Raw genomic sequence first — 115,343 nt, 5'->3', positions numbered from 1 at the left:
AACAGGAAATGAAGTTTTAACACACTCGTCGAAAGAACTAATTATTTTATAGAATTGTATAATGGCGCGTTTTGTGGTTAAATAAGTAAGGATGAAACCAACTTAAAAGTAGGAGGATACAAAGATGATTTCAGTAAACGATTTTAAAACAGGTTTAACGATTGAAGTAGATAACGGCATCTGGCGCGTGCTAGATTTCCAGCATGTAAAACCAGGGAAGGGCGCTGCGTTCGTTCGTTCAAAATTACGTAACTTACGTACTGGCGCTATTCAAGAAAAAACGTTCCGTGGTGGCGAGAAAGTAGCTAAAGCACAAATCGATAACAATAAAATGCAATATCTGTATGCAAGTGGCGATCAGCACATCTTCATGAACACAGAAACATACGATCAAATCGAGCTTCCAGAAAAACAAATCGAGTATGAATTGAAATTTTTGCGTGAAAACATGGAAGTTCAAATCATGATGTACCAAGGAGAAACGCTTGGAGTAGACTTGCCAAACACGGTGGAGTTAAAAGTAGTTGCAACAGACCCAGGAATAAAAGGCGATACATCTTCCGGTGGTTCAAAACCTGCAACACTTGAAACGGGCCTTGTTGTCAACGTTCCTTTCTTCGTCAATGTGGATGATACTCTTGTTGTCAACACGACAGAAGGCGGATCATACGTTTCACGTGCACAATAATTGAAAAAATAGTCTGTCTTGGCCTACTTTTACGGTTCTCCGTGAGCAGAATAGGACAAGGCTATTTTTTTTGCAAAAAAACGGCGTTAAGCTACGAGTTTCTATGGAAAGTATGGTACAATAATTAGGATGCGTGACGAATGCATTTGAACTTATATATATTTTATAGATGAATTTTGAGGAGTGTTATAAATAATGTTATCAATTAACGAGATTAAGCAACTTGTGAAATTAGTAGATGAGTCTTCATTGACTGAGTTCGAATACGAGACCGAACAAGGCAAGATTAAAATGAAAAAAGGTGGCGAACATACAGGGGCACCAGTTGTTTCCACACCAACAGTACAAGCAGTTCTTCCAGCGCCACAAGTAGAAGCAGAAGTAGCTAGCGCAACACCAACCGCACCAGCAGAAGACTTCCATGTTATCACATCACCAATGGTTGGAACTTTTTACAGCTCTCCAAATCCAGAAAGCCCAGCATTTGTAGAAGTTGGCGCTATGGTTCATGAGAAGACCGTTGTGGCGATTATTGAAGCGATGAAATTACTAAATGATGTCGATGCAGATGTGAACGGTGAAATTGTCGAAGTACTTGCTTCTAACGGTGAACTAGTCGAATTCGGTCAGCCATTATTCAAAGTTAGAAAGAAATAAGGGGTAATAATCATGATAAAAAAAATATTGATAGCGAACCGTGGAGAAATCGCTGTTCGTATCATCCGCGCTGCAAAAGAGATGAATATTGAAACGGTTGCCATTTATTCAGAAGCAGATGCTGAGAGCCTACATATCCAATTGGCAGATGAAGCATACTGTGTCGGACCTGCACCTTCGAAAGAAAGCTATCTTAACATGTCGAATATTATTAGCGTTGCCGTATTGACGAATTGTGACGCGATTCATCCAGGTTATGGCTTTTTAGCGGAAAACGCTGATTTTGCAGAGCTCTGTCAAGACTGCAATATTATTTTCATCGGTCCAAGTGCCGACGCAATTTCGCAAATGGGAACAAAAGATGTCGCCCGTGAAACAATGAAAAAAGCAGGAGTCCCAGTCGTTCCAGGTTCTACAGGAATCATTCAAGATGTAGAAGAAGCGAAGAAATTAGCGAAAAAAATCGGCTATCCTGTCATTATCAAAGCAACAGCTGGTGGTGGCGGTAAAGGAATTCGTGTCGCTGAAGACGAAGAAAAACTCGTTTCTGGCTTGCAAACGACGCAGCAAGAAGCCGAAGCCGCATTTGGCGATTCAGGCGTGTATATTGAGAAATTCATTCAAGATTTCCGTCACGTTGAAATCCAAGTCATGGCGGACAATTATGGTAATGCCATTCATTTAGGTGAGCGCGACTGCTCTATTCAACGTCGCCTTCAAAAACTAATTGAAGAAGCACCATCCCCAGCCTTAGACGAAAAAATGCGTCAGAAAATGGGGAAAGCAGCTGTAAAAGCAGCGAAAGCCGTAAAATATTCTGGCGCTGGAACCATCGAATTTATTTATGAACCACACGAAAAAACATTTTATTTCATGGAAATGAATACGCGTGTACAGGTGGAACATCCCGTGACAGAGTGGATTACTGGTATTGACATCGTGAAACAACAAATTCTCGTTGCATCTGGTGAACGCTTGACCATCAAACAAGAAGACGTAAAATTAACTGGTTGGGCAATCGAATGTCGTATTAATGCAGAAAATCCAGAAAAGAATTTCATGCCAGCACCAGGAGAAATCAAGTTTTACCTGCCACCAGGTGGTAATGGGGTTCGTGTCGATTCGGCTGCATATCCGAACTACAAAATCCCCCCATATTATGATTCCATGGTAGCGAAAGTGATTTGTTACGGTGAAACGCGTGATGAAGCGATCGCTAAAATGAAACGAGCGTTAGGTGAATTTGCCGTCGAAGGAATTCCAACAACGATTCCGTTCCATTTACGCGTGTTAGACCACGAAGTCTTTATTTCAGGGGACTTCAATACGAAATTCCTTGAAAAGTATGATGTAATGAATCAATCGTGAGGAGAGATAATCATGGCATTAACAAAAAATAAAAACGAGGAAACACTTGGGAAAATCGAAATAGCACCAGAAGTTATTGGCGTTATTGCAGGGCTTGCTGCGGCAGAAGTTGAAAATGTGGCTGGTATGCAAGGTTCGTTTACTAACGAAATGCGCGAACGTCTTGGTGGTGCAGTAAACCATAGTAAAGGTGTAAAAATTGATTTAACCGAAGCTGGTATTGTGATTGATGTTTATTGCTATATTCAATTTGGCGCAACCATTCCACTTTTAGCGCAGAACATTCAAGATAGTATTCGTGAAACTATTCTAAATATGACCGGTCTAGAAGTCGTTGAAGTGAATATCCATATTGTTGGTGTCCAATTCGAACGACAAGAAACGATGTCATTTGATGAATTAGAAATTTAATAAGTAAGGCGGAACCTTACTGAACTAAGGAGTAGAGCTTTTAATGAAAAGACGAGAAGCACGAGAAAAGGCTCTTCAAATATTGTTTCAAATGGAACTTAATGAGATGCATTTGGATCAAGCGATAGCCAACGTGATGGAAGAGCAAAGCGATGCCTATGTTGATAAGTTAGTAGAAGGTGTCGTTGCCAATAAGACAGCAATTGACGAGCTGATCGCAGGTAATTTGGACAATTGGAGTATGGATCGATTGAATAAAGTCGACCTTGCCATCCTACGAGTGAGTGTATTTGAAATGGTTTATTGTGAAGATATACCCGACAGAGTAAGCTTAAACGAATCACTCGAAATCGCCAAAATTTTCAGTGATGAGAAGTCAAGTAAGTTTATCAATGGTGTTTTAGCTAATATCGCGAAAGACGACGATATAGATTAAATATTTTTACGCAGTGTCATTTTTAATTTACAAAAGTTTCGACGAATGAGTAATGTTACCTGTTTCGGGGCACTTTTTGGGCCTCGGAATTATCAGGTTTCAGATAAAAATTAAGGGGGCTTTTTTGATGGGACAAATTATTGATGGTAAACAACTGGCGAAAAAGATTCAAGAGAACGTAACAAATGAGGTGGCTGAACTCGCAAAACAAAATTTACAACCAGGACTTGCGGTTGTGCTTGTTGGCGATAATCAGGCGAGCCGTACATATGTAAGAAATAAGCAGAAGCGCACAGAAGAAGCAGGTATGAAATCCGTTTTAATCGAGTTACCAGAAGACATTTCAGAAGCTAAATTGTTAGAGACCGTAGAAGACTTAAATAATGACGTGACAATTCATGGTATTTTAGTACAGTTACCGCTTCCAAAGCATATTTCTGAGGACAAAGTGATTGACACGATTATTCCTGAAAAAGATGTCGATGGCTTCCATCCAATGAATGTTGGGAACCTTTATGTTGGGAAAGAAGCGTTTGTCCCTTGTACACCAGCTGGAATCATTGAGCTGATTAAATCAACTGGGGTTTCTATTGAAGGCAAACAAGCAGTCGTTATTGGACGCAGTAATATTGTCGGAAAACCAGTTGCTCAACTATTATTGCAAGAGAATGCGACGGTAACAATTGCACACAGCCGCACGAAAGACTTACCAGCCGTTGCACGTACGGCAGATATTTTAGTAGTTGCCACTGGACTCGCTAAGTTCATTAAAAAAGATGCGATTAAGCCCGGTGCTGTAGTCATTGATGTTGGTATGGATCGTGATGAGAATAATAAATTGTGTGGCGATGTAGACTTTGATGATGTCAAAGATACTGCAGGCTACATCACACCGGTTCCTGGTGGTGTAGGTCCTATGACGATTACAATGCTACTTGCAAACACGCTAAAAGCAGCAAAACGTATTTGGGATACACAATTACAAACGAAATAAAGTAGGATTTATTGAAACTAGGTTGCGTACTAACGAGACCTGCATAGAGAAGCTGGGACAAACTCAATATAAAGCAAAAGCGCCCTCCCATTTTTTCGGGTAGGACGAAAAATTTTGCTTTATACAAATCGAGCGAAAGCGTTTGTATTCAGGGGATTTGGTGGAATAGAGGAGGGAAGGCAGACTCACTGCGTTCCTCTGCATATTGAGGTTCTAATTCGCTTCGCTTCAAAGAACCACAACAAAAGCAGGGAGAGGGTAGTTTCCTCGACCATGCAAGAAGTTAAGCGTAGCAAGTATTGCGTAGCCGAACCATAGAGATGTACCGCGTCCTTATTCTAAATATCCTGAAGGAACGCCTATTCGCGATCCTCATAGGCATATTGGGGCTGTAACTCATTTCATTTCGAACAGCCCCAACAATGCGAACGCTTGTCGCCGATTTATCTGGGTTATGTCCCAGACCCTTTACACAAATCGAGCGAATTGGAGTGTGAGCGCTTGTCGCCGGTTCACATGGAGTATATGCCAGATTTATAAATTTTTTTATTGTTAGGTTGTGTGGTGATGGAGCAAGACAAATACCTCAGTGTTGAGGCACTAACTAAATATATTGAGAAGAAATTTGAAGTCGATCCTTATTTGAAAAATGTCTATGTAAAAGGTGAAATTTCGAATTTTAAACAGCCTGTCAGCGGTCATATGTATTTTACGCTGAAAGATGAAGGTGCTGAGCTTCGTTGCGTTATGTTCCAAAAATCGGCTGCTAAACTTGGTTTTAAACCGGAGGATGGCATGCAAATTATGTTGACTGGTCGCGTGAGTGTCTTTAGTAAAGGCGGGCGCTATCAACTGTACGCAGAATGGATGGAGCCTGATGGGGTTGGTAGCCTCTACATTAAGCTAGAGCAATTAAAGAAACAATTGGATAAGGAGGGGCTTTTTGCGCAAAATCGCAAACAGGCGCTTCCTTCTTTTCCTGCAAAAGTGGGAATCATTACGTCGAAAACCGGCGCCGCAATTCGAGATATGATCACGACGATGAAACGACGCATGCCTTCGACCGAAATTTTGCTATTTCCAACGATTGTGCAAGGGGATACGGCTGCTCCCAATATTGTTCGGAATATTGAACGAGCTAATTTTCGGAATGATATTGATGTCTTAATTATTGGTCGTGGTGGCGGTTCTATTGAGGATTTATGGGCTTTTAACGAGGAAATTGTTGTACGTGCTGTGGCTGATTCTGGTATTCCAATTATTTCTGCGGTGGGGCATGAGACAGATACAACATTGACGGATTATGTAGCAGATGTTCGAGCAGCAACGCCAACAGCTGCTGCAGAATTGGCCGTTCCGGATTATCGAGATTTATTAGAGCGCATAGCAGAGCGTCGTTTTCGTCTGATCCAGGCAATGAAACAGCGAGTAGATGTTTCTAAACAACATGTATCTAGGCAACAAGAACGTTTATTTGTGCATGGACCAAAGCGCCAAATAGAGCAATATCAGGAACGTACAGATTATTTTATCGAACGTCTAGCGCGCGGATTAAAGCAACACCTTATCATGAATCAACATGCGTTTGAACGGCTATCCTTTCGCTTGTCGCACACTGGATTAGATCGTGAAATAGCGCAACAAAAGCAGATGTTGGCGAATGCTAGCAAAGACTTGAATCAACAAATGAGTCATCTTGTCACAACGAAGCGGCGAGATTTCTTGCAAAAAATAGAAGCCCTAGAACATTTGAGCCCACTTGGTTTGCTGCAGCGAGGTTATAGCGTTGTTTATAAGGAGAATGAAATCCTATCATCGAGCACGAATCTGGAAGTTGGCGATGAAATTAAAGTGACAATGGCAGATGGAAAAATTCGGGCAAAAATCACAGAAAAGGAGGGAAACTAATTATGGCAACGAAAAAAATTAGTTATGAAGAAGCGATGAAGGAACTAGAAGGTATCGTTCAAATGTTAGAAGAAGGCAATGTTTCCTTAGAAGATTCTCTGGAGATGTACCAACGTGGTATTGAATTGACGAAATTATGCCAGGAAAAACTAGCGGCGGCGGAAGATAAATTAGCGAAAGTGGTTACTGAATCAGATGAGGAAGAACCATTTCAGGCAGAAGAAGGTAAGAAATAATGACTTTTGAGCAATTTATGGAACACTATAAGCAAGAAATAGAGGCGTGTATGAAGCGAAGTATTCGTGCAACTAGTTCTGATCAAAAACTAGAGCAGTCGATGATGTATTCACTTGAAGCTGGCGGGAAACGTATTCGACCACTCCTTGTATTAGCGACTCTGATTGCCTATAGAAAAGATCCTAAACTGGGCTATGAAACAGCTGCTGCAATGGAAATGATTCATACATATAGCTTGATTCATGACGACTTACCGGTGATGGATAATGATGATTATAGACGAGGGAAGCCGACCAATCATAAGGTATACGGCGATGCAACAGCAATTTTGGCTGGCGATGCATTACTCACAAAAGCCTTCGAAATTATCGCAAATGACACTAATTTACCCGCTACGACAAAAATCGAACTTGTACATCTTTTCGCAAAGAATGCTGGTGTGGCTGGTATGGTAGGCGGTCAACAGGCGGATATCCTTGGCGAAAATAAAACGTTGACGCTCGAAGAACTGGAATCGATTCACCAACGTAAAACGGGCGCTTTGTTAATGGCTTCCGTGTTAAGTGGTGCTATTATTGCAGGGGCCACGAAAGAGGATCAAGAAACACTGAAGCAATTTTCGGAGCATATTGGTGTTGCTTTTCAAATTTGTGATGATATTTTAGATGTGATTGGCGATGCAGAAAAAATGGGCAAAAAAACGGGCGCTGATTTTGATTTACAGAAAAGCACGTATCCTGCATTATTGTCATTAGATGGCGCGAAACAAGCTTTGGCGGAGCATACCAACGCTGCGAAACAAGCTCTGGGAATACTAGATATTGACGCTACGTATTTGTTAGGATTGACCGATTTGATTGCTTTACGTGATTTCTAAATACACATGATGGACTTCTAAATGTATGTACTTGACACTTAGAAGCTTATCATTTACACTTTAACATAGATATATGTCTATGTTATTGATTCATGATTATGACAGCAATCCTAATCGAAAAAAGGATACAACAAATTACATATTAACTAAAAAGGAGGCGCATATTATGCAAGTAACATTAGCTATATTAGTATTCACCGTCACACTTATTTTTGTCATTTGGCAGCCTAAACATTTATCGATTGGTTGGTCTGCATGTGGTGGAGCTATTATTGCATTGCTTCTAGGTGTTGTAACGTTAACGGATGTCGTGACGGTGACTGGGATTGTTTGGAATGCTACATTAGCTTTTATTGCCATCATTATCATTTCGCTAGTCCTAGATGAAATTGGTTTTTTCGAATGGTCGGCACTACATATGGCACGGCTAGCTAAGGGCAATGGGATACTCATGTTTGTCCTTATTTCCATTTTAGGAGCGCTTGTCGCTGCTTTTTTTGCCAACGACGGTGCGGCACTTATTTTGACGCCTATTGTATTGGCGATGGTTCGTGCGCTTAAATTTGATGAGAAGAAGGTTTTTCCGTTTATTATTGCAAGTGGTTTTATCGCGGACACTACTTCTTTGCCATTGGTCGTGAGTAATTTAGTGAATATTGTCTCGGCTGACTTTTTTGGGATCTCATTCTCACGCTATGCTTTGATCATGTGGCTTCCTAATTTATTTTCTCTTATTGCGAGTATTTCTATTCTTTATATTTATTTCCGAAAAGCCTTACCTAAAAAATATAGTACCGCGGATCTTACCACACCAGCTACTGCGATAAAAGACGTAAAAATGTTTCATATTTCATGGGGGGTCCTCGCGCTACTTTTAGTAGGCTATTTTTCAAGTAGTTTGTTAGGGATTCCCGTTTCATTTATTGCGCTGATCATCGCATTTATGTTTTTACTGCTTGCTAAAAGGAGTAAGGCGGTCCGTAGCAAAACCATTTTAAAAGGGGCACCTTGGAATATTGTATTTTTCTCTATTGGCATGTATGTTGTTGTCTACGGCTTACAAAATGCAGGGATTACGAAGTTGCTAGCAAATGCGGTCGAACATGTTGCTCATTACGGCTTGTTTGCTGGAACCATCGGCATGGGGTTCATCGCCGCTTTCCTATCGTCCATTATGAATAATATGCCAACTGTGATGATTAACGCATTAGCCATCGATCATACACCGTTTACAGGCATCATGAAACAAGCGCTTGTTTATGCGAATGTAATAGGCTCTGACTTGGGTCCAAAAATAACACCAATTGGTTCTTTAGCAACACTTCTATGGTTGCACGTATTAGCTCAAAAAAATGTGAAAATAAGCTGGGGTACCTACTTTAAAATTGGTATTGTTATTACGCTCCCAGTCCTATTTGTAACACTTGTTGGTTTATATATATCATTACTTATTTGGAATTAATGGAGGTAGTTGTATGAAAATCATTATTATCGGTTCGGTGGCTGCAGGAACAAGCGTCGCCGCAAAAGCTAGAAGAAATACGGAAAAAGAAGCGATTGTTGTCTATGATAAGGGTAAGGATATTTCGTATTCTGTCTGTGGTATCCCTTATTTTATCGGGCGTGAAGTCTCATCGATTGACACGCTAACACCTAGAAATGCCGCATGGTTTCAAAAAAGATATAACGTGACCATTCATACTGAACATCATGTTTTAAAAATTCATCCCGAGAAGCAAACAATCGACGTTTTGAATCTTAGAACAGGTGTGATATTCGAAGACTCCTATGATGAATTAGTGATCGCTACAGGAGCACAACCTATTATACCAGAGACATTCAGAACCTATCCACACGCTCAAAATGTCTTCCATGTCAGAAATATACAAGATGCAACGAATATAGACCATTTTATACGTCAGAAAAAGCCAAGAAAAGCGTTGATTGTTGGCGCAGGTTTTATCGGTATGGAGATGGCGGAGCAACTAAAACAAATTGGTATAGCTGTCACAGTGGTGCAACGCGGTAATCAAGTGATGAAACACCTGGATCAAGATATGGCTTTCCGTGTTCAAAAAGAGCTCGAAAAACAAGACGTCCAGATTAAGTTAAATACAACCGTTGAAGAAGTGTATTATTTAGACGAAGATAACAGTGTTTTATCCATTCTAGATAGCCATGGAAATAAATACGAAACAGATATGATTATTTTAGCTACTGGGGTTTCGCCGAGTACCGACATATTAGATGGTACAGGTGTTTCTATCGGGCAAACGGGGGCTATTTCAATAGATGAAACCATGCGAACAAACATACCAACTATTTCAGCGGTAGGGGATGTTGCAGAAAGCTACTCATTGATTACTGGCCAAGCTTTATATCGGCCATTAGGTTCTACAGCAAATAAGATGGGGCGGATTTCTGGTGATGCTTTAACTGGTGGTACTTTAACGCATCGCGGAATTCTTGGTACGGGTATTGTCCGGATTTTTGATATGACGGTTGCTTATACGGGATTAACTGAGCAAGAAGCGCGCGCAGCTGGATTCGAAATAGAAGTATTATACAATATTAAACCTGATAAGGCTGATTATTTAGGCGGTAAAGAAATGACGATAAAAGCGATTGCTGATAAGAAAACCGCGCGAATCCTTGGAGCTCAAATAACAGGAACGAGTGGTGTGGATAAACGAATCGATGTGTTGGCTACGGCGATTACCTTTAAAGCTACTGCTTCGGATTTATTTCATTTAGATTTAGCTTATGCGCCACCCTTCTCAACGACAAAGGATCCCATTTTATATACCGGGATGGCGTTAGATAATGCCATCCACGACAATCCACTAATCACACCTGCTGAGTTAGAGAAAAGGCGAGCATCAGGGGAAGTATTGCAGATTATCGATACTCGCTCGAAAAAGCAATTTGAAGCTTCTGCCGTGAAAGGTGCGGTTCATATTCCTCTGGCAGAGCTTCGAGAACGTATCGATTCTCTTGATTCTGCTTTACCTACAGTAACGTATTGCAATAAAGGTGTGACGGGCAACGCTGCTCAGAACATACTAAAAAATAATGGTTTTACTATGGTTTATAATTTATCTGGTGGAAATAAGAACTACCAACTTTATTTAGAAATGCAAGAAAAATAAGCGATTATTTCGATGGATGGGTAAGGACACGCTCCTAGCACCCACCATCTTTTTGTTTGGCATCATTATTTATACAACGTTAGCCAACAATTTAATAGTAAATTTCCCGTAACTGGTTTATAATGAGACCAATGGAAACATTTAAGGTAGCGCGAATTGGCGTGCACCAAACGATATTGATGGAGAAATCCTAGAAAGTGAGTTGTTTTGTTTGGATTTATTGAAAATTAAGGATCCTGCGTTCGTGAAAGACTTGGACGTAACGCAAATGGAAGCGCTCAGTGCGGATATTCGCGAGTTCCTGATTCAATCGACTTCCAAAACGGGCGGGCATATCGGACCGAACCTTGGTGTTGTTGAGCTGACGGTAGCACTTCACCATTGTTTTGATAGCCCTGAAGATAAGTTTTTATGGGATGTCGGGCACCAATCCTACGTACACAAAATTTTAACTGGTAGAGCAAATAGATTTGATACATTACGACAGCATGATGGTTTAGACGGTTTTCCGAAGCGCAAAGAGTCAGAGCACGATGTTTGGGAAACAGGGCACAGTTCTACTTCGTTGTCAGCAGCAGCCGGAATGGCGATTGCACGGGATATCCGCAAACAGAAATACCACGTTTTACCGATTATTGGTGATGGGGCATTGACCGGTGGTATGGCGCTTGAAGCACTGAATCATATTGGTGATATGAAGAAGAATGTGATTGTGGTTTTAAATGATAACAACATGTCGATTGCGCCGAACGTTGGGGCGATGCATAATGTTCTTGGTAAACTGCGTACGTCGGGTAAATTTAAACGTGCGAAAAAGGATATTGAAGCGGCGATGAAAAAAATTCCGACGGCTGGTGATAAGATTGCTGGCGCTGCGGAACGAATTAAAGATAGCATCAAGTATCTGCTTGTGCAGGGTACTTTTTTTGAAGAGATGGGTTACACGTATCTTGGTCCTGTAAATGGACACGATTACAATGATTTGATTACGAATATGGAGTTTGCTAAGAAAGTGAAAGGTCCTGTTCTGATGCATGTGGTGACGACGAAAGGGAAAGGCTATCAACCTGCTGAATCTGATCGTATTGGAAACTGGCATGGTACTGGCCCTTACAAAATAGAAACCGGTGATTTTATCAAGCCTGTTGGTGGTCCTCCTGCATGGAGTGCCGTTATTAGTGATGCGGTATTGGAACTGGCACAGAGCGATGAACGCGTTGTTGCGATTACGCCTGCCATGCCTGTTGGTTCAAAACTTGAGAAATTCGCTACGGCTTTCCCTGATCGCTTTTTTGATGTTGGGATTGCGGAACAGCATGCAACAACAATGGCAGCGGGGCTTGCAGCACTTGACATGAAACCGTTTTTAGCGATTTATTCGACGTTTTTACAGCGCGCGTATGATCAAGTGGTACATGATATTTGCCGGCAAGAACTGAATGTGATGATTGGGATTGACCGCGCTGGCTTAGTTGGTGCCGATGGTGAGACGCATCAAGGAATTTTTGATATTGGCTTTTTACGTGGGATTCCAAATATGACGATTATGATGCCAAAAGATGAAAATGAAGCACGACACCTTGTGAAAACGGCGCATGAATACGATGCTGGACCGATTGCAATTCGTTATCCACGTGGAAATGGACTCGGCGTGAAAATTGACGCTGAGATGAAAGCTGTTCCCATCGGTTCGTGGGAAGCGCTTAGTGAGCCTGCTGATGTAGCTATTTTGACATTTGGGACGACGATTCCGATGGCTGTTGAGGCCGCGATAGAATTGAAACGTCAAGGTATTCAGGCTGGTGTCATCAACGCACGCTTCATTAAGCCACTAGATAAGGCGATGTTGCATGATTTGATGAAACGCGGCGTTCCGATTATTACGGTCGAAGAATCCCTTTTAAAAGGCGGATTTGGTACGGCGGTGCTCGAGTTTGCTGAGGAACACGGCTATGATCAAGCGGTTGTCAGACGAATTGGACTTCCTGACACGTTTATTAGCCACGGCTCGGTCGATATGATATTGGCAGAGCACGGTATTTCAGCGCTTGGTATTTTAAGTACGATTCAAAAAATATTACCAGAAAAACAGATAAGGGCGTAGAGATGGCGATAAAAAAAGAACGTGTAGACGTATTATTAGTAGAACAAGGCTTATTTGAAACACGCGAAAAAGCGAAACGGTCTGTGATGGCTGGCTTAGTGTATTTAAAAGAAGAACGCGTCGATAAACCCGGCGAAAAATTCCCTGTGGAAGCTGTTTTTCAGGTGAAGGGAAAAGTGATGCCATATGTAAGTCGTGGCGGCCTGAAATTGGAGAAGGCGCTCCAAGTATTTGATTTAGATGTAAAAGATAAGCTGTTGCTAGACATCGGCTCTTCGACAGGTGGATTTACGGACTGTGCCCTTCAAAATGGCGCAAAGCATTCGTACGCGCTCGATGTTGGCTATAACCAGTTGGCATGGAAACTGCGCAATGATCCGCGCGTCACTGTCATGGAACGCACGAATTTCCGTTACGTAACGCCGGCTGATTTTGAACAAGGTTTAGCAGATTTTGCGACGATTGATGTTTCTTTTATCTCACTGAAATTAATTTTACCCGTTCTGAAAACTGTTTTGGTTAGTGATGGGGAAGTCATGTGTTTAATAAAGCCACAATTCGAAGCTGGAAAAGAACAAGTCGGGAAAAAAGGCATTATCCGTGACGCGAAAATTCACCTAGAAGTTATCGAGAAAATCACGACTTTTGCGATTGCGGAGGGTTACTCTGTCCTTGCCGTGGACTTTTCTCCTATTACGGGTGGCGAAGGTAACATCGAATTTATCGCTCATCTAAAATGGGATAATAAAGGCGAAAATCATTTATCGGCGACAGAACTCGCGGAAATTGTGACGAAAGCTCATACGAAATTAGAATAATTATACATGTCGAGTTGTCTTCTATAGATAGCTCGACTTTTTATATTTTAAGCCATTTTCTGCGCATTTTAAGCCCTTATTTTAGCTTTTTCACATGCATACGACTGTTTAGAAACTTTTTTTAAGTTAAATCCGTGACTTTACGCTCGTTTTGGGCTAAGATGTAAGAGAGAAAAAGTTCGTGAGGTGAGAAATAATGAATAAAGGTCATCGTCATATTATTATTAGAGAACTCGTAACATCAAATGAAATCGAAACACAAGAAGATCTAGTTGAGTTATTGCTAAAAAGAGATGTCAAAGTCACCCAAGCCACGATTTCCCGCGATATTAAAGAATTGCACCTGGTGAAAGTTCCGACACAAACTGGAAACTACAAGTACAGTCTACCTGCTGATAATCGTTTTAACCCACATCAAAAGTTGAAACGTTCCCTTGTAGACGCATTTATCAGCGTCGAGACCGTGCAATTTATGCTCATTTTAAAAGTCATGCCCGGTAACGCAAATGCGATTGGAGCCTTGATTGATAATTTGAATTGGGAAGAAAAGGTTGGCTCTTTGTGCGGAGATGATACATGTTTAATTATTTGCAGAAGTGAAGCCGAAGCGAAAGTATTAGCCGAGCGTTTTATTGAGATGCTCTAAATTTGAGGTGAATAGATTTGTTACAAGAACTAACGATTAGAAATTTTGCTATCATCGAATCTTTAAATCTATCTTTTCAAGAAGGTATGACTGTTCTGACAGGGGAGACCGGCGCTGGAAAATCGATTATTATTGATGCGCTCGGTCTTCTTGTTGGTGGCAGAGGTTCTGTTGATTTTATTAGACATGGGGAAGAAAAGCTCGAAATTCAAGGCTTGTTCACGATTAATCCGCAAAATAAAGGTTGCTTAGAAGCGCTAGAAAACAACGGAATCGACGCAAGTGACGGTATGGTTGTTTTGGAACGTATGCTATTTCAAAGTGGCAAAAATACGTGCCGAATTAACGGGAAACTGGCGACAACAGTTGTTTTGCGCGAAATTGGGTCACGGCTTATTGATATTCATAGTCAACATGAGCATCAGGAATTGATGAATGATGAGTTTCATTTGCAGCTTCTGGACCGGTTTGCTTGGAAAGATATCGAGCCTACACTTGCAAGTTATCAGACGGAATACGCGGCCTATACGGAAATGAAGACAAAATGGCGTAATTGGACAAAAAACGAACAAGAACTTGCGCAACGTTTGGACATGCTTCGTTTTCAACAAGATGAAATTGCGAGCGCCAATCTGCGGTTAGGTGAAGAAGAGGGCCTAGTTGAGCAAAAGCACGTTCTGGCAAATTTCGAGAAAATCAACGAAAGTCTGCAAAATGCCTATACGGCGCTTCAAGGGGAAGAACGCGGTCTCGAATTCATCTCTGAGGCGATGCGCCATGTGGAAACAGCTAGCGATATTTTACCAGAATACAAGGCGCTTAGTGAATCTGTCGCATCTAGTTTTTATTTATTGGAAGAAAGCGCGATGCAGATTCGGCAACAACTTGATAAGCTAGAATTCCAACCGGACGAACTAGATACGATTGAAACGCGGCTAAATGAATTAAGCCAATTGAAACGGAAATACGGCAAAACGGTTGAGGCGATTATTCAGTATAGCGAAGAAATCGATCAGGAAATCCTAGAATTATCAGATCGCGAAACACATCTTGGTCAACTCGAACAAGATTTAGAGAAAGCGAAGAATCGTTTAAGTGAATTAGCTTCCGAACTAACTGCAATTCGACAAAAAGCAGCAACACAACTCGGAAAGCAAATTAAAAATGAACTGAATCAACTCTATATGGAAAAAGCGATTTTCCAAGTCCATTTCGCTACACAAACCAATGAATTCACAGAAAACGGTGTTGACAAAGTTGCATTCTATATGAGTACCAACCCAGGTGAACCGCTAAAAGCCCTTTCCAAAGTGGCATCTGGTGGCGAGCTTTCCCGTATGATGTTGGCACTCAAAACCATTTTTTCGAGACATCAAGGTATTACGTCGATTATTTTCGATGAGGTCGATACAGGTGTTAGCGGACGCGTGGCACAAGCAATTGCTGAGAAGATTTACGCTGTAGCCATTGGTTCGCAAGTACTCTGTATTTCTCATTTACCGCAAGTCGCTGCGATGGCGGATCATCATTTCTATATTTCTAAAGCAACGACGGAAAACCGCACGATGACTTCCGTTATGTCGCTTTCTGGCGATGAGAAAATTGAGGAAATTAGTCGCATGATTGCGGGTATTGAAGTGACCGATGTGACGAAACAACATGCGAATGAAATGCTTACGCAAGCGATGAAAATCAAAGCACAAAAGCAAACGTAACCTAAAAATGAATTAAATAGCTTGCATCTCAAAAGAAATTTGCTTACAATGATGAGGTAGTATTTTTTATTACCTGGTCATAAAAACAACTACTAATTTGAGATGTAGGTTTTTTTCTGTGAAAATCGCAAATTAGGAGGCTTTTTATGACAAAAAAATCAATATTTGATCCTGTAAAACCGCGCAGAAATGTGACAATTGCTATCGCAGGGGCGGATGATCCTGTTATTTTAGAAGTCGTGGAGCAAGCGCTAAAACTTGGTATTGCTGACTTTTTATTATTTGGACATGAGAAATCCATGACCATCCAATCGCCAAATGTACGTATTATCGCAACAACGTCGGAGCAAGAGGCTGCCGAAAAAGCGGCAGAGGCCGTAGTTAAGAAGGAGGCAGATATCCTGATGAAAGGGAATCTACCAACTGGACTTATTTTAAAAACGATTTTAAAGCGCGAATATCAATTACGCGATAAAGCGTTGTTATCTCATGTTTCGGTGTTTGAAATTCCGGCGTATGATAAGCCATTAATTGTCTCTGATGTCGCGATGAATATTGCGCCGAATGAGGAAGAACAGATTCAAATTACACAAAATGCGATTGAAGTAGCGCGCAAACTGGGTATTGAGAAGCCGAAAGTGGCGATTTTGAGCGCTGTAGAAAAAGAGAATCCCAAAATGCATTCTTCTGTTCAAGCTGCTCAAGTTGCCGCGTATTTTAAAGCATTCCCTGATAGCGATGCATCTGTGGAAGGCCCGCTTGCATTTGATAATGCGATTTCCAAAACGGCCGCGCTGCATAAAAACATTGTCAGTGATGTTGCTGGTGATGCTGATATTTTGATTGTCCCTTCGATTGAGGCTGGAAATATCCTATATAAATCCCTGGTTTACTTTGCAGGAGCTAGAGTCGGTGGCATTATTGCTGGTGTGAAAGTCCCTGTCGTCATCGCCTCTAGAAGCGACTCAGCAGATAACAAACTTGCCTCATTAATACTAACAGTTGGAATGATCGGAAAATGATACAAAACTTTGAATAAAACGATTTCAAGTGTTGGGGTGCAAAGCTTTTTCAGTTTGTGATGGGCGCATGTTACAATAGGTCGGAGAAGGATATCTTGATTCACATGGAGGTAAAAGGACATGGCATTTCTGGTTTTAGCAATTAATCCAGGATCAACATCGACAAAGGTCGCTTTATTCCAAGGCGATGCTGTTATTTTGACGGAAGAAATATCACATCCGCGCGAGACAATCGCAACGTTTGAAAATGTGATGGCACAATTCGAATTTCGTTATCAACTCGTGAAAGAAGCGATTGCAACGGCGGATTTGACTCAATTGGCAGCTGTTGTGGGTCGTGGCGGTTTACTTCGACCAATCGCTGGTGGCACATATGATGTGAACGAGGCAATGCAACGAGATTTAGAAATTGGTGTTTCTGGGCAACATGCTTCCAATTTAGGTGGACTGCTGGCACGAAAAATAGCAGATGATTATGGTATTCCTGCTTATATTGTGGATCCCGTTGTCGTTGATGAATTAGAATCAGTCGCACGAATTTCTGGAAACGCACATATCGAGCGACAAAGTATTTTTCATGCATTGAATCAGAAAGCGGTAGCTAGAAATGTCGCAAATAAACTTGGTAAAACTTACGAGGAGTCTAGCTTTATCGTGGCACATCTGGGTGGTGGCATTTCTGTTGGTGCGCATAAAATGGGACGCGTAATCGATGTCAACAATGCGCTAGATGGCGATGGACCAATGAGTCCAGAACGTTCCGGCTCACTCCCAATGGCTAGTTTTCTTGATTGGGCTTTTTCAGGAGAAATCACAAAAGAGGCTTTACATAACGAAATTGTCGGTCGTGGCGGACTCGTTTCTTACAAAGGGACGAATGATTTACGCGATATCGAGCGGCAAATACAGGATGGAGATAAAGAAGCGCAAGGACTTTTTGAAGCAATGGCGTATCAAGTTGCTAAAGAAATTGGCGCTAATGCCGCGGTTCTAAAAGGTCAAATGGACGCCATTATTTTGACAGGTGGTCTAGCTAGAAGTGCCGCGTTTGTGAAAGAAATCAGCCAATATATTCACTGGATAGCACCGATTATGACCGAGCCTGGTGAAGATGAGATGGCCGCGCTTAACGAAGGAGCACAGCGAATTTTACAAGGAATAGAAGAAGCGAAAGTTTACCATGGGGAGGAATAGAAATGGCAAAAGAGTATGATGTAGTAGTATTGGGCGGTGGAACGGGTGGCTATGTCGCTGCGATTCGCGCCTCACAAAAAGGATTGACCGTTGCTGTTGTCGAAAAAGATAGACTTGGAGGCACATGTTTACATCGTGGTTGTATCCCAAGTAAAGCGCTACTACGTTCGGCAGAAGTACTGCAAACCGTGAGGAAAGCTGCTGCATTTGGCATTGAAACTCCGGAACCAACATTTAGTTTTATAAAAGCGCAGGAACGTAAGCAAGGTATCGTCGACCAATTGGAAAGCGGGATTCAGCAACTTTTCAAAAAAGGGAAGATTGATTTGTATGAGGGCAAGGGGACAATTCTCGGGCCATCCATTTTCTCGCCAACTGCGGGCACGATTTCTGTGGAATTTGCAGATGGTAGCGAAAACGAAATGCTTATTCCGAAAAACCTGATTATCGCAACTGGTTCTAAGCCACGCGCGCTCAAAGGTTTGGCGTTTGATGAAGAATTCGTCTTATCCTCTGATGGTGCTTTGCAATTGGAAACTCTGCCAGAATCCATCATTATCGTTGGTGGCGGCGTGATCGGAATGGAATGGGCTTCGATGTTACACGATTTCGGCGTAGAAGTAACCGTCATTGAATACAGCGACCGCATTCTCCCAACCGAAGATAAAGATATCTCCAAAGAATTACACCGACTATACAAAAAGAAAAAAATAAATATCGTGACTAGCGCTGAAGTGCAAGCGGACACGTACAAAAAAACAGCTGACGGCGTTGAAATAAAAGCCGTTGTCAAAGGGCAAGAACAGACGTTTACCGCTTCAAAAATGTTCGTTTCAGTGGGTCGAAGCGCAAATGTCGAAAATATCGGCTTAGAAAACACAGATATTATTGTCGAAAAAGGCGTGATTCAAGTCGCGAGCAATTTCCAAACGAAGGAAAGTCACATATACGCGGTTGGTGATTGCATCGGTGGTATGCAACTTGCACATGTCGCGATGGAAGAGGGCATTATTGCGGCAGAAGACATCAGCGGCAATCCGCAACCTGCGATTAACTACAATCATGTACCGCGCTGTACTTATACATCGCCAGAAATTGCTAGCGTTGGAATTACGGAAGAACAGGCAAAAGAGCAAGGTTTTGACGTGAAAACTGGGAAGTTCTTCTTCCGCGGCATCGGCAAAGCGCTTGTCTACGGCGAATCAGAGGGTTTCATCAAAGTGGTGGCTGACAAGAAAACAAATGATTTGCTGGGTGTCTTTATGATTGGACCACACGTGACAGACATGATTTCAGAAGCGGCATTAGCACACGTGCTAGACGCGACACCATTTGAAATTGGTAGCACGATTCACCCGCATCCAACACTTGCAGAAGCGTTTGGCGAAGCTGCACTAGCAGTTGACGGCCTTGCTATTCATGGATAACAAATAAGGAGGAAATTTGACAATGGGATTAAGAGAAACAGGTTTATCAGATGAAACCTTATTAGAAATGTACCAAAAACTATTATTAACACGACGTATTGACGAGCGTTTATGGTTACTCAACCGCTCTGGAAAAATTCCGTTCACGATATCAGGACAAGGGCAAGAAATCGCTCAAATTGGGGCGGCTTTTGCGTTTGACTTAGAAAAAGACTACTGCCTACCGTACTATCGCGATTTAGCTGTCGTTCTGTCATTCGGCATGACGGCGCGCGATATTATGCTAAGTGCGTTTGCTAAAGCCGAAGATCCGAACTCGGGCGGACGTCAAATGCCAGCCCATTTCGGTCAAAAAGCGAATCGTATTGTTACGCAAAGTTCACCGGTAACTACCCAATTTCCGCATGCAGCTGGAATCGGACTTGCCGCTAAAATGAAGAAAGATCCAATCGTTGCTTATGCATCAACTGGTGAAGGATCATCCAACCAAGGCGATTTTCATGAAGGTATCAACTTTGCAAGTGTTCATAAATTGCCAGTCGTCTTCGTTATTCATAACAACCAGTACGCGATTTCTGTCCCAGTTGAAAAGCAATATGCCGCTGAAAAACTATCTGATCGTGCTTTAGGTTACGGTATCCCGGGCGTTCGCGTCGACGGTAACAATATGACAGAAGTTTACTTAGCATTCAAGGAAGCCACTGATCGCGCTCGTCGCGGAGAAGGTCCGACCTTGATTGAAACGATGACATATCGCTTTACGCCGCATTCCTCAGACGATGACGATAGAAGTTACCGTACGCTGGAGGAAGTTAACAAAGCGAAAGAACGCGATCCACTCGCTGTTTATACGAAAGAATTGGAAGAATTCGGCTTGCTGGATGATGCCAAAAAAGAAGCCTTCGAAAAAGAAGTAATGGCACTAGTCAACGAGGCAACAGACTATGCAGAGAATGCAAGTTATGCTGATCCGGAGTCCGCGCTATTACACGTTTACGAAGAACAATAAGCGATTTATTTACGTTAGGGTAATTGTTTAGGCCCTTTCGAATTAGGAGGAATAAAAATGCCTGTCATTTCATATATTGATGCTATTACGGCTGCGCTTCGTGAAGAGATGGAGCGAGATGAGAACGTATTTATTTTAGGAGAGGATGTCGGGAAAAAAGGCGGCGTTTTTAAAGCAACTGCTGGACTTTACGACCAATTTGGCGAAGATCGCGTGCTGGATACACCGCTCGCCGAATCTGCAATTGCTGGTGTTGGAATTGGTGCTGCGATGTATGGCATGCGTCCCGTCGCTGAGATGCAATTTGCCGATTTTATCATGCCTGCCGTGAATCAGATTATCTCGGAAGCATCGCGTATTCGTTATCGTTCCAACAATGATTGGAGCTGTCCGATTGTTTTTCGCGCGCCTTATGGTGGTGGCGTGCACGGGGCTCTTTACCATTCCCAATCCATCGAGAAAGTTTTCGCGGGGCAGCCTGGTCTGAAAATCGTGATGCCATCAAGTCCGTATGACGCAAAAGGACTTCTAAAAGCCGCGATTCGCGACAACGATCCCGTTCTATTTTTAGAACACAAACGCGCGTATCGCCTAATTAAAGGGGAAGTGCCAGACACAGATTATACCGTTCCAATTGGAAAAGCAAATGTGGTTCGTGAAGGTGACGATTTGACGGTTATTACGTATGGTTTAGCTGTTCATTTTGCCCAACAAGCTGCTGAGAAATTAGCAAGCGATGGTATTGAAACGGAAATTTTAGATTTAAGAACGATTTATCCGTTAGATAAAGAGGCAATCATAGAGGCAGCTAAGAAAACGGGGAAAGTCCTCCTTGTTACCGAGGATAATAAAGAAGGCAGCATTATTGGTGAAGTGGCTGCAACCATCGCGGAGCACTGCTTATTCGATTTAGACGCACCAATTAAACGCTTAGCTGGACCAGATACGCCGGCGATGCCTTTTGCACCAACGATGGAGAAATATTTCATGATCAACCCTGACAAAGTAGAAAAAGCGATGCGTGATTTAGCGGAATTTTAAAGGAGTGAAAAAATAATGGCACTTGAAAAAATTACAATGCCACAACTTGGTGAAAGCGTAACAGAAGGAACGATTAGTCAATGGTTAGTCGCACCTGGTGACCACGTAAATAAATACGACGCCTTAGCAGAAGTATTAACCGATAAAGTAACTGCTGAAATCCCGTCTTCCTTTACCGGAACGATTAAAGAATTGATTGCAGTAGAAGACGAGACGCTTGATGTTGGCGCCGTTATTTGTATGATAGAAACAGAAGGCGGCTCGGAATCTGCGGAATCATCTGCAGAAGAAGTAGCTCCAAAACCAGAACCAGCTGCGACCACGCCGAAAAAAGCATCCGTTAAACAAAGTGCCGCGACAGGTCGCTTCTCGCCTGCCGTCTTAACTCTTGCAGCAGAACACGGTATCGATTTAGGCAACGTCAGCGGAACTGGTCGTGACGGTCGAATTACGCGCAAAGATGTTCTTGCTTATGTCGAAAATGGTGCCCCAATCGCTCCGAAACCAGAAGTATCGGAACCAAAAGCAGCACCACAACAACAGCCAAGTGCACCAATGCCAACAAGTCAAGTCGGTGATCGAGAAATTCCAGTAGATGGCATTCGAAAAGCAATCGCCAAACATATGGTATCGAGCAAACATGAAATTCCACACGCTTGGATGATGGTAGAAGCAGACGCAACTGGCCTAGTACGCCACCGAGATGCCCTAAAAAACAAATTTAAAGCCGAAGAAGGTTATTCACTCACTTATTTCGCCTTTTTCGTCAAAGCCGTTGCACAAGCGCTGAAAGAATATCCAATTCTAAATAGTACGTGGGCTGGTGACAAAATCATCGAACGTGCGGATATTAACATTTCCATCGCCGTAGCTACCGATAATCACCTTTTCGTTCCAGTTATCAAACACGCAGACGAAAAGTCGATTAAAGGCATCGCCCGCGAAATCACAGAATTAGCAGCAAAAGCACGCGCTGGGAAATTGACGCAGGATGATATGTCAGGTGGGACATTCACAGTTAACAGCACCGGATCGTTCGGTTCTGTGCAATCGATGGGAATTATTAACCATCCACAAGCAGCCATTCTGCAGGTCGAGTCCATCGTGAAACGTCCCGTCGTAATTGACGATATGATTGCCATTCGAAATATGGTAAACCTCTGCCTATCCATCGATCATCGTATTCTAGATGGCCTGGTAGCTGGTAGATTCCTAAGTAAAGTGAAAGAAAATATCGAAACAATCACCAAAGAAAACACACCAATCTACTGAAAATAAATAGGAGATAATAGGGGTAATTAAATTTGAAATACCCAATGTTTAACAAAAATAACAGCGGGTATAAAAATAATACATCTAGATCCATACCCCTAAACTCCCTAGATGTCTTGAGTGGTACGTTTAAATACGCTATCGCTCTTTTTTGTTGGGGTTGTTATGAACGAGTGTGAATTACAACCCCAATATAAGCGAGAGTGAAACGAACGGTTAATCCTTCCCGGCTGTTATGAACAAAGTGAATTACAACCGCAACATAAGCGAGAGCAAAGCGAGCGTTTAATCCATTAAAAAAAATCTTACACACAGCACAACAAAAAAACCACATTATCCATGTGGCCTTTCAAGCGCATATTCAATTACCAATTATAGGAACATCAATACCCCTGTTAAAACAGAAGAGGCTACAATCGCAACAAGCATCAAAATCACAATAACTCTAGCAACTTTTTTGTTAGACATAAAATGAGACGGCTCCTTCCAAATAAAAATCTCGATATCTCTATCATACTTACTTTATGTGAGAATTTCAAGTGAAATTAGTAGGAAATAGCTAATATTTTTTAAAAAGCAAGACGGAGGTGAATAAAATGACACAAATTAACGTACAAGACGTTTTTCTCGAATTAGTCGCAATCCCGTCCAATTCTGGCCAGGAGCAGGAAATTATGACATATATCCAGATTTTTTTTAAACAACTTGGCGTACCCGTACAACTTAGCAAACAGCAATCAGGCCTAGTGGCAACAATCCAAGCAACTAACGAAGCTCTAGAACAAGTGCCTGTCATCGCATTTTCCGCGCATTTGGACACCGCCACGTCGCCCGTCCCGCCAGAAGTTATTATCACAAACGGTTATGTCGAAACAGCAAATCGTGCTATCCTTGGCGCCGATGATAAAAGCGGTGTAGCTGCGATGCTTGCAGCGGCAGAAATACTAGCCAACAGCGACGAACCGCATGGCCAAGTCGAATTTATTTTTACAACGAAAGAAGAAGAGGGATTGACCGGCGCAAAATTATTTGATCTCGACCTTGTCGATGCTGCGTATGGCTATTGTTTAGACGCGCCAGGTGCAGTCGGTGGCATGATCCGCACAAGTAAAACGCATCTGCAATTGGATTTTTGGATTGAAGTCAGTGTGCCTCACGAAAAATCAGCCATCCAAATCGCTCGTGATGCGATGAAGAAAATTCGCCAAAATTTCACACTGGATACTGGTGTTATTTGGCAAGTGTATCATTTTGGTGGCGAGGTTTTAGAAAATGGCAATGAAAAAGTGACGATTCTCTCGGAGTTCTCGGCAGATGTTCCACTTGAAATTTGTTTGCCGTTTGTTGAGCAGATTAAGCAAATATTCATTGAGACTGGCATTACATATAAGGCTGATGTGCAAGATGTGACGCATATGAGCTATCATCATTTCAGCCTTCCAGAAACGAGCCATATCTGCAAAGTTGCGTCCAGTGCTATGCAGGAACTCGGTTTTCCTCAAAAAGCGTTACAGCTTGAAGGAGGCACGGATGCGAATGTTTTCAATGACCGCGGCATTCCATTTCTCGTCCTCGCGGCTGGCTTTGAAAATCCGCACACGACAAGCGAGCGAATTGCGGTTACAGAGCTAGAAAAACTCGTGAAGCTCCTTCTAGAAATAATAAAAATCACGACAAACTAACAATAAATTCGCTAAATTCGGGTTCGTTTCGTTGCCGTAGCACCAAAGTTTTGATATAGTTATGAGTGTTGAGAAAATGGCAGCATTCATTATAACGAATGACTCGAATGAGAAGGGACGAATGTGAAAAATGGCAAAACAAGAAATTGGCGTTATCGGAATGGGCGTAATGGGTCGCAACTTGGCCTTAAATATTGAAAGTCGTGGTTACAGTGTATCGATTTTTAACCGCTCTAGCGAAAAAACGAAAGCAGTCGCAGAAGCACATAGCGACAAAAAATTGGTTCCTACGTATAACTTAGAGGAGTTTGTTAACTCCATCGAAGTACCTCGTCGTATTCTATTAATGGTACAAGCAGGTGCGGCGACTGATATGATGATTGATGCAGTCAAGCCTTTCCTAAGCCAAGGCGATATTTTGATTGATGGTGGGAATACGTTCTTTAAAGACACGATCCGCCGCAACAAAACGCTAAGCGAAGAAGGATTTAATTTTATCGGAACTGGTGTTTCTGGTGGGGAAGAAGGCGCGTTAAAAGGACCTTCTATCATGCCTGGTGGTCAACGTAAAGCTTACGATTTAGTCGCTCCAATTTTGCAAGAGATTGCGGCTATTGCGGACGGCGAACCTTGTGTGACTTACATCGGCCCAGACGGCGCTGGACACTATGTGAAAATGGTGCATAATGGTATTGAGTACGGCGACATGCAGCTAATTGCTGAAGCTTACACGATCCTAAAACAAATCGGCGGCTTAACGAACGACGAACTTGCCGACGTATTCACAGAATGGAATGACGGCGAACTCGATAGTTACTTAATCCAAATCACGAAAAACATCGTGAAAACAAAAGACCCTGAAACAGGTAAGCCGATTGTTGATGTTATTCTTGATAAAGCCGGCCAAAAAGGAACAGGTAAATGGACAAGTCAAAGCGCTCTAGACCTTGGTGTACCGCTTTCCCTTATCACAGAATCCGTATTTGCACGTTACATTTCTGCGTTAAAAGACGAACGCGTACATGCGAGCAGTGTTTTGTCTGGCCCAAGCAACTATTCCTTCAATGGTGATAAAAAAGCCTTCGTAGAATCTGTACGTCGCGCGTTGTATTTCAGTAAAATCGCGTCTTACGCCCAAGGTTTTGCGCAAATGAAAGCTGCATCAGATGAATACGATTGGGATTTACAATACGGCGAAATCGCGAAAATTTTCCGCGCTGGTTGTATTATCCGCGCTCGTTTCTTACAAAAAATCACAGATGCATACAATAATGATAAGAACTTAAACAACTTATTATTAGATCCTTATTTCAAGGATATCGCACATAACTACCAAGATGCATTGCGTGAAGTAGTAGCTGAATCTGTAAAAGCAGGAATTCCAGTACCAACATTCACAGCAGCGATTAGCTATTATGACAGCTACCGCTCAGAAGTACTATCCGCAAACCTAATCCAAGCCCAACGCGATTACTTCGGCGCACACACGTATGAACGCGTGGATAAAGCAGGAGTATTCCATACAGAGTGGCCGGAGATTGATGAATAGAAGTGCTGAAAGAGCCCGTTTGCCTCGACAGAAATTGTTAGGGGGCGCAGTGAAAGTCCTCTTTTGACTTTTACGGAGGCCACGAAATTTCCGAGAGGCTGGCTCTTGAAGCCGGATCCGGAGGTGCCAAGCACGACGACGCCTCAGATTCAGCACTTAAAAGAATGGTGACTTATCTCTATTTCCTCCGAGATAAGTCACCATTCTTTTTCATACGAGACCCAGCCTTCCTACAGTTTATCAGCTCCAAACACTTCCAAGCTCACTAATCCTTATTCGTTCCATTAGTTGTTCCTAGATTCGGCGCATAAAACCCACTGATGGATTACCTGCTCGCTCCACTCTCATGCATATTGAGCATCTAATTCAGCACAAGACGCTTCATAAAATGCTCAACAATGAGAATCCCATGAAAATCTACAAAGAAATTCCCTAAACAGACTGTTATTAGTTGTTTTTACCGCGATTTTAGTTACAATGGTAATAGGAAGATATCTGGTTTTTGAAGGTGGGGATAGTTGATGAATAGAATACTTATTGTAGAAGATGAAAAGAATTTAGCTCGCTTCATAGAACTAGAGTTACAACATGAAGGCTATGAGACCGCTGTTGCCAATGATGGTCGTGCTGGTCTAGAGCTTGCGATTACGGAAGAATGGGACGCAATCCTACTTGATTTAATGCTACCGCAGCTAAACGGTGTGGAAGTTTGTCGGCGCGTTCGTCAAGTCAAAGAAACGCCGATTATTATGATTACCGCGCGTGATTCCGTTATTGACCGCGTTTCAGGTCTTGATCATGGTGCAGATGATTATATTGTCAAACCGTTCGCTATCGAAGAATTATTAGCGCGGCTTCGTGCTTTACTACGACGTATCGAAACGAGTGAGAACGAGACAAAGCAAACCACATTGGAATATCGTGATATTGTTGTTGAAAAAGAAAGCCGTATCGTGAAGCGTGGTGAAGATATTATCGATTTGACGAAACGCGAATATGAATTATTGCTAACCTTGATGGAAAACATAAATATCGTATTGACGCGTGAAGTACTTTTAAATAAAGTATGGGGTTATGAAACCGAAGTTGAAACGAATGTCGTGGATGTGTACGTGAGGTATTTACGAAACAAAATCGATAATAAAAACGATGACGAGAGTTATATTCAAACAGTGCGTGGCACGGGGTATGTGATGCGTACATGACAACACCAAATACATTTTCTTTAAAGAGCCGGTCACTGAAATTTAAATGGACGTTTGGAGCAAGTGCTGCTATATTTTTAACATTTTTCTTATTCTCCTTTGCCATTTATCAAGGTATCGGTAGCATGCTTCTAGACGAGAAGGATGACACGGTGAAATCGGCGGCGTATGCGGCATCTGCTGCCATTTATAATGCCGAATTAACTGGCGCAGCAGAGAATATTACCAGCGAAAATATTGGACCAATCGTAAAAGACAATATAGAATTACGATCCCGCCTGGAGGATCAAGTTCTTGTTTTTTACGATAAAGATGGGAAACTAATTGAACAATATACGGCGGGTCAGAATAATGATAAGGCCTACGCAAAAAATGATTATAGCAATTATTTGGTGAAGCAACCAACTCCAGCATTGTCTAAGCCTACCGTGCAGGGCCAACAAATGGTTATGTACCAAATCCCCATTATCGAAAAAGCGGACAATGCCAGTATTATCGGATATATTCAAGTTATCAATCCGATGACATCCTACAACAGCATGATGGGTAAACTACTCGCAACGATGTTCTTACTTGGCGCTGTAGCCTTATTTATTAGTGGTATGCTCGGCTATCTACTCGCGCAAAATTTCTTAAATCCACTAACAAAAATGGCAAAAACAATGAACGATATTCGAAATAACGGTTTCCAAAAGCGAATAGAACCAACTGTTATCACAAAAGATGAAATCGGCGAATTGACTATTGTTTTCAATGATATGATGGTACAAATTGAACGTAGTTTTGAGCAACAGAAACAGTTTGTAGAAGATGCCTCGCATGAATTACGAACCCCGGTACAAATTATGGAAGGGCATTTAAAGCTACTGAACCGTTGGGGTAAAGATGATCCTGAGGTGCTTGACGAATCGCTTCATGCTTCGTTAACTGAGTTAGAACGAATGAAAAAACTCGTGCAAGAAATGCTTGATTTATCGCGAGCAGAGCAAATTTCGCAAACAAAAGAACTGCAACTTGTGTGCGTGAATGATGTCCTGGAGCAGGTGAGGCGTAATTTTGAAGTCATGTACGAAGATTTCACATTTACATTAGCCGAAGACGATAAAGATTTACATGCAATGATCCAGCACAATCATTTAGAGCAGATTTTGATTATTATTGCAGATAATGCCGTGAAATACTCTGGTGACGGCAAACAAGTTGATATGCATATCTATAAAGAGGCAGATAAAATTAAAGTCTCTATTAAAGATTATGGCGTCGGTATTTCAGCAGATGAAATTGATAAGATTTTCAACCGTTTCTATCGCGTCGATAAAGCGCGTAGTCGTGAAGTTGGCGGTAATGGTCTAGGACTTGCCATTGCAAAAGAATTAGTCAGTGGGTATCTTGGTTCCATTCATGCCGAGAGTGTGGATCATGTTGGTACAACCATTACCATTGCACTCCCACTAATTGAGCAAAATGAGGATAAAGCAGAATAGCGAAAAGACGTTTCCAAAGCTCTCACGAACGAATCTTGGAAACGTCTTTTTTGCTATTTTTTATTTTGCTCGTGTTCTAATTGCTCAATCTCTTTTTCTTCTTTTTCCATCATTTCTACTTCTGGATGTTTTTTCATGTATAGTTTTTTCGTGAGGAGTGTTTGACCTGCTAAGAAAAGTCCGCCGACTGCCCAATATAACGCAAGAGCTGCTGGTGCGGAGAGGGAGACGAAGAGAATCATGACTGGTGAAATGAGTCCCATAATCTTCATTTGTTTCTTTTGCTCAGGTGTATAGCCAATCAGTGAAACGAAATACTGTAGTAAATACACAGCGCCGGCGATTATCGCCATAATCATATCTGGACTACCTAAGCTGAACCAAAGAAATTCGTGATGCGCAATATCAGAAGATCCGCGAATCGCATAGTAGAACGCCATCAAAATTGGCATTTGAATCAAAAGTGGCAAACAACCCATTTGTAGCGGATTGATATTATATTTAGAATAAACGGCCGTCATTTCTTGCTGAATTTTTTGTTGTTCTTCCTTCGAAGTCGCTCTTTTTAATCGTGCTTGGATTTCATCAATTTCTGGTTTGGCAACCGCCATTTTGGACTGCATACCCATCTGTGCTTTAGCAGTACGCAAGTTTAGCGGCATAATCAAGGCACGGATTGCCAATGTTGTTACGATAATCGCGATACCATAATTCCCACCGAATATCGAAGCAATCCATTCAATCACGCTTGTAAACGGTTTAATGAGGTATACGTAGAAAAAACCATCCGTATTTTGAGAAGGGTCCATGCTACAACCCGCCAACGCAAAAAACAGCGCCGCAATCATAATGAGTAATAATATATTTTTCTTTTTCAAAGTCTTATTTCCTCCTAAATGTAAGTTCTTTTGTATCGGTTACTTAGGAAAAAGACAAAGAATATTCATCGTCTGTATTTGAAAAACGTGTTATTGCTTGGACGAGCCATATGATAATAAAGCTAAGCAGGCGCGTTTCCGTAGGTTTCCAATGAATAACAGGAAGTGGCGTGATGCATAGATGTTTCGTATGCAATACCATCGTAGGTTTCACCATCGCCAGAACTGGCCAATACCTGAACACAGCCATTGTCATGAAAAAGGTCACATATAACGAAACATACTCTGGTCCGAGCGCCATCTGGATTAAAGTTTCAAACACACGCAATCACTCCTTCCAATCTAAAATAAGTACAGCCTTAACTATAATGGAAATCAATCAGAAAGACAAGCTCCGTGTGCATAACTTAGCGAAAGCCCCAAACTAAGCATCATTATCAGTATTCAATATCAAATGTTTTACGTTCTTCGACAGGAGCATCTTTATAAATATAGACTTCACCAATTCGTGCTGATGGAGATGGTCCTTTTTTTACCGCTTCAATAAATTTTTCTAAATCCGCTTCTTCAGCAATCGCTTGAATTTCAACAGAACCATCCTGCAAATTTTTGACGATGCCACTAATGTTCATCTTATAAGCCAGATGCTTGGTGGTATAGCGGAAGCCAACGCCTTGAACCATTCCAGTTACACGCATAATGACGGTTTTACGAGCCATAAGTCTAATCACCTATCCTTTTTTATTAGTACTCCTAGTGTACCTTTTTTGCGCGCATTTTTCAAAAAATAACATAGCCAAAAGCAAGTTACAGTGAGTTTCACAAGCCTTGTGCTATAATAGTTTTACATATTATGAAGAGAATGAAAGTAAGGTGTTGGAAGATGGCGACATTTCAAGTCATTGTGACAAAAGGAGAATACGAACCTTGGTGGTTTTTTGAAGACTGGCGAAAGGATATCGAATCATCGTTTGTGTATACAGAGAAAAATGAGGCGATACTTCAATATCAGGCACTGGCTGAAGAGCTAATGGCAACTTATCCGAATAAAGCGGTCAAAAAAAATGTTCTACTAGCAACTTGGTCGGAGGATGAAACACAATATTGCGAGGAATGCGACGATGATATTCAAACATTCCACGGATTGATTTTGTTTGCTGATGAACGTGTATATGAGCCAACATCGGACGAACTGGCAACCTATTTTTCTTTTGAAGAAAAACTAAATTTGTCAAAGGACGCCTGATTTTTAGGTGTTTTTTTGATGGGAGGGGGATAAAAAAATGGAGGAACAACAACGATCACGCCGTAAAGATGAGCATATCACGCTTGCTTATGGGCAGTATGATGCTAATTCGACGGCATTTCAGGATATTCGATTCGCACCGCAAAGCCTACCTGATTTTCATAAAGAAGACGTGTCGCTACAGACTCATTTTGCGGAACAGCCGTTTGATGTACCGTTTTACATTAATGCGATGACCGGTGGCAGCGCTAGAACAAAACAATTGAATCAGCAATTGGCAATTATTGCGCGTGAAACTGGTTTGGCAATGGCAGTCGGCTCGCAATCAGCGGCGCTGCATGACGCTAATCTCATCAGTACATATAGCATCGTTCGAACAGAGAATCCAGATGGTCCTATTTTTGCGAATTTGAGTGCGGATAGTTCCGTGGATAATGCCCGTCGAGCCGTTGACATGCTCGGTGCGAATGCTTTACAACTACATATTAATGTCGCGCAAGAATTGGTGATGAAGGAGGGGGATCGCGATTTTTCTAACTGGCAACAAGCTATTGAAAAAATCGTCGCCATTCAGGAATTCCCAGTCATCGTGAAAGAAGTCGGCTTCGGAATGAGTCGGGAAGTGATGGAACAACTGCAAGATACCGGGGTAAAAACCATTGATCTCGGCGGTAAAGGTGGTACTAATTTTGCAAAAATCGAAACAGATCGCAGGCGCGACGGAGCCTATCAATTCTTGGAAGATTGGGGTTTTACAACCGTTGAATCCTTGCTCGATTGCCAAAATAGTTCTGCCGAAATTCTGGCATCTGGCGGCATTAAAACACCACTTGATATTGTGAAATGTCTTGCCCTCGGAGCTAAATCTGTCGGTGTTGCTGGCGCTGTGTTGCATCAATTAAAAAAAACAGATGTGGAGCAGACCATCCAGATGTTGCTTGGTTGGAAAAATGAGCTGAAAAGCGTCATGACATTACTTGGCGCTAAATCAGTACCAGAATTAACACAAAAATCGCTACTCATTCAAGGGGAATTACATCAATTTGCGGAACTAAGACATGTTAATATTGAACATCTCGCCAACCGGACATAAAGAAGAGGAGTCGTTACCAAAACCGTGGTAAACAACTCCTCTTTTTAATTATTTGACACTAGCTAAACGGGCTTCCAAATCTTCTGGGCTAAGCGCATGTTTTTTTACATATAGGTTTGCAGGGTGTGTCCGACATTCATGGGAACAGCTGCGTAAATATTTTTCCTCGTTCTCGACAGACGCAAGGATTTGTTTATTACAATATGGATTCGCACAGTTGATATAACGTTCGCAAGGTGTGCCATCGAAGTAATCCTTACCAACAATCGTATGATCCACACGGTTAATCGGAACAGCGATGCGCTCATCAAACACATACATCATCCCATCCCAAAGATCGCCTTTGATAGTCTCGTCTTTACCGTATGTCGCGATACCACCATGTAGTTGTGAAACATCCTCGAAACCAGCTGTTTTCAACCAACCAGAGAATTTCTCGCAACGGATACCACCCGTACAATATGTTACTACTTTCTTATCTTCAAACATCTCACGGTTTTCTTCCACCCATTCTGGTAAGTCGCGGAATGTCTCAATATCTGGACGAATCGCACCACGGAAATGACCTAGATCAAATTCATAATCGTTTCGAGCATCTAAAACCACGGTATTTTCATCTTTTAGGGCTTCACGGAACTCTTCCGGCTCCATATAATTCCCTGTAATTTCTAAAGGATTGACGTCATTCTCAAGTGAAAGGGAAACAATTTCTGGGCGTGGACGTACGTGCATTTTTTGGAATGCGTGCTTGTCTGCCGCGTCAATTTTGAATACCATGTCCGCAAAACGTGCGTCTGCATGCATTGCTTCAATATATTTCTCCGTTTCCTCAATAGTTCCTGAAACAGTGCCATTAATGCCTTCCTCTGCCACTAAAATCCGCCCCTTAAGACCGATTTCCTTGCACATAGCGAGATGTTCGGCTGCGAATTGTTCAGGATTATCAATCGTTGTGTATTTGTAATATAACAACACTTGATAGCTGCTCATGTTCTAACCACCCTTAATTAATTTTATTGGAAAAGTGAATTTCCTAGTTTGCGCATTGTCTATGATACTATATTTATGGCTAATTATGCAAGGGTTAACAGGACAATTCGAAATGAAAATAGTTCAATATATGAAATAATTATTTAACCTACCCTCATTGTATGATATAATTTATGGTAGTAAAAAAGAGAACTTGAGAATATGGGAGTGGTTCGTATTGCAATCAGGAGAAACACCGCTGGAAGAAACAATTGTACAAGATGTATTCGTTAAAAAGCGTAATAAAACAAAGTGGTTCATCTACAAAATATTATTCATTACACTCGGCGCTATTTTAATGGGGGTTGGTCTAGAGCTATTTCTAGTAAATAACCGCATCCTCGACGGTGGAATAGTAGGGATTTCCATCATCATTTCACAACTAACGCCAGCGCCACTTGGTGTTTTGACTTTTGTGTTAAATATCCCGTTCTTCATTATTGGATATCGTAAAATAGGCAAGAGTTTCGCACTTTTCACACTATATGGAATCGCAGTCATGTCAGCAGTAACACTCGTACTACATGATTTAGAACCTGTCACTGATGATTTACTGCTCGCAACGGTATTTGGCGGCGTCACACTCGGCTTAGGTGTAGGTATTGTTATCCGAAGTGGCGGTGCGCTTGATGGCACAGAGATTGTCTCCATTATCATTAACGGAAAAACACCATTTTCGACCGGGCAAATTATTATGGCAATCAATATTGTGATTTTCTTAGTAGCAGGGCTTGTTTTCAATTGGGATCGTGCCATGTATTCCCTGATTACGTATTTTTTAGCCTATAAAGTGATCGATATTGTCATTAGCGGTTTAGACGAATCGAAAAGTGCTTTTATTATCAGCCATCATTACGAAAAAATTGGCGCAGAAATCATCGACCAACTCGGCAAAGGTGTGACCTACATCGATGCTACAGGTGGATATTCTGGTGACATAAAAAAAGTAGTTTTCGTTATTATCTCTCGCTTTGAAGAACCTAAGTTGATTTCCATTCTGGATGACATTGATCCCGGCGCTTTTCTTGCGGTTGGAAACAATATGTCGGAAGTTCGCGGTGGCAAAATGATGAATAAGAAAACACCGCACTTATAGACTATGAAGATGTTCTCTATTGGGAGCATCTTTTTCACGAAAAAACAAGAACGTATTTTCGTATTTCGTACTAAAGTTGGAGGATTATCTTCATGTTCTGTGCTATAATGCTAGAATACGAAAAGCGAAAAAGAGGATAGGGTGGGGAATTTGGCAAATCAAACAAAGAAAAAATCGTCTCGCTCAAAAAAAGCGACGCGAAAAAAGAAGCAAACAGCAAAATCTTACTCTTTTGAGATAAGTGGTGTTATTGTAGCAGGGTTAAGCTTGATAGGCTTATTTCAACTTGGCTTTATTGGCCGATTAGTTTATGCACTCGGTGAATTTATTGCAGGCGAACTAGCTATCGTCCTTCTCATGGGATTAGCTATTCTAGGCATCTATTTTGTTTTTAAAGGGAAAGTTCCAAACCTGTTCACAAAACGATTGAACGGGTGTTATCTCATTTTCATTGGCTTGCTAACGTTTGTCGAGATGTGGTATGTGACGCATGTGCTCGCAGACGGGGCTACGGTATTTGGTTCTATGTGGAAACTTTTAAGTCAGAACCTATGGCATCCGAGTCAGATTGATCAAGTCGGTGGCGGGATTATTGGATCTGGGATTGTAGCGATTACATATTTTTTAGTGGATCGAATCGGCACGAACAGTATCGCCACGATTTTAGTATTGTACGGCTTATCTTTAGTAACAGGCATCCCACTAAAAACGGCATTTACCAAAATAGCAACTTTCCTTCATGGTATATTCGATAAACTAAACCAGTTTTTCGAGGATCGCAAAAATCGTAAACCAAAACCTAAAAAGGCGACAAAGCCTAAACCTAAGCAAAAACCATTGATAGAAGCTGAGCCAGTTCTTGAAGTCGAGACTGAAAAAGTGGAACCAAAATTACCACCGATCATCTCCAATTTCCAGAAAAAACAAGAAGCGGAGAAAAAAGCGACAGAACAAAAATCAGACTCCAGCGAAGAAGTGGCACCAATTACTTTTCAGCAAGAATCATTTGAAAACGAAATTTATCAACTACCACCCATTGATTTACTAACACCTGCAGAACCAACCGATCAGAGCGAAGAATACGACCAAATTAAAGCGAACGCACAAAAGCTAGAGTCGACCTTCGAGAGTTTCGGTGTCAAAGCCAAAATAACACAGGTTCATTTAGGCCCAGCGGTCACAAAATATGAAGTACAGCCCTCTGTCGGTGTGAAAGTAAGTAAGATTGTAGGACTGAGCGACGATATTGCCTTAGCACTCGCTGCAAAAGACATCCGAATCGAAGCACCGATACCAGGCAAATCAGCCATCGGTATCGAAGTTGCGAATCAAACAGTAGCCATGGTTGCGCTGCGTGAAGTTCTGGAAAACAATCCGAGTGATCGCCCTGATGAGAAATTACAGATTGCCTTAGGACGCGATATTTCAGGAGACGCTATTGTTGCCAACCTCGACAAAATGCCGCATTTATTGGTTGCAGGAGCTACAGGAAGCGGGAAATCCGTATGTATCAATGGTATCATTACCAGTATATTGCTTCGTGCCAAGCCACATGAAGTGAAAATGATGATGATTGATCCAAAAATGGTCGAATTAAACGTGTATAATGGGATTCCTCATTTACTGGCACCTGTTGTCACCAATCCTAAAAAAGCCGCGCAAGCCCTTCAAAAAGTAGTTTCAGAGATGGAGCGGCGTTACGATTTATTTTCGCATACAGGAACACGAAATATGGCTGGATATAATGCGCATGTCCGTCAACATAATGAGCAAAATGAAGCAAAGCAAGCGGAATTACCGTTTATTGTCGTGATTGTCGATGAGTTAGCCGACTTAATGATGGTCGCTTCCAATGATGTGGAAGATGCGATTACACGATTGGCACAAATGGCACGTGCAGCAGGGATTCATTTAATCATCGCGACGCAGCGTCCGTCTGTTGACGTCATTACTGGCGTCATCAAAGCAAACATTCCATCACGAATTGCATTTGCTGTGTCGAGTTCGATTGACTCTCGTACGATTTTAGATATGGGAGGCGCTGAAAAACTGCTTGGACGCGGAGATATGCTATTTCTTCCAGTTGGTGCTAGCAAACCTGTACGTATTCAGGGGGCGTTCCTTTCCGATCAAGAAGTAGAGGACATCGTATCCTTCGTCGTTGCCCAGCAAAAAGCGCAATATAACGAAGATATGATTCCTGACGAGGTGCCTGATGTTGCCGTAGAAGCAGAAGATGAGCTTTATAACGAAGCAGTGGAACTTGTCCGTGAAATGCAAACAGCGTCTGTCTCCATGCTACAACGCAAATTCAGAATTGGTTACAATCGCGCAGCACGAATCATAGATGAAATGGAACAGCGCGGCGTTGTCGGACCACATGAAGGCAGTAAGCCACGCCGTGTGAATATTGGTGACATCCCGGAATACGAAGAATAATTTTTCATGAATAAAAAGGCGCAGGACAATTCTTCATCCTGCGCCTTTTTATTAAAATAATGCTTTCAACTGTTCTTTTATTTCAGCATGGTGATCGTCGTATTTCGCTTCTGTTCGTTGCAGTAATTCATCGAAAAATGCAGGTAACTTATCTTGACTAAGCTCAACACCCTCCGCTGTGATACCACCCTTTGTCGCCACGCGTTTAATCAGTGAATCGAATGTATAGCCCTGCTCTGCCAATAATCTAGAAGTCCCCGCTAAGGAGTTACTTATCATTTGGAAAACTTCTGGTTCCGTCAGACTCGACTTGCGAACGGCAGCTTGTACAAACTGCTCAAAAATAGCGGCGATAAACCCTGGAGAGGAACTCGTCAAATCACTGGCCAGATCAATATTTTCTTCCGCAACTTCTTGCACTGTACTAAAAGTTCCTAATGCATGATTCAGCCACGCTTGATTTGTAGCAGATACAGCCATATCATGATTCACTAAACTAGTTCCAATCCCTACTGATGTTGTCAGAGAAGGAATCACTTTACTATATTGCGCATTCGTCGTCACTTGTTTTAAATCCTCTACAGAAACCCCAGCTGCAATCGAAATCACATGTTTGTCACTAGAAAGAGCCTCTTTATTCTCCAGCAAAACAGGCAATACACCAAGTGGCAGCACACAAACAAATGTATGCTCTGCTTGTTCGAAAACTTCCAGACTCGTCTTGGAAATCGTAATCTCAGGGAATAACTCATGAATTTCTTGTAATTTCGCATTTTCGGAACGTGTATAAATAATCAAATCTTTAGGCGCAATATCTGCGTGTGCTAAAAACTGGCGCGTCAACAAATCCGCCATACTACCGTAACCAATAAATCCAACTTTCACGCTAATCATCTCGTCTCTATTTTAGAATTATGCTTTCTATTCCAAGCATATACCTATTATGCAAATCTTTGGCGACACTTGCAAGCCTTTTACACTACGAAAAGAAATACTATTCAGAATATATTTGGAATACTTACTTTGAGCTTCGATATTTATTTATTTGATATTCCATGGTATATTAAAAAGAGTTAGAGTATCCGTTTTCAAGGAATGTCGTTAGATTCAGCAAAAGGGGAACTTAAATCATACATATTTTCTAATCGTTCGTACTTGGGATGCTAATAACTACAATTTTATCTCTCGGGAGGGGTTTTAAGGTGAAAAAACGTACATTTGCTTTAGCACTATCCATGATTATGGCAACAGGCGTTGTGCTTGGTGCATGTGGATCATCAGATGACAGCAAGAAGAGTAGTGGCGACAAGGATAATTTTACTGTAGCAATGGTAACAGATACTGGTGGGGTAGATGACCGTTCATTTAACCAATCAGCGTGGGAAGGTTTACAAAAGTTTGGGAAAGCTAATGGCCTTGAAAAAGGAACAAATGGCTATAACTACTTGCAATCTGCATCAGAAGCCGATTTCAAAACAAACCTAAACACAGCCGTTCGTAATGATTTCAGTCTTATCTATGGTATTGGCTACAAACTAAAAGACGCTATTGAAGATGTCTCTAAACAACAACCAAAAGACAAATTTGCGCTTGTTGATGACACGATTACAGATCGCGATAATGTTGTAAGTATCGGATTCGCAGATCAAGACGGTTCATTCCTTGTTGGTGTTGTTGCTGGTTTAACGACTAAGACAAACAAAGTTGGATTTGTCGGTGGTGTAAAAGGCGCGGTTATCGATCGCTTTGAAGCTGGATTCACAGAAGGCGTAAAGGCTGTAAACCCGAAAGCAGAAGTAAAAGTACAATACGCAAATGATTTTGCAAAAGCAGATAAAGGACAACAAATCGCAGCTGGTATGTATAACGGTGGCGTAGATATTATTTTCCACGCAGCTGGTGCAACTGGTAACGGTGTGTTCGCTGAAGCTAAAAACTTGAAGAAAAAAGATCCAGCACGTGCCGTATGGGTAATCGGTGTTGACCGTGACCAATGGGACGAAGGTGCTGTCACAGCAAACGACGGCAAAGAATATAATGTAACACTAACATCTGAAATCAAACGTGTTGATATCGCGGTTGATGATTTAGCAACTCGTACAAAAGCAGGGGACTTCCCAGGTGGCGATAAGATCGAATACGGTCTTGATAAAAATGCTGTAGGTCTTTCTGAAAGCCAAGATAACCTATCAAAAGAAGTTCTAGCTAAAGTCGACGAATATAAACAAAAAATCATTGATGGCGATATTAAAGTTCCACAAAAACCTTGATAATTGCCTATTAAGTTAAAAAGCCGGTGTTACGCCGGCTTTTTATTAATAATGTTAAATGATTTTTATTTTTCGTTCGTATTGTAAGCGTTTAAACCTATAAAACGTTGGATTATATTCTCTAATCTTAGGTCAAAAAGCATATTTTTATAAAATATCGTCTATTTTTATGCTTTTTTACGAAAAAGGAATTGCAATGTGGCGCATTTAGAAATAGAATAAGGTGATGACTTTTTTGGAAGACTACATACTTCGCTTTATTCACGAATTAAGAGAGAACTTTTTTACATACATGCAGATCTTGTAAAACGGTTTACATCAAAAAAGAAATCAATCCATTCACGTGAAAAAAGTGGATATCAGCTATTATAAAGGGAGTGAGACAGTGGATTATGTTATTGAAATGTTAGGGATCAGAAAGGAGTTTTCTGGGTTTGTAGCAAACGATAACATTACCTTACAGCTAAAGCGTGGCGAAATTCACGCGCTGCTAGGTGAGAATGGTGCTGGGAAATCAACACTGATGAATGTTTTGTTTGGACTTTATGAACCAGATGGTGGCGAAATTCGTGTCAACGGAAGCGTGGAGGCGATCCATAGCCCCAACAAAGCCAATGACCTCGGAATCGGCATGGTGCATCAACATTTTATGCTTGTCGATAAATTTACTGTAGCCGAAAATATTATTTTAGGGAAAGAACCAAGCAAGTTTGGCGTGATCGAAAAGAAGAAGGCCATTGAAGAAATCCGTGCCATCTCAGATCGCTACGGCTTGAAAGTAGATCCAAATGCTAAAATAAGTGATATCTCGATTGGTATGCAACAACGTGTCGAAATTTTAAAGACATTATATCGTGGCGCAGATATTCTTATTTTTGATGAACCGACTGCTGTTCTGACACCGCAAGAGATTAAAGAACTTATCTCGATTATGCGCACACTTATTAAAGAGGGGAAATCGATCATTCTCATCACACATAAATTAAAAGAGATTATGGACGTTTGCGATCGTGTCACCGTTATTCGTCGTGGTAAAGGAATGGGAACAGTCAATGTTCCTGAAACAAGTCCGCAAGCATTGGCAAATCTCATGGTTGGTCGTGAAGTTGTCTTTACAACCGAAAAAACGCCTGCTAATCCTGGTCAAGATGTGCTTGAAGTAAAAGACCTTGTCGTAAAAGAAAGTCGTGGCGTCGAAAGCGTTCGCGGCCTAAATCTTACCGTGCGTGCTGGTGAAATCGTTGGTATTGCTGGGGTCGATGGGAATGGTCAAAGTGAACTTATCCAAGCTATTTCCGGATTAACAAAAACAACAAATGGCTCAATTTTACTAAAAGGCGAGCATATCGAAAATAAGAAACCGCGTCGTATCACGGAATCAGGCCTTGGTCATATTCCGGAAGATCGTCATAAACATGGTCTTGTTCTAGAAATGTCTCTTGGCGAAAACATTGCCTTACAAACCTATTATCAAAAACCAATCTCTAACAAAGGTTTCTTGAATCATAAAGAAATGTATGACTTTGCTCGCAAGCTTATTGAGGAATACGACGTTCGTACAAGTAGCGAATACGTGGCGGCTAAAGCACTTTCCGGTGGGAATCAACAAAAAGCGATTATTGCCCGTGAAATTAGCCGAAATCCTGATTTTCTCATTGCGGCACAACCAACACGTGGACTTGATGTAGGGGCCATCGAATTTATTCATAGACGCCTTATCGAGCAACGGGACGAAGGAAAGGCGATTTTGTTGATGTCCTTTGAACTCGACGAAATCATGAATGTGAGTGATCGTATTGCTGTCATTTATGAAGGAAAAATCGTGGCTATCGTGAAACCGGAAGAAACGACCGAGCAAGAACTCGGCCTTCTAATGGCTGGATCTGCAAAAGCGGAAACGGGGGAGAAAACACATGTCTAAGAAAATACAAGCCCTCGTCATCCCGATTACAGCTGTTATCCTTGGCTTACTTTTCGGAGCCCTCATCATGTTACTTTTCGGGTATAATCCAGTGGATGCCTACATTGCCCTATTCCAAGGTGCATTCGGCGATTCCTTCTACCTTGGAGAAACAATCCGCCAAGCAACGCCTTATATCTTAGTCGGTCTCTCCATCGCAATCGCCTTCAAAGCCGGACTTTTCAATATCGGGGCAGAAGGTCAACTCCTAATGGGGTGGATTGGTGCCGTTGCGGTCGGCTTAACATTCGACGGCTTAGATAAATGGATTCACTTACCACTTGCTCTTTTAGCAGGTATCATCTGTGGTGCTTTCTGGGCTTTCATTCCCGGTATTCTAAAAGCCACGCTAAAAGTGAATGAAGTTATCGTAACGATCATGTTAAACTATACAGCGCTATATATTTTCAACTATATCGTGCAAAACGTCCTCACGAAACAAATGGACAAAACAAAAGAAGTTCCAGCATCGGCTTCTCTTCAATCACCTTTCCTACAAGAAATGACGCAATACTCGTCACTTCACTGGGGAATCTTGATTGCGGTCGGCTGCGCACTTATCATGTGGCTTGTCATCAATAAAACGACATTTGGTTATGAGCTGAAATCAGTCGGATTCAACCAAAATGCCTCTAAATATGCAGGGATGAGCGTCGCGAAAACAATTGTCATCTCGATGATTATCGCAGGTGGACTTGCCGGACTTGCAGGCGCAATGGAAGGCCTTGGAAACTACGGTACAGCTTACGTATTACCGACATCTCCTGGTACTGGATTTGATGGTATTGCCGTTGCTTTACTTGGCGGTAACTCACCAATCGGTATTATTTTCTCTGCCATTCTATTCGGAGCGCTAAAAGTAGGATCGCTAAACATGCCTGCTGTCGCTGGAGTTCCAAATGAGCTAGTAAACGTGGTTATCGCGCTTATTATCTTCTTCGTTGCATCCAGTTATATTATCCGCTGGGCAATGGATAAATTTGCGAAGGGGGCGAAAACAAAATGATTTCGACTTTAGCGATTATTGTCTCTAGTACATTATTAATGGCTGGACCACTCATTTTCACAGCGCTCGGTGGCGTTTTCTCTGAACGAGGCGGGGTTGTCAATATCGGTCTCGAAGGTATGATGATTATGGGGGCCTTCTCATCAATCGTCTTTAACTTGACGTTTGCCGATGTCTTCGGTGACTGGACGCCTTGGGTTGCGCTTTTAGCCGGTATGTTTGTCGGTGGCGTTTTCTCACTTGTACATGCCGTTGCAACGATTAATTTCCGCGCTGACCATGTTATCAGTGGTGTCGCGATTAACTTTTTAGCACTCGGTATTTCCCTATTTCTTGTCAAAGTTATCTATGACAAAGGGCAAACCGATCAAATTAAACACTATTTCGGAAAACCAGATATCCCGGTTTTAAAAGATATTCCAGTGATTGGCGATATTTTCTTCAAAAACGTCCCAGTCATGAGTTATGTAGCGATTCTTGTAGCGATTATATCGTGGTTCGTCATCTATAAAACGCGATTTGGCTTGCGTCTTCGCTCAGTTGGGGAACATCCACTAGCAGCAGACACAATGGGAATCAAAGTTCGTTGGATGAGATACCAAGGTGTCATCATTTCTGGTATTCTAGGTGGACTAGGTGGCGCAGTTTACGCCCAATCCTTTACGCTTGATTTCGGTCATGCGACGATTTCTGGGCAAGGTTATATGGCCTTAGCCGCGATGATTTTTGGTAAATGGAATCCGCTTGGTGCTATGGGAGCTGCGATTTTCTTCGGATTTGCGCAGTGTCTGAGCATTATCAGTGGACAACTACCATTCTTCAGTGGAATTCCAGATGTCTACTTGCAAGTTGCGCCATACGTATTAACGATTTTTGCTCTAGTTGGTCTTATCGGTAAATCCGAAGCACCTAAAGCAGATGGCGTCAACTATATCAAAGGAAAATGACCACAAACACCCGATTTCGTCAGTATTCGCGAAATTGGGTGTTTTTTAGTCTATAGCATTTGTTTAGCGAGAGATTATAAGGTACAATAAACAGTGCTTAGCCAAATAAGGAGGGATTTTTTTATGACAACTCAAAAACAGGAATATAAAGAACAAGTTGGCGCCATTCAGTTAACGCTTATTCCTTCTGACAAATATAAATCCAATAAAATTGTATTTAAATTCAGAGCACCACTCGACCGTGCTACAACAACAAAACGCGCATTAATCGCGGCATTAATTGAAACAAATACGAAGAAATATCCGACACAAACTGCTTTCCGTAAAGAATTAGCGAGCTTATATGGGGCTAATTTTTATGCATCTGTGGACAAAAAAGGGAATGAGCATATTATTACGGCTGTTCTCGATATGGTTGATGGCCAATTTGTGCCTAATGGCGACACGTTGCTCCAACAAGCCTTCACGCTGATTCAGGAAATCATTTTCAACCCTAATGTGACAAATGGTAGCTTTCATGATGCAACCGTTGCCCGTGAAAAAGAGAATTTGGCACAACGCTTGGAAAGTGTCTATGATGACAAAATTCGTTATGCCAACAAACGTTTAACCGAGATCATGTTCGCTGATGAGAACTATAAATATGGTGCGGCTGGCGTGTTGGAAGACATCCCAAACATCACGAGTGCTGATTTATATGACTATTACCAACAATTTTTAGCCGAAGATACGATTGATTTATTCATTTGTGGTGATGTACAGAAAGAGGACGTTATTCCGCTTATTAAAGAGCTTCCATTTGCGAACCGGGAATACCGTGATTTGGATGTCATAGCGCCTATTCATCCTCAAAACGTCAACACAGTCAAAGAAAATCAACCAATCAATCAGGGAAAACTAGTCCTTGGATATCGCACAAATATTTTGTTCGGTGAAGAAGCCTATGTGCCATTACAGCTCGCCAACGGTTTACTTGGTGGCTTTGCTAACTCGAAAATTTTTATTAATGTTCGTGAAAAAGCAAGTTTGGCGTATTACGCGAGTAGTCGAATTGACTCGTTCCACGGTTTCATGCTGATTTCTGCGGGTATTGATGAGAAAAATTATGATCAAGCGCTGACAATCATCAAAGAACAAGTGGGCGCGATGCAAGCCGGCGATTTCACAGAAGAAGAGTTATCTCAGACCAAAGCGATGCTATCGAATCAGTTGCTAGAGGCTAATGACCAAGCGCAAGGCCTGATTGAACTTGCCTATAATAACACATTGAAAAAAGCAAATCTTGACCTGACAAACTGGTTAAAACGCATTTCCGAGGTTACAAAAGAAGAAGTAGTTGCTGCCGCAGAATCGTTTGAACTCGACACGATCTATTTCCTAAGCAAAGGAGCCGATTCAAATGAATAAAAAAAGCTACGATCAATTAAAAGAAGCTGTTTATTATGAAACGTTAGATAATGGTTTACAAGTATATGTTCTGCCAAAACACGGTTTTAGCAAGACTTTCGCGATTTTCACCACGAATTATGGCTCGATTGACAATGAATTCGTGCCACTAGGTCAAGAAGCATTCACGCGCGTTCCAGATGGTATTGCGCATTTCTTAGAGCATAAACTTTTCGAAAAAGAAGATGGCGATGTGTTTTTCAAATTCGGTGAAAAAGGCGCTTTCACCAATGCTTTCACATCATTCACACGCACGGCATACCTCTTTTCAAGTACATCTAACGTCGAAGAAAACCTAGAAACACTCATCGATTTCGTGCAAGAACCTTATTTTACAGAAGAGACTGTTGAAAAGGAAAAAGGCATTATTGGGCAAGAAATCCAAATGTACGATGACGATGCGGATTTCCGTGTTTATTTCGGCGCAATTGAAAACATGTACCATCATCATCCTGTAAAAATTGACATCGCAGGTACCGTCGAATCGATCGCAGAAATCGACAAAGACTTGCTATATCTTTGCTACAACACGTTTTACCACCCAAGCAACATGATTCTATTTATCGTTGGCAACGTGGATCCGGAACAAGCGATTGAACAAGTCCGCAATAACCAAGCGAAAAAATCATTTGCACCGGCAAAACCTGTGAAGCGCCATTTCCCAGATGAACCGAAATCTGTAGCTGTTGCAAAAAAAACATTGAAATTCCCCGTTCAAATCGCGAAAAATCTCGTAGCGATTAAAGAGGATATCGGTTTGTTGCGTGGAAAAGAGGCTGTGCAACATGAAATGACCGCAGATATCTTGCTGGAATTAATGTTTGGCACGACATCAGACGCCTATTTAGAATTATACGACCAAGGTATTATTGACGACACGTTCGGATTTGATTATAGTTTACAAGACAGCTTCTCCTTTGTTCTAGTTGGTGGCGACGCAAAAGACCCAGATTTACAGGAACAAAAAATTAAGGAAACGTTCGAAAAAGCCTTAAAAACTGGATTTAAAGAAACCGATTTGGAACTTCTAAAACGCAAAAAAATGGGGCAATTCCTGCGCTCGTTGAATTCACCGGAATTTATCGCAAACCAGTTTTCGCAATATATTTTTGAAGAAGCATCTTTATTTGACATCTTACCTGCCATTGAAGCTGTTACGGTAGCGGATGTAGAAGCTTTCTTGAAACGAATTTATATAGAGGATCGTATAACAACATTCCAAATTGTTCCTGAGTGAAAGCCTGTGGCGGACCCCTGACAAACTGCTTCACATGACTTCCACCATGCTGAGAATCTTTAAGATTTCTTTAACTTGATAAAAAAAATGGTATTTTGAGACGAGTCATGCTATGATGAAAGAAATGGATAGAAGGGAATCATCGGCTTTGAGAGAAGATACGAAATACGCGCTAGTTACTGGAGCGAGTGGAGACATAGGGAGAGAAATCGCGATTGCGCTTGCAAAACAAGGATTTCACCTATATTTACATTATTATCGTAACGAGAAGGCGATTGCACTACTGCGAGAAGAGTTAGTTCTTTTTGAGGTGGATGTTATCCCGATTCAAGCTGATTTTACTAATTCTGAGGCCATATCACGGTTGCAAGAATCAATTTTTCAATTAGATGTATTTGTTCACGCTGCTGGAAATAGCTATTATGGCTTATTCCAAGACATGCCTGACCAGGAGATAAAGAATTTATGGGATATCCATGTTCATTTTCCGATGCAATTATTGCAGAAATGGATTCCGAAGTTGCAACGAAGTGACGCTGGACGAATTATTTTTATTAGTTCTATCTGGGGAGAAGTTGGGGCTGCGATGGAAGTGGCTTATTCGGCTGTAAAAGGAGCGCAGATTGCTTTTTGTAAAGCGCTGGCTCAAGAAGTAGCCGCATCAGGCACAACTGTTAATGTAGTATCTCCAGGAATGGTAGATACAAAAATGAATCACCTTTTTGACGAGGAAGAGAAGACAGCTCTATTAACGGATATCCCGATGCACCGATTTGCAAAACCGAGTGAGGTTGGGGAAGTGGTCGTCTTTTTAGCAAGCGAGCGCGCAAGTTATATAACTGGACAAACGATGCGTCTAGATGGTGGATGGTTTATGAGGTAAGAAAAAGATTTTATGTAATGGTAGGTGTTTAAAATTGACCGAACTAGGTGAGAAACTCAAAAATGCAAGGCGAACAAAAGGTCTCAGTCTTGATGATCTACAACAAATAACAAAGATTCAAAAGCGCTATCTTGTCGCAATTGAAGAAGGCAATTATGCTGTAATGCCAGGTAAATTTTATGCACGCGCGTTTATTAAGCAGTACGCAGAGGCTGTTGATTTAAATAGCGAAGAACTTTTTCAAGAATTTGAGAATGAAGTTCCAGCTACGAGTCAAGAAGCCGTTGTAAACGAGCAGATCACACGCGCACAGCAACGTCGCGCTCCACTGGCTGCAAGTCAACCGGGCAATGACAATCCGCATACAACACATTCCGTATTCGGACTCGTTCCAAAAATTCTGATTGCCCTATTCATCGTCGTTATCGGCTTCGTAATTTGGTATTTCGCCTTCTACAACGCTGGCGGATCAGGTAATGAAGTAAATAACACGAGCACTGGGGATTCAACGATCAAAGTGGACGACGGAACGAAGAGTGATTCCGACACCAAGAAAGACACAACAACCAAAAAAGAAGATACTAAAAAAGATACAACACCTGAGAAAAAAGAAGAACCAAAGAAAACAGAAATTAAAGCTGAAACGTCTGGAAATGCAACGACATACACCGTTTCTAACGCAGACAAGCTTTCTGTAACATTCACCTTATCTGGTGGCGAAAGTTGGATTCAAGTAACCGACGACGCTGATTCAAGCATCTTTGGCGGTATTATCGCTGACGGTGAAACGAAAACATTCGATTTGGCAAGCAGTAAATCTGCCAAGATAACCGTCGGAAATGCCACACCAGTAACAATGAAAATCAATGATCAAGCGGCGGAATTAGCTAAAGATTCCATTACGCAAAAATTAACGATTAATCTGGCTGCAAGTACAGATACTGGAACAACTTCCGATTCGTCTGATACTAGTTCAGACAGTAGTGCGGAATAACAGATTTTTTATGACAGCGTGGCGATAAATGCTTACTCCTCTTGCATCAAGCATGAAAATAAGCGTTTATTGCCACGCTGCATTATTACATATTTTTAATTTAAGAGGGGATGAAAAAAAGATGAACTTACCTAATAAAATAACGGTAGCCCGCATCATTCTGATACCAATTTTTGTCGTATTATGCGTGGCTCCGCTAGGACTTGGAACAGTGACATGGCTTGATTCTACTATTCCTATTTCTAACATTATCGCTGCAATTATTTTCATTGTAGCCGCGTTAACAGACTGGTTTGACGGCCATTTAGCGAGGAAGTATAACCTAATTACAAACTTCGGTAAATTTGCCGATCCGTTAGCCGACAAATTGCTTGTCGCTGCGGCCTTTATCATTTTAGTAGAACAACATCTTGCACCATCTTGGGTTATCATTATCATCATCAGCCGCGAGTTTGCGGTAACAGGCTTGCGTTTACTCCTTGTAGAAGGCGGCGAAGTAATGGCAGCTGGGCAACTGGGTAAAATCAAGACATTTACACAAATGATTGCAATCCCACTATTGCTGCTTCACAACTGGCCGTTCGAATGGACCGGTATTCGCATTGACCTTGTATTCCTATATGTTTGTGCCTTCTTCACTGTCTGGTCAGGCTGGGATTATTTCTACAAAAACCGGAATATCTTCAAAGGTTCTATGTAATTAAAAAAAACGATCTATCAACTAGGATAGGTCGTTTTTCTTGTCTTTCAAATAAGAAGTTGTAATATATAAGAAGTAGAAAGGACGTGTTTTTATGCGTAGTGCAGAAATTATTGCAGTTGGAACCGAACTATTGTTAGGACAAATCGTGAATTCTAATGCCGCCTTCATATCAAAAGAGCTTGCTGAATGTGGCGTTTATGTATACCATCATACCGTTGTTGGAGATAACCCTGAACGCTTGAAAAAAGTCATTGAAATTGCCGAGAAACGCAGCGATATCCTGATCTTTTCAGGTGGATTAGGACCGACAGAAGACGATATTACCAAACAAGTTCTAGCAGGATATCTGGCAAAAGGAATCATGTATGATACCGAGCATCTGACAAGAATAGAGAATTTTTTTGCGGCTAGAAAAGACAAGATGTCCGAAAATAATAAACGCCAAGCAGAAATCATCGCAGGTTCGCAGGTTTTGTCCAATGATTTCGGCTTTGCGGCTGGCATGTTCCTAGAAGAAAAGGCGCATACCTATATTTTACTTCCTGGTCCACCATCAGAAATGCAACCAATGTTTACGAAATACGCCAAACCACTGCTACTAAAAAATAGCGAGCGCGAAATTATATTAGAATCCAAAATAATACGTTTTTTCGGCATTGGCGAGTCGAAATTAGCGGACGATTTAAAAGATATGATTGCATCACAAACCAACCCGACCATTGCGACCTATGCCGGGGAAAATGAAGTTGTCATCCGACTTACTGCTTCCGCAACAACAAGAGAAGAAGCGTTGCGGTTGATTGCGGAGACAGAAGAAGAAATTATTAAGCGCGACGGGGCTTACATATACGGCTCAGGGGACGTCACACTCGTCGATTTAGTCATCCAACAACTCATGGAAGCCAACATGACTATTTCCGCCGCAGAGAGCCTCACAGCAGGCTTATTTCAAGCAGAACTCGGGGGCACGACGGGAATATCTAAAATTTTCAAAGGTGGCATGGTCACATATAGTTCAGAGATAAAGCACGAATTGTTACACGTCTCCAATGAAACGATTGAACAAGAAGGCGTTGTCAGCCAAGCTTGTGCGATAGAAATGGCAGATAACATTCGCAAACTCTGCAAAACAGATATGGGAATAAGTTTTACTGGTGTTGCTGGTCCTGAATCGCTAGAAGGAAATCCTGTTGGGACTGTATGGATTGGCCTCAGCGTTGTTGGTAATCCTACGTTAGCTTACCGTTATATCTTCAATCGCGACCGTAATTATAATCGCCGCCGAGCTGTAAAAGAAGGTTTTGCGCTGATTAAAGCTTTTTTGGACGAGAAATTCGATAAAAAAGAGAAATAAGGGTGCAAAATCAACGCAAACAGCCTTAAAAAAAGGTTAGACGAATACTTACAAAACGGCTATAATAAAGGCACGGTTAGGAAGGGAATGTTACCGCGGACAGAGAAAAATATCGTGCGCAGAAAAAATACGAACAAATATTCGCTTTTTGCTTGTATATCTTCAAAAAATAAGGTATAGTATCTATAGGCAGTAAAAACAACCACTAAATTGTATATGGTAAGCAATGTTTTTACATGAAATTAGATATATATAAAGACTAGGAGGCAATAATGTGAGTGATCGTCAAGCGGCCTTAGATCAGGCGTTAAAACAAATCGAGAAACAATTTGGTAAAGGTTCCATTATGAAGTTAGGGGAACAATCAGATCATAATATTTCTACGATATCAAGTGGCTCTTTAGCTCTCGATATCGCACTTGGAGTCGGTGGTTATCCACGAGGAAGAATCATCGAAGTATACGGACCAGAGAGCTCAGGTAAAACAACCGTTGCTTTACACGCTATTGCAGAAGTACAAGCACAAGGTGGAACAGCAGCATTTATCGATGCGGAGCACGCATTAGATCCAGCCTATGCGAAGAATCTTGGCGTTAACATTGATGAGCTATTGCTGTCACAGCCAGACACTGGGGAACAGGCATTGGAAATCGCCGAAGCCTTAGTTCGTAGTGGTGCTGTCGATATTTTGGTTATTGACTCCGTAGCAGCACTTGTACCACGTGCCGAAATCGAAGGCGAAATGGGAGACTCTCACGTTGGTTTACAAGCCCGTCTTATGTCCCAAGCTTTGCGTAAATTATCTGGTGCAATTAATAAATCCAAGACAATCGCAATTTTCATCAACCAAATTCGTGAAAAAGTAGGCGTTATGTTCGGTAATCCTGAGATAACTCCAGGTGGACGTGCCCTTAAGTTTTACTCTACTGTTCGTTTAGAAGTAAGACGTGCAGAACAACTAAAACAAGGGACAGACGTTATTGGGAACAAAACAAAAATTAAAGTCGTAAAAAACAAAGTTGCGCCACCATTCCGTGTTGCTGAAGTAGACGTTATGTATGGTTTCGGTATTTCACGTGAAGGTGAACTTGTTGATATGGCGTCTGAAATTGACGTTATCAATAAGAGTGGTTCATGGTATTCTTACAACGAAGAGCGTATCGGCCAAGGTCGTGAGAATGCGAAACAATATCTGAAAGAACATCCAGAAATTCGCGATGAAATCTCAAAACGCGTACGTCAAGAATACGAAATCGATGTGAAACCTAACTTATCAGAAGAAGCGTTGCCAGAGGAAATCAATTTACTTGATGAAGATTAATCAAAAGCAGGAATCTCGTATAGAGCCATTTTTTATAAAGGCTCTATACAGGGGTTTCTGCTTTTCTTTTTTTTTGCGTTTTTAGAGCTGGATTCTAAGTTATGACCCAGCCTCTTATCTTCGTTTTTAATACCCTCCACTTGCTATAAATTCCTTTTTTTATGAGGATTTTTTTGATTCCGTTTACATCTTTGCGCTTTCCTTGACAATACATGGATTGACAGATAGAATTAGATTGTATATTTTACATTTAAAAATGAAAAAATACACGCGTGTCAGGAACATTTCTGACAACCGACATAACCATTAAAAAGAATTGAATAGCAAAGGAGGTGTAAGGATGGAACTCGTAATCACAATCATCTCCAGCTTGCTTTTCTTGATCGTCGGTCTGGTTGTTGGTTCTCTAATTTATAAATCAAGCTCTGAGCGGAAACTTGCCGCTGCTAGAGGAACGGCTGAATTAATCACGGAAGACGCTAAAAAAGAAGCAGAAACCTTGAAGAAAGAAGCATTACTTGAAGGAAAAGAAGAGAATCATAAGTTACGTACTGAAATCGAAAATGAACTTCGTGGGCGAAGAGGGGAATTACAAAAATCAGAAAATCGCTTATTGCAAAGGGAGGAAAACCTCGACAGAAAAGATACTTCTTTAAGTAAAAGGGAAGCAACTCTTGAAAGAAAAGAGGAGAGTATCAGTAAACGTCAACAACAAATTGAAGAAAAAGAAAGCAAAGTTGAAGAGATGAGCAGGAAACAACAAGTAGAGTTAGAAAGAATATCTGCCCTTACCAAGGATGAGGCTAAGAACGTTATCTTGAGCCAAGTAGAAGAGGAACTAACACACGATACAGCAGTGATGGTGAAAGAATCTGAAACTCGTGCGAAGGAAGAAGCAGATAAGAAAGCAAAAAATATTCTTTCTTTAGCTATACAACGCTCAGCAGCGGATCATGTTGCTGAAACGACAGTAAGTGTTGTAACTCTACCGAATGATGAGATGAAAGGTCGAATTATTGGTCGTGAAGGCCGTAATATTCGTACACTGGAAACGCTCACTGGTATTGATTTAATTATCGATGATACACCAGAAGCAGTTATCCTTTCCGGATTTGATCCTGTTCGCCGTGAAATCGCGCGAATCGCTTTGGAGAAACTCGTACAAGATGGACGAATTCACCCAGCACGGATTGAAGAAATGGTCGACAAAGCTCGTAAAGAGGTTGATGAACATATCCGCGAAGTTGGAGAACAAGCGACATTCGAAGTTGGTATTCATTCAATACACCCAGATTTAATCAAGATTCTTGGTCGTTTACGCTACCGTACAAGTTACGGGCAAAACGTCTTGAATCACTCGTTAGAAGTAGCGAAATTAGCTGGAATTCTGGCTAGTGAGCTTGGTGAAGATGTAACGATGGCTAAACGTGCCGGACTCCTTCATGATATCGGTAAAGCAATTGACCATGAAATTGAAGGTAGTCACGTCGAAATCGGTGTCGAACTTGCTACGAAATACAAGGAAAATGATATTGTTATTAATAGTATCGCTTCTCACCATGGTGACACAGAGGCAACATCTGTTATCGCTGTTCTAGTGGCAGCAGCAGACGCCTTATCAGCTGCAAGACCTGGTGCTCGTAGTGAAACATTAGAGAATTACATTCGCCGCTTAGAGAAATTAGAAGAGATTTCCGAGTCTTACGAAGGTGTAGAGAAATCTTATGCCATTCAAGCTGGACGCGAAGTTCGGATTATCGTAGAACCTGATTCTATCGATGATTTAGCTTCTTATCGCCTAGCACGAGACATTAGAAAACGAATTGAAGAAGAACTCGAATACCCTGGTCATATAAAAGTGACTGTTATCCGTGAAACGCGTGCTGTAGAGTACGCGAAGTAATCACATAAAACACGTAGTTTCCTCATTGGAGCTACGTGTTTTATTGTTTACAGGTAAGCAATTTCCTTGCGCGATGCAAAAAAACAAGGCTATAATATGCAGTAATCTACGATGGGGGTTTGATATCATGCAAAACTGGGAAATCAGAAATTTTAAAAAAGAGAATTATTCGGATGTTGCTCGTATTTACCAGATGGGAATTGAGGGGCGCAATGCAACGTTTCAAAAAGAGGTGCCGACATTGGAAGCCTGGGATCAGAAGTATCTGGATGTTTGTCGCTTCGTTGTGATGGAAGACGGGGTAGCCATTGGATGGGCGGCATTATTGCCATTTTCCGCTATGCCTTCTTATCGTGGCGTTGCGGAACTGAGTATTTATATTGATCCTGTGGCGGCTGGAAAAGGAATCGGAACGGCGTTGATGGCTCATATTGTGACTGAAAGCGAGAAAGCAGGATTTTGGACGCTACAATCCTTGGTTTTCCCTGAAAATACGGCGAGCATTGCGTTACATAAAAAATTCGGATTTAAAACGCTTTGTGTGCATGAAAAACTGGGCGAAATGGATGGCGTTTTTCGGGATGTTGCTTTGTTGGAACGTAGAAGTGAGATCACAGGAAAATAGGACGGGCATTTTGACGCGTTTCGAGTTATAATAGGTTACATATAGAGAGTGAGGAATTAGCATATGGAATTATTATTTATTGGGGATGTTGTAGGCTCTATCGGTCGTGATATGATTACCGAGTATCTACCGCAATTAAAGAAGGCGTATCGTCCGACGGTTACGGTGATTAACGGAGAGAATGCCGCAGCTGGACGTGGAATTACGGAGAAAATTTACAAACAGTTTTTAGAGCAAGGGGCTAATGCGGTGACGCTTGGTAACCATGCTTGGGATAATCGGGATATTTTTGAGTTTATCGATGACGCGAAATATTTGGTGCGCCCGGCCAATTTTCCAGAGGAGACGACGCCTGGAACTGGACTGGTTTTTATAAAAAGTAACCAGCTGGAGGTTGCGGTGATTAATATGCAAGGCCGTGTCTTTATGTCGGATTTGGATGATCCGTTCCGCAAGATGGACGAACTGATTGAGGAAGCATCGAAGCGTACGAATATTATTTTTGTGGATTTTCATGCGGAGACGACAAGTGAGAAACAGGCGATGGGCTGGTATGTGGATGGTCGCGTGACAGCGATTGTTGGGACACATACACACGTACAGACGTCAGATAATCGGATTTTGCCACAAGGAACGGCGTATCTGACAGATGTTGGTATGACCGGGCCTTATGACGGTATTTTAGGGATGGATAAAGAGGCCAGCTTGCGTCGATTCTTAACTGCGATGCCTTCTCGTTTTGAAGTTCCTAAGACTGGGCGCGCTGTTTTATCGGGATGTATGATTAGCATTAATGATACGACTGGGCGCGCTACTAAAATTGAGCGGATTTTGATTAACGAGGATCATCCGTTCACGCTTTGATTAAAGGAGGTGTCACACGTTGACCTACCAAAAAGAAGAAATAATCGCCAAAGCGCAGGAATTAAAAACAGCGCTCCAAGCAACCGAGGCTGTTGCATTTTACCGTGCGGCGGAAGCGAAGATTAATACGAATCAAAAAGTGGCTGCCAAGGTTGGAGACATCAAGAAACTACAAAAGGAAGCGGTCAATTTAGAACATTATCAAAAATTCGGAGCGGTGAAGCAAACCGAGGACGGCATCGATGCATTAACAGCTGAAATCGACCATTTGCCAATTGTGCAGGAATTCAGGCGTTCCCAAGAGGAAGCGAATGATTTGTTGCAAGCCATCACACACGAAATTAGTTATAAGGTGACTTCTCATTTACAGGAATAAAGATGAAACGATGCAGCGCTTGATTACTGCATCGTTTCTTTACTCGTCTTTTCTTCATGATATAGCTTGATTGTGTTATAATAGAGGAACAAAATAACTTTTAAACAAAGAGAAAAAGGGTTGGTTGGAATGGCTGTAGAAGTGACGCCGATGATGAAACAATACTTAGCGATTAAGGAAAATTATAAAGATGCATTTCTGTTTTTCCGATTAGGGGATTTCTATGAGATGTTTTTTGAAGATGCGATACAAGCGTCACAAATTTTGGAAATAACGTTGACGGCTCGTGCTGGTAATTCGGATAATCCGATTCCAATGTGCGGGGTTCCCTATCATGCGGCCGCGGGTTACATAGATACGTTGATTGATAAAGGTTACAAGGTGGCGATTTGCGAACAGGTGGAAGACGCGAAATTTGCCAAAGGTATGGTGAAACGTGAAGTCGTTCAGCTGATTTCTCCAGGAACGATGATGGAATCGAAGGGCTTGAAGGAGAAGGAGAACAATTTTATTGCAGCTGTTTTTCAACATGAGGAGAAGGAATATGGCTTTGCTTATTGTGATCTTTCAACGGGTGAGCTGAAATCGACGGTGCTCGCGATGGGAGAAGATCGCCTAATTAATGAGTTAACAACGTTGTCTGCGAAGGAAATGGTCGTGGGGATTGAGTTTAGTGAGGCGTTTCCAGAAGCGGTTCGTGAGCAGCTTGGACTCTTTATTTCGTATGAGAACAACAATGATTTGCCGAGCGGATACGATAGTTTGGTGACGAACACGATTCATCCGATTGAGAAAAAAGCGATTGCGAAATTGCTGAATTATTTTATTGATACGCAAAAACGCGATTTGTCGCATTTGCAGAAGACGGTTCACTACGAAACGAGCCAATATATGAAAATGGACTATTATTCGAAGCGTAATTTGGAGCTGTCCGAGTCAATTCGTGGTAAGGGCAAGCAAGGGACGTTATTGTGGCTGCTGGATCAAACGAAGACTGCGATGGGTGGCCGTTTGTTGAAGCAGTGGATCGATCGTCCGCTTATTCACCTGGATGCGATTGAGGCGCGCCAACAGGATGTGAACAGTTTTATCAACCATTATTTTGAACGGATGGAATTGATGGACTTGTTGAAACAGGTCTATGATTTGGAGCGTTTGGCTGGGCGTGTAGCTTATGGAAATGTGAATGCGCGTGATTTGATTCAGTTGAAGAATTCGCTGTATCAGGTGCCGCTTGTGAAGGAAACGCTTAAAGCGATGAATCAGCCGAATTTGACGCGAATTATTGATGAGATTGATCCGTGTGATACGCTTGCTGATGTGTTGGAACGCTCGATTAATGAGTCGCCTCCAATTTCGATTCGTGAGGGCGGACTTATCAAGGATGGCTATAACGTGGAGTTGGATACATATCGGGATGCTAGTCGGAATGGGAAGACATGGATTGCAGAATTGGAACGCCAAGAGCGCGAATTGACTGGGATTAAGTCGCTAAAAGTGGGCTTTAATCGAGTATTTGGTTATTATATTGAGGTGACGAAGGCGAACATTGCGTCGTTACCGGAAAATCGATATGAGCGAAAGCAAACGTTGACGAATGCGGAGCGCTATATCACGCCTGATTTGAAGGAAAAAGAACGCCTGATTTTGGATGCGGAAGAAAAAAGTATTGAGTTAGAGTATTCGCTGTTTATTGCGGTTCGCGAAACGGTGAAGGAATATATTGAACGTCTGCAAAAATTGGCGAAGGTGATCAGTGAAATTGACTGCCTGCAGAGTTTTGCTAATATTAGTGAGAACAATCATTTTGTGAAGCCGATCATGAATAAGACGGGGCATTTGGAAATCATTCAAGGACGCCATCCTGTGGTGGAAAAAGTGATGGGGACGCAGAGCTATGTAGCGAACGACTGTGTGATGAACGAGTCGCGTGGTATGTTATTGATAACTGGACCGAATATGTCTGGTAAAAGTACGTATATGCGTCAGATTGCGCTTACGGCGATTATGGCGCAGGTCGGTTGTTATATCCCTGCGGAACAAGCGACGTTGCCAGTTTTCGATCAAATTTTCACACGGATTGGTGCTGCGGATGACTTGATTGCTGGGCAGAGTACGTTTATGGTGGAGATGTTGGAGGCGCGTAATGCGATTGTGAATGCAACGGCGGATAGTCTGATTCTGTTTGATGAGATTGGGCGTGGGACGGCGACGTATGATGGAATGGCTCTGGCGCAAGCGATTATCGAGTATATCCACGAGGAAGTGCATGCTAAGACCTTGTTTTCCACGCATTATCACGAGTTGACCGTTTTGGATGAGACGTTACCTCATATGCATAATGTGCATGTTAGCGCCGTAGAAGAGGATGGGAAAGTCGTGTTTCTTCACAAAATTGAGGATGGTCCAGCAGATAAGAGTTACGGGATTCATGTTGCCGAGCTTGCCAACCTTCCACAAAAATTGATTGGTCGGGCGCGTCATATTTTAGAGCAGTTGGAAAGTTCGGAGGAGAAGATTATCGTGCCTGCCGAAACTGCTGTGAGTGCGCCTGAAACATATGAGGAAGTGCAGTTATCGATGTTCCCGATTGAAGAAAAAACGGTGCGGACGAAGCAAGAACAGTCTTTAATAAAAGTCATTAAAAATATTGATTTGATGCATATGACGCCGATGGACGCGATGTCGACGCTCTATGATTTACAGAAAAAGGCAAAACAATAAGAAAGCAAGGTGAAGTTTAGATGGCTCACATTATCGAATTAACCGATGCCTTATCGAATAAAATAGCGGCTGGTGAAGTAGTCGAACGCCCTGCTTCTGTCGTGAAGGAACTCGTTGAAAACGCGATTGACGCTAAAAGCACCGTTATTGATGTGCTTGTGGAAGAAGGCGGTCTGAATAAGATTACAATTATCGATAATGGTGTCGGGATTCGCGCGGAAGAGATCTCCGTTGCCTTTAAGCGCCATGCTACGAGTAAGATTAAGAATGAACATGATTTGTTTCGCGTGCATACGCTAGGCTTTCGCGGGGAAGCTTTGCCGAGTATTGCCTCGGTCTCATTTTTAGAGATGACGACTGCGACGGGTGATGGTGCGGGGACGAAGATTGTTGTAGAAGGCGGGAAAGAGGTTGAGAAACATAGTGCCCAAGCTAGAAAAGGGACAGAGATTCAGGTTTCTAATCTATTTTTCAATACGCCGGCACGTTTGAAGTATTTGAAGAGTTTGCATACGGAGCTTGGAAATATTACGGATATCATGAACCGGTTGGCCTTGTCGCATCCGGAGATTAGCTTTCGTTTCTCGCATAACGGGAAAAGTTTACTGAAAACGAATGGAAATGGGGACTTACAACAGGTAATGGCTTCGATTTATGGACTTGCTGTGGCGAAAAAAATGATTCCGATTCAAGCCGAGTCACTGGATTTTAAACTGAAAGGATATGCAGCTTTGCCTGAGGTGAATCGCTCCAATCGTAACTACATTTCGACGATTGTGAATGGGCGTTTTATTAAAAACTATGCGCTTGTTCGGGCAATTCAGGATGGGTATCATACGCTACTTCCGATTGGACGCTTTCCGATTTTAGTTTTGCAAATTGAAATGGATCCGTTGATTGTGGATGTGAACGTTCATCCTGCCAAGTTGGAGGTTCGTTTGAGTAAGGAGGCTGAATTGGGTCAGTTTATCGCGAGTACGTTGAAAGCCGCGTTTCATAAGGAGCAGTTGATTCCTGACGCCACGCCTTCGAAACGGCAAAAATTAGCCTCGGAGCAATTGGCGATAAACTTTGATAAAGAAGCTGAACTGGAAGAGGATGTCGTGGAAGTGCCGAAACAGAGTACAACTCCGACCTATTCAACAGCACCTAAAGCACAAACGGAATTGCCAACGAGTGACGCGTTACCGGATGAACCACCACTCTTTATTAACGAGGCATTTGCGGAATATGATGTGACACCCCGGGCGGAAGAAGCTAAACCAGCCGAAGTCAAAGAACGGATGCCAAAAATGTACCCTGTTGGTCAAGTTCATGCGACCTACATTGTGGCGCAAAACGAGACGGGGATGTACTTAATTGATCAGCACGCAGCGCAAGAACGGATTAAGTATGAGTTTTATCGGGAAAAGATTGGCGAAGTGGATCGGGAATTGCAGCAGTTACTCGTTCCGATTGTTCTTGATTTTTCGACGGATGAGTTTATTAAATTACGGGATCAAAAAGCGAAATTAGAAGAGGTCGGTGTTTTTCTCGAGAATTTTGGGCAAAATAGCTTTATTATTCGGGAACATCCGACGTGGTTGCCTAAGGGTGAGGAAGAGAGTACGTTGCGTGATATTTTAGACGAGGCACTCTCGAAGCCACAGGTTAATATTCACAAATTGCGTGAGGATGCGGCGATTATGATGAGTTGCAAGAAATCGATTAAAGCGAATCATTATTTAACGCAGGCGGATATGGAAAAGTTGCTGGATACATTACGTGAGGCAAACGATCCGTTCACCTGCCCACATGGCCGACCTGTTATCATTTCTTATTCGACGTATGAACTCGAAAAAATGTTTAAGCGTATTATGTAAAATTTTAAAGGAGAGAATCACATGTCGTTTAATGGTCAAACAGTCATACCTGCCGCGCATAATCATCGAGATGTTGAGAAAATTCTCAGCTTGGATGCGGAATATATGGTGATGTTAGAAACGCAGGTTGGGCAACTGAAATCGCTCGTAAATTTGGCTGCTTCTGGTGGTAAAAAGGTAATCTTACACGCCGATTTAATTCACGGTTTAAAAAATGATGAGTATGCGGTGGACTTCCTGTGTCAAGATGTTCGCCCAGCTGGCATTATTTCGACAAGAGGAAACGTTATTTTAAAGGCGAAACAACATAAAGTGCTCGCGATTCAGCGTTTGTTTATGTTAGACTCAAGCGCGTTTACGAAAAGCACGGCGCTGGTTCAGAAAACAAAACCTGATTATATTGAATTGTTGCCTGGCATCTTGCCTACGATGGTGGAACAAATGACGGAGCAGTTTAACATTCCAGTCATCGCGGGTGGCTTGATTACAACGCAGGCACAGGTCGACGAAATTTTAGCAGCAAAAGCAACGGCTATCACGACATCTCAAAAATCACTTTGGAAATGAGGGATTAGGAAGATGGGAAAGATTGTTGTTATTGGAAGTATTAATATGGATATTGCGACGGAACTGACTGAGATGCCGGAACTTGGTGAAACGGTGAAGGGGCAGGATGCAGTGATTTCACCGGGAGGAAAGGGCGCTAATCAAGCGGTGGCTGCTGCAAAACTCGGCGGCGATGTTATGATGGTCGGTATGATTGGAAACGATGCGTTTGGAGCGGATGCTTTGGCAAATCTGAACTCCTATTGTATCGATGTGACGCATGTGCGCAGTGTCGATTTGACTACTGGTTTGGCGATGATTTTGCGGGAGCATGGAGATAATCGGATTATCGTTGCGCCTGGTGCGAATAATGCTTGGTCGGATGACTTGCCGCTCGAGGAGATTATTTCAGAGGCTTCGATTGTATTGTTGCAAAATGAGATTCCTTTTTGGGTGATTGAACAAGCAGTAGATATTGCGATGGAATATGGGATACCAACTGTGTTCGACCCTGCGCCTGTGGATCGTTTTCCGGTTGCTTTTTTGCAGAAAATAACATACTTGACGCCGAATGAGACGGAATTTAAGCAGCTACCAGATAATATTTTGCATGGGAATACGAAGGCCTTACTTGTAACTCGAGGAAAAGATGGTGTTCGGATCTGCGAGGCTGATGGAAATGCGGATATCGTTGCAATAGATGTCGCAGTCCAAGATTCTACCGGAGCAGGGGACACGTTTAACGGTGCTTTCGCGGTTGCTATTACTAAGGGGAAGTCATTGCATGAAGCTGTTCATTTTGCTAATCAAGCGGCTGCACAAAGTACCACAAAAATCGGAGCTCAAGCTGGGATGCCTTTTTTAAAAGATATAGAAGCTAATCTCGAAAAATAGAGGTTAGTTTTTTTAATAGTATATAGCGATTACGCGACAACAATAGCTGATTTGATACAGAACCTCAAAAAACGAATCTGTATTATAACAGAAAAACGAATTTGGAATAGTACAGGAATGTTACAATGTTGCAACTAAATTATTTTTGTACTTATTTAATAATCATAACAATCTAGAGAAGTATGTGATACCAATCACTTGGCGTTAAAAAAGCAATGGAACCACTTTAATTTGATAATAAAGCGCTAATTTTTTTATGTGAAAACTGTAGCATTATTTTTTATTTGTGGTATGATAACAGTATAGAAGTTACTTGGGTAGCTTTGCTCAATTTTTAACGCTCATAAACGAACAATAAAACGTAGGAGGTTTCCGTGATGAAAGAACAATGGTTTGAATTTACAGGTGGTAACTGGGAAAACGAAATTGACGTAAGAGACTTTATTATGAAGAACTACAGATTGTATGAAGGTGACGACACTTTCCTAGTAGGACCTACAGATGCAACATCGCAATTATGGGATCAGGTTATGGATTTAACAAAGCAAGAACGGGAAAACGGCGGCGTGCTAGATATGGATACAAAGATCGTATCGACTATCACATCGCATGGTCCTGGATACTTAAACAAAGATTTAGAAACAGTAGTAGGTGTACAAACAGACGTACCTTTCAAACGTTCGCTACAACCATTCGGCGGAATCCGTATGGCAGAGCTTGCATGTGAAGCTTACGGATATGAAGTAGACAAAGAAATCTCAAGCATTTTCAGAGATTGGCGCAAGACGCATAACCAAGGTGTTTTTGATGCTTATAATGATGAAATGCGTGCCGCTCGTAAATCTGGTATTATTACTGGACTTCCAGATGCATACGGCCGTGGACGCATCATCGGTGATTACCGCCGTGTCGCTTTATACGGTGTGGATCGCTTGATTGAAGATAAGAAAAGTGATTTGAAAAACACAGGACTTCGCACAATGAGTGATGATATTATTCGCTTACGTGAAGAGTTAAACGAACAAATCCGCGCATTAGCTGAATTAAAACAATTGGGAGCGCAACACGGTTTTGATATCTCTAAACCAGCAACAACAGCGCAAGAAGCTTTCCAATGGTTATACTTCGGTTATCTTGCAGCGATTAAAGAACAAAACGGAGCAGCAATGAGTTTAGGTCGTACGTCTACATTCCTTGATATCTTCGTAGAACGCGATCTTCGCAACGGTACATTAACAGAAGTAGAAGCACAAGAAATCGTGGATCATTTCATTATGAAACTACGCCTTGTGAAATTTGCTCGTACACCTGACTACAACGAATTATTCTCTGGAGATCCAACATGGGTAACAGAATCCATTGGTGGTATTTCAGAAGATGGTCTACCGCTTGTAACGAAGAACTCCTTCCGTTTCTTGCACACACTAAACAACTTAGGCCCAGCTCCTGAGCCAAACTTAACCGTACTTTGGTCGACACAATTACCATCAGGATTCAAGAAATTCTGTGCTAAAATGTCTATCAAAACAAGCGCTATCCAATATGAAAACGATGATGTTATGCGTCCTAAATGGGGCGACGATTACGGAATCGCATGTTGTGTATCCGCAATGCGTATTGGTAAACAAATGCAATTCTTCGGCGCACGTGCCAACCTTGCGAAAACTTTACTTTATGCAATAAATGGTGGTGTGGATGAGAAATCAAAAGCACAAGTTGGACCAGCTTTCCAACCGATTACATCTGAAGTGTTAGACTATGAAGAAGTAATGGTTAAGTTTGACGAAATGATGGAATGGATTGCAGAATTATACCTAAACACATTAAATGTTATCCACTACATGCATGATAAATATGCGTACGAACGTCTAGAAATGGCGCTTCATGATACACATGTATTGCGTACAATGGCAACTGGTATCGCTGGACTTTCTGTTGCAGCCGATTCTCTAAGTGCTATCAAACATGCGCAAGTAAAACCAATCCGTGATGAAAATGGCATCGCTGTTGATTTTGAAATCATCGGTGACTATCCTAAATACGGAAACAACGATGATCGCGTAGATGAAATCGCTGTTGATCTTCTAAAAGCATTTATGACAAAAGTAAGAAAACATAAAACATACCGTGATTCTGTTCACACAACTTCTGTTCTTACTATCACATCAAACGTTGTATACGGTAAGAAAACTGGTAATACGCCAGACGGACGTCGCGCTGGCGAACCATTCGCACCTGGGGCAAATCCAATGCATGGCCGCGATACAAAGGGCGCTTTAGCTTCCTTATCATCCGTTGCAAAACTTCCATATGAATATGGACAAGATGGTATTTCGAATACATTCTCTATCGTGCCAAAAGCATTAGGTCGCGAAGATGAATCACAAATTAACAATCTTGTAGCTATGCTTGATGGTTACTCAACGAAGATGGGTCACCATTTAAATATCAACGTCTTCAATCGTGACACATTGCTTGACGCGATGGATCACCCAGAAGAATATCCACAATTAACAATTCGTGTATCTGGTTATGCTGTTAACTTCATTAAATTAACGCGTGAGCAACAATTGGATGTAATACATCGTACCATGCACGAATCTATGTAGTAGTCATTCAGCGGAACGAGAAACGCTAATCTTCGTCGTTAAAAGCTCTGTTCCGATGCTCACGTACAGTCGTACGCTCCGCTTCGGTACTCGCTTTTGCCTAGAATCTCAGCATTTCTCGTTCCGCTGAGGTTTTGCGGGAACTTTGAAGTTCTCCGAGAAGAACATTGGGCCTAGGGATTGTGTTTGTTGCAATCCCTGTCTGTTGCAAATTTATTACCTGAAAGGAAGAGGAGTCAAATGTCTGAAGTTATTGGTCGTGTTCATTCCGTAGAAACAATGGGGACTGTTGATGGTCCTGGTATTCGCTTTATTGTTTTTATGCAAGGCTGTTTATTGCGTTGCCAATTTTGTCATAATCCGGATACGTGGAAGATTGGAATTGGGGAGGAAAGAACCGCTCAAGATGTTTTCGAGGAGGCTTATAAATATAAGGCTTTCATGGATGCTTCAGGTGGAGGAATTACGGTTAGTGGGGGCGAACCCTTGCTACAGGTGGATTTCCTTATTGAACTCTTTACCCTTTGTAAAAAAACTGGTATTCATACGACAATTGATTCTTGTGGTGGTTGTTTTACAAGAGATCCTGAGTTTATCGAAAAACTAGATCGTTTAATGGAAGTTACGGATTTAATTTTACTAGACATTAAGCAAATCAATCCTGAGAAACATTTAAAATTAACAACGCGTCCAAATGCGCCGATTCTGGATTTTGCACAATATCTGGCTGATAAGGAGCAACCGATTTGGATTCGTCATGTGTTAATCCCAACAAAAACGGATGATCCAGAAGATTTAACGAAGCTACATGAATTTATTACAAAACTACCTAATGTAGAGCGCGTAGAAGTTTTGCCTTATCATACGATGGGCGTATACAAGTGGGAGAGCCTTGGTATTCGTTACCCGTTAGAAGGCATTGAAGCTCCTGAAGATGATGTCGTTAAGATGGCAAATACGATTTTAGAAACGCAAAAATATAATTGATACATAAAAAGCGCAAATGACATTTTGCGCTTTTTATGTATCAAAAAAAATTACTTTTACGACAATTAATCCTTGAGTTATGTTGTATTAACTATTGGGGGATTAGCCTTAACAAATAATATATAGCGCCTCATCTAAAGAACTACTTGTACTAAAAGCGGAAGCGGTCTCTGTCCAACACTGGAAAGTACCGCCTAAGCAAAAAAAGCATTAGTTCTGTGCCGAAAAATCCACCAGGGTCAGCAGCAGGAAAAAAAGTTGTTTACTTAACATTCGATGATGGACCAAGTATACATTTAAAGCAATTTTTAGAAGTTCTTGAAAAAGAGAAAGCTCCAGCATCTTTTTCTTCGTTGGAAACGAGGTTGCAAATGCTGATAAGGAAACATAGCAAAATGATTTCCGGTTAGTTGATTGGAATATTGATAGCAATGATTGGCGTTATGGTCCTGGTAATTCAGGTGCTGTGTATCAAAATGTACTATCTCAAGTATTGGATGCATTACCAAAAGTGATTAAAATGTTACGTGACAAAGGGTATGTGTTCCAAGCATATCATGAGAACGAAACTTTACATGAAAACTTCAAAAAAGATCCTGATTTATGATTTAAAAGCATTGTTTTTCTTTTAAAAGAGAGAAATGATGCTTTTTATTGTGGATTTATCTGATATTATTATCGAATCATTACTTCCTATAATATATATTATGTAAACTAGAAAAGACAATATGAAATAAGCGGAAAAACGTTCTCTTCCCTTACTTTCCGTATTGTCTTTTCTAGTTTACTATTTCATTATATATAACAATGTTCTATTAATTACTTACTTTTTCTTGTACGTCTATTTTTCGAGTAGTTTTCTACATCTTTTCTATAAAACAATGCCATTTTTCTTGAACTATTGTGATCAAATACATACAGCGGCTTCAGTCTATCCTTGTTAATAACGACAGACAGATTCGATTTTGACATTCCTAGAAATTCTGCAACTTGCTTTTGGGACATGACGTATTTATTGAAGTCACCAATAAGTTTTTGTTTTATTACGATATCATTTTCATAAAACATGATTTTCACGCCTTTCTGTGATTTCTAACCACGCGGGTGATATTTTTGAATGGTATTTTGTTTCGATTGGATTTCCACTTGTTCATAAATTTGTGTCGTTGATATTGATACATGGCCTAGCAATGTCTGAATATACCTGATGTCGCAACCGTTCTCTAATAATGCAATGGCAAACGAATGTCGTAAAATGGATGGTTTTAGCTTAATACCTAATTCTTCGCCAATTGCTGTGATTACCTGATAAATCATATTACCATCAATCATGTAACCAGTTTGCCAATCTACAAAAAAATAAGAGTGATACAAATGTTGCTTTTCCAATAATTGTTGACGGCTTTCTAAGTGGTTAAGTAGCAAGGATTCCAAACTCTTGCTATAGAAAGTATAATGTTGTTCACCATTATTGCTCGTTACAACAATACCCCTAGCCATGAAATCAAAATCAGATAAAACTAATCTCTGCATTTCAGAAGGTTTCATTCCCGTCTCGTAAATAAAATCGAACAAGAAACATTGATAAGCTGATATTCGATTACTCTCCAGCATTTGAACATATATTTGATCGATTTCTTTCTCGTACAACACACGAACAAACTTGCGGGCCGGCGCTCTAGGTTTAAATCGAGCAAATGGATTTTTAATATGCGGATTCTCACTAGAAACAAAATGATAAAAATGTCGTAATGTCTTGCGATAAGTATAAAGAGTCGATTTGGCTAAATTTTTTTCTAACTCATTATAGTATAGATAGATTTCTTTTTGAGGAACTTCCAACGAACCGAATCGTTGTATATAGTTCCGAATGATTCTTTTCGACTGCGCTATTGTCGATTCTGCTCGTGATTTTGATTGCAATAAACGGATATACTTTTCTAATTCCTGTATATATATCACCTCCGTATTTATTATATCATATCTAATTATGGGTTTATCATCAAATTGAAACAACATATTTTTATTGCAAAACGATAAATTTTAGTCTATAATCAATATATACTACTAAATGAGGTGTTTTTTATGGAACGTGGATCGACCATTCTCTTGAAACTGGCTGTGCTTTTTATCGGGCTAGTTATTCTTGCCCTATGTATTTTTGCCCTACCAGCGATTGCCGAAGAAGCTCGCAAAAATGACCCGGATTTTGCAAAATGGCTTTATCCAATTTTGATTACGATGTATATTGCAGCTGTACCTTTTTTTGTTGGGTTATACCAAGCATTTAGAGTTCTGATTTACATTGATAAAAAGATGGCTTTCTCAGAGCTATCTGTACGAGCTATAAAACGGGTGAAGTATTGCGCGATCATCATTAGTGCGCTGTATCTCCTTAGTTTACCGCTTTTCTATTGTCTCGCGCAGCAAGATGATGCTCCTGGAATTGTGGTCATTGGGCTTATTCTTACTTTTGCTTCTGTTGTCGTTGCTACGTTTGCTGCGGTTCTTCAGAAACTTTTGCAAGAAGCGATTGATATTAAATCTGAAAACGACTTGACGGTCTGAGGTGAATGATATATGGCGATTATAATTAATGTTGATGTACAACTGGCCAAAAAGAAAATGAGTGTCACCGAGCTATCCGAAAAAGTCGGTATAACGATGGCAAATATTTCAATACTGAAAAACGGTAAGGCAAAAGCAATTCGCTTCTCCACATTGGAAGCTATATGCGTTGCGCTGGATTGCCAGCCTGGGGATTTATTAGAGTATCATCCTGACTAAAGAATAAGGGTCTGGGGCATAACCCAGATAAATCGGCGAGAAGCGCTCGCATTCAGGGGATTTGGCGGACTTCCGGTTCTCACATACACGAGTATGCTCCGCTTCCGGCTTCCACCAAATCCCCTGAATACAAACGCTTTCGCTCGATTTGTATAAAGCAGAATTTTCGTCCTACCCGAAGAAACGGGAGGGCGCTTTGCTTTATCTTGAGTTTTGTCTCAGACTCTTATTTATGATTTTTATAGTGCGTTATAATGTGCATCACTCACTGGTTCCAACCAATTCGTGCCACCTTTTTGAGGATTTGTGGTAATAGCAAGATGTACAAATTCACTATCCTTTGTTGCGCCATGCCAATGCTTCAGATCAGCCGGGATTGTAACCACATCACCGGTTTGCAATTTTTGCGCTGGCTTCCCTTCTTCTTGGTAGTATCCTTCACCGCTTGTTACTAATAGTATCTGACCACCATCGTGGGTATGCCAATTATTTCGCGCTCCGGGTTCAAATGTCACATTCCCAATCGGACAATTGTATTCCGCTCCTTCTGGTACGAGCATTTCCAAATATGCTGTCCCTGTAAAATAATCGTTCGTAATCACTTCACCTTTTTTGAATATAGCAGACATATTAATCAACTCCTTTTAAAATTCTTTTAACTTCTTCTCGGTCGGTAAAACGTGGCTGCCGTAGTTCTCAATCTTAAAATCTAATCGTTCTAACGCGCTTTGCATGGTGTCAATCCGATCCTGTAATTCATTGCGTTGTTCTTTTAAAAGTTCCACGCGTGCAGGAATCGTAGCATCGCCTTCGCGGAAAAGACTCAAATATTCAATCAGCGACTCAATGGAGAGCCCTGCATTTCGCATATGACGACTGAATAAAAGCCAACGCAAATCTTCTTCGTCAAATTTACGGACACCGTTCTCGTTGCGCCGCACTGGAGGAATAAGTCCAATTCGTTCATAATAGCGAATCGTATCTGCAGAAATCTGAGTCTCCTCGCTCACTACTTTGATATTCATTCGTGCCTCCCCTTCCTCTTTTAAACTTGTTGGCTCGTTGGGCGTAGCAAAATTTCGTTCATCGCTGTATCCTCTGGGGCATCCATAGCAAAAAGAATTGTTTCTGCCACCCGCTCTGGACTAATCGCCACCTCTTTGTATAATTGCTCAATTCCCGGTTTCAAATCCTCATCTGTAATTGTATGCGTCAACTCCGTAGCAACGGCACCTGGTGAAATTATTGTTACGCGAACATTGCTTTTAGCTACGACCTCTTCTTGGCGCAACGCTTCACTGATTGCTCTAACAGCATATTTAGTTCCGCTATAAACACCACCGCCTGGATGTGTTTGATGCCCTGCGATAGATGAAATATTTATAAAATGACCCCTCTTTTGTTCACGCATAGTTGGTAATGCAGCTGCGATTCCATACAGTACGCCTTTGATATTAACGTCCACCATTTGGCCCCACTCCGCCACTTTCCTTTTATCAAAAGTCGAATGCGGCATTAATCCAGCATTATTTAGCCAAACATCGATTTTACCGTACGTATCTAATGCACGTTTTGCTAATGCTTCCACACTATCATGTTTCGCGACATCTGTCACTTGATACACCGCGGAACCTTCGTCTTTCTCGATATCCTCTACTATTTCTTTTAAACGGTCTTCCCGACGCGCTCCGAGTACAAGTTTATGTCCTTTTTTAGCGAGAAGTTTTGCAGTAGCTTCTCCAATTCCACTTGATGCTCCTGTAATAACGATTACTTTTCCCGACATATACATTCTCCGTTCTTTATGTTGAATTTCACTACTCCTTCACCTTACACCTTGGAGTTCACTTCAAGTCAAGACAAAACCCCCAACATCAAAAAGAAAGCACCACTGCAAAAGAACATCTGACGAATCAGAGTTTTACAGTGTGCTTTCCTATTTTTCAATTGTCCCATTCTTTTTTCCTAGCTAATTTAGCTCCTACTAAAGGATTTGCATCTGCTTACTCCTCTAGTTAGTTCATCAACGCTTGGTACTTATCAAATAAGGCTAAAAATTCGTCTTCTGTGAACGAAACGTCCTTGTCTTCTAAAATACCTTGGATTTTCTGTAAACACATGTGCCAGCCCGAGATGTCACGTGGCGTATGCGTTGTAAGTTCGTTGATTTCTTCTGTGAAGCGAAGTGTTGTTTTCTCGCCATGATCCGTTAATTCGAACCGTACCATGTTCTTATCCCATGTGTATTCCAAAATAGACTTAGGTTCATATACGGTAATTGTCATTTCTTCGTACTCGCCATTTCCGAAATCGAATAAAATTAACCCATCAACACCAGACTCACCGACGCTTAGCTCAGGAAACCATTGGGCAAAACCTTTCGTTGTGGCGATGAGTTCCCATACTTTAGCGATTTTACTGTCTAGTTCTAATTCGAATGTCATGATTCCTGATGTATCTGTGATTTTTTGATATTTTTCTTGCATTGTATTCACTCCTTATGTTTTGTTGTGGCTCTTGTGAGGCATAATTCGCCAAATTAGAGCCTCAATATGAGGGCGAGCAAAGCGAGCATTCGTTCCTTGCCTTGCGCCATGATGTGCGTCTCCAGATCCGGCTTTGTTGTGGTTCTTAAAAAGCGTCGTTTGCTTTTGTAGAACCTCAATATGCAGTTGAATGTACTGAAACTGCCTTCACATTCCCAGTCCCTCGAAATTTTCGTGGCCTCCGCAAAAACCAAAAGAAGGTTTTCACTGCGCCCCCTAACAATTTCTGTCGAAGCTAAACGGGCTGGTTCAGCTTTTCAGGTTTCACAAACAACAATAACACACCGCCTACGATAAATAAAACAACGAGGCTTGCGACGCCGTATTGTGTGTGACCGGTGACTTGGGCGATGACTCCCATCAATGCTGGACCAATAATCGCTGAGAATTTGCCAAAAATATTATAGAATCCGTAAAATTCATTGGATCGTTCTTTTGGGATAATCTTGCCGAAATAGGAACGGCTCAGTGCTTGAATACCGCCTTGTGATGTTCCAACTAGCATCGCCAAAATCCAGAAGTCTGTAGCGGTTTTCATGAAAATAGCGTAAATACAGATAACTACATAGACGGAAATTGCTGTAAGTATCAAAGATTTCCCTCCAAAACGCTTGGCTAGTTGCCCGTATATGATTGTGAACGGAAAGGCGACAATTTGCGTGACTAGTAAAACGATGATAAGTGTCGTATCGGAAATACCGAGGTCAATGCCATAGGAAGATGCCATTCGGAAAATAGTATCCACACCATCGATATAAAAGAAATACGCAACGAGAAACAGAACAATATTGCGGTATTCCTTGATATTTTTAAGTGTAGTGCCTAATCTGAGAAAGCTGCTGCGTACAGGCTTTTTATCGTGCGGAATAAAATAAACTTGGTGAACGTTGCGCCACAATGGGATTGTAAAGGCAGCCCACCAAACCGCCGTCAGCAAGAATGCCCCATTTAGCAACATTGTTTGACTAATCGGCAGAATCCCGGTTGCTTGAAAAAAGATAAAGGCGACAAACGGGATACAGCTTCCTAGGTAACCAAACGCATAACCGTAAGATGAGATTTTATCCATGCGATCATTGGTGGTGACATCGACTAGGAAGGAATCGTAAAATATATTCGCACCAGAAAAGCCGATGAGTGAGAGCATGTAAAAAATGAGTAGTAACATCCACTGATCGCTCGGAACAAAGACGAAAGCGACGGTAAATGCGATGCCTAGCCACGTAAATAAGCTGAAAAACCGTTTTTTGAAAAATTGATAATCGGCAATCGTTCCTAGAATTGGCGCTAGTAAGGAGATTAGTAATGTTCCTAAAGAATTCGCGTAACCCCAATAAGCTGTCGATACATGGTCCGCAATCCCCGCGTTACTCGCCATTCCTTTAAAATAAATTGGCAAAATCGCCGTCGTAATCATAATCGAATAAACCGAATTACCCCAATCTTGAAAAACCCAGCTCTTCTCTTGTTTTGTCAGTTTCATCTAGACGTATCCCCTTTGCTTAATCAAAAATACCTTCGATTACCGTTCCCTCTGTATCAGGCAAATCGAGATTCAAAATAGCCGCAAATGTTGGTGCTTCATCAATAAGTCGTGCTTGCGGAATCACAGCACCTGATTTAATTCCTTTGCCGAATGCAATCATTGTTGTCGCATAATTCGGTTTTTGCGGGGAATAGCCGTGTACCGCTTGATAAAAATCCGGATTTCCAATATCCTCTGGCGTCACTTTTTGAACGACTTCACCAAATGCCTGATCTTTAAAATAATACCCAGCTATCGCTTCTACCATGAGTGCGCACGTATCGTCTGCGCCAAATTCTGCTGCTTCGTCTTGCTGATAAATTTTTTCGATACCCTCGCAGTTTTCAAGCAATTTTCGAATCGCCTCGATTTTAGTGCTGTCTTTCGCATATATATAACACGAACCATCGCAACTTTTCGCATAGACTTCCCATGCAACGATTTTATTTTGCTGTAATGTTAACCAGCCTTGTTCCGCAAACAAAACATTGAGCTGAATCACCGAATGGACATCGATTTGATAATGATCGCCCAGCACAATGAACGTTGTGTCCTCATATGTACCATTCTGCTTCGTTGCATTGATAATCCTCGCCAAACGTGCGTCATGCCGTTTCAATGCATTCACGGCCTCCTGCGATCTCACACCGTGCGCGTGCCGCATGCTATCCATATCCACAAAATGAGCCAAAGTCAAATTCGGCTTCTTTCGCAAAATTGTATCCTCTACCGCTGCAATCAAAAAGTCATCCAGTTCCGGCTGCGCAATTCCTCTGCGCAATTTACCGAAGCGTCGGTTCATATCCATTAAAAATCCCGGCGAACTGCCCCATAAGGAGACCATCACCTGATTCAACCAAAAACGGTTCGGAAAAATTTCCGCGATGTTGTAATCAATCGAACTTCGCGCCGCCACCGGCCATAAAAAAGCCGCCGTGGTAAGCCCAGCCAATTTTGCCGTATCGTATAGTGTTGGAACCTTGATTGCTTCGCGAAACCAAAACCAATCTGGTGACACTTTTTCGGGCTGGATTTTTGTATTGTTCACAATGCCGTGCGTCCTTGGGTAATGCCCCGTTACGATGGTCGTATGCGCTGGATACGTTAACGAGGGATAAATCGTTTCAACTGCCTCCACATACGCCCCGTTATTTTTCAAAAAAGCGAGCGTTGGCAGTCCGGTGATATCATCTAAATCCGCTGCGCCTAACGCATCCAATGAAATAATGATTAAATAGCGACTCATCTTTTTATGTCCTCCCATTAGAAAAACTGAGAAAATTGCATGATCAACCTTCTCAGTTCTAACTTACTTATCTGTTGTTTTGTGATCTGGATGAACGAGCACTTCGTCTTTGTTAATAACTCCCAACACGTCTAGGAAGAACATAAAGACTGGTATCCCAACGATTAATCCCCAAATACCGAAGAAATGCTCGGAGAAAATCAAGACGATGAACGTGTAGAAAACGGGCAAATCGGTTTTAGCAGACATTAATTTTGGGTTCAAAACGTAAGATTCTAGCGCGTGAATCACCACAACGAGCGCCAAAATAATCAGGACGTAGTTCACGCCCCCAATGGTGTACGCGATAATCGTTAAAGGTATCATCGAAATAATAACCCCGGCTACTGGTATTAAACCTAGCAGGAAAACCATAATAGCAAGTGAGAACAACTGTGGGAATCCCATAATCCAAAGCGCGATTGTTGTGAGAACGCAATTGACTAAGGCAATCATGAATTGTGCTTCAATGACTTTACCGAACGTCTCATTAAATTTACTACCAAAATACTTTACCTCATCATATACGAATGCGACCTTACTTTGGCCAAACTTGCTGGTGAATAGAATAAGTTGCTCTTTTCCAAGAGAGAAGAACAGACTTAGAATCAAAGCAATGAACGTATTCATCGCGACTACACCAATATTAGCTAAGTAGGTGAATAAGAACTGAATGCCATCATTCGCGTATTTCGTTATTTCGAACTCTTTTGCAAGAGACATGATGTAATTCACCGTCTCATTATTGCTTGGCTTCGTATAGAAATGGTTGATGGAACGGATAAGTTGATCCATTTGCTCGATTAACATTGGAATATATTTCACTATCAATAACGTAATACCCAGCGCGATAAACGCATACAGAATAATCACGATAATTTTTCGATAAATGGAAATCCGCTTTAAAATAAAATTCTCCAAGCGATTAATGAGGAAAGAGAAAATGAACGTAAGCAAGATAATGTCAATCATGCTTCTAAGTAAATACAGAATAACGGCGATTAAAATAAATACAAGCACACGCCGAAAACTGCGATTGTAAAATAATTTGGTCCAAGCGTCCAAAATGACATCCTCCTCTAGTTTCTGACTCCCTCCATTGTATCAAAAAAAGCGTTGCCATGCATACCTTAACCTGAAAATAAAAAAATCCTTCTAGCCTGCAAATTCTCACAGACTAAAAAGATTTCTATCTTACTTATCTTCCCCGATAATTTTCACTTCTGTTTCCAGTAAAATACCAGATTGTTCAAAAACTGTTTTCTGAACGTGTTCGATTAATTCCATGTAGTCCGTCGCTGTTGCTTGGTCAATATTAACGATAAAACCGGAATGCTTTGTTGATACTTGTGCACCGCCGATTTGATATCCTTGCAGTCCAGCTTCTTGAATCAATTTCCCAGCAAAATGGTCAGGTGGGCGTTTGAAAACACTACCGCATGACGGATATTCTAGTGGTTGCTTTGATTCGCGCATTTCTGTTAGTTCGTCCATTTTTAAGCGGATTTTTTCTTTATCAGCGAGTTCCAGTTCAAAGACGGCTTCTAGCACAATATAATGCTTGTCCGCGATGGAACTTTTACGATATCTGGCTTCTAGTTGATCTTTTTGAAGATGCAAGCGTTCGCCGGTCGCTGTTAATACTGTTGCTTCGATTAGGACATCGGATATTTCACCGCCGTATGCACCTGCGTTCATGTACAGGGCACCGCCGACAGAGCCAGGGATGCCGCATGCGAACTCTAAACCGCTGAGAGATTCCTCTAGCGCAAACCTGGACACATCGATAATCTTAGCGCCACAACCAGCAACAATACGTGTCCCTTCCCGCTTGATGGCATGTAAAGCGTCCAAATACATCACAATACCACGAATACCGCCATCTTTAATAATCAAATTCGAGCCATTTCCGAGTATGGTTAACGGAATCTGATTCGTTTGGGCAAAAGCAATTGTCTTTGCCGCTAATTCATGACTTGTAGGCATAACAAAAAGATCAGCTTTCCCACCAGTTTTTGTAAACGTGTACGCCGCTAAATCTTCATCTTTTTTTATAATAAGTGTTGGAATTTCTTGTTTTAATTGCTCCATCGTTTGAGTTGTATACATACGCCTTACCTTTCTAACGCCATCTTTAGGCTTTCTTATTTCGAATTAAAGGTCCTATTTTCTCCATCGGCGGTTCATACACACGACAATACGCTTCATATGCCTTACCGTAATCCTTCACACGCGCTGGGATTTCTTGATTTCGATTTAAGTTCAAACCATTCTCGAGCATCGGTATCAGTGAAATAATTTGATCAAAAATATGACCAGCTTGGGCTTCGCTTAGAACAAAGGCGAGTTTTGAGAGCGCACGACGTTGTTCTGGCGGTAACATTTTCCCGTGCATTTGCGTCCATTTCAGCATTTTCTTACGGGTATCGCGTGTTTTCTCTAAATAGAGACTTTGTCCATACGCGGCCATGGCATATGCTAACGACAAGTCCTCCGCATTATTCCAATCTTCTTCATAAATTTCCTGTTGCGACTCCACTTTTTCATTTAAAAGCGTAATGTCCTCTTGGTAAATATCTAATTTGCGTTGCTGCTGTTTATAAACTTCCAGTGCTAAATTCAGCTCATCCATCTCGGACTGCAGTTTCTGACCAAACAACCCTTTTTCATTCAAAATGCGCTGAACACCTTCAATTCGCTCGGCGGTAATGCTATCACGTTCTTTGACTAACTGCGCTCGTTTTTTCAAGTAATCAAAGTAAAAACTATATTTCTGAACCTCAATAATCACTTTTTCCGCTGTTTCACGGTCTACTGTCAGGCCATTAGGATCAGCAACAATAATACCCGCGATTTTTCCGAGCATCGAATAAACAATCACTTCGAAAAATTGCCCATCTACGCGAACTTTGTACGGGAGTGTATGATTGTTCTCTAACATTTTTTTATATACTTTGGGATTCTTATTTACCATCCATATCACCTTCAATCAGCAATTCTGTTTCTATCTTCTATTATAAATGAAAATGCCTCAAATGTCAGGGAAAAGTTTTTAAAGCTCCCTTGTTTACATAATTATATTATCGTCATCTGGAAACCTTTTCTATTTAACAACTAAAACTGGGCATGCTACCTGTTTCACTATTTTGTGACTGACGCTTCCCATCACCATTTCTTGTAAGGAGTTTAAGCCACGACTGCCTAAAATGAGTAAATCTGTTTCGTGCTCAGACGCATATTTTATGATGCTTGGTCCGGGATCTCCGTGTAGCAACTCTACCTGGTAATCTATTTTAGCCCTCTCTAACTTATTTAGTGTCTCCTCTATTTTTTTCAATCGTCTCATGTGCAGTAAATCCTTATTAGATTTCAAATCTAGAGCTGCAGATTTAGACTCGCTAGAATCGATGACACTAATGACTGTCACGTGTATATCAGGGAATCCTTTACTGAGTTTAACTATTTCCTCTGTTGCATTCACCGCATGCACAGACCCATCGGCAGCAAGTAAAATATTTTTCATTCGACTCTCTCCTCCCCCTTAACGGAAACTATTTTTTAGATAGCTTCTTAATTGACGCATCATTCGGCGGCTTTCTTTGTCTAGGCCGACCATTCGTACTGTATTCCCATCGTTTTCAAATTGCAGGATTACTTTATAAATAGCCTCAGCGCCCGAGTCATCCCATATATGGAGTTCACTTAAGTCCAATAATACACGCTTATTCTCTGTCTTTATAGAAAGAGCATTGACGAAATTATCAACAGAGGCGAAGAAAAGTTGGCCTTTCACTCGGTACACAACCTTACCGTCCTCTTTTGGAATAATGTCCACTTTCACTTTTGAAATTTTGACCATGAATAAGACTGCGCTAAGAACCACACCTATAATGACACCTATCGCTAAGTTATGTGTGAATACGACAGTCAGGACCGTGATAATCATAACCGCTGTATCTGTATAATGTCCTTTTTTGATATACTCAAAGCTATGCCAATCGAACGTGCTAATACAAACGGTAATCATGACAGCAATGAGCACAGCCATCGGAATTTGCACAACCCAATTACCTAGAACTAGAATCAGGAACATTAAAAATACGCCTGCCGTAAAAGTAGATAATCGTTTGCGACCACCAGAACTCACATTAATCATCGACTGACCAATCATGGCGCAACCGGGCATACCGCCAAAAAAGCCAGTTACAATATTCGCAATTCCTTGACCTTTCGCCTCTCTCGTCTTATTGCTTTCTGTCTCTGTCATGTCATCTATGATTGTGGCTGTTAAGAGAGATTCTAATAAACCAACGACGCTAAGCCCAATAGCTGTCGGTAAGATAATCCCAAGCGTTTCAAGCGTAAATGGAATCGATGGAAACAAAAAAACAGGCAATGAACTAGAAAGTGCGCCCATATCCCCAACAGTTTTTACATCCAAGTGGAAAATGACACTAACGAATGTCATGGCAATAATCGCAATAAGCGCCGCTGGAATCGCTTTGAAAAATTTAGGCAAGCCGTACAATAGAAGCAAAGACGCACCAACCATGGCATACATTACCCAGTTAGCCGCTTGCAACTGTTTTAACTGCGCCATAAAAATTAAAATAGCGAGCGCGTTCACAAACCCAATCATCACGGATCGAGGAATAAAACGCATAAGTTTGGCGACGCCTAGATAGCCAAACAGCAATTGGATAATCCCCGTCAAAATAGTAGCAGCTAATAAATACTGCAAACCGTGATCCTTTACCAGGTCGACTACTAAAAGCGCCATGGCTCCAGTAGCCGCTGAAATCATGGCCGGTCGTCCGCCAATAAAAGCGATAACAACAGCCATTGTAAAGGAAGCGTAGAGGCCTACCATTGGATCCACACCTGCAATAATAGAGAAAGCGATGGCTTCAGGAATGAGCGCAAAAGCAACGACTATGCCAGATAAAATGTCCCCTCGTAAGTTACCAAACCACTCATTTTTTCGTAAACTAAATAACATCCTTGAAACCCCCAACTTTTTTTACTCGTAAAAATGAATCTGAGTCTTTCCATCGTAGCATAGAAAATCATTTTAATAAAGAGTCATTATGCGTCACCACTTGCATACCCGCGCGATTTTAGCTATACTTGCTTGTGTAAGGAGTTGGAACACGTATGCCTAAAAATGAGAAATGGAAAGCGCTCGTTGATATTAATATTTTACTTATTTTATTCGGTTATATTTGTTTGTATCTTATGTATAATGTCAAATGGCCAGAGAGTTTATTATTTATTGTCGCGATTTTAATGGGGGCTTCTGGTTGCCTAGGATTTTATTTGAGCATTAAAGGAATGCAGATGAAGCGCAAACCGATGTATCAAATTTTCCTGATGATGGCTTCGATTATCCCGGCTATTATCGGCGTTATTTATATCATCATCTACTTTATCACTTTATTTTAAAAAGAAGCAAAGCCCAGTGTCTACCCGTTGGAATTCGGCAGACACTGGGCTTTTTGGTTGTATTAGTTATTTTGTTCTAAGCATGCATAAACTGCCATCATTTCTTGTTTGTTCAACTCACGGATACGATTGAAAATGAGGATATCAGCTACTTCTTCTGTTAGCGAACTCTCCGCGACCACATCGCTTACTTTCCCCGTCAACCAAGTGCCTATCGCAATATCTTCCACCGTTTCCTTCAGGCCTTCTTCGTTAATTCCGGTTGCGGAACATGTCACGCACGGTATCGATAATTTTTGAACCCCATCATGCAGGCCGTCTTCTGAGATTACTTTCTTACCTTTACAAAACGGGCACGGCTGGGCTTTCTTCACTTTATTGATTTGCGTGACGATTTTTTTATAACCGAAAGCTTCATAAACGTACGTCAGCTTTTTATATTTCCCATTGACAAAATAGGCATCAATGATCGTTTCTCTTGTCTCCTTGATATTCGGAAAATCACAAATTGTGACTTGGTTTTTACGACTGATTGCCGTGATGTTAGCTTCGATTTGATCCCAGAATGGTACAGCATTTTGCAGCACCATTTCATAGCCGACAAAGCTTGCTTGCTCTAATTCTAGCATTTTCAAGGCGACTTGCTTTTCTCTTGGAAGTAAGGATACATCTTCTGTAAGCGGCATTTCTCCACCAACGATTTCTTTGATTTTCATGAGTTCTGGTAACGCGCCTACTGTTGCTATCACTTGGTCTACAGGTTGCTGAATTAGCTCACGAATATCTGTTTCGCCAAACGCTAATTTTTTGTGATGACCAAGAACGCTACCCTCGCAAATCGGACATGTCACCGCTTTTCTAGTTTCCTTCATTTGTTCTTTAATAATCGATTTAGAAATAACGATATAGCGACCGATAATTTGGTTAAAACCTTGCCAAGTTCTTGTTGCCTTGCCCGCTTTATCATAGAACGATTTTTCCCAGTAACCGTATAAGAATGTATGTTTTTCAGCTTCGGTCAGCTTGCTATAAGGTTTACTCAAATCCTGACCCAGCTCATTCTTAATTTCCTCAAACAAAAACTCGATTTTCTGGAATTGGAAAAACTCTAACACTTTCATCACTTCTGGGTGCAGCATACCTTCCCAGAATGGCGCATCTTTGTCTTCAATCACCACATCGAAATCAAATGCTTCGATCACGCGACGACCCGAACAATATGGGCAATGATTATCTGCTGAATAAAAATCGAAACTTCTCGTATCTTTATTCGTAGGATGGGACGCCACGATATGATTAATAAGTCCACCCATTTCAAATAGAAAACTATATTGACTGTACAAATGTCGTTCCAAATCAATTGCCACAACAGGCGCAATTTTCTCTGATTCGAATTCGCCATAAATCAAGCGAGCCATAGATGACAAGCTCTTCAAAATACCACCTTTATAGACATTTTCTGCATTTTTGAAGTAGTCGATAGGGTTCTCTTCTAAATAATGAATACCGGTTTGCGACTTGAGCGTAGAAGAAATCGGCGCTGGCTTTACGCTCACTTCTCCGCTTTTTTGGCGGTAGAAATCTTCATTCGTTACGATATCCAATGTTTCGACTGGTGCGGTTTGCCGTTTGCCGAAATCAACTATGAAATCCGAAGCCTCCAGCATGTAATCATTATGCTCAATCATCACCATGGACACAGACTCATCCTCTAAAATAACGCGGATACTATCGATAAACTGGTTTAAAATATTTTGCGACAAACCTTTCGACGGTTCATCAAAAATGAATAACGTATGCGGATTTTTAGCCCCTGAAAAAAGTTCCGAAACGAGATGCACACATTGAAATTCCCCTGTGGAGAGCGTCTGTGTTTTTCTTTCTAGCGTCAGATAGCCAAGTCCTAATTTTATTAATAAGCTCAAGCGTTTGTGCGCAAGATCTTGCTTCGGTAACTCCTCGATAATGTCCTCAATCGAACGTTCAAAAATAGCATCAATATCATCGCTATATTTCGTCAGTTTTTTCTTAATATCAAGAAATGTCGCGACTGTTGAACGACTCGTGATCGATTGATTGCGATTTTGACCGACCATAACTAGTTTATCTTTCGGATAGCGTTTTAGAAAATCGTTTGCGATACATTCGTTGACAAGCGTCGATTTTCCGCATCCTGATTCGCCCGTAAAAGTGACAAGTCTATTTTTCGGGATTTGGATTTCTGCCATTTGAATATTGCGACAGTGCAACTCCTTAAATTGATAGTATTCCGCTGGTGCTTCTTGATTCGTCCCAACAAGCACTGGTGCTGGCCGTGGCGACTCCTCTACAATTTTACCACCATATTTCCCACTACCTGGACCGAAAAATAGCTGCTCATCCGTTGCATCAAGTACGGTATCCGAGTGATCAATCAACCAAATCTGGTTTTTGTAGCCTAATTGTTTAATTTGTTCTAGAATCTTTAATAAGGTTTGGTGATCAAGACCGACTGAAATTTCATCGATAATAATCACGGTATTTTCACTCGTTGCCATGAATTCCGCCAGATAAAGTCGCGTTAATTCACCGCCTGATAAGGTTCCCATGATGCGATTCAGCGTTAAATAGCCGATATTCATATTGATAATATTTTGCAGAATATGCTGTTTGCCTTCGCTAAAGTTTAATTCGTCTTTAAGCGAGAGTAATGTTTCCATGCTCAAATTATTAACCTCAGAAATACTATGTTCTTTGCCTAATAATTCGATTTTATAGGTCTCAACTTCAGGATTAAAGCGCTTACCGTCACATTTTTTACACGTCACGTTACTATTACTGCCGCGCCCTTTACAGCCCGTACACCAACCTAGCACATTATTAAACGAAAATAATTCTGGCGATAAGTCGAATTTTTCTGTCATTGTCACACGAATTTCTTTAAAAACACCGGTATGCGTCCCGATTGTAGAGCGTGGATTCGAGGAAATAGAAGACTTTCCAAGAAACAGGACGAGCGGCATTTCCTCCATCTTGATTGCGCTGAAATTCGTATCCATAATCTCAGGAAATAAATATTGATATTCCGCTTTCGGTAATAATGACACGAGGCGTTTCTTGGATTCCTCACCAATCGTTTGGCAGAAAGTTGTTTTCCCTGATCCAGACAAACCAGCGATCCCCAGTGATTTATCTGGTGGTAATACCGTATCTAGATGATTAATATTGTTCGCGATTAATTGATTTATTTTCATAGTGGTATCTTCCCCATTCTTTCAATCTAGTCGTATGCTGAATCCTAATTATCGCACAAATGGCTATGTAACTTCAACTTTCGAATAGTTTCTCACAATAATAGAGTGCAATCCCATTTCAGAATTGCACTCTATTTACACACTTTATGCTAAAATAGTTCCTAGTTTATTACCCATTTCAGTCCATGCATATGTCGCGCCTTCGATTGCACCTGGACGCGCTTTTGTTTCTTCGCTGAAACCGCTTTGGTCTAGCTTTAATTGTACCGTATTATCAGCGTTTTTTGTCAATGTCCACGTTACTGTTGTTGTTTCGCCAGCGCTTGCCCACGTATATGTGATGGAGTTTGGCTCGTCGATATTAAGCACTTCACAATCCACAATGCCGTCCCACCATTCGGATGGTTCTGCGCGGAATTGGAATTTGTGTCCAACAATCGCTTTAAAATCGTTATTCCAAATCCATTTTGCAAGCATATCTGAGTCTGTTAGCGCATGCCATACTTTTTCTACTGAGCTTGTGAATTGAAAATCTAATGATACATCTGGTTTCATTTTTCTTCCTCCAATAATTGATTTAGTTTTAACATTCGTTCTTTCCAAAATCTTTCATAAAACGATACCCAATCTTGAATTTCTTGCAGCGGCTTGGCATTTAACCGGTATCTGGTTTCACGACCAACTTTTCGCGCCACCACAAGATCGGCTTCTTTCAAAATAGCTAAATGCTTCGAGACGGCTGTGCGGCCCATTTGAAAATGAACCGTTATCTCGTATAGGGGCAGTTCTTCCACTTCTGTCAGCATTTGAAGTATCTTTCGCCTCGTTGGGTCGGCAATAGCACCATAGACATCCCTTACTTGGTCTTTTTCGCTCGGCATACACACCACCTTTTCTCTTTTTGAAAATAGGACACCTTTTATTGTCATATTTATTATACGACACCAAATGGTAATATGTCAACTTTTTGTTTGGCAATTTTTTAAAATCAGGCTTATAATTTCTGCTTCAGATAACTTCTCATCTAAAATTGTTTCATTTTCAACGCTTAGAAAATCATTGGCTAGCCACCATTCTTCTAGCCTTTCAACACCGAATTCTTGCGCATCTGCTTTCATGTGGTGCCGTTTTACAGTCTCGGAAAATGGAAGATCAAAATAGTAGACATCGGCATTATTTTCGAAAAAACCGATAAGCGCGTGGAGCATTTCTTGATAAATTGCTTTGCCGAGAATGCCTTCCACGATGACGTAATGGCAATTACTTTTTCCAAATTCTGCAATGAGTCGAATGAGGCCAATACTCGGATTCCCGTGGCGATCTTTTACATGTAGCATATCGCGGCGGACGGTGTCTTGCGAAACGACTAGCGTGCCAGGACCGAGCATCTTTTGCAACTTGTTTGCGACGGTTGTTTTGCCGCTTCCAGAATTTCCGCGAATAATGATCAATTTTGGTTCCATCTAGATTCCTCCTCATCAAAAAGAACTACCTCCTCGATTAAGAGTCGATAGTTCCGTGTTCGATTATAATACTTCGGCAAATTTTTTCTTTTTGTTCTTCACTGGGTTTAGTTTTCGCTCGACCCAGCCTAGCAGTACGTCAGCCATAACGGCCATCAATGCGGTTGGAATCGCCCCAGCTAGAATAATCGCGGTTCCGTTTGTCGCATTGGTTCCACGGACGATAATATCGCCAAGTCCGCCTGCGCCAACAAACGTTCCGATTGCCGCTACACCAATCGCAATAACAAGAGCGTTTCTAATCCCTGCCATAATAACGGATAGCGCCAATGGTATTTCAATCATACGCAATACTTGCCATTTCGTCATTCCCATTGCTTTTCCTGATTCAAGTAGCGCACCATCCACGTTTTGAATACCCGTGTAGGTGTTTTTTAGAATCGGTAAAATCGAATAGAGGAATAAGGAAAGGACAACCGTATTTGTTCCGAGTCCCATCACGAGCATCAACATCGCAAGTAACGCCAAGGCAGGAATCGTTTGAATCACATTCGCGGTTTGGATGACCCAGCCCGCTAATTTTTTCTTGCGAGCAATATAAATCCCCAGTGGAATCGCGACAATTGCTGCAAAAATAACGCCGTAAGCACTCATCAAGAAATGCCGCCAGAATGCTTCCATCACGTATGTTGCATTGTTTTGATAATAGTCAATGAGTTGTGAAAATGTATCCATTTTGTCGACACCTCCTTATTTATCTTCAAAGTAATTATGTTTTTTTAGAAATTCTTCTGCAACGATCGACGGTTCTTTCAATTCGCCATCCGCCTGATAGTTCAACTTTTGCATTTCTTCCGTTGAAATCGTGCCAACCAATTTGTTAATCGTTGTTTTCAGCTCTGGATGTTCTTTTAAAATAGCATCTGTAGCCATTGGAGACGCATCATACGGTGGGAAGAACTGCTTATCGTCTTTCAATACAACCAAATTATACGTTGGAATCCGGCCATCTGTCGAATAACCAAGCGCGACGTCCATTTGATCATTTTTCAAAGCCGTGTAAATCAAACCAATCTGCATCGGGAAAATTTTCTTGAATGTGATGTCGTATTCTTTGGAGAAGGCTTTGTAACCGTCACCGGCACGCTCCATCCAGGAATTATCAACACCCGCTACAAGTTGGTCTTCTACCGGACGCATATCGCTAATTGTCTTCAAATTATATTTCTTTGCGGTATCTTGACGCACCATAAAGGCATACGTATTCGCAAAACCATATGAATCGAACCAATATTGATCAAAACGCTCAGAAAACCCTTTTTGTACGGCTTTCAATGCTTCTTCTGGATCTTTTAAAGGCTCTTCACCAAGCGGTCCTACTAAATCCGTTCCAGTGTAACGCGTTGCCGAGATATCAATATCACCGTTTACCATCGCTTGGTGTTGCACGACGGAAGAACCGAGATTGTTTACCATTTCTACTTTTAAATCTGTATCGTGCTCAATCATTTGCTTCACAATATTGCCTACTATCTGTGATTCTGTTGTCGACATCGTCCCCACTTTAATCGTGCCATCTGTGCTACCGCCGAGTCCTGGCAAGGCACACGCCGATAAGAGAGATACGCCAAGCAAGATGACAGCGGTGAGTTTGAGCTGTTTTTTCATCATTTTACTGTCCCTCCTTAGCTGCTCGAATCGCCTTTGGTGTAATCCGAACTTCTAATTTGCCTAGGAAAAATTCGACTAATAGTGCCAAAATCGTAACCGGAATCGCACCGCCTAGAATTAAATCTGGACGATATAAGTTCAACCCGTTAAAGATAAAGTCACCGAGTCCTCCCGCACCAATGTATGAGGCAAGTGTTGCCCACGCAATGATGTATACAGCGGATAAACGAATACCAGCCATAATCACGGAAATCGAGTTAGGAAGTTCGACATTTTTGACGAGTTGCCAAGATGTCATCCCCATTCCACGTCCGGATTCGATCAAGTTTTTGTCTACGCCACGAACACCGATAAATGTGTTTCGCATAATTGGCAGCACAGAATAGATAAATAGTGCCACAATCGCCGGTATTTTACCAACGCCTAGAATTGGAATAATAAAAGCCAAGATTGCAAGCGACGGCACTGTTTGTAACACACTAACAATCCCGATCACAAAATTGGCGATTTTTGGCGAGCGTGTTAACAGAATGCCCACCGGTACAGCCACAACAATCCCCAAAATTACCGCAGATAGCGAAATATAGAGATGTTCCCACGTTTTTACTAGCAGGTCATGGCCGTTGTCTTGGAAAAATTGCGTTATCGCGTCCATTAAAAATAACCTCCTATTTTATTCGTGCACTTCTTCTTTTTCAAGTTCTTTCGTTACCTCAGCATGCTCTGCGGCAGCTTCTTCTAAATCGCCCCAAATGGAATCATAGACAATATCTACAAGACTTGCGCGCGTCACAATCCCAACTAAACGGTTTTTCTCATCCACAACAGGGACATACTTAAATCCACGTTTTAGAATCCGTTGCATCGTATCGCGTAATAGCGCATCTTTTCGAACGTAGAAAACATTTTTATCCAAAATATCAACAACCGATGTCGCAGTCCGGCGATTATGCTCGATTGCTTCGACATCAATAATCCCTTTCAACACATTCTGGTCATCCGTCACAAGTAGCGTATCAACACGGCGCTCTTTCATCAATTGAATCGCCGCTTGAAGCGATTTATCCGCCGTAATCGAAACAGGCGTATTATTCATGATTTGTTCTACATTCGTCACGTTTGGACGCGCCTCAATCAAGCGATCCTTCCCGATAAAGTCTTCCACAAATTTATCAGCTGGATTTCGCAAAATTTCATCTGGCGTATCGAATTGAACGACCTCGCCACCTCGCATAATCACAATCCGATCCGCGAGTTTGATAGCTTCATCCATGTCATGCGTAACGAAAATAATCGTCTTCCCAAGTTCCCGTTGCAAATTCTTGAATTCCTCTTGCAAAGAATCACGCGTAATTGGATCAAGCGCACCAAAAGGCTCATCCATCAAAATCAAATTCTGTTCCGCAGCAAGCGCACGAAGCACACCAATCCGTTGTTGTTGCCCACCACTTAACTCATACGGATAACGATCTAAGTACTCTTCAGGCAAATCGACCAATTTAATCAATTCCAACGCCCGCTCATTTTTCTTCTCTTCCGACCATTTCAAAAGCTTCGGAACAAGTACAATATTTTCACGAATCGTCATATGTGGCATCAGTCCAATTTGCTGAATCACATACCCAATCGAACGGCGCAATTTCACCGGATCTTCCTTCATAATATCTTTGTCATTAATAAAAATTTGGCCATTTGTTGGCTCAATTAAGCGGTTAATCATCTTCATCGTTGTTGTCTTCCCGCAACCACTTGGCCCGATAAAACAAATAAATTCGCCACGATCAATATCTAAGTTTAGATCATTGACCGCCGTTTTACCGCCCTTGTAAATTTTTGAAACATGCTCAAATCTTAGCAATCTAGACACCTCCGAGTTTAATTAGCTAGCATATCGCTAGTGTGAAAGCTTTGAATCAACGAACCCATTGATCCACGACGTATGTATTCCCACCCCTGCCTATAACGAAACATTTCATAGAACAAAAGAATATGATGGAAAAACTTATCAGTAAAAAGAAATAAAAGTTGGGAATTAGCGCTTCTCAACTTTTAACTGGTTGTATAATTTAGAACACAGTTATAGCGAGTAAGAAATCAAAATGTTGATTCTATTCCAAATAACACAGCCCTTTCTAAACCTCATTATAACGTAACCAAAATCAAAAAGCGAACCCTCCTGCCTCATATGTCCCTATTCAGATAGAAAAAAGCTCCACCAAATACACTACTCATAGGCACTTAGGGAACTTTTAAAATTTCTTATAAAAATGAGGATTTGTGTGTGAAAATGGAGGCTTTTTATTCGGATATGGATATGGACTTGAATTCGCAAAATCGAAAAATGGCTCCACTTTTAGGTAGTACTTTGATCATCTTCTCCTGTCTTCATTAACACAGAAAAGAATAATCATACACTATTTTCCATAATTATTTAGGCAAGAATAGCTTCGGTGAAATTTTCATCAGGATTGAAACGATGATTCCAGCTACAATAATCGTCGCGATACAACTGATTCCATTCATCACAAGCGAGAATATTTGTGCGGACCAACCTTTGAACGCGTATGCTCCCCAAAACAAAACACCGGCGAGATAATGCCAGAAATACCGTGCCACACCACCGACAATCATCGTACCCCAAGCCCAGCCAATCGCTTTACCTAATTTCTCCTCTTTCAAATAGCCACGAACTTGTACCGCGAAAACACCAGCAAAAGCGATGAACGCAAAAGCCACGATATACTCGATAAATCCTTGTAACGGACTCAAAATATAGGCTTTTCCAGTCACAAAATGAAGTAACCCCCACAATAACCCAGAAAAACCAGCAGCCCAAAAGCCACGTCTAATCGCAATAATATACATCGGAATCATACCAAGCGATATCGAAAAAGAAGATCCAATATCAAGCGGAATAAAACTGAGAACCATTGCTAATGCAGCAAAAATAGCACATTCTAACATCGTCAATAATCGCGTATTACGCATAAAAAATACCCCTCTCTTTTTTTGGTAAAAAACGTACCGCAGAAGAAAGGAGTCATATCGTCAAATTATGTATCAGATACCACTTCATTCGCCACAATCCCTACGCTCGTATTAACGAACAGGTTCAAAGGGTCAGAATCCTAAAAATCAGGAATCAATCTCAGCTAATAGCCCCCCCTGTGGTAACGTCCTATTCATGAATAGATCATACTCTAGATAAATTGGCGACAAGCGCTCGCATTTCACTAGTTCCGCGGACTTCCGGTTCTCATGTACAGTCGTACACTCCGCTTCCGGCTTCCACGGAACTAGTGAAATACAAACGCTTTCGCTCAATTTGCTTAAAGCGAAGACAGCTCCTACGTGATAACAGTAGTTTTGCGGTCTATCGTTCAATAGAATAATTTCTAATCATGGATATCCAAATAAACCCACCAGCATTTGTAATCTCGGCGACTTATTTGTTTATCTGATTTTTATTATAACAGCATTTTTTAGAAAGTCCAGTCCCCTGCTCTTTCCATGCGTGCTTATTCATGATAGAATAGGAGTAATTGCGTTTTTGGCATTCAATATGAAAATTTCAGTTGAAAACGCGCGAATTTGGGAGGACGAAAATGTTAACTGTAAATAATGTATCTTTACGTTTTGGCGATAAAAAATTATTTGAAGATGTTTCTATTAAATTTACACCAGGGAATTGTTACGGTCTTATTGGTGCGAACGGCGCTGGTAAATCTACTTTCTTAAAGGTACTTTCTGGTGAGCTTGATTCGCAAAGTGGTAACGTGCATATTCCTGCTGGCGAACGCTTGACCGTTTTGAAGCAAGATCATTTCCAATATGATGAGGAAGTTGTTCTAAAAACCGTTATTCGCGGACATGAGCAATTATTTAAAATCATGGAAGAAAAAGATGCGATTTATTCAAAAGAAGATTTCAGTGATGCAGATGGTATTCGGGCGGCAGAACTTGAGGGTGAATTTGCAGAGCTTGATGGTTGGGACGCGGAACCAGAAGCAGCAGTTCTACTTAGCGGTCTTGGAATTACGACCGATTTACATGATAAACTAATGAAAGACCTTACTGGTGGCGACAAAGTGAAAGTTTTGCTAGCACAAGCGCTGTTTGGCAAACCTGATATCTTGCTTCTCGATGAGCCTACCAACCATCTGGACATCAAAGCAATCCATTGGTTAGAAGAATTCTTAATTAACTTTGAAAATACGGTTATCGTTGTTTCCCATGACCGTCACTTCCTTAATAAAGTTTGTACGCATATTGCCGATCTTGATTTCAGCAAAATTAAGCTCTATGTTGGTAACTATGATTTCTGGTACGAGTCTAGCCAGTTAGCGCAAACAATGATGGGCGATCGCAACAAGAAGAAAGAGGAGAAAATCAAGGAATTGGAAGCCTTTATCGCACGTTTCTCGGCCAACGCTTCGAAATCTAAGCAAGCGACCAGCCGTAAGAAAATGCTCGATAAAATCACGCTGGAGGATATCCAACCTTCTAGCCGTCGCTACCCGTTCGTACAGTTCAATCCTGACCGCGAAGTTGGGAATGATCTCCTTACTGTAACGAACCTTTCTAAGACGATTGATGGCGTGAAAGTGCTTGATAACGTTAGCTTTATCATTAATCGTAATGACAAAGTTGCCCTTGTTGGTGATGATGAAGTTGCAAAGACAGTATTTTTCCAAATCCTTGCTGGTGAAATGGAACCCGATGAAGGTGAATATAAATGGGGCGTAACAACAACGCAGAGCTATTTCCCGAAAGATAACTCCGAATTCTTCGAGGAAAATGATTTGAACCTTGTAGAATGGTTACGTCAATATTCCCCACAAGACGATAGTGAAGCATTCCTTCGCGGTTTCCTTGGCCGTATGCTATTTAGTGGCGATGAAGTATTGAAGAAAGTTCGTGTTCTTTCCGGTGGTGAGAAAGTTCGTTGTATGCTATCGAAAAACATGCTTTCTGGCGCAAACGTACTCCTTATGGACGAACCTACCAACCATTTAGACTTAGAATCGATTACTGCGTTAAATAACGGTATGATTCAGTTTAAAGGCGCGATGATTTTCGCATCCCATGATCACCAGTTCTTACAAAGTGTCGCGACCCGTATCGTCAACCTTTCGAAAGATCAGTTCTACAATAAAGAAATTTCATATGATGAGTATCTTGCTGAAGCATTGAATGTGACAGAGTAAGATAAACGCTTAAAAAGCAGTAGAATGGCCTCTGAAATGGCTGTTCTACTGCTTTTATGTTTCTACTCATAATATAGTTTCCATGATTTCAAAACCGAATTTTGAGTAGATTTCTGCGACTAAAAATAAATTGGTTGCCAAGGCTGCATCTGCTTCATGAATGAGGCCTTCTCCCAGACAAAAAAATACTTTCCACCGAATTTCTCCGATAAGAAAGCATTATTTGTTATTTTTTCAAATTAAGTCGTCCTGTATCACTCTTAATCAATTTATCCTTATTATACGTTGACCATGAAAATTGGAACCATTCGATATCCGATACTTTATCCAGTTTATCAAGCGGGAACACGATGGTACCTTTAATTGTTGCTCCTGGTTTCATTTTGCCATCGATAAGATCCGATAGAATAATATCAGCCGCTAATTGCTGACCATTGACTGTCGTTAACTCCCCTTGCAACGGGTAGCTTAGCAATTCGTTTTTTGTGTTGTTTTTAATCTCAATAGCGATTGTTAATGTACCTGGCATATCCTTGTCTTCCATTGTTGAGTGGACGACTTTTTTCTCGACGGTGACGGTTGAAATTTTCTTGTCCATTCCGTCTGCATTGTTGTGCCAGTTCACATTGTATGTTTCCTTGCCCTCTGATTTTGTGTTTCCAGTCTTGCTGTCAGAAGTATAACTTGCGACTTGTTGCTGCAACTTATTGTAGTTGCCAAATGAGATAAATACGCCAATAATAGAGGCGATAATAATAAGACTGGCGCCACTTACGACGTAAATTCCAATTTTGCGTTTGGATTGGGCGAATAGCATGATGAGTCCAACGATGAATGCTAGAAATGCAAAACCCAATAATGTTAACCAAATGGCCATATTTTAACTCCCCTTGCCTGATTGTTATTCTTGTACTATACCACATGTTGAAGTTCTAATAAAGCATCTTTTGCTAAATTAATCTTTGCAAAATTTTATTCATGAAAAACGTCGCCTTAGCTCCTTGGAATTTGGAGTTAAGGCGACGTTTTCTGTCGATATGAAATTTGTTGTTGTGGCTCTTATGAGGCATCATTTGCCGATTTAGAGCCTCAATATGCATGAGAGCGTAGCGAGCATGTAATCCACCCGTGGCTCTTATACGCCAAGCTCTGAATCATCACAACTCAAATATTGAAACTCCATGTTTTAAAGCATCTAATCATGCGCAGCGTCATGTTTCACGCCTCAGATCTAGTTCAAGGGCCAACTCCTCGAAAACTTCACGCCCTCCACAAAAAACCAAGTGTGGGTTTTTATTGCGGCCGCCCCAGTTTTTTTCGGAGCTGAACGGGCCGTTTCAGCTATTCTCTAAACTTCCATTATAATCGGCAATATCATCGGACGACGCTTCGTTTGTTCAAACAAGTAGCGATTCAGCTGATCGCGGATATCTTGTTTTAGCTTCGCCCACTCGAATTCTTTATCTTGTAAATTCTTCTCAACAATTTTTGTCACGACCTCAGATGATTTCTCAAGCAAATGCTCGGATTCGCGAACATAGATGAATCCACGTGAGATAATTTCTGGTCCTGAAATAATGGCTTTAGATTTACGGTTCAACGTGATAACAACGATGAAAATGCCGTCTTCTGATAGCAGTTTACGATCGCGTAATACAATGTTACCTACATCTCCTACACCAAGTCCATCGATTAACGTATTGCCTGCAAACACGCGGTTTCCAGCGGTCATACGGCCATTTTTATATTCGATGACTTCGCCTTTTCCAGCTACGAATACGTTTGATTTTGGAATGCCGACTTGATACGCCAATTTAGCGTGGGCAATCAACATACGATATTCGCCGTGAACTGGAATGAAGTATTTTGGTTTTATTAAGTTTAGCATTAATTTCAAATCATCTTGGCTACCGTGACCAGATACGAATAAATCGCGGTTCATCGTCAGTACGGTTGCATCCGCTTTATAAAGCATATCAATCGTTTTCGACAAAATAGTTTCTGATGATGGCGATGGCGTTGTTGTGATGTAAACTGTATCGCCTTTTTCGACATTCACTTTTGGATGCTTACCTTGTGTCATCAGTTGTAATGATTGGATTGGTTCGCCGAGATTACCGGTTTCAATAATAACCAGTTTGTCTTGCGGTAGTTTCTTCGCTTCTTTTAGTGGAATAACGAGATCTTCACTTTGTAATTGAATCTTGTTTAACTTCACAGAGATGTCAAAAACGCGTTCTAGTTCTTTCCCAACAATTGCTACTTTGCGGTTTGTCGCGAACGATGCATCCAGAACTTGTTGTAAACGAACCAAATTAGAGGCGACGCACGCAACGATAACGCGACCTGGCGCGGAATGGAAAGCGTGGCGAATCTCTTCATCAATAAGGCTGTCACTGGATGTAGCGCCAGCATGTTCTGCTTCGGAACTATCAGATAGTAAAGCAAGCACGCCTTTTTCGCCGATTTCAGCGATGCGACCTAAGCTTGTTTCATAACCTAATTTTGCTGATTGATCGAATTTGAAATCGCCTGTATAGACAATCGCGCCTTCACTTGTGTTTAAAACAATCCCCACGGAATCAGGAATCGAGTGTGTTGTACGGAAAAACTCAGCATCCACATTCGGGAACGATAATTTCGTTTTCTCATCAACAATATGGAAGTCGTTGAAGCGAACTTTTTTATGTTCTTTTAATGCTGCTTTAACGAGCGCAATCGTCAGTTCTGTCCCGTAAACTGGTGCTTTAATTTTGGCAAGAAGGTACGGTAAAGCTCCGATTGCGTCTTCGTGACCGTGCGTTAAGATAATAGCTTCGATCCGATCTTGGTTTTCCTCTAAGTATTTAATGTCTGGAATAACGACGTCGATGCCCAATAGTTCGTCTTCTGGGAACATCAAACCTGCATCCATAATATAAATCGATTCATCCACTTCTGCAACGTATAAATTCTTTCCACTTTCATCTACACCGCCAAGTGGGATAATCTTAATGTGTTTTGCTTTTTTAATTGTCAAAGTTATTCCTCCTTCCTCTTATTTTAAATAATTTTTGAATACTGTTTCGATAGTTGTTATCTCTGTTTCTGTTAACGGCGCGAGTGGCAATCTTACGTGCCCAACGTCAACGCCGAGTTTGTTGACCATATGTTTCACTGGTGCTGGATTTGGCGCGATGAATAGCGTATTCATTAACGGTACGAGTTTGCCATGAATCTGCGCGGCTTTTTTCGTATCGCCTTCATTAAAAGCGCGAAGCATCGTCTGCATTTCAGGCCCGATAATATGGCTCGCAACCGAAATAACGCCGACTCCTCCAAGCGCATAAATTGGCAAGGTAAAGCTATCATCACCGCTATACACCGCGAAATCGTCACCAGTTTCTGCGATAATTTTCGTGATATTGTCAAAATTACCGCTAGATTCTTTGACCGCAACGATGTTCTCGATTTTTGAAAGCTCGATAATCGTTTCCGGCTCGATATTCACAATCGAACGGCTCGGAATGTTATAAATGATCACTGGTAACGTCGTCGCCTCCGCAATTGCTGCAAAATGGGCGTAAAGGCCAGCTTGGTTAGGCTTATTATAGTATGGCGCCACAATCAAAACCGCATCAATCCCACCGATTTCTTCTACTTCTTTCGTGAAGGCAATCGTTTCGGCTGTGTTATTCGAACCCGTCCCCGCAATAATTTTCGCGCGACCTTGGTTTGTTTCCACGACTTGTTTGAAAAGCTTGATTTTTTCATCATGCGAAATCGTTGGTGATTCCCCGGTCGTACCGGCCACTACAAGTCCATCCGATCCGTTTTCAATGAGGTGGTTGACTAAGCGATGAATCCTTTTTTTACACACTTTATCTTTCTCGGAATTGTACGGCGTCACCATTGCTGTCACTACTTTTCCAAAATCCATTATGTTATTCCTCCTCCAACTCATTTTCAATGCAAAATTCGTCATGAAGTGCGTTCACGGCGGCGATTAAATCCATTTCTTCCACTAGAATCCAAACGGTGGTATGACTATCTGCGGATTGCAAAATAGCGATGTTTTTCGCGGATAAGGCGGACACGATTTTGGCGGTAACTCCTGGGACACCGGCGATGCCAGCCCCAACAATAGAGACTTTCGCGCAGTTCTCGGTCGTTTCTGCCACGTAGGATGCTTCTTTTAAAAGTGTCAACACATGCTCACGCTTTCGTTCTGGCACGGTGAACACGATTTCGTTTGTTGATATATTAATAAAATCTAAACTGATACTTGCCTCAGCTAAAATAGCGAAAGCTTTCTGTTGCGTATGCACACTATCCGTTTTAACACGAAGCTGCGTCAAGTTCGTCACATGCGCGATACCAGTGACGAGGCGTTCTTTCACGTCAAAACGACCACTGACCTCAGTTTGCGATGTGACAAGCGTCCCCTCACCCTTCAAATAGGTCGAGCGAATGCGAAGCGGAATCTTGGCTTGCATCGCGATCTCAACGGCACGCGGATGAATCACTTTAGCACCTTGATAAGCCATATTACTAACTTCATTATAGCTCACAGTCGGTAACGAACGCGCGTTTTTCACGATTCGCGGATCAGCCGTATACATGCCATCGACGTCCGTAAAAATATCGACCCGTTCGGCGGCAAGTGCGACGCCAAGTGCTGCGGCAGACGTATCGCTACCACCACGGCCAAGCGTTGTAATATCCCCATTTGGCGCGCTTCCTTGGAAACCAGCCACAACAACGATATCCACCGTTTCCAATGTTTCACGTAAACGCGTCACATCGACCTCGGAAATTTTGCCAGCCGTGTATTCGCCAGATGTCCTGATACCAGCTTGTGCGCCTGAAAACGCCGTCGCTTTGATATCAGCCTCCAAAAGCATATTTGTGAACACCGCAGTAGAAATCGTTTCGCCGACAGAAAGCAACATATCTTGTTCGCGTAACGACAACCGCGTTTCCTTCGCGCCGATGAGCTCAAGCAATGTGTCCGTCGCATATGGATCACCTATTCGGCCAATCGCTGAAACAACGACGACCACTTTATAGCCTTGATCGATCGAATTTTGTAAATGATTAAATGCAAGCTGGCGGGACTCCTCGTTCTGAACGGAAGTCCCACCAAATTTTTGCACGATAATTTTCATGTGTTACACCTCAATTATTTCGCGTTTTTCAGATGATTTCTTGTTCGATTAAAGATTCAGCAATTTGAATCGAATTCCAAGCAGCACCTTTTAACAAATTGTCCGATACGATCCACATGTGGAACCCTTTCGAATCGTCTAAGTCATGACGAACGCGCCCCACGAAAACCTCTTTTTTGCCAGCAGAACTCGCTGCATGGGGGTAAACTTGGTTCGCGGTATCATCCTCCAAAACAACACCCGGGGCATTGCGCAGAAGTTCTTGAATTTCAGAAACCTTCACATTATCCTGCTCCACTTCGATATAAACAGACTCCGAATGGCCTGTGACAACCGGAATACGCACACATGTTGCCGCCACTTTCATCGACGCATCACTCATGATTTTCTTCGTTTCATTGACCATCTTCATCTCTTCGTATGTATAGTCATTATCCGTGAAAACATCAATCTGTGGCAACGCATTAAACGCGATTTGGAAATGTTTCTTGTCACCTTTCACCGGCATCACAGCAGGCGTAAACTCTTCCCCACTCAAAATGGCTTGGGACTGCGTTTGCAACTCCTCAATCGCTTGAATACCAGAACCAGAAACGGCTTGGTACGTCGACACAATAATCCGGTTTAGGCCATAAGCCGCACGAATCGGTTGAAGCGCCGCGACCATTTGAATCGTCGAACAGTTCGGGTTCGCGATAATGCCTTTATGATCACGCAAAGCCTCTGGATTCACCTCAGGAACAACAAGTGGCACATCAGGATGCATCCGAAACGCACTCGTATTATCAATCACAATCGCACCATGCGCCACAGCATCTTTCGCAAAACGTTCAGAAATAGAACCGCCAGCACTAAACAAAGCAATATCCACACCTGCAAAACTATCCGGCATTGCTTCTTTAATGACAACTTCTTCCCCGCGGAACGTCAATTTTTTACCAGCAGAACGCGCCGAAGATAAAAACGAAACTTCCTTTATCGGAAAACTCACATCTTCCAGTAATTGAATCATTTGAGTCCCAACAGCGCCAGTCGCACCAACAACGGCTACGTGATAACTTTTTGTCATTCTATTTCCCCCTAGATTTTGATATATTTTGTCGAAAATATCGGGTGTGAAAATCATTACTATAAATCTAGAACTATCCTCAACACCAATAATTTTCGAGTAAGACGTAATTTCTGCTTTACTCAAAATCGAGCGAAAGCGTTTGTATTCAGGAGATTTGGTGGAAGCCGGAAGCGGAGCATACTCGTGTATGTGAGAACCGGAAGTCTGCCGAATCTCCTGAATGCGAGTGCTTGTCGCCGATTTCCATTGAATATAATCCTAATCTGTTTTGTTACATTTAATTTATCATACCATAAAAGGCGGTAATTATCAGGTTTTTGCACGGGATTTTGAGGAGAAATTGAAAATTTTTATCGTAGCTGAAAATCTGTTTGCATTTTTTCTGCATTTTGAACACGTTTTTTCGTTATAAAATAGTTCTTGTAAGACAACATAAATAGAGAATTGGAGTTGACAACAATGGATGAAATGGTAAAAACAGTACAGAGTTGGTTGAACAAAACGTATCAAAGTTATGTCGCAAAAGGCGATTATCAAACGATTCCTGAGAACGGGAAAACAGGATGGACGACGGTGTATGCGTTGACTCGCGCCCTTCAAATCGAGCTTGGCATCTCACCTACCGCCGATAATTTCGGACCGGGAACGGAGAAAGCATTCAAACCACTGACAATCGGAGCAAGCGACGCCAAACCAAGCAACATCAACTATATTTTGCAAGGCGCGTTCTATTGTAAAGGCTACAGTCCAGGTGGGTTTACAGGAACGTTCGGTGGACAAACGCAAATCGCCGTTAAAATGTTTCAAAAAGACGCCGGACTCGCGACGCAAGATGGTGTCGTATCAGCAATTATTATGAAATCCCTGCTCAATATGAGCGCGTTCCAGACGGTAAGCGGTGGCAATATCGCCGTTCGCACCGTTCAGCAAAATCTAAATCGAGATTACAGCGCTTGGATTGGTGCACTCGTTCCGTGCGATGGTTTATACGGCCGCGACACGAACACCTCGCTGATTTATGCCCTGCAGAAAGAAGAAGGAATGGCCCGCACGACGGCAAACGGTAATTTTGGACCCGGAACGACGACAAGCCTGACCAATCTGATTCCAACGTTCACATCGAACAAAGCGCTCGTTCTACTTTTGCAATACAGCCTTGCGTGTAACGGTCTACCGATTAATCAATTTAGCGGTACGTATGACGCTGAGACGACGAACCTCGTGAAACGCTACCAAGAATTCATGAAAATGAGCATCACAACTGGCGCAATTAATATGGGCACGTTCAAAGCGCTGCTGTCGAGTGCTGGCGATACGAACCGAAGCGCGACTGCCTGCGATACTTCTTATGTCCTGAATACCGACCAAATCGATACCCTGTGGAATGCCGGTTACCGCTACGTTGGCCGCTATTTAACAGGAAATGTCATCCGCGGTGGCACTCGAGTTCCAAAAGCGATGAACCCAACAGAAATCGCCGCAATCCTGAAAAAAGGCCTGAAAATCTTCCCAATCTATCAAGACGGCGGCTATGAAATTCCGTATTTCGAGGTTCCACTTCAAGGTATTAGCGATGGCTATAAAGCTATTGATGCCGCATACAATCTCGGTTTTCCAGCAGGAACAACGATTTATTTCGCGGTCGACCTCGACGCCTACGATTACCAAATTACAGATTTAATCACGCCCTACTTCCAAAACCTACGCGCCGCATTTAAGCAAAATCAAGATTTGCGTTCCTACCAAATCGGCGTTTATGGTGCTCGGAATGTATGTAGCCGCCTGAAAAACGCAGGCCTCGTCGATAACGTCTTTGTTGCCGATATGTCCACAGGATTCAGCGGCAACCTCGGTTTCCCAATGCCTGATGACTGGGCATTCGACCAATATTTCGAAATGTCAATCGGCACCGGAAACGGGAAATTAGACATTGATAAAGTAACCTATTCCGGCGTGGATAAAGGCGTTTCCGTCGTGACGCCACCACCAGTAAGCGATACGCCGAATTCCGCAGCGATTAATCGTGCGCGTTTGATGAGGATTCGTGATGTGTTGTATGGAACACCTAGCTTAGCTGCAATAGTTGATGACAATGTGACATTTGAGTGGGAATTAGAAAAAACGCAAATTCGCGTTCTAACCCCCAACCTTACTGTTGCATTTGTTGCCAGCGCAAAACTTAGTAATCCTGGCGATGGTAGCTCCAAAGTTTCTGTAAAAGACGGAAAAGTAAGTACCTCTTTTGAGCAAGAATTAGCAAATTGGGCTGGTTCACTCACGGTAGATGATGCCACTAATACAAAAAAAGTAATTGCAGACTTAGCAGCAAAAATTGTTGTGGGAGATATTACAGTCAGGTGGTTACCTGTTAAAGACCTTCTGACCCTCACCATCACAGCAAATGTTCCAGAAATTGAAGTAACCGATAAATATAAAACTAGCGCATCCATGAGCGTATCCTTTATGTTTGATAATAGAAATCAACACTTGGATCCTGAGATGCCAACCCTAGCAGAAACGATTTTGGTAGGAGGCGTTATCATAAGTTCTGTCGGACTCATCGCCAGTGGTGGACTTGTCATTGGTAGTCTGGGAGGGACAGTCGCAGGTGTAGTTAGTAAAGACCTACTCCCAGCAGTTCTTTTGTTAGCAATTAAATCAGTCCTTGATAAAGTAGCGCGTAAATAAGTTTAAAAAAATCTAGATCTGTTATATAATGGATCTAGATTTTATTCTGCATTAGTTGGAGGCAATATATGAAAACTGATAAAAAGGAACTAGAAGACTTTTCAAAAATCATAGAATTACTTATTGAAAAAGCAAGAAATAACGATACGGAAGCTATCTGTTACACATTAAATAAACTGACATTACAAGATTTGGAGAAGGTTAAGACCTATTTTGCTGGTAATGGCCCACGAGCAGTTTTCTTTCAACTCAGGACCATTATTATTGGTACATTCATTGCGGGCATGATGATTTTTTACACAAACAAATATCAAGATGTCGTTATTGTTTCCCTTCTTTCAACGCTATTCCTACTAGTCTGTATTGGTGAGTTATTTCGCCTCTTCTTTGCACAAAAACCAATTAAAAATTACTTATCAATTGCCGCTAACAGGAGCAAATATGATCGTATTGTGGCTATGGCTGATATTATTCTAAATAAGCAATATGAGAAAGATATAGCAGCAGTAGACGCTAAGTTTTCTGAGAAGAACGGATAAAAATTCTCAATTAACTGTATCACCTATCGAACTACACTTGTACGCAATGTTAGATTAGGAGGCTCAACTTTGATAATTACAAAAAAAGAATTAGAACCTTTTTCCAAGCTACTTTCAACCGTTAAGGAACAAGCTGACGACATCACAGCATTAAACGAAACATTAGATTCTTTGTCACTGGAAGAACTAGAACGAACTAAAGCCTACTTCTCAGGAACGGGTACAAGAACATCATTTCATCAACTGAGAGCAGTAATTATTGGTTCTTTTATAGCAGGTATGATGATTTTTATTCTCAACATGTTTCAAGAATATTTCTTTGTAGCTGTTATTGCGTTTATGTTTCTGCTAGCTTGTGTCATTGAATTATTCAGAACAGCCCTGACTTTTCCAGTTAAGACTAGCGTATCGTTAGCTTATGCCCGAGGTAAATATGATCGTGTTGTCAGCCTCATTGATATTATCTTAGCTGAACGTTATGCAGAAGTACGAAAAAATAGTATGAAATCTTGATTTAACTACACAAACTTGGAGGTAGATAAATAAAAATACTCAATGTAGAATTAGACAACTTCTCAAGCTTTTAACAAGTTTAATCGAACAAACAGACAATAAAGATTTTCTAGACAAATCATCTACTAAATAATACTATTAAATCTACATCCGTTGTATAATGGGTGTAGATTTTTAATTTACATAAGGAGGTAGCATTTTTGGAGACACCTAAACATAAGTTAACTAAACTCGCACAACTAATTACTTCTCTTGAAGCTGATACATCTGATACAGAAACAATGGTTTATAATCTGAACAAGTTAAGTGCTGAGGAGTTAGAGAGTGTGCAATCATATTTTTCAGGAAGTGGTATTCGAACCTTTTCAAAAACTTTCTTGCAAATTTCTATGGCTTCCTTCATTTCTGGCATGACCGTTTTCTTTTTCATAAAATTCCAAGCAGAATTGCTAGTTCTTTTCCTTGGAATCGCTTATTTATTAGCATGCATCTTAATTTTCTTCCGCTCTACTTTAAAAGCACCAACAAAATCCTTTCTGGAAATTGCAATGAACAGAGGTAAATATGATCGAATTATCAGCTTGACAGCTATTATTTTGGATGAACGATATAGAAAAGATTTTCAAAATGCATTAAAAAATCTTCTAATTTTGAAGAACATTAATTAAGCTGTCAACAAATACTATAGTTGTGATGTAGATTTACAACAGGAGGTCGACCACTTGATAATTACAAAAAAAGACTTAGAACCATTTTCCAAGCTGATTTCAACCGTTACGGAACAAGCTGATGATATCACTACATTAAATGCAACCTTAGACTCCCTGACACTAGAGGAACTAGAACAAACCAGAGCCTACTTTTCCGGAACAGGTAAAAGAACTTCATTTCAGCAACTACGAACAATAGTGATTGGCTCTTTTATCACAGGCATGATGATTTTTCTTCTCAATATGTTTAAAAATCATTTCTTTGTAGCAGTTATTGCAGTTGCATTCTTACTGATTTGCGTTATCGAATTGGTTCGGCCAGTAGTTACAACTCCGGTTAGACCTAATTTGGCTCTGGCCATTGACCGAGGTAAATATGATCGTGTTGTTAACCTCATTGATATAATCTTAGCTGAACGTTATGCAGAAGTACGAAAGAAATAATCTGAAATCTGGATTTAGCTACACAACCTAGGAGGTACATAAATGAAAACACCCAAAGCGGAATTAGACAACTTCACAAAGCTTTTAACGGGTTTAATCGAACAAGCAGATAATATTGAAGCTATTTGGTACGCACTAAACCGACTCACTCTAACAGAATTAGAAAAAGTAAAAACCTATTTTTCAGGAAGCGGCACACGCATTGTTGCAGTTAGACAGAGAGAAATCGTAATGGGCTCATTTTTGGCAGGGATGATGATTTTTCTCTTTAACCTTTATCAATCTAACTTAGTCGTATTCTTTTTCTGGGCTTTATTCTTCTTCACTTGTCTACTGAGTTTCTTTCACCTGCTATTAGCGAGAAAACCAATACATCAACAAATAAAACTTGCATTTAACAGAACTAAATACGATCGCATCGTTTCAATCGCAGACATAATACTAAATCAACGTTATGAAAATCAACGTTATGAAAATCAATTACAAAACACAATAGAGGCATTCTCTCCAAACGAAAATATTGAAACAGTTGATAGCAATCTATAGGAGGATTACGATGAAAATACCTAAATCTGATCTCCAAAGATTTTCGCATCTCATTGAAATTATCTGTGAGGATGGCGATAACGAAATCAAATTACAGGAAAATTTAAGAAAATTAACTATAGAAGATTTAGAAAGGTTAAAATCATATCTTTCTGGAACTAGATCATTAACCCCCTACAACGCCTTTTTTCCTATTTTAAGCAATTCATTTTTAGGGGGATTAGCAGTATATCTTGTTTTTATGTATCAAACAAACCCTCTAATTCTACTCATTGCTCCTTGTATTGTATTAGCAATGCTACTCGAAATATTTCTTGTCATAGTTAAGGTGCCATTACCCTCACATTCTATATTAACTCACCGCAGACGAAAATATGACCGAATCGTACAAGTCATCGAAGTCATTCTAAAAAAACGTTACTTAAAAGAATTACAAAATGCAGTGATCGATTTCTAAATAAAAGCATCGAAAAACGTTGATATAATAGCGTTTTTCGATGCTTTTTTACTGTCCAAAATAAAAATAAAGATGGGCGATTTCAGACAGGTTTAGACATGAAATCAGGTGTATAATAAACCTATATTAAAGATGAATGGAGGTCATAATATGACAACAGCAACTAAAACCATGCCGAAAGAAATTTATCGTTATATCGAGCATGAGATTATTAATTATCCCCGAATGATGGAGCGTATCAATGAGTTAACACAATACTTAACTCACGACAAAAATCCGCAATCCCCTTCCCATAACACGCTTCATCTGGATATTAGGATTGAAAGGCTTTCAACCGTAGTGCGATGTATAGAGAATGTCATCCGTAACCTGAACTCGCTCGGTGATCCGTACCACGAATTCATTAAACTGCGATATTGGCGCACCAACTCCAACGCAACAATGGAAGGCATCGCACAAAAAATCCACGTAAGCCGTCGAACTGCATATAACATGCAAAATCGAATTATTCAGATGGTTGCGAGTGAATTGGGTGAGTGGAATTGACCCTATTTAGTATAAACTATGAATAATTTCAAACTATTATGCAAAAAAAATTTAAAAATGGCAAATTAGCCAAGTAAAGTTAATTTGTATCAGAATTGGGAATAAAAATATCCCATACATGTTATTATAACAAATTAATCTATATTATCCTTGGAAATAATTGCTTCTTTTTCATTAAAGGGGCTTAAATCTGGACAATATGATGTTCATGTAAATACCGATTGGTCCTATCCTGTATTCCACGCAGAGCTAACACACTATTTAAATGTACAGAGATAATCGAAGAACTTTTTTAGACGAGCAAAATACAGATCAAGAACCTGATTCAGATTCTTGATCTGTATTTTATGTTGTATAACATTTTATCATAGCCACTATAAATGGTAGTGAGTTATGAATGCAGCTTTTAATCATTTAGTTTTGACTGTGCTTTCGCCGCTGCTGCCTTATTATTAATTGGCTGGTCAACCTTTGAGGAATCTTTACCCGATTCAGCTCTTTCTTTTTTTAGATCATAATATGTTTCAAAAACTTGTTCAGCAATTTTCAAACTAACTTTCGATTGATCCGTTTCACCTCTGTACTGCCAGGGGATAACAACAGAAATCGCTATCTCAGGCTTCTCAGCAGGAGCATACCCCACAAAAGTCGTGTTCCATACATCTGCCATTCTACTTTCTGTCTTTGGCCCATCATAAAAAGCTTGAGCTGTTCCCGTTTTACCAGCAACAGGTACTGGCACATTCTTAAAGTATGCTTTACCTGTACCGTTAGAGCCGTGAGTTACATCATAGAAACCATCCTGTACCGTTTTTATTGCGGAACTCGGCGCTCCAATTTGGTTTAAAATTTTGGGTTCAATCTCAGTTGCTACCTTTCCAACAGTGTCCCCATTAGAGCTCGGATCACGAATTTCTTTTAACATGGAGGGCGCAATTCTATGACCTCCATTGGCAATAGTAGATGAATATTGTGCAAGCTGTAGTGGAGTGTAGGAATCATATTGACCAATGGCAAAATCAAGGATTTTACCTACAGTCTTATCGTCACCTTTAAATCCAACTTGTTCTCCTGGCAAGTCAATTCCAGTTCTCACACCAAGACCAAATTGATTATAATAATAACGCATTTCATTGAATGTTTTTGGCGAGGCTCTGAACGGTCCCTCGAAAACATACTTAGCCCCCGCCATCTTCATCGCTGTCTGATACATATAGGAGTTCGAAGATATTTCAAGTGCACTTTCAGGAGTTAGTGAAAGCGGTCTTTCTCCGTGACGGTTAAACCAAGAACTTTTTGGGTCTGTCCCTTTAAATTTAATAGGTTTATCTGTAAAAACAGTATTCTCAGTAATTGCACCGTCCATTATACCGCTTAAGACAGTAGCTCCCTTTACGGCAGAACCCATATTATATGCAGTTGTAAACGAACCTAATGAATAATCTTCAAATTTTCCGGTATCCTCAATTTTTTGACCGGCTAATGACAATACCTGCCCTGTATAAGGGTCCATAGCTACCACAAAAGCTCTGTCAAGCAAGTCTGAACCACCATAGGATTTAGCTAATTTAATGTTTTTTCTTAAAATCTCTTCTACTTTTTTCTGTAATTCAACATCCACAGACAAGACCAAATCCTTACCTTTGGAACCTTCATACTTCTCAACCGTCTCAATAATATTCCCACTACTATCCAGAACACTATTAGACTTCGATTTCTGTCCGGCTAACACAGATTCATACTGTGCTTCCAAATAACTCCGGCCAACGCGGTCATTCCGGCTGTAACCTTGTGCTAAGTAATAATCCACTTTGTCACTCGGGATACCTTGTTTCTCCGTCGACACGCTGCCTAAAATCGAACGCAATGTTTCGTCATACGTATAAAAACGATTCCAGTCAGTCGTCGTATCAACGCCTGGCAAGCTTTCCAAGTTCTCACTTACCCTCGCGATTTCCGCATCCGTCACGCCTTTACTTTTCAGTGCGACTTGCGATAACGCATAACCCGCCGTCATCTTCTTGTAAATTGTCGCGATACGTTTGTCCTCGTCAGTCAGACTAGCCAAATCATCTGGCGTCACGCCTGCAATTTGTTTCTTATATACTTTTCCGCCGTCCAAAGTTTGGTCGGCTTTGCTAAGTCGTGCGATGGATTCTTTCTGATGCGTCAAAATCCAATAATCTTGCAAATCGCGTTCCGTCAATTTCTCGGGCGTAATCGCGACTAGTTTATCCAACTTCTTCGCCACAGCAATCATCTCTGTCGCTTGTGTTTTCTGGCTACGCGTATACGTAATCGATTTCACGGCTGAATTCCCCACTAATAGGTTATAATTCCGGTCGTAAATAACACCACGCGGCACATTTTTCGTCACGCTGACATCATCCGTTTCCTCTAATTGACGCTTATATGTTTCCCCTTGAACGATTTGAACCACACCTAGGCGCAAAATCAAGGCTGAGAATAATATAAAAATCACGAAAAATAGGATGTTCAAGCGTAGCGGAATCACTTGCCTTTTCTTCTTCGGTTTGTCGGTCTTTTTAATAAATCTATTTTTCACGTGTCACAATCCTTCCTTTTTTCAGCACTCATCTATACTCTATTGTATCTGAATTTTGGCGAGATTACCACTAGAGTTTGATGAGAAAATCATTAAGAAAAGTTAAAGGCATCTTTAACTTTGGACGCCATTCCAAATTCCACGCAAAAAAGCCGCATGCATTTTCACGCACACGGCTCTTATTTTAGATTATTTTGCTGCGTTGAAATTCTCGCCAGCTTTGTTCCAATCTACTACGTTCCAGAAAGTTTTGATGTATTCTGGACGAACGTTTTGGAATTTCAAGTAGTATGCGTGCTCCCAAACGTCAAGACCGATAACTGGTGTATAGCCTTCTGTTAACGGTGAATCTTGGTTTGCTGTAGAGATGATAGACAATTTGCCATCTTTCACTACTAGCCACGCCCAACCAGAACCGAAACGTGCAACGCCTGAATCAGCGAATTTCGTTTTGAATTCCTCGAAGCTACCGAATGTCGAATTAATCGCATCAGCTAAAGCTCCAGATGGTTCGCCGCCACCTTGAGGGCTAAGAATTTCCCAGAAGAATGTGTGGTTCGCATGTCCGCCGCCATTGTTACGAACAGCAGTACGGATGTTTTCAGGAACACTATTTAAATCAGCAACCAAGTCCTCGATAGATTTAGCGGCTAAATCGTCATGTCCTTTTAATGCATCATTTAATTTCGTTACGTATGTTTGATGATGTTTCGAATAGTGAATCTCCATTGTTTCTTTATCAAAATTCGGCTCCAAAGCATCGTATGTGTAAGCTAATTTAGGTAATTCGTATGTCATAATAAAAACTCCTCCTTGATATATGTTTATTCGAAAAAGCAAGCACTTCCAAATGAGATACTTAGTCCACTTTTCCCTACAAGTACAAGGTTATCACTACAAGACGACGGTTGCAATTTAAATGCTTATCTGAAAATCTGAGCAGGCTCGTCAGTTTCCAAAAAATTGGTTAGGGCAATGAACGAATGCTCTCTGTGCTTTCACTCATAACCTTTCCTCTCAACTACCATAGCATGATTTTTATACAACTAACACCCTCAACCATTGCAATCCTTCCAATTTCAAGCTATTATAAAGAAAAGAAACCAAACTATTTAACTAAGTTTTTTGTTTCTACTATATAAATAAACCAAGAATGAGGTGCATCACAAACAAATGAATATTTTCAAACGTTTTGCAAAAAGTATCTACTCCCCAGAAGACATTGCCACATTTCGAGCGGATAAAATATGGAAATCGATTCTTTACATAATTCTCATTTCGATTCTGATTTTTTTACCAATCGGCTACCACACAGCAACTGCCGCAAATGATGCGATGAAAGTTGGTGCGGATACGATCAAAAACGACATTCCTGATTTCACGGTGGAGGATGGAAAACTCGTTTCTGATGCGGACAAACCAATCACCATCGACCAGGGTAGCGTATTTTTCTACTTTGACTCGACGGATAGTTTGACTACAGATCAAGTCGACAACCAGCTTGGTTCTGCCGACAGCGCGATTGCTTTTTTATCAGACAAAATTTATATTAAAGCGCCTGGTGTGGATCAATCTGTAAGTTATGCGACTGCGGGAATTAAATCCAAAGATGATTTGGTGAGTTTCTACCAGTCAATGGAAGACTTGTCAAAATACTTTATCCCGATTTTACTCGGTATTATTTTAATCGCGATGATTCTTGTGTCCTTCTTCAAAGTCGCACTCTATGCCCTATTCGGCTACATTATGAGCGGATTTGGTCGTATGGGAATCAGCTATTTCAACAACTGGAATATTGCGGCGTACAGTATGACGCTTGCTGCTGTGTTCACGATGATTATGTATTGGTTCCAAATCGCGGTTCCGTACCTCTCCACTATCAACATGGCCGTTAGCTTCTTCATTATTTTCCTAGTTATTCGGCAAATTCCACCGACAGACCAGAAGCAACCTGTCAAATAGTTCAATCGGAAAAGACTGTATCTGGCGCGACTGGATATAGTCTTTCCATTTGATACAATGTATAATAATTGGTGTTAGAGTTTCCTTTTTTAGCCTTTTCAAATTCTTATAATGGTGACACAATGCCATTTTCTCACCAATTTTTAATAAACAAGATGGATGATTTTTCACACGAATAGTGGTATGATTAGTAATGCATTAATAATAACAAATCCTGCAAGTTAGGATTATAAGGAGCGAATCGCTTTGACAGAAAGAACACATAGATCAAATACGCGGCCCGTAAAGGTTGGTAATTTGACCATAGGCGGTAGTAATGAGTTATTTATCCAGAGTATGGCAACAACGAAAACACACGATGTAGAGGCAACTGTTGCTGAAATTCATCGTCTCGAAGAAGCTGGGTGCCAAATTGTTCGTGTTGCCGTCCCTGATGAGCGCGCGGCGGATGCCCTTGCAGAAATAAAAAGCAGAATTTCGATTCCACTCGTAGCTGATATTCATTTCGATTATCGCTTAGCTTTAAAAGCAATCGATGCTGGTGTCGACAAAATCCGGATTAATCCAGGAAACATCGGTCGTCGTGATCGTGTTGTTAAAGTCGTGAACGCGGCCAAAGCAAAAGGGATTCCGATTCGTATCGGGGTCAACGCTGGTAGTCTTGAGAAGAAATTCATCGAGAAATACGGTTATCCTACAGCAGAAGGTATGGTAGAAAGCGCCCTCGATCATATCAAAATTCTAGAAGACCTCGATTTCCATGATATCATCGTCTCGCTTAAAGCATCCGATGTTAACTTGGCAATCGAAGCGTACGATTTGGCGTCGAAAGCATTTGATTACCCGCTACATTTGGGTATCACAGAATCAGGTACACAATTCGCTGGAGGTATCAAAAGTGCCGTCGGTCTTGGTGCGATTCTTAGCAAAGGCATCGGAAATACGCTTCGTGTCTCCCTGTCTGCTGATCCTGTAGAAGAGATCAAAGTAGCGCGTGAAGTGTTGAAATCATTCGGTCTTTCGTCCAATGCTGCGACACTTATCTCGTGTCCCACATGTGGTCGTATCGAAATCGATCTAATCAGCATTGCGAATGAAGTAGAAGAATACATTTCCACAATCAAAGCGCCGATTAAAGTTGCCGTGCTTGGTTGTGCCGTAAACGGTCCTGGTGAAGCTCGTGAAGCCGATATCGGAATCGCTGGTGCTCGTGGTGAAGGACTTCTCTTCCGTCACGGTAAAATCGTTCGTAAAGTTCCCGAAGAAACAATGGTTGAGGAATTGAAGAAAGAAATCGATATCCTAGCCGAAGAATATTTCGCTAAAAAAGCTGCTGAGGAAGCTGAAGCAGCAAAATAAGATAACAAAAAAGTCGACGCTACGAATGCGATCGACTTTTTTTGTTATAATTTCGTATTCCAAGCGGGTGCGGAAATATCATGCTCTGCAAAGAATAATAGTAAATCTTGATTCATACTTTCAACCTCAGCGCTCATATTCACCGCGTGATCACTAAATAAAACATCTGTTGCGATTTTCGATGTGAGTATGCGTTTTAATAAGAAACGCAACAAACCGACTGGCATCCGTTGCAACATTTTCATTTTAGATGGATTGATAGCGACGCCGCTTCGTTCTAGTGCTGTCAGATAGTTCTTCATCGTCCAAGCTATTTGCTCGATGGATGTTGCGGTTATTACTTCGGCTTGCGTTTTCAGTCCATTTTCAGCATACATATCTTTGGAAAGTGCGGCAACGAGGGCTACGTGTGTTTTCTGCATCGCATCCATGTCGTCAGAAATTGAATAAGCGATATTCGCATTTCGGAAAAGTTGTGCCAGTTTGCGGACGCGCTCTGAATCCTGACCGTCTATTTCGCCAAACATCGTTTTTTGAATCAGCTTCGGTCCATATTGGGAATGTAAGATGCCGTTTTTGATTTCGCCTCCCGCGCTTGGAAAACCTGGTAAAAGCCGCCCTGTCCCGAGAATTTGCTCCCATTTTTCATACCCACTCGGATTATTAATCAATGTGACAATGTTTTTACTCTGGTTATCTTTTAATGCCCATAATGCCGATTCTGCTTGTTCATATTTCACCGGAACGAAGATAAAATCATAGACATCGCTTACTTCTAGTTTTTCAATAACCTGAATTGTAACCGTTTTTGTTTCTCCTTTTTTATTAAATTGCAAACCTTTCTCTCGCAACGTTTGAAGTCGCTCACCACGTGCCAACATCGTCACTTCATATCCCGCCTCTATGAATGAAATCGCGTAAGTTCCACCAATAACTCCTGCGCCAAAAATTAAGATACGTTCTTTATGTCCTGTCATTCTATTCGCCTCATCTTCCGTAGGTTACTCAACACTTGTTGTTAAAGCAACTTGTGTATGATATGATTTTATGATACTATCGTATTTAGTACAACCATCAGATTGGCGATTATGTTGCTTAAATGGACACTTTACTTGAATTGGTGGGAAAGAATTTGGAGGATGAGAGATGACTTTAAAGCAAAAAGATCCGCGCGTCATACGAACTCGGCAATTAATTATTGATGCTTTTTTGGAATTGGTTCAGGAAAAGGATTTTGAAACAATCACAGTCAAGGATATCGCGGCGAAAGCAACGGTGAACCGCACAACTTTTTACGCGCATTTTGAAGATAAATATCTACTTTTAGAGTTCATTGTAACCGAGGCTTTTACACAGATTGTTACCGACCAGACTCCCGCTCATTTGAAATTGACTGAGCTGACCATTCGTGGATTAATTTTATCCATGTGTGATTACCAGGCTGCCGTTTACAAAGAATGCCATATTAGCTACACATCTGTTGTTTCGTTGATTGAAACGACTGTACGAGCGACATTGAAAGATATCATCACGACCATGCTTCAAAATAGCTCGCCGGAACAAAATAGCTTATCGAGAAACTTAATGGCAACCATTATTAGCAGTGCAATTTACGATGCGACCAAATTCTGGGTCCAAAAATCTCCAGAACTAACACCGGAAAATTTGGCTGACGAAATCCTTACCTTTGTTATGCCTAAAGAGTAGAGGCTCATTTGCTTTCACCGTCAATCTTTGTTACCATAGTTAAGGTCAACTATAATACAAACCTGAATGGAACTATTTTCATCGTTTCGTTCTTGTTTATTTGCTAGATTCTACACAGAAATTTATCTAGCAATGAAAGTGAGGAATTATGGGAACAAAAAAGGAAACTTCGCACAAAATTACAAATGTGTTTTGGATTACGCTAGCCATCACGCTTATCTTCGTTACAATCGGCATTCTAACACCAAAAGGTTTAGCTAGCGTAACTGCGAACATTCAAAATTTTATTACGACAACATTTGGCTGGTACTACTTAATTTTCGTTTCAGTCATCGTTATTTTCTGTTTTTACTTGATTTTTAGTCCGATTGGATCGATCAGACTCGGTAAAGCCGGAGAAAAACCAAAATATTCAACTATTTCTTGGTTCGGCATGCTCTTTAGCGCTGGAATGGGCGTTGGGCTTGTTTTTTGGGGCGCGACGGAGCCATTATCTCATTACGCGATTTCGAGTCCTGAGGCAGAATCTGGAACGAATCAGGCATTAATGGACGCCTTCCGTTTCTCCTTTTTTCATTGGGGAATTCATGCTTGGGCGATTTACGCTTTCGTCGGCTTAACGTTGGCCTACTTCCAGTTTAGACAGGACAAGCCAGGACTAATCAGTGCAACGCTTGATCCACTTCTTGGAAAATGGATGAAACCCTCTGTCCGTGTGACAATTGATGTAATAGCAGTATTCGCGACGATTGTTGGTGTCGCAACGACGCTCGGCTTTGGCGCAACGCAAATCAACGGTGGTTTATCCTTCTTATTCGATATTCCAATGAGTTTTAAAGTTCAGATTATCATTATTGCCATCGTTACCGTCCTGTTTCTGACTTCTGCCATGAGTGGGCTTGGTCGAGGTATAAAGTGGCTCAGCAATACGAACATGGTGTTGGCGGTTCTGCTGATGATTATTGTGATTATCGTTGGGCCTACTCTGCTGACGCTGAACATGATGACCGACGCTACTGGCGCTTATATGCAAAATTTTATCGGTATGAGCTTCCGAACTTCGCCAGTGGATGCGGCGGGTCGTGAATGGATTAATAACTGGACGATTTTCTACTGGGCTTGGTTTATTTCTTGGTCACCATTTGTCGGTATTTTTATCGCGCGGGTTTCCAAAGGTCGCCGAATTCGTGAATTTTTAGCTGGTGTTATTTTATTACCAACGTTACTTAGTGTCATTTGGTTCTCTGTTTTCGGAACTGCCTCTACCTCGGTGCAACGTGCTGGCTTCGACTTAACACAACTGAAAACAGAAGAAGTCCTGTTTGGGACATTCAACCATATGCCGCTTGGTTCACTATTATCTGTAATCGCGATTTTCTTGATTGGCGTATTTTTCATCACATCTGCTGACTCGGCGACATACGTGCTCGGTATACAAACAATGAATGGCGTGATGAACCCTGCCAACCGTGTCAAATTTATTTGGGGCATTATCCAGTCGCTGATCGCATCGATTCTACTTTTCAGTGGCGGTTTAGAAGGTTTGCAAAATATGCTGATCATCGTCGCCCTACCGTTTTCGTTTATCATGCTTTTGATGATGCTCTCGCTGTCCAAAGCATTGCGAAAAGAACGGCGCGACCTTGGCCTCTATATCAAACCAAAATCCTTGCGCAAGTCAAATTCTTAGAGGTATGATGGACGAGAAGGAGTGAAGACAAGATGAAAGATTTAAACTATGTCGTTCTTGATTTTGAAACTGCGAATGGTTCGCGGACAAGTCCTTGTTCGATTGGGATGGTCAAATATCTGAACGGCGAAAAACATTCCGAATACTATCAATTAATCAATCCTGAAGAAGATTTCTACGCATCGAATATTCGAATTCATGGGATTTACCCGGAAGACGTGTGGGAATCGCCGAACTGGTTGGAAGTCTATCCGAGTATCATGGATTTTATCGGTGACTTGCCAGTCGCGGCTCATTTTGCAACATTTGATATCAATGTTTTCCGTGCTACGACAGAGAAATACGGTCTGCCATTACCTGCAAATTTGTACTTCTGTTCCTGTGTGTTATCGCAAAAAATATTGCCGTTACGTTCGCATAAATTAAATCTTGTTGCTGACTATTTTGGTATCACATTTGAGCATCATCACGCCTTGGAAGATTCCATCGTTGCGGCTGATATCGTGTGTGAACTCGCCAATATCCAGCAAGTAAACACGATTCCCGAGTTAGTTGATTCGATTGGTTATCAGTTTGGTCGAATAAATGGTACTAATTTTGTCACCAAGAAAAAAACGCGTTCCCGCTAATGGGGCGCGTTTTCTTCTATTATCCAACTTTTGCGAGACAATCTGGACATTTCCCATACACTTCAAACTTATGGCCTTCCACTTGATAACCCGGCAATGCTTCTTCCAGAAAATCCATCGGGCACATCCGAATTTCACGTGTTTTCCCGCATTCCATACAAATAAAATGATGGTGATGTTCTTCATGTGCACACGATAATCGAAAATGTTTCTCACTCGACAACTCGGTTTCCTCAAACAAATCCAATTCCACAAACAAAGACAAATTACGGTAAATCGTATCAAAACTAATCCCTGGGAAATCCTCTTTCATGCACTCCAAAACTTCTTTTGCCGTCATGTAACGATTTTTTCGCGCAAAAAGATTAATTAGAAATTCGCGTTTATCCGTATGTTTGTATCCTTTTCGTTTCATTAATTGCAACGCTTCATTAGCTGTTAGAGACATTCGAATCACTTCTTTCGGCTATCGCCAGTTTTTGTTTCACTTTTTGAACACTAATCGTTATAACTAAAATGAGCACAGAGATAATAACAATCGAGCCACCTGGAGCTAGGTCGAGGTAAAAGGCACTCACAAGGCCGCCTATCACCGATATTTCCCCGAACAGAATCGCATAAGCAATCGTCTGTTTAAAGCCTTTAGCGATACGAATTGCGGCTGCTACAGGCAAGGTCATCAGGGACGACACGAGTAGAATCCCAACGATACGCATGCTGGATGCAATCACGAGCGCTACTAAAAGCATAAAAATCACATCCACCACTTTTGCAGGAATTCCCGATGCATTCGCGTACTCTTCGTCAAACGACAGCAAAAATAGTTCTTTATACAAGAAAAATACAGTGACTAATACAACAAAAGCAGTCGCCAAAATTGTCCACATATCCGAGGTACTCACGGCGCTGACACTTCCGAATAAGTAGCTGAACAAGTCGGTATTAAAGCCATTAGCAAGTGATATAAAAATAACACTGAATCCCATCCCCGCCGACATGATAATCGGTATCGCCAGTTCTTGGAATTGCTTATACACATTGCGCAGTTTTTCCATCAATAAGGAACCGCCAACTGCAAAGCCAAAGCCTAGATACAGCGGATTGAGCGCCACAAGTGGTAAATACATCTTGCTCAAATAGAGACTCACCGCAATGCCTGCCAAACTGACATGACTTAGCGCGTCAGCCATCAAAGAAAGCCGCCGAACCACGATAAAACTTCCCAAAAGCGGCGCCACAATCCCAATCACGATGCCGACGATAAACGTATTTCGGATAAAATCATATTCAAACAGGTTCGCAATCACAGTGTGTCACCCCAATCCGACTCGCCTCAAGCGCCTCAAGTTCTCGTTCCTCTAAGTACAGCTGATAATCGACCGCGGTCCCGTCAAAAAGCACCTTCGTATTCATGCTGACAATATGATCCACATACGAATTCACCGCTAAAATATCATGCGTCACGAGCAGCATCGTAATGTCCTCTTTCGCATTCAGCTCTTTCAATAACTCGTAAAAAGAAGCCACATTCTGCGCATCAATCCCAACCGTTGGCTCATCCAAAATCAGCATCTCCGGCTTACTCACAAGCGCCCGGGCGATAAAAACACGTTGCTGTTGTCCACCAGAAAGCTCGCCGATATTCCGCCCCGCAAACCGTCGCATATCCACAATGTCCAGTGCCTCGTAGACCGCTTCAAAATCATGACGATTCAATCGGCGAAACATCCCCTTCTTCTTCACCAAACCGCTAGACACGACTTCTTTCACCGTGGCAGGAAAAGCACCGTTAAACGCATTCGACTTTTGCGATACAAAGCCAATTTTAGACCAATCTTTAAAGTCTGCATGCGGTTTCCCGAACAAGGTAATCTCGCCTTGCTGCGTTTTTAGAAGACCTAAAATCAGTTTCAGCAACGTCGATTTCCCAGAACCATTCGGCCCAATAATCCCCGTGAAGCTGCCTTTTTTGATTGATAAGTTGATTCTCTGGAGCACTTCTTCTTTATCATAATGGTAGGAAATGTTCGCTACCTTTAATATCTCATCCATACCTTGAAAAAACTCCTTCTATACTTAAAAATCACTACTTTACCTAGTATACATAAAAATAGGGAACCTGTAAATCGTAATCACTCCTATTTATCATTTTTATTCGTTTATCAGATGATTAATGAAGGGCGATAAAGGGAAAACACAACTATGGAGGTGTTTAAAATGAAATTAATCTGGATGTATCTGTGCTTTGTGATCATGGTTGGCATGAATGCACTCGCTAATATTTTACCGCTGAATGGCGTGAATACTGGGGAAATCTCCAATCGCCTCGATGTTTTATTTACACCAGAGGGATATGTATTTATTATTTGGGGCGTGATTTACCTCAGCTTGTTCCTATGGCTCATCGCGCTGACTTTCAACCGAAAAAATGTGACGCAAGCGCTCGCCTTTTCATTCTCGATAACGTCTTTATTAAACGGTTTATGGATTGTTTGCTGGCATTATGGGTATTATCTAAGCTCCGTAATTGTCATGCTCTTACTCTTAATTGGTCTCATCACGTTGTACAAAGCACAACAAGCCGTGACAAAATCACTCATTTGGAGGGCGCCGATCAGTCTCTACTTAGGTTGGGTCAGCGTGGCAACTATCGCAAATATTTGTTATTACCTGACTTGGAAAGAAATCACTAGCTTCTTGGGACTTGGCGAAGGCGTTTGGACGATTGTGCTACTCATTGTCGCGACGCTTATCGCCTATACTTTCCGAGCCCGCGAAAACGATTGGATCGCGCCACTTGTCTTTGTCTGGGCATTCGTTGGGATTTATATCCGTGTACTGGACTGGAACGCCGTCGTTTCCTACACAGCGCTGATTCTGGCTATTGTCCTTTTCTTGGCAAACTTTATTCCGATTCGTCGGAGAACATAGGTGTTAAAAAGCGTTTTCCCGAGTGGAAAACGCTTTTTGCTAGATTTTTTTACGCATCTGGATTTGTGTCGCTACTTTTTCAAAGCCTCTGTCCAATAAAACAGGGAGATACTCGCTTGTCACGATCTCATTAAAAACCGCACAAGAAATACTGCCATACATATCGTGAAAACCCTGCAATAATCCTAGAATTTGATTTGGCGCATTATTTAATCTCACTTGCAAAAGAATCAGATTCTCATCCGAAATCCCATACACAATGTAACCTAACTGCTCATCATTCCGCCAAATAGTCGCGATTTTATGATGTGCTGCAATCCGATTTTGCCATGGTGACGCATCCTCTTCTAGCGCTATGTAATCGTTCGGATCGTTCACTTCTTTCAAGCGATACCCCGCCACACCAAAATCCTGCAAAGTCCCAGTAAGATAAATCAATTCATTTATCTGCGTGTAGCCTAACTTTTGATAAAGTCGAAGCGCAGGAATATTC

Annotated in this window: 109 protein-coding genes and 1 riboswitch (2 of these 110 cut by a window edge); of the genes, 70 read left to right on the top strand and 39 right to left on the bottom strand. The window is 41.4% G+C overall.

The window, feature by feature from the left end; all coding sequences use genetic code 11:
• The 22 genes from HCJ66_RS00840 to HCJ66_RS00735 all read left to right on the top strand — a co-directional run.
• On the top strand, positions 1-52 hold the 3' end of the coding sequence (locus HCJ66_RS00840; protein ID WP_187131439.1) for a M24 family metallopeptidase. Its footprint begins 1,010 nt before the window's first position; the window shows 52 of its 1,062 coding nt (coding positions 1,011-1,062); its start codon lies beyond the left edge, outside the window; it ends in the stop codon at positions 50-52.
• 72 nt (positions 53-124) lie between these two features.
• The gene (efp, locus tag HCJ66_RS00835; protein ID WP_181675590.1) at positions 125-688 is read left to right on the top strand and encodes an elongation factor P; all 564 of its coding nucleotides are present in this window, start codon (positions 125-127) and stop codon (positions 686-688) included.
• A gap of 195 nt (positions 689-883) precedes the next feature.
• Complete coding sequence (gene accB / locus HCJ66_RS00830) at positions 884-1,345, top strand: acetyl-CoA carboxylase biotin carboxyl carrier protein (protein ID WP_187131438.1); 462 nt, start codon at positions 884-886, stop codon at positions 1,343-1,345.
• A 12-nt stretch (positions 1,346-1,357) separates the two neighbouring features.
• Positions 1,358-2,713 (top strand): acetyl-CoA carboxylase biotin carboxylase subunit, encoded by a 1,356-nt coding sequence (gene accC, locus HCJ66_RS00825; RefSeq protein ID WP_181675588.1) that lies wholly within the window; start codon positions 1,358-1,360, stop codon positions 2,711-2,713.
• A gap of 12 nt (positions 2,714-2,725) precedes the next feature.
• Entirely contained in the window at positions 2,726-3,124 is a 399-nt protein-coding gene (locus HCJ66_RS00820; RefSeq protein ID WP_036093979.1) for an Asp23/Gls24 family envelope stress response protein, read from the top strand.
• A gap of 43 nt (positions 3,125-3,167) precedes the next feature.
• Entirely contained in the window at positions 3,168-3,560 is a 393-nt protein-coding gene (gene nusB / locus HCJ66_RS00815; RefSeq protein ID WP_187131437.1) for a transcription antitermination factor NusB, read from the top strand.
• A 127-nt stretch (positions 3,561-3,687) separates the two neighbouring features.
• Positions 3,688-4,554, top strand: coding sequence for a bifunctional methylenetetrahydrofolate dehydrogenase/methenyltetrahydrofolate cyclohydrolase FolD (gene folD, locus HCJ66_RS00810; RefSeq protein ID WP_187131436.1), 867 nt, complete (start codon positions 3,688-3,690; stop codon positions 4,552-4,554).
• Between the two features lie 567 nt (positions 4,555-5,121).
• Positions 5,122-6,462 carry an exodeoxyribonuclease VII large subunit gene (xseA, locus tag HCJ66_RS00805; RefSeq protein WP_187131435.1) on the top strand — a complete coding sequence of 447 codons (1,341 nt, stop codon included), beginning with the start codon at positions 5,122-5,124 and terminating at the stop codon, positions 6,460-6,462.
• A 2-nt stretch (positions 6,463-6,464) separates the two neighbouring features.
• Positions 6,465-6,698, top strand: coding sequence for an exodeoxyribonuclease VII small subunit (gene xseB / locus HCJ66_RS00800; protein ID WP_036062363.1), 234 nt, complete (start codon positions 6,465-6,467; stop codon positions 6,696-6,698).
• Positions 6,698-7,576 (top strand): polyprenyl synthetase family protein, encoded by an 879-nt coding sequence (locus HCJ66_RS00795; RefSeq protein WP_187131434.1) that lies wholly within the window; start codon positions 6,698-6,700, stop codon positions 7,574-7,576. Before xseB ends, HCJ66_RS00795 begins: the two co-directional genes overlap by 1 nt.
• 166 nt (positions 7,577-7,742) lie before the next feature.
• A complete protein-coding gene (locus HCJ66_RS00790) occupies positions 7,743-9,038 on the top strand; it encodes an arsenic transporter (protein WP_187131433.1) in 1,296 nt (431 codons plus the stop codon).
• A gap of 13 nt (positions 9,039-9,051) precedes the next feature.
• Positions 9,052-10,725 carry an FAD-dependent oxidoreductase gene (locus HCJ66_RS00785; RefSeq protein ID WP_187131432.1) on the top strand — a complete coding sequence of 558 codons (1,674 nt, stop codon included), beginning with the start codon at positions 9,052-9,054 and terminating at the stop codon, positions 10,723-10,725.
• A gap of 211 nt (positions 10,726-10,936) precedes the next feature.
• Entirely contained in the window at positions 10,937-12,829 is a 1,893-nt protein-coding gene (gene dxs / locus HCJ66_RS00780; protein WP_187131431.1) for a 1-deoxy-D-xylulose-5-phosphate synthase, read from the top strand.
• 2 nt (positions 12,830-12,831) lie between these two features.
• Positions 12,832-13,647 carry a TlyA family RNA methyltransferase gene (locus HCJ66_RS00775; protein WP_187131430.1) on the top strand — a complete coding sequence of 272 codons (816 nt, stop codon included), beginning with the start codon at positions 12,832-12,834 and terminating at the stop codon, positions 13,645-13,647.
• Positions 13,648-13,843: 196 nt separating this feature from the next.
• Entirely contained in the window at positions 13,844-14,293 is a 450-nt protein-coding gene (ahrC, locus tag HCJ66_RS00770; RefSeq protein ID WP_036078600.1) for a transcriptional regulator AhrC/ArgR, read from the top strand.
• A 17-nt stretch (positions 14,294-14,310) separates the two neighbouring features.
• Positions 14,311-16,008, top strand: a complete 1,698-nt coding sequence (gene recN / locus HCJ66_RS00765; RefSeq protein ID WP_187131429.1) for a DNA repair protein RecN — start codon at positions 14,311-14,313, stop codon at positions 16,006-16,008.
• A gap of 146 nt (positions 16,009-16,154) precedes the next feature.
• Positions 16,155-17,030 carry a phosphate acyltransferase gene (locus tag HCJ66_RS00760; RefSeq protein WP_187131428.1) on the top strand — a complete coding sequence of 292 codons (876 nt, stop codon included), beginning with the start codon at positions 16,155-16,157 and terminating at the stop codon, positions 17,028-17,030.
• 120 nt (positions 17,031-17,150) lie between these two features.
• Entirely contained in the window at positions 17,151-18,224 is a 1,074-nt protein-coding gene (gene buk, locus HCJ66_RS00755) for a butyrate kinase (protein ID WP_187131427.1), read from the top strand.
• Between the two features lie 2 nt (positions 18,225-18,226).
• Positions 18,227-19,651, top strand: coding sequence for a dihydrolipoyl dehydrogenase (lpdA, locus tag HCJ66_RS00750; RefSeq protein WP_187131426.1), 1,425 nt, complete (start codon positions 18,227-18,229; stop codon positions 19,649-19,651).
• A 22-nt stretch (positions 19,652-19,673) separates the two neighbouring features.
• Positions 19,674-20,660, top strand: a complete 987-nt coding sequence (locus HCJ66_RS00745; protein WP_187131425.1) for a thiamine pyrophosphate-dependent dehydrogenase E1 component subunit alpha — start codon at positions 19,674-19,676, stop codon at positions 20,658-20,660.
• A 57-nt stretch (positions 20,661-20,717) separates the two neighbouring features.
• Positions 20,718-21,701 carry an alpha-ketoacid dehydrogenase subunit beta gene (locus HCJ66_RS00740; RefSeq protein WP_181675573.1) on the top strand — a complete coding sequence of 328 codons (984 nt, stop codon included), beginning with the start codon at positions 20,718-20,720 and terminating at the stop codon, positions 21,699-21,701.
• 15 nt (positions 21,702-21,716) lie between these two features.
• Entirely contained in the window at positions 21,717-22,973 is a 1,257-nt protein-coding gene (locus HCJ66_RS00735; RefSeq protein WP_187131424.1) for a dihydrolipoamide acetyltransferase family protein, read from the top strand.
• Positions 22,974-23,345: 372 nt separating this feature from the next.
• Here the strand turns inward: HCJ66_RS00735 and prli42 are convergent, their stop codons facing one another.
• Complete coding sequence (gene prli42 / locus HCJ66_RS00730; RefSeq protein WP_187131423.1) at positions 23,346-23,441, bottom strand: stressosome-associated protein Prli42; 96 nt, start codon at positions 23,439-23,441, stop codon at positions 23,346-23,348.
• Between the two features lie 128 nt (positions 23,442-23,569).
• Between prli42 and HCJ66_RS00725 the strand changes: the two genes are divergently transcribed.
• The 4 genes from HCJ66_RS00725 to HCJ66_RS00710 all read left to right on the top strand — a co-directional run bounded on the left by HCJ66_RS00725 (position 23,570) and on the right by HCJ66_RS00710 (position 28,893).
• A complete protein-coding gene (locus HCJ66_RS00725; protein WP_187131422.1) occupies positions 23,570-24,655 on the top strand; it encodes a M20/M25/M40 family metallo-hydrolase in 1,086 nt (361 codons plus the stop codon).
• Between the two features lie 130 nt (positions 24,656-24,785).
• On the top strand, positions 24,786-26,204 hold the full coding sequence (gene gndA, locus HCJ66_RS00720) for an NADP-dependent phosphogluconate dehydrogenase (protein WP_187131421.1): 1,419 nt from the start codon (positions 24,786-24,788) through the stop codon (positions 26,202-26,204).
• 521 nt (positions 26,205-26,725) lie between these two features.
• Positions 26,726-27,409 (top strand): response regulator transcription factor, encoded by a 684-nt coding sequence (locus tag HCJ66_RS00715; protein WP_036078578.1) that lies wholly within the window; start codon positions 26,726-26,728, stop codon positions 27,407-27,409.
• Positions 27,406-28,893: a HAMP domain-containing sensor histidine kinase gene (locus HCJ66_RS00710; RefSeq protein WP_187131420.1), complete on the top strand. Its 1,488-nt coding sequence runs from the start codon at positions 27,406-27,408 to the stop codon at positions 28,891-28,893. Before HCJ66_RS00715 ends, HCJ66_RS00710 begins: the two co-directional genes overlap by 4 nt.
• Before the next feature lie 53 nt (positions 28,894-28,946).
• On the opposite strand, the gene yidC is transcribed toward HCJ66_RS00710, so the two are convergent.
• The 3 genes from yidC to HCJ66_RS00695 all read right to left on the bottom strand — a co-directional run bounded on the left by yidC (position 28,947) and on the right by HCJ66_RS00695 (position 30,490).
• Positions 28,947-29,771: a membrane protein insertase YidC gene (gene yidC, locus HCJ66_RS00705; RefSeq protein ID WP_187131419.1), complete on the bottom strand. Its 825-nt coding sequence runs from the start codon at positions 29,769-29,771 to the stop codon at positions 28,947-28,949.
• A 43-nt stretch (positions 29,772-29,814) separates the two neighbouring features.
• A complete protein-coding gene (locus tag HCJ66_RS00700) occupies positions 29,815-30,093 on the bottom strand; it encodes a hypothetical protein (protein WP_187131418.1) in 279 nt (92 codons plus the stop codon).
• 115 nt (positions 30,094-30,208) lie between these two features.
• Positions 30,209-30,490, bottom strand: coding sequence for an acylphosphatase (locus HCJ66_RS00695; protein ID WP_187131417.1), 282 nt, complete (start codon positions 30,488-30,490; stop codon positions 30,209-30,211).
• Positions 30,491-30,654: 164 nt separating this feature from the next.
• On the opposite strand from HCJ66_RS00695, the gene HCJ66_RS00690 reads away from it, so the two are divergent.
• Together HCJ66_RS00690 and fni are read left to right on the top strand one after the other, a co-directional pair.
• The gene (locus HCJ66_RS00690; RefSeq protein WP_187131416.1) at positions 30,655-31,017 is read left to right on the top strand and encodes a DUF1033 family protein; all 363 of its coding nucleotides are present in this window, start codon (positions 30,655-30,657) and stop codon (positions 31,015-31,017) included.
• 37 nt (positions 31,018-31,054) lie between these two features.
• Entirely contained in the window at positions 31,055-32,110 is a 1,056-nt protein-coding gene (fni, locus tag HCJ66_RS00685; protein ID WP_187131415.1) for a type 2 isopentenyl-diphosphate Delta-isomerase, read from the top strand.
• 48 nt (positions 32,111-32,158) lie between these two features.
• Here the strand turns inward: fni and trhO are convergent, their stop codons facing one another.
• Positions 32,159-33,100, bottom strand: coding sequence for an oxygen-dependent tRNA uridine(34) hydroxylase TrhO (gene trhO / locus HCJ66_RS00680; protein ID WP_187131414.1), 942 nt, complete (start codon positions 33,098-33,100; stop codon positions 32,159-32,161).
• Between the two features lie 238 nt (positions 33,101-33,338).
• Here trhO and HCJ66_RS00675 point away from each other — a divergent pair, with 238 nt between their 5' ends.
• Together HCJ66_RS00675 and HCJ66_RS00670 are read left to right on the top strand one after the other, a co-directional pair.
• Positions 33,339-34,235: a YitT family protein gene (locus tag HCJ66_RS00675; RefSeq protein WP_425489587.1), complete on the top strand. Its 897-nt coding sequence runs from the start codon at positions 33,339-33,341 to the stop codon at positions 34,233-34,235.
• Positions 34,236-34,385: 150 nt separating this feature from the next.
• The gene (locus HCJ66_RS00670) at positions 34,386-36,674 is read left to right on the top strand and encodes a DNA translocase FtsK (protein ID WP_187131412.1); all 2,289 of its coding nucleotides are present in this window, start codon (positions 34,386-34,388) and stop codon (positions 36,672-36,674) included.
• A gap of 51 nt (positions 36,675-36,725) precedes the next feature.
• On the opposite strand, the gene proG is transcribed toward HCJ66_RS00670, so the two are convergent.
• Entirely contained in the window at positions 36,726-37,568 is an 843-nt protein-coding gene (gene proG / locus HCJ66_RS00665) for a pyrroline-5-carboxylate reductase ProG (RefSeq protein ID WP_187131411.1), read from the bottom strand.
• A gap of 308 nt (positions 37,569-37,876) precedes the next feature.
• On the opposite strand from proG, the gene HCJ66_RS00660 reads away from it, so the two are divergent.
• From HCJ66_RS00660 to HCJ66_RS00555, 22 genes are all read left to right on the top strand, one after another.
• Complete coding sequence (locus HCJ66_RS00660; RefSeq protein ID WP_187131410.1) at positions 37,877-38,944, top strand: BMP family ABC transporter substrate-binding protein; 1,068 nt, start codon at positions 37,877-37,879, stop codon at positions 38,942-38,944.
• A 385-nt stretch (positions 38,945-39,329) separates the two neighbouring features.
• Positions 39,330-40,865, top strand: coding sequence for an ATP-binding cassette domain-containing protein (locus HCJ66_RS00655; RefSeq protein WP_187131409.1), 1,536 nt, complete (start codon positions 39,330-39,332; stop codon positions 40,863-40,865).
• A complete protein-coding gene (locus tag HCJ66_RS00650; RefSeq protein WP_181675558.1) occupies positions 40,858-41,910 on the top strand; it encodes an ABC transporter permease in 1,053 nt (350 codons plus the stop codon). The genes HCJ66_RS00655 and HCJ66_RS00650 overlap by 8 nt, the downstream gene beginning before the upstream one ends.
• Positions 41,907-42,857 (top strand): ABC transporter permease, encoded by a 951-nt coding sequence (locus HCJ66_RS00645; protein ID WP_187131408.1) that lies wholly within the window; start codon positions 41,907-41,909, stop codon positions 42,855-42,857. Before HCJ66_RS00650 ends, HCJ66_RS00645 begins: the two co-directional genes overlap by 4 nt.
• Before the next feature lie 123 nt (positions 42,858-42,980).
• The gene (gene yfmF, locus HCJ66_RS00640; protein ID WP_187131407.1) at positions 42,981-44,264 is read left to right on the top strand and encodes an EF-P 5-aminopentanol modification-associated protein YfmF; all 1,284 of its coding nucleotides are present in this window, start codon (positions 42,981-42,983) and stop codon (positions 44,262-44,264) included.
• Positions 44,257-45,540, top strand: coding sequence for an EF-P 5-aminopentanol modification-associated protein YfmH (gene yfmH, locus HCJ66_RS00635; protein ID WP_187131406.1), 1,284 nt, complete (start codon positions 44,257-44,259; stop codon positions 45,538-45,540). Before yfmF ends, yfmH begins: the two co-directional genes overlap by 8 nt.
• A gap of 148 nt (positions 45,541-45,688) precedes the next feature.
• Positions 45,689-46,423 carry an elongation factor P 5-aminopentanone reductase gene (gene ymfI, locus HCJ66_RS00630; protein ID WP_187131553.1) on the top strand — a complete coding sequence of 245 codons (735 nt, stop codon included), beginning with the start codon at positions 45,689-45,691 and terminating at the stop codon, positions 46,421-46,423.
• 34 nt (positions 46,424-46,457) lie between these two features.
• Positions 46,458-47,417, top strand: a complete 960-nt coding sequence (locus HCJ66_RS00625; RefSeq protein ID WP_187131405.1) for a helix-turn-helix domain-containing protein — start codon at positions 46,458-46,460, stop codon at positions 47,415-47,417.
• 121 nt (positions 47,418-47,538) lie between these two features.
• On the top strand, positions 47,539-48,117 hold the full coding sequence (gene pgsA, locus HCJ66_RS00620; protein WP_187131404.1) for a CDP-diacylglycerol--glycerol-3-phosphate 3-phosphatidyltransferase: 579 nt from the start codon (positions 47,539-47,541) through the stop codon (positions 48,115-48,117).
• Positions 48,118-48,211: 94 nt separating this feature from the next.
• On the top strand, positions 48,212-49,474 hold the full coding sequence (locus HCJ66_RS00615; protein ID WP_187131403.1) for a competence/damage-inducible protein A: 1,263 nt from the start codon (positions 48,212-48,214) through the stop codon (positions 49,472-49,474).
• Positions 49,475-49,748: 274 nt separating this feature from the next.
• Complete coding sequence (gene recA, locus HCJ66_RS00610) at positions 49,749-50,795, top strand: recombinase RecA (RefSeq protein ID WP_181675550.1); 1,047 nt, start codon at positions 49,749-49,751, stop codon at positions 50,793-50,795.
• A 340-nt stretch (positions 50,796-51,135) separates the two neighbouring features.
• Positions 51,136-52,698, top strand: a complete 1,563-nt coding sequence (gene rny / locus HCJ66_RS00605; protein ID WP_036080805.1) for a ribonuclease Y — start codon at positions 51,136-51,138, stop codon at positions 52,696-52,698.
• A 127-nt stretch (positions 52,699-52,825) separates the two neighbouring features.
• Positions 52,826-53,323 (top strand): GNAT family N-acetyltransferase, encoded by a 498-nt coding sequence (locus HCJ66_RS00600; protein WP_187131402.1) that lies wholly within the window; start codon positions 52,826-52,828, stop codon positions 53,321-53,323.
• Between the two features lie 63 nt (positions 53,324-53,386).
• The gene (locus HCJ66_RS00595; protein ID WP_187131401.1) at positions 53,387-54,187 is read left to right on the top strand and encodes a TIGR00282 family metallophosphoesterase; all 801 of its coding nucleotides are present in this window, start codon (positions 53,387-53,389) and stop codon (positions 54,185-54,187) included.
• Positions 54,188-54,206: 19 nt separating this feature from the next.
• A complete protein-coding gene (locus tag HCJ66_RS00590) occupies positions 54,207-54,563 on the top strand; it encodes a YlbF/YmcA family competence regulator (RefSeq protein WP_187131400.1) in 357 nt (118 codons plus the stop codon).
• A gap of 129 nt (positions 54,564-54,692) precedes the next feature.
• Positions 54,693-57,287, top strand: coding sequence for a DNA mismatch repair protein MutS (gene mutS / locus HCJ66_RS00585; protein WP_187131399.1), 2,595 nt, complete (start codon positions 54,693-54,695; stop codon positions 57,285-57,287).
• Between the two features lie 20 nt (positions 57,288-57,307).
• A complete protein-coding gene (gene mutL / locus HCJ66_RS00580) occupies positions 57,308-59,149 on the top strand; it encodes a DNA mismatch repair endonuclease MutL (protein ID WP_187131398.1) in 1,842 nt (613 codons plus the stop codon).
• 21 nt (positions 59,150-59,170) lie between these two features.
• Entirely contained in the window at positions 59,171-59,716 is a 546-nt protein-coding gene (locus tag HCJ66_RS00575) for a glycerol-3-phosphate responsive antiterminator (protein ID WP_187131397.1), read from the top strand.
• 12 nt (positions 59,717-59,728) lie between these two features.
• A complete protein-coding gene (locus HCJ66_RS00570) occupies positions 59,729-60,589 on the top strand; it encodes a ribokinase (RefSeq protein ID WP_187131396.1) in 861 nt (286 codons plus the stop codon).
• Between the two features lie 377 nt (positions 60,590-60,966).
• Entirely contained in the window at positions 60,967-63,198 is a 2,232-nt protein-coding gene (gene pflB / locus HCJ66_RS00565; protein ID WP_187131395.1) for a formate C-acetyltransferase, read from the top strand.
• 240 nt (positions 63,199-63,438) lie between these two features.
• The gene (gene pflA / locus HCJ66_RS00560; RefSeq protein WP_187131394.1) at positions 63,439-64,185 is read left to right on the top strand and encodes a pyruvate formate-lyase-activating protein; all 747 of its coding nucleotides are present in this window, start codon (positions 63,439-63,441) and stop codon (positions 64,183-64,185) included.
• Positions 64,186-64,403: 218 nt separating this feature from the next.
• Positions 64,404-64,595, top strand: coding sequence for a polysaccharide deacetylase family protein (locus tag HCJ66_RS00555; RefSeq protein ID WP_343068935.1), 192 nt, complete (start codon positions 64,404-64,406; stop codon positions 64,593-64,595).
• A gap of 682 nt (positions 64,596-65,277) precedes the next feature.
• Here HCJ66_RS00555 and HCJ66_RS00550 read toward each other — a convergent pair.
• The gene (locus HCJ66_RS00550) at positions 65,278-66,108 is read right to left on the bottom strand and encodes a tyrosine-type recombinase/integrase (RefSeq protein ID WP_187131393.1); all 831 of its coding nucleotides are present in this window, start codon (positions 66,106-66,108) and stop codon (positions 65,278-65,280) included.
• Positions 66,109-66,270: 162 nt separating this feature from the next.
• Between HCJ66_RS00550 and HCJ66_RS00545 the strand changes: the two genes are divergently transcribed.
• The gene (locus tag HCJ66_RS00545) at positions 66,271-66,753 is read left to right on the top strand and encodes a DUF2975 domain-containing protein (RefSeq protein ID WP_187131392.1); all 483 of its coding nucleotides are present in this window, start codon (positions 66,271-66,273) and stop codon (positions 66,751-66,753) included.
• Between the two features lie 12 nt (positions 66,754-66,765).
• On the top strand, positions 66,766-66,972 hold the full coding sequence (locus tag HCJ66_RS00540; protein ID WP_181675535.1) for a helix-turn-helix domain-containing protein: 207 nt from the start codon (positions 66,766-66,768) through the stop codon (positions 66,970-66,972).
• Positions 66,973-67,211: 239 nt separating this feature from the next.
• On the opposite strand, the gene HCJ66_RS00535 is transcribed toward HCJ66_RS00540, so the two are convergent.
• The 11 genes from HCJ66_RS00535 to HCJ66_RS00485 form a co-directional block, all read right to left on the bottom strand.
• Complete coding sequence (locus tag HCJ66_RS00535) at positions 67,212-67,601, bottom strand: cupin domain-containing protein (protein ID WP_187131391.1); 390 nt, start codon at positions 67,599-67,601, stop codon at positions 67,212-67,214.
• Between the two features lie 15 nt (positions 67,602-67,616).
• Complete coding sequence (locus HCJ66_RS00530; protein WP_181675533.1) at positions 67,617-67,997, bottom strand: MerR family transcriptional regulator; 381 nt, start codon at positions 67,995-67,997, stop codon at positions 67,617-67,619.
• Between the two features lie 20 nt (positions 67,998-68,017).
• Complete coding sequence (locus HCJ66_RS00525; protein ID WP_425489580.1) at positions 68,018-68,764, bottom strand: SDR family oxidoreductase; 747 nt, start codon at positions 68,762-68,764, stop codon at positions 68,018-68,020.
• A gap of 223 nt (positions 68,765-68,987) precedes the next feature.
• Positions 68,988-69,458 (bottom strand): SRPBCC domain-containing protein, encoded by a 471-nt coding sequence (locus tag HCJ66_RS00520; RefSeq protein ID WP_187131389.1) that lies wholly within the window; start codon positions 69,456-69,458, stop codon positions 68,988-68,990.
• Positions 69,459-69,753: 295 nt separating this feature from the next.
• Positions 69,754-71,001, bottom strand: a complete 1,248-nt coding sequence (locus tag HCJ66_RS00515) for an MFS transporter (protein WP_187131388.1) — start codon at positions 70,999-71,001, stop codon at positions 69,754-69,756.
• 19 nt (positions 71,002-71,020) lie between these two features.
• Positions 71,021-72,289: an alkaline phosphatase family protein gene (locus tag HCJ66_RS00510; protein ID WP_187131387.1), complete on the bottom strand. Its 1,269-nt coding sequence runs from the start codon at positions 72,287-72,289 to the stop codon at positions 71,021-71,023.
• A 63-nt stretch (positions 72,290-72,352) separates the two neighbouring features.
• Positions 72,353-73,393 (bottom strand): AI-2E family transporter, encoded by a 1,041-nt coding sequence (locus HCJ66_RS00505; RefSeq protein WP_187131386.1) that lies wholly within the window; start codon positions 73,391-73,393, stop codon positions 72,353-72,355.
• A 129-nt stretch (positions 73,394-73,522) separates the two neighbouring features.
• Positions 73,523-74,419, bottom strand: a complete 897-nt coding sequence (gene murB / locus HCJ66_RS00500; protein ID WP_187131551.1) for a UDP-N-acetylmuramate dehydrogenase — start codon at positions 74,417-74,419, stop codon at positions 73,523-73,525.
• 43 nt (positions 74,420-74,462) lie between these two features.
• Positions 74,463-75,302, bottom strand: coding sequence for a hypothetical protein (locus HCJ66_RS00495; RefSeq protein ID WP_187131385.1), 840 nt, complete (start codon positions 75,300-75,302; stop codon positions 74,463-74,465).
• 129 nt (positions 75,303-75,431) lie between these two features.
• Positions 75,432-75,851, bottom strand: coding sequence for a universal stress protein (locus tag HCJ66_RS00490; protein WP_187131384.1), 420 nt, complete (start codon positions 75,849-75,851; stop codon positions 75,432-75,434).
• Positions 75,852-75,869: 18 nt separating this feature from the next.
• Complete coding sequence (locus tag HCJ66_RS00485) at positions 75,870-77,327, bottom strand: SulP family inorganic anion transporter (protein ID WP_187131383.1); 1,458 nt, start codon at positions 77,325-77,327, stop codon at positions 75,870-75,872.
• 155 nt (positions 77,328-77,482) lie between these two features.
• Here HCJ66_RS00485 and HCJ66_RS00480 point away from each other — a divergent pair, with 155 nt between their 5' ends.
• Positions 77,483-77,770, top strand: coding sequence for a hypothetical protein (locus HCJ66_RS00480; protein ID WP_187131382.1), 288 nt, complete (start codon positions 77,483-77,485; stop codon positions 77,768-77,770).
• Positions 77,771-77,832: 62 nt separating this feature from the next.
• On the opposite strand, the gene HCJ66_RS00475 is transcribed toward HCJ66_RS00480, so the two are convergent.
• The 9 genes from HCJ66_RS00475 to thiT form a co-directional block, all read right to left on the bottom strand.
• Positions 77,833-81,003, bottom strand: coding sequence for an ATP-binding cassette domain-containing protein (locus HCJ66_RS00475; RefSeq protein WP_187131381.1), 3,171 nt, complete (start codon positions 81,001-81,003; stop codon positions 77,833-77,835).
• 144 nt (positions 81,004-81,147) lie between these two features.
• Positions 81,148-81,558 carry an SRPBCC family protein gene (locus HCJ66_RS00470; RefSeq protein WP_187131380.1) on the bottom strand — a complete coding sequence of 137 codons (411 nt, stop codon included), beginning with the start codon at positions 81,556-81,558 and terminating at the stop codon, positions 81,148-81,150.
• Entirely contained in the window at positions 81,555-81,884 is a 330-nt protein-coding gene (locus HCJ66_RS00465) for an ArsR/SmtB family transcription factor (protein ID WP_187131379.1), read from the bottom strand. The genes HCJ66_RS00470 and HCJ66_RS00465 overlap by 4 nt, the downstream gene beginning before the upstream one ends.
• A 78-nt stretch (positions 81,885-81,962) precedes the next feature.
• Entirely contained in the window at positions 81,963-82,466 is a 504-nt protein-coding gene (locus HCJ66_RS00460; protein ID WP_187131378.1) for a kinase, read from the bottom strand.
• 63 nt (positions 82,467-82,529) lie between these two features.
• Positions 82,530-83,201, bottom strand: coding sequence for an ABC transporter permease (locus HCJ66_RS00455; protein WP_187131377.1), 672 nt, complete (start codon positions 83,199-83,201; stop codon positions 82,530-82,532).
• Between the two features lie 15 nt (positions 83,202-83,216).
• Positions 83,217-84,137 carry an osmoprotectant ABC transporter substrate-binding protein gene (locus HCJ66_RS00450; protein ID WP_187131376.1) on the bottom strand — a complete coding sequence of 307 codons (921 nt, stop codon included), beginning with the start codon at positions 84,135-84,137 and terminating at the stop codon, positions 83,217-83,219.
• Position 84,138: 1 nt separating this feature from the next.
• Positions 84,139-84,792 (bottom strand): ABC transporter permease, encoded by a 654-nt coding sequence (locus HCJ66_RS00445; protein WP_187131375.1) that lies wholly within the window; start codon positions 84,790-84,792, stop codon positions 84,139-84,141.
• An 18-nt stretch (positions 84,793-84,810) separates the two neighbouring features.
• Entirely contained in the window at positions 84,811-85,995 is a 1,185-nt protein-coding gene (locus tag HCJ66_RS00440) for a betaine/proline/choline family ABC transporter ATP-binding protein (protein WP_187131374.1), read from the bottom strand.
• 569 nt (positions 85,996-86,564) lie between these two features.
• Entirely contained in the window at positions 86,565-87,125 is a 561-nt protein-coding gene (gene thiT / locus HCJ66_RS00435; RefSeq protein ID WP_187131373.1) for an energy-coupled thiamine transporter ThiT, read from the bottom strand.
• Between the two features lie 79 nt (positions 87,126-87,204).
• A riboswitch (TPP riboswitch) is annotated at positions 87,205-87,313 on the bottom strand.
• A 429-nt stretch (positions 87,314-87,742) separates the two neighbouring features.
• On the opposite strand from thiT, the gene HCJ66_RS00430 reads away from it, so the two are divergent.
• On the top strand, positions 87,743-89,344 hold the full coding sequence (locus HCJ66_RS00430; protein WP_036094093.1) for an ABC-F family ATP-binding cassette domain-containing protein: 1,602 nt from the start codon (positions 87,743-87,745) through the stop codon (positions 89,342-89,344).
• A gap of 226 nt (positions 89,345-89,570) precedes the next feature.
• Here the strand turns inward: HCJ66_RS00430 and HCJ66_RS00425 are convergent, their stop codons facing one another.
• The 5 genes from HCJ66_RS00425 to HCJ66_RS00405 form a co-directional block, all read right to left on the bottom strand.
• Positions 89,571-90,221: a DUF4352 domain-containing protein gene (locus HCJ66_RS00425; RefSeq protein WP_187131372.1), complete on the bottom strand. Its 651-nt coding sequence runs from the start codon at positions 90,219-90,221 to the stop codon at positions 89,571-89,573.
• Between the two features lie 471 nt (positions 90,222-90,692).
• On the bottom strand, positions 90,693-92,363 hold the full coding sequence (locus tag HCJ66_RS00420) for a ribonuclease J (RefSeq protein ID WP_187131371.1): 1,671 nt from the start codon (positions 92,361-92,363) through the stop codon (positions 90,693-90,695).
• Between the two features lie 18 nt (positions 92,364-92,381).
• Complete coding sequence (dapA, locus tag HCJ66_RS00415) at positions 92,382-93,263, bottom strand: 4-hydroxy-tetrahydrodipicolinate synthase (protein ID WP_187131370.1); 882 nt, start codon at positions 93,261-93,263, stop codon at positions 92,382-92,384.
• A 4-nt stretch (positions 93,264-93,267) separates the two neighbouring features.
• Positions 93,268-94,491 (bottom strand): aspartate kinase, encoded by a 1,224-nt coding sequence (gene dapG / locus HCJ66_RS00410; protein ID WP_187131369.1) that lies wholly within the window; start codon positions 94,489-94,491, stop codon positions 93,268-93,270.
• Positions 94,492-94,519: 28 nt separating this feature from the next.
• Complete coding sequence (locus HCJ66_RS00405) at positions 94,520-95,560, bottom strand: aspartate-semialdehyde dehydrogenase (protein ID WP_187131368.1); 1,041 nt, start codon at positions 95,558-95,560, stop codon at positions 94,520-94,522.
• 462 nt (positions 95,561-96,022) lie between these two features.
• On the opposite strand from HCJ66_RS00405, the gene HCJ66_RS00400 reads away from it, so the two are divergent.
• From HCJ66_RS00400 to HCJ66_RS00365, 8 genes are all read left to right on the top strand, one after another.
• Complete coding sequence (locus HCJ66_RS00400; protein ID WP_187131367.1) at positions 96,023-98,251, top strand: glycoside hydrolase domain-containing protein; 2,229 nt, start codon at positions 96,023-96,025, stop codon at positions 98,249-98,251.
• 68 nt (positions 98,252-98,319) lie between these two features.
• Positions 98,320-98,790 (top strand): hypothetical protein, encoded by a 471-nt coding sequence (locus tag HCJ66_RS00395; protein ID WP_187131366.1) that lies wholly within the window; start codon positions 98,320-98,322, stop codon positions 98,788-98,790.
• A gap of 69 nt (positions 98,791-98,859) precedes the next feature.
• The gene (locus HCJ66_RS00390; protein WP_187131365.1) at positions 98,860-99,303 is read left to right on the top strand and encodes a hypothetical protein; all 444 of its coding nucleotides are present in this window, start codon (positions 98,860-98,862) and stop codon (positions 99,301-99,303) included.
• A gap of 200 nt (positions 99,304-99,503) precedes the next feature.
• Complete coding sequence (locus tag HCJ66_RS00385) at positions 99,504-99,971, top strand: hypothetical protein (protein WP_187131364.1); 468 nt, start codon at positions 99,504-99,506, stop codon at positions 99,969-99,971.
• A 54-nt stretch (positions 99,972-100,025) separates the two neighbouring features.
• Positions 100,026-100,457, top strand: a complete 432-nt coding sequence (locus HCJ66_RS00380; RefSeq protein ID WP_187131363.1) for a hypothetical protein — start codon at positions 100,026-100,028, stop codon at positions 100,455-100,457.
• Between the two features lie 42 nt (positions 100,458-100,499).
• Complete coding sequence (locus HCJ66_RS00375; protein ID WP_187131362.1) at positions 100,500-101,003, top strand: hypothetical protein; 504 nt, start codon at positions 100,500-100,502, stop codon at positions 101,001-101,003.
• A gap of 10 nt (positions 101,004-101,013) precedes the next feature.
• A complete protein-coding gene (locus HCJ66_RS00370) occupies positions 101,014-101,460 on the top strand; it encodes a hypothetical protein (RefSeq protein ID WP_187131361.1) in 447 nt (148 codons plus the stop codon).
• Between the two features lie 150 nt (positions 101,461-101,610).
• Complete coding sequence (locus HCJ66_RS00365; RefSeq protein ID WP_187131360.1) at positions 101,611-102,006, top strand: hypothetical protein; 396 nt, start codon at positions 101,611-101,613, stop codon at positions 102,004-102,006.
• Positions 102,007-102,412: 406 nt separating this feature from the next.
• Here HCJ66_RS00365 and HCJ66_RS00360 read toward each other — a convergent pair whose 3' ends face one another.
• Both HCJ66_RS00360 and HCJ66_RS00355 read right to left on the bottom strand, forming a co-directional pair.
• Positions 102,413-104,572, bottom strand: a complete 2,160-nt coding sequence (locus HCJ66_RS00360; protein WP_187131359.1) for a penicillin-binding transpeptidase domain-containing protein — start codon at positions 104,570-104,572, stop codon at positions 102,413-102,415.
• Positions 104,573-104,761: 189 nt separating this feature from the next.
• A complete protein-coding gene (locus HCJ66_RS00355; RefSeq protein ID WP_222717370.1) occupies positions 104,762-105,370 on the bottom strand; it encodes a superoxide dismutase in 609 nt (202 codons plus the stop codon).
• A gap of 375 nt (positions 105,371-105,745) precedes the next feature.
• Between HCJ66_RS00355 and HCJ66_RS00350 the strand changes: the two genes are divergently transcribed.
• Both HCJ66_RS00350 and ispG read left to right on the top strand, forming a co-directional pair.
• Positions 105,746-106,534 (top strand): DUF1189 domain-containing protein, encoded by a 789-nt coding sequence (locus HCJ66_RS00350; protein ID WP_181675499.1) that lies wholly within the window; start codon positions 105,746-105,748, stop codon positions 106,532-106,534.
• A 246-nt stretch (positions 106,535-106,780) separates the two neighbouring features.
• The gene (gene ispG, locus HCJ66_RS00345) at positions 106,781-107,893 is read left to right on the top strand and encodes a flavodoxin-dependent (E)-4-hydroxy-3-methylbut-2-enyl-diphosphate synthase (protein ID WP_036094132.1); all 1,113 of its coding nucleotides are present in this window, start codon (positions 106,781-106,783) and stop codon (positions 107,891-107,893) included.
• A gap of 44 nt (positions 107,894-107,937) precedes the next feature.
• Here the strand turns inward: ispG and HCJ66_RS00340 are convergent, their stop codons facing one another.
• Entirely contained in the window at positions 107,938-108,870 is a 933-nt protein-coding gene (locus HCJ66_RS00340; protein ID WP_187131358.1) for a ketopantoate reductase family protein, read from the bottom strand.
• A gap of 169 nt (positions 108,871-109,039) precedes the next feature.
• Between HCJ66_RS00340 and HCJ66_RS00335 the strand changes: the two genes are divergently transcribed.
• The 3 genes from HCJ66_RS00335 (at position 109,040) to HCJ66_RS00325 (ending at position 111,919) form a co-directional block, all read left to right on the top strand.
• Positions 109,040-109,600 carry a TetR/AcrR family transcriptional regulator gene (locus HCJ66_RS00335; RefSeq protein ID WP_187131357.1) on the top strand — a complete coding sequence of 187 codons (561 nt, stop codon included), beginning with the start codon at positions 109,040-109,042 and terminating at the stop codon, positions 109,598-109,600.
• 148 nt (positions 109,601-109,748) lie between these two features.
• The gene (locus tag HCJ66_RS00330) at positions 109,749-111,290 is read left to right on the top strand and encodes a glycine betaine uptake BCCT transporter (RefSeq protein WP_187131356.1); all 1,542 of its coding nucleotides are present in this window, start codon (positions 109,749-109,751) and stop codon (positions 111,288-111,290) included.
• Positions 111,291-111,322: 32 nt separating this feature from the next.
• Positions 111,323-111,919, top strand: a complete 597-nt coding sequence (locus HCJ66_RS00325) for a 3'-5' exonuclease (RefSeq protein WP_187131355.1) — start codon at positions 111,323-111,325, stop codon at positions 111,917-111,919.
• Between the two features lie 19 nt (positions 111,920-111,938).
• Here HCJ66_RS00325 and HCJ66_RS00320 read toward each other — a convergent pair whose 3' ends face one another.
• The 3 genes from HCJ66_RS00320 to HCJ66_RS00310 are packed head-to-tail and all read right to left on the bottom strand — an operon-like array spanning position 111,939 to position 113,971.
• Entirely contained in the window at positions 111,939-112,367 is a 429-nt protein-coding gene (locus HCJ66_RS00320; protein ID WP_036094139.1) for a Fur family transcriptional regulator, read from the bottom strand.
• Complete coding sequence (locus HCJ66_RS00315) at positions 112,351-113,226, bottom strand: iron chelate uptake ABC transporter family permease subunit (RefSeq protein WP_181675494.1); 876 nt, start codon at positions 113,224-113,226, stop codon at positions 112,351-112,353. Before HCJ66_RS00315 ends, HCJ66_RS00320 begins: the two co-directional genes overlap by 17 nt.
• Positions 113,207-113,971: a metal ABC transporter ATP-binding protein gene (locus HCJ66_RS00310; protein ID WP_181675493.1), complete on the bottom strand. Its 765-nt coding sequence runs from the start codon at positions 113,969-113,971 to the stop codon at positions 113,207-113,209. Before HCJ66_RS00310 ends, HCJ66_RS00315 begins: the two co-directional genes overlap by 20 nt.
• Positions 113,972-114,136: 165 nt before the next feature.
• Between HCJ66_RS00310 and HCJ66_RS00305 the strand changes: the two genes are divergently transcribed.
• Positions 114,137-114,850, top strand: a complete 714-nt coding sequence (locus HCJ66_RS00305) for a tryptophan-rich sensory protein (RefSeq protein WP_187131354.1) — start codon at positions 114,137-114,139, stop codon at positions 114,848-114,850.
• A gap of 39 nt (positions 114,851-114,889) precedes the next feature.
• On the opposite strand, the gene HCJ66_RS00300 is transcribed toward HCJ66_RS00305, so the two are convergent.
• On the bottom strand, positions 114,890-115,343 hold the 3' portion of the coding sequence (locus HCJ66_RS00300; protein WP_187131353.1) for a GNAT family N-acetyltransferase. The gene runs 356 nt beyond the window's last position; the window shows 454 of its 810 coding nt (coding positions 357-810); its start codon lies beyond the right edge, outside the window — the gene reads right to left on this strand; it ends in the stop codon at positions 114,890-114,892.

The organism is Paenilisteria portnoyi, assembly GCF_014322795.1.
GTDB lineage: Bacteria > Bacillota > Bacilli > Lactobacillales > Listeriaceae > Listeria_A > Listeria_A portnoyi.
This window is presented reverse-complemented; position numbering and strand designations above follow the sequence as displayed.

Excerpts from the sequence above, each read along its gene's own strand:
- yfmH (WP_187131406.1), top strand. The coding sequence starts at position 44,257 with ATGAATAAAAAAAGCTACGATCAATTAAAAGAAGCTGTTTATTATGAA.
- HCJ66_RS00745 (WP_187131425.1), top strand. The coding sequence starts at position 19,674 with ATGGGATTAAGAGAAACAGGTTTATCAGATGAAACCTTATTAGAAATG.
- HCJ66_RS00450 (WP_187131376.1), bottom strand. The coding sequence starts at position 84,137 with ATGATGAAAAAACAGCTCAAACTCACCGCTGTCATCTTGCTTGGCGTA.
- HCJ66_RS00520 (WP_187131389.1), bottom strand. The coding sequence starts at position 69,458 with ATGCAAGAAAAATATCAAAAAATCACAGATACATCAGGAATCATGACA.
- nusB (WP_187131437.1), top strand. The coding sequence starts at position 3,168 with ATGAAAAGACGAGAAGCACGAGAAAAGGCTCTTCAAATATTGTTTCAA.
- HCJ66_RS00595 (WP_187131401.1), top strand. The coding sequence starts at position 53,387 with ATGGAATTATTATTTATTGGGGATGTTGTAGGCTCTATCGGTCGTGAT.
- HCJ66_RS00365 (WP_187131360.1), top strand. The coding sequence starts at position 101,611 with ATGACAACAGCAACTAAAACCATGCCGAAAGAAATTTATCGTTATATC.
- yfmF (WP_187131407.1), top strand. The coding sequence starts at position 42,981 with ATGACAACTCAAAAACAGGAATATAAAGAACAAGTTGGCGCCATTCAG.
- HCJ66_RS00760 (WP_187131428.1), top strand. The coding sequence starts at position 16,155 with ATGACAAAAAAATCAATATTTGATCCTGTAAAACCGCGCAGAAATGTG.
- HCJ66_RS00465 (WP_187131379.1), bottom strand. The coding sequence starts at position 81,884 with ATGCCGAGCGAAAAAGACCAAGTAAGGGATGTCTATGGTGCTATTGCC.
- HCJ66_RS00325 (WP_187131355.1), top strand. The coding sequence starts at position 111,323 with ATGAAAGATTTAAACTATGTCGTTCTTGATTTTGAAACTGCGAATGGT.
- HCJ66_RS00320 (WP_036094139.1), bottom strand. The coding sequence starts at position 112,367 with ATGTCTCTAACAGCTAATGAAGCGTTGCAATTAATGAAACGAAAAGGA.
- HCJ66_RS00775 (WP_187131430.1), top strand. The coding sequence starts at position 12,832 with ATGGCGATAAAAAAAGAACGTGTAGACGTATTATTAGTAGAACAAGGC.
- HCJ66_RS00310 (WP_181675493.1), bottom strand. The coding sequence starts at position 113,971 with ATGGATGAGATATTAAAGGTAGCGAACATTTCCTACCATTATGATAAA.
- HCJ66_RS00575 (WP_187131397.1), top strand. The coding sequence starts at position 59,171 with ATGTCGTTTAATGGTCAAACAGTCATACCTGCCGCGCATAATCATCGA.
- HCJ66_RS00645 (WP_187131408.1), top strand. The coding sequence starts at position 41,907 with ATGATTTCGACTTTAGCGATTATTGTCTCTAGTACATTATTAATGGCT.
- trhO (WP_187131414.1), bottom strand. The coding sequence starts at position 33,100 with ATGAGCAGCTATCAAGTGTTGTTATATTACAAATACACAACGATTGAT.
- HCJ66_RS00425 (WP_187131372.1), bottom strand. The coding sequence starts at position 90,221 with ATGGCCATTTGGTTAACATTATTGGGTTTTGCATTTCTAGCATTCATC.
- HCJ66_RS00490 (WP_187131384.1), bottom strand. The coding sequence starts at position 75,851 with ATGAAAAATATTTTACTTGCTGCCGATGGGTCTGTGCATGCGGTGAAT.
- dapA (WP_187131370.1), bottom strand. The coding sequence starts at position 93,263 with ATGGATTTTGGAAAAGTAGTGACAGCAATGGTGACGCCGTACAATTCC.
- HCJ66_RS00340 (WP_187131358.1), bottom strand. The coding sequence starts at position 108,870 with ATGACAGGACATAAAGAACGTATCTTAATTTTTGGCGCAGGAGTTATT.
- accC (WP_181675588.1), top strand. The coding sequence starts at position 1,358 with ATGATAAAAAAAATATTGATAGCGAACCGTGGAGAAATCGCTGTTCGT.
- fni (WP_187131415.1), top strand. The coding sequence starts at position 31,055 with ATGGAGGAACAACAACGATCACGCCGTAAAGATGAGCATATCACGCTT.
- HCJ66_RS00735 (WP_187131424.1), top strand. The coding sequence starts at position 21,717 with ATGGCACTTGAAAAAATTACAATGCCACAACTTGGTGAAAGCGTAACA.
- HCJ66_RS00515 (WP_187131388.1), bottom strand. The coding sequence starts at position 71,001 with ATGAAACTGACAAAACAAGAGAAGAGCTGGGTTTTTCAAGATTGGGGT.
- HCJ66_RS00540 (WP_181675535.1), top strand. The coding sequence starts at position 66,766 with ATGGCGATTATAATTAATGTTGATGTACAACTGGCCAAAAAGAAAATG.
- HCJ66_RS00525 (WP_425489580.1), bottom strand. The coding sequence starts at position 68,764 with ATGTATATGTCGGGAAAAGTAATCGTTATTACAGGAGCATCAAGTGGA.
- HCJ66_RS00445 (WP_187131375.1), bottom strand. The coding sequence starts at position 84,792 with ATGGACGCGATAACGCAATTTTTCCAAGACAACGGCCATGACCTGCTA.
- HCJ66_RS00535 (WP_187131391.1), bottom strand. The coding sequence starts at position 67,601 with ATGTCTGCTATATTCAAAAAAGGTGAAGTGATTACGAACGATTATTTT.
- accB (WP_187131438.1), top strand. The coding sequence starts at position 884 with ATGTTATCAATTAACGAGATTAAGCAACTTGTGAAATTAGTAGATGAG.
- folD (WP_187131436.1), top strand. The coding sequence starts at position 3,688 with ATGGGACAAATTATTGATGGTAAACAACTGGCGAAAAAGATTCAAGAG.
- HCJ66_RS00795 (WP_187131434.1), top strand. The coding sequence starts at position 6,698 with ATGACTTTTGAGCAATTTATGGAACACTATAAGCAAGAAATAGAGGCG.
- HCJ66_RS00375 (WP_187131362.1), top strand. The coding sequence starts at position 100,500 with ATGAAAACACCCAAAGCGGAATTAGACAACTTCACAAAGCTTTTAACG.
- HCJ66_RS00335 (WP_187131357.1), top strand. The coding sequence starts at position 109,040 with ATGACTTTAAAGCAAAAAGATCCGCGCGTCATACGAACTCGGCAATTA.
- gndA (WP_187131421.1), top strand. The coding sequence starts at position 24,786 with ATGGCAAAACAAGAAATTGGCGTTATCGGAATGGGCGTAATGGGTCGC.
- xseA (WP_187131435.1), top strand. The coding sequence starts at position 5,122 with ATGGAGCAAGACAAATACCTCAGTGTTGAGGCACTAACTAAATATATT.
- HCJ66_RS00400 (WP_187131367.1), top strand. The coding sequence starts at position 96,023 with ATGGATGAAATGGTAAAAACAGTACAGAGTTGGTTGAACAAAACGTAT.
- HCJ66_RS00355 (WP_222717370.1), bottom strand. The coding sequence starts at position 105,370 with ATGACATACGAATTACCTAAATTAGCTTACACATACGATGCTTTGGAG.
- HCJ66_RS00455 (WP_187131377.1), bottom strand. The coding sequence starts at position 83,201 with ATGGATACATTTTCACAACTCATTGACTATTATCAAAACAATGCAACA.
- HCJ66_RS00510 (WP_187131387.1), bottom strand. The coding sequence starts at position 72,289 with ATGAGTCGCTATTTAATCATTATTTCATTGGATGCGTTAGGCGCAGCG.
- HCJ66_RS00530 (WP_181675533.1), bottom strand. The coding sequence starts at position 67,997 with ATGAATATCAAAGTAGTGAGCGAGGAGACTCAGATTTCTGCAGATACG.
- lpdA (WP_187131426.1), top strand. The coding sequence starts at position 18,227 with ATGGCAAAAGAGTATGATGTAGTAGTATTGGGCGGTGGAACGGGTGGC.
- HCJ66_RS00820 (WP_036093979.1), top strand. The coding sequence starts at position 2,726 with ATGGCATTAACAAAAAATAAAAACGAGGAAACACTTGGGAAAATCGAA.
- HCJ66_RS00405 (WP_187131368.1), bottom strand. The coding sequence starts at position 95,560 with ATGACAAAAAGTTATCACGTAGCCGTTGTTGGTGCGACTGGCGCTGTT.
- pgsA (WP_187131404.1), top strand. The coding sequence starts at position 47,539 with ATGAACTTACCTAATAAAATAACGGTAGCCCGCATCATTCTGATACCA.
- HCJ66_RS00350 (WP_181675499.1), top strand. The coding sequence starts at position 105,746 with ATGAATATTTTCAAACGTTTTGCAAAAAGTATCTACTCCCCAGAAGAC.
- prli42 (WP_187131423.1), bottom strand. The coding sequence starts at position 23,441 with ATGTCTAACAAAAAAGTTGCTAGAGTTATTGTGATTTTGATGCTTGTT.
- HCJ66_RS00470 (WP_187131380.1), bottom strand. The coding sequence starts at position 81,558 with ATGAAACCAGATGTATCATTAGATTTTCAATTCACAAGCTCAGTAGAA.
- HCJ66_RS00695 (WP_187131417.1), bottom strand. The coding sequence starts at position 30,490 with ATGGCTCGTAAAACCGTCATTATGCGTGTAACTGGAATGGTTCAAGGC.
- HCJ66_RS00430 (WP_036094093.1), top strand. The coding sequence starts at position 87,743 with ATGTTAACTGTAAATAATGTATCTTTACGTTTTGGCGATAAAAAATTA.
- HCJ66_RS00710 (WP_187131420.1), top strand. The coding sequence starts at position 27,406 with ATGACAACACCAAATACATTTTCTTTAAAGAGCCGGTCACTGAAATTT.
- rny (WP_036080805.1), top strand. The coding sequence starts at position 51,136 with ATGGAACTCGTAATCACAATCATCTCCAGCTTGCTTTTCTTGATCGTC.
- HCJ66_RS00305 (WP_187131354.1), top strand. The coding sequence starts at position 114,137 with ATGAAATTAATCTGGATGTATCTGTGCTTTGTGATCATGGTTGGCATG.
- HCJ66_RS00785 (WP_187131432.1), top strand. The coding sequence starts at position 9,052 with ATGAAAATCATTATTATCGGTTCGGTGGCTGCAGGAACAAGCGTCGCC.
- HCJ66_RS00460 (WP_187131378.1), bottom strand. The coding sequence starts at position 82,466 with ATGGAACCAAAATTGATCATTATTCGCGGAAATTCTGGAAGCGGCAAA.
- HCJ66_RS00740 (WP_181675573.1), top strand. The coding sequence starts at position 20,718 with ATGCCTGTCATTTCATATATTGATGCTATTACGGCTGCGCTTCGTGAA.
- HCJ66_RS00570 (WP_187131396.1), top strand. The coding sequence starts at position 59,729 with ATGGGAAAGATTGTTGTTATTGGAAGTATTAATATGGATATTGCGACG.
- pflB (WP_187131395.1), top strand. The coding sequence starts at position 60,967 with ATGAAAGAACAATGGTTTGAATTTACAGGTGGTAACTGGGAAAACGAA.
- HCJ66_RS00650 (WP_181675558.1), top strand. The coding sequence starts at position 40,858 with ATGTCTAAGAAAATACAAGCCCTCGTCATCCCGATTACAGCTGTTATC.
- HCJ66_RS00790 (WP_187131433.1), top strand. The coding sequence starts at position 7,743 with ATGCAAGTAACATTAGCTATATTAGTATTCACCGTCACACTTATTTTT.
- ahrC (WP_036078600.1), top strand. The coding sequence starts at position 13,844 with ATGAATAAAGGTCATCGTCATATTATTATTAGAGAACTCGTAACATCA.
- pflA (WP_187131394.1), top strand. The coding sequence starts at position 63,439 with ATGTCTGAAGTTATTGGTCGTGTTCATTCCGTAGAAACAATGGGGACT.
- dapG (WP_187131369.1), bottom strand. The coding sequence starts at position 94,491 with ATGAAAATTATCGTGCAAAAATTTGGTGGGACTTCCGTTCAGAACGAG.
- HCJ66_RS00725 (WP_187131422.1), top strand. The coding sequence starts at position 23,570 with ATGACACAAATTAACGTACAAGACGTTTTTCTCGAATTAGTCGCAATC.
- HCJ66_RS00600 (WP_187131402.1), top strand. The coding sequence starts at position 52,826 with ATGCAAAACTGGGAAATCAGAAATTTTAAAAAAGAGAATTATTCGGAT.
- efp (WP_181675590.1), top strand. The coding sequence starts at position 125 with ATGATTTCAGTAAACGATTTTAAAACAGGTTTAACGATTGAAGTAGAT.
- HCJ66_RS00615 (WP_187131403.1), top strand. The coding sequence starts at position 48,212 with ATGCGTAGTGCAGAAATTATTGCAGTTGGAACCGAACTATTGTTAGGA.
- HCJ66_RS00545 (WP_187131392.1), top strand. The coding sequence starts at position 66,271 with ATGGAACGTGGATCGACCATTCTCTTGAAACTGGCTGTGCTTTTTATC.
- HCJ66_RS00480 (WP_187131382.1), top strand. The coding sequence starts at position 77,483 with ATGCCTAAAAATGAGAAATGGAAAGCGCTCGTTGATATTAATATTTTA.
- xseB (WP_036062363.1), top strand. The coding sequence starts at position 6,465 with ATGGCAACGAAAAAAATTAGTTATGAAGAAGCGATGAAGGAACTAGAA.
- HCJ66_RS00330 (WP_187131356.1), top strand. The coding sequence starts at position 109,749 with ATGGGAACAAAAAAGGAAACTTCGCACAAAATTACAAATGTGTTTTGG.
- buk (WP_187131427.1), top strand. The coding sequence starts at position 17,151 with ATGGCATTTCTGGTTTTAGCAATTAATCCAGGATCAACATCGACAAAG.
- proG (WP_187131411.1), bottom strand. The coding sequence starts at position 37,568 with ATGATTAGCGTGAAAGTTGGATTTATTGGTTACGGTAGTATGGCGGAT.
- HCJ66_RS00395 (WP_187131366.1), top strand. The coding sequence starts at position 98,320 with ATGAAAACTGATAAAAAGGAACTAGAAGACTTTTCAAAAATCATAGAA.
- HCJ66_RS00690 (WP_187131416.1), top strand. The coding sequence starts at position 30,655 with ATGGCGACATTTCAAGTCATTGTGACAAAAGGAGAATACGAACCTTGG.
- mutS (WP_187131399.1), top strand. The coding sequence starts at position 54,693 with ATGGCTGTAGAAGTGACGCCGATGATGAAACAATACTTAGCGATTAAG.
- murB (WP_187131551.1), bottom strand. The coding sequence starts at position 74,419 with ATGGAGCAATTAAAACAAGAAATTCCAACACTTATTATAAAAAAAGAT.
- HCJ66_RS00475 (WP_187131381.1), bottom strand. The coding sequence starts at position 81,003 with ATGAAAATAAATCAATTAATCGCGAACAATATTAATCATCTAGATACG.
- HCJ66_RS00495 (WP_187131385.1), bottom strand. The coding sequence starts at position 75,302 with ATGGTAAATAAGAATCCCAAAGTATATAAAAAAATGTTAGAGAACAAT.
- HCJ66_RS00485 (WP_187131383.1), bottom strand. The coding sequence starts at position 77,327 with ATGTTATTTAGTTTACGAAAAAATGAGTGGTTTGGTAACTTACGAGGG.
- HCJ66_RS00715 (WP_036078578.1), top strand. The coding sequence starts at position 26,726 with ATGAATAGAATACTTATTGTAGAAGATGAAAAGAATTTAGCTCGCTTC.
- mutL (WP_187131398.1), top strand. The coding sequence starts at position 57,308 with ATGGCTCACATTATCGAATTAACCGATGCCTTATCGAATAAAATAGCG.
- HCJ66_RS00370 (WP_187131361.1), top strand. The coding sequence starts at position 101,014 with ATGAAAATACCTAAATCTGATCTCCAAAGATTTTCGCATCTCATTGAA.
- thiT (WP_187131373.1), bottom strand. The coding sequence starts at position 87,125 with ATGCGTAATACGCGATTATTGACGATGTTAGAATGTGCTATTTTTGCT.